Raw genomic sequence first — 115,343 nt, forward strand, 5'->3', positions numbered from 1 at the left:
ATTAATTTCCAATAGAAGCTGTCGATTTTGCTCAATCAACTTCAAATCTTCTTTTAATAATGTTGCAAATGCTCGGAACTCTTGCCCCAAAGTCATCGGAACAGCATCTTGTAACTGTGTACGCCCCATTTTGATGACATGTTTAAACTCATCGGCTTTAATATGTAAGCTTCCAATTAGCTGATTTAAAACCACAAATAAAGCATCAAAAGCGCTAAATGTTGCTAGACGCAGCGCTGTTGGATAGACATCATTGGTGGATTGTGACTTATTGACATGGTCGTTGGGATGAATCCGTTGATAACTGCCTTTAGCATCTCCGAGCAACTCAAGGGCAATATTGGCAATGACTTCATTGGCATTCATGTTAATAGAAGTGCCTGCTCCACCTTGATAAATATCAATTGGAAATGAATCTGCCCATTGTTCAGGATGATCAATCAATGCATCGCACGCCTGCTGAATCGCTTGGCGAATATCATCTTGTATTAAGCTAAATTGATAATTGGTTTCTGCTGACGCTTTTTTTACCCGAGCAATAGCGCGTACAAAGTTTAAATTTTGTCCGACATGCTGCTTTGATATTTGAAAGTTTTCGATGGCACGCAATGTATGTATACCGTAATAACATGACTGCGGGACTGCTTTATCCCCCAATAAATCATGCTCTATTCTCGTTTTTTCCATTTGAACCGTTGTCACTGCGCATTCCCTCTAATTACGCACCAAGACTGTGCATACCTCATATTCGACCTGTTCAAATCATCTCACTACAGATGATGTGATGCACATTTGCAACCAAATATTTCAAATGCACATTTCTTGTTCACCATGTAACATTGTGTAATTTTTACCTAATTTCATTAGTTCTCTTTTTGTGATGAAAAGTCTTAAGTAGATTTACATTTCAAAATTTAAATTCCCTTCTGTACAACATTTCAGCAGCACAATAAAAAATTCGATTTGTAATAAGAAAAAATATCATTTACGCAAAACATACATAAAATATGCTTAAAGGTTACAGAGTGTAATTTTTAAATCGTGCTTGAATCTGCGACTTACGACAGAAGTACAAATTTTCATCTAGGACAGAGATGATTTGCTTTCATTAAGGATGAACCGCCTATGAGCCATTTAAACCCGACATTAGTCACCTTTATTTTTTATATTCTTGCAATGCTTGCCATTGGTTTGTATGCCTACAAAGCTACGCATAACTTTGACGAATACATTTTAGGTGGACGAAGTTTAGGAAGTGTTGTGACTGCACTTTCAGCAGGTGCATCCGACATGAGTGGTTGGCTACTCATGGGTCTCCCTGGTGCAATTTATCTATCTGGTCTTTCCGAAGCTTGGATTGCAATCGGCTTAATTATCGGTGCTTGGTTGAACTGGCTGATCGTTGCAGGTCGCTTGCGTGTTCATACCGAATATCAAAATAATGCCCTGACCCTGCCCGATTATTTCACAAGCCGTTTTGCAGACCGTAAAAAGATTTTACGTATCATTTCAGCTGTAGTGATTTTAGTGTTCTTTGCGATTTACTGTGCTTCTGGCATGGTGGCTGGCGCACGACTTTTCGAAAGTTTATTCGGTTGGAACTACACAACAGCACTGTGGATTGGTGCCATTGCAACCATCAGCTATGTCTGTATTGGTGGATTCTTAGCGATTAGTTGGACCGATACTTTCCAAGCGGGTCTGATGATCTTTGCACTACTGATCACACCGATCATCGCTTACCTTGCTTTAGGTGATAACAGTCAAAATCTTGCTGCTATTTTGGAAACAGCTCGCCCGCAAGCTTCCAATTTATTTGAAGGCTTAAGTACAGTTGCGATTTTATCCAGCATGGCGTGGGGCTTAGGCTATTTTGGTCAGCCGCATATTTTGGTTCGCTTTATGGCAGCCGACTCTGTTAAATCCATTCCGAATGCACGTCGCATTGGTATGACATGGATGATCCTATGTCTAGGTGGTGCTGTAGCAGCCGGTTATATCGGCATTGCTTACTTCCAAGTCCACCCAGAACTAGCAAGCGTCGTTAATGCTAACCCTGAAACGGTATTTATGGAATTGACTAAAATTCTATTCAATCCGTGGATTGCAGGGATTATTTTAGCCGCAATTTTAGCTGCGGTGATGAGCACACTTAGCTGTCAGTTATTGGTGTGTTCAACAACCTTGACGGAAGATTTGTACAAAGGATTTATTCGTAAAAACGCATCGCAAAAAGAATTGGTTTGGATTGGACGTGCGATGGTTTTGGCAATTGCCGTATTTGCAATCACCTTTGCTATGAACCCTGCAAGTAAAGTTTTAGGCTTAGTGGCTTATGCATGGGCAGGTTTCGGTGCTGCATTTGGCCCGCTGATTATTCTTTCATTGCTGTGGAAACGCATGACACTTAACGGAGCAATCATTGGCATGATCGTGGGTGCTGTGACTGTCATCGTGTGGAAAAACTACTTAGGCCACCTCGGTTTATACGAAATCATTCCAGGCTTTATTTTCTCTGCGATCAGTATCGTTGTCGTGAGCTTATTGGGCAAAGCACCAGAAGCGGATGTGGTTGAACGCTTTGAAAAAGCCGAAGCGCAATATCAAAAAGAAATGTCTAAAATCTAAAATTTCTGACACTAAAAAAGGGGCTAAATGCCCCTTTTTTATACTCGATTATTGATGATTAGCTACTTCGGCCGAGCCGCAGGTTTCAGCTTAATTTGCATACTTTCTTTGATCACCTCCATCACAGGATAACTACGCGTTTCCTTGATACCAGGTAATTGCCAAAGCACCTGCCCTGAAATTTTTCTAAATTCTTCCATATTTGCACAGCGTATTTTCACCACAAAATCAAAACCACCGCTGATCATATGACATTCTACGATTTCTGGAATTTGACACACTGCATCCGAAAAATCTTCCAATACATTGGGTGTGGTTTTATCTAGTAAAATCTCCACAAAAACCACAAATCCATTGTTGAGTAAGACCGGATTTAAACGTGCTTCATAGCCTAAAATAAAGCCTTCTTTAGATAATTTTTGCACACGTGCCAACGCCGCAGTGGGTGATAAATTCACCATTTCCGCAAGCTTAATATTGGACAATTTTCCGTCTTCTTGCAGCAGCTCTAAAATTCGAATATCTATACGGTCTAAGCTCAAATATGGGCTAGTCATCTGAATTTTTCTCTAAATATTATTAAAACTATAGTGAGTTATTCGCTAAATATTCTGTGATGATAAATTAAATAAAGGATCAAGCTCAAGATTTATTTGCTCGTCATAGAACTTTGACACGGAAAATTGAAACATGAATGGAAAAGTATTTGAAGTCACGGGAAGCGATGACTACATCACTGAATTTAAAGACAAGAATAGCTTTGAACAATCGATTAATACAGCATGGCGTCGTGCTGAAACTGAGTGTATTGAAAACTTATTAGCACACAGTGAAATCCCTTCCCCGATCAGCGATCAAATTCAACAATTGGCTTTTGACTTAGCCCATTCATTACGTGAACGTAAAAGCGGTACAGGTAAAGCAGGCATTGTGCAAGGCTTGCTACAAGAGTTTTCATTGTCTTCTCAGGAAGGCATCGCGCTCATGTGTTTAGCCGAAGCGCTACTCCGTATTCCAGACAAAGCAACGCGTGATTTACTGATCAAAGATAAAATCAACCAAGGTAACTGGAAAGATCATGTTGGCCAAAGTAGCCTCATGTTCGTAAATGCTGCTGCTTGGGGTTTAATGCTGACGGGTAAACTAATGGAAACCCCTCAACAAAAAAGTCTTTCTAGTCTATTGACGGGTATTTTAGCACGCAGTGGTCGTGGCATTATCCGTAAAGCTGTCGACGTGGCTATGCGTATGATGGGCGAACAGTTTGTCACAGGCGAGACCATCAATGAAGCGATTAAACATGCAGAAGTATTAGAAGACAAAGGCTTCCGTTATTCATATGACATGTTAGGTGAAGCAGCATTAACTGAACCTGATGCAGAACGTTATTATCAAGACTATACCGATGCGATCCACGCGATTGGTCAAGCCTCTGAAGGTAAAGATGTTTGTAACGGAGCAGGCATTTCGATCAAATTATCTGCCCTACACCCGCGCTACCAACGTTCACAGATCGACCGTGTGCATAACGAACTTTATGGCAAAGTGCTTGAACTTGCAGTATTAGCCAAGCATTACAATATTGGTCTAAACATTGATGCTGAAGAAACTGACCGCCTAGAAATTTCTTTGGAACTACTTGAGCGCCTGTGTTTTGAGCCTAAATTAGCGGATTGGAAAGGTATTGGATTTGTGATTCAAGCTTACCAAAAACGCTGTTTCTATGTGGTCGACCATATTATTGACCTCGCTAAGCGTAGCCAAAAACGTTTAATGATTCGCTTGGTGAAAGGTGCATACTGGGACAGCGAAATTAAGAAAGCGCAAATTGAAGGTATGAGTGACTATCCTGTATTTACGCGCAAAGTTCATACCGACCTGTCTTATATTGCATGTGCTAAAAAACTCTTGGCAGCACCTGAGCAAATTTATCCTCAGTTTGCAACACACAATGCGCAAACCGTTGCTACGATCTACCAATTAGCACAGCCAGAGCTTTACTATCCAGGCCAGTATGAATTTCAGTGCCTTCACGGCATGGGTGAACCCCTCTATGAACAAGTGGTGGGTTCGAAGTCTGATAACAAACTGGGTGTGCCTTGTCGTATTTATGCACCAGTGGGTAACCATGAAACCTTATTAGCCTATTTGGTTCGACGTTTACTGGAAAATGGTGCGAATACCTCTTTCGTCAACCGTATTGCAGATAAAAATTTAAAAATTGAAGATTTAATTGAAAATCCAAGACAGACGATATTAGCGACGGCTGAAAAAGAAGGTATCACTGGAGCTAAGCATCCTTCTATCCCATTTCCGCAAGATTTGTATGGCACAGAACGTCGCAACTCAAAAGGACTCGATTTAGCCAATGATCGCGACTTATCTCAGCTCAATACCACGGCAGTACAGCATGCACACACCCAATGGCATGCTAGTGCAATGGGTGCTAATTTAGAAGAAATTCATACTGCAAGTATCAACATTACAACCCCTGCAAACCGTAGTGATGTGGTTGGCAGTGTCAGTGAAGCTAGTCTAGAGCAAGCGGAAATCGCCCTAAATAATGCGTTAAATGCCCAAGCTTCATGGAAAACTTTAGACAAAGATCAGCGTGCAGCATGCTTAAACCGTGCGGCGGATTTGATGGAAGTACAATTGCAATCTCTCATGGTGTTGTTGTCACGTGAAAGTGGTAAAACCTATGCCAATGCTATTGCTGAAGTTCGAGAAGCTGTAGATTTTCTACGTTATTATGCTGCTCAAATGATTGATCTAGCTGAAAATACCCAAATTGAACCCCTTGGCACTGTGCTGTGCATTAGCCCGTGGAACTTCCCGCTTGCTATTTTCACAGGTCAAATTGCTGCAGCATTGGTTGCAGGTAATACAGTGATTGCTAAGCCTGCTGAACAAACGCCACTGATTGCTGCTCAAGCTGTACATATTTTATGGGAAGCAGGTGTTCCGTTTGATGTATTGCAACTCCTTCCTGGGCGTGGCGAAACCATTGGGGCCAAACTCAGCGCGGACTCACGTATCCAAGGCATCATGTTTACAGGCTCCACTGAAGTCGCACGTATCTTGCAAAAAACCGTGGCACAGCGCTTAAACCAATTTGGCGAAAGTGTGGTTTTGATTGCTGAAACTGGCGGTCAGAATGCCATGATTGTTGACTCATCTGCATTGACAGAACAAGTGGTATTGGATGTCGTTAACTCTGCCTATGACAGTGCAGGCCAACGCTGTTCTGCCCTACGTATTCTCTGTGTACAAGAAGATAATGTGGACGTTGTCCGTACCATGTTACAAGGTGCGATGAAGCAACTTCGTGTCGGAAATCCTGCACTTTTAGCAACTGACATTGGCCCAGTGATCGACCTTGAAGCACAGCAAAATATTGAAAAACATATTGAGAAGATGCGTAGCAAAGGCTATCCAGTACATCAAATCATGTTTAATGCTGATGGCAATGCCTTAAGTACGGGAACTTTCGTTGCACCAACTTTGATTGAACTGCCAAATTTAAATGATTTAGAACGCGAAGTTTTTGGGCCAGTATTGCATTTAATCACCTACAAATATGGTGAGATTGAAAACCTATTAACACAAATTAATGCCAAAGGTTATGGTTTAACCATGGGCTTGCATACACGTATTGATGACACGATTCAAAAAGTCATCGGTCATGCAGAAGTCGGCAACCTGTACATTAACCGTAATATTGTAGGTGCTGTGGTTGGTGTACAACCCTTTGGCGGCGAAGGCTTATCAGGTACAGGTCCAAAAGCTGGCGGTCCTTTATATCTTTACCGTTTAATGCATCAAATTTCTGAGAAAAAATTGGCTACACCTTATGCTGCTCAGGCAGAAACACAAGCTGCACACTTCCCTGCATATGAAGCTTTTAACGCTTGGGCGAAGCAGCATTTTTCAGGCATTGCGATTCAAACACCACAGGCCATAGCCGCAGGACAAAGTTTTGAACTGCAAGGACCAACCGGTGAAAACAACCAATATGCCATTTTGGCACGTAAGGGTGTGCTTTCATTTGCTAATAATGATGCAGATCAACTGAATCAAATTGCTGCGATTTTATCGGTGGGTAGTCAGCCCGTCGTACTTGCAGACAATACTTTTGTGTTGAAACACTTAAATAGCATGCCAAAAATCCTCGTGGACCAATTTAAAGTGATCACGGATCTTTATCATGGCAATTTTGATGCAGTTTTACATCATGGTGAAAAAGCTGAGTTATTAAAAATTCAACAAGTCATTGCATCTCGTGAAGGTGCAATTATTGGCATTACGCATTTAGCTTCAGGCCAATATGACATCCCTGTAGAACGTTTCGTGATTGAGCGGGCAATCAGTGTCAATACTGCGGCAGCCGGTGGTAATGCCAGCTTAATGACGATGAATTAAACACTGAATTGAACTCCAACTAATCAGTTCCTCACTTAGCTCAATCTTTATGAATGTTCCATAAAGATTGAGCGTTTTTTTAACTACCCCTAGATAAATATTCTGTTTAGCGCATTCAGACTCATTTTCTCGACAGATAAATACAGCCAAAAGTGGAATTAATTTAGTCTTATAAGGTGAATTTTGCTAACATGACTTTTTTTAATATGTTTGCGATTTTTTACTGCATATGACTTCAACTTATCAGCAACAACTTGATGCCAAAGTTGCCCGCATTACGGCTCAATTTTCAGAATACAACCCTCCCTCTTTAGAAGTTTTTCCTTCTGCTGAACAAAACTTTCGTATGCGAGCGGAATTCCGAATTTGGCATACTGAAAATGATATGTTCTATGCAATGTTTGAACGCAATTCAGACAATGAAAAACAAGTTGTCGAAATTAAAGATTTCCCGATTGCAGATAAAAGCATTAATGATTTAATGCCCTTATTATTAAATGAACTCAAGGCGCAAAAGATCTTATCTAGCCGTTTATTTGAGGTTCATTTCTTAGCAACGCTGAAAGGTGAAATGCTGGTTTCATTGGTTTACCGTTGCCCACTCAATGCTGAATGGGAAGTTGCTGCCAAAGCGCTGTCTGAAAAGCTCAATATCAAGATTTATGGTCGTAGTCGTGGTCAGCGCGTGATTTTAACTGATGACTATGTGGTTGAAGAACTCCAAGTATTTGACCGTAAATATCAGTATAAACAAATTGAAAGTAGCTTCACACAGCCAAATGCCGGCGTATGTCAAAAAATGCTGGAATGGGCGTGTCAGGTTGCGGATCACTCAGACAAAGACTTACTTGAGCTCTACTGTGGTAATGGTAATTTCACGCTGCCACTTTCTACACGCTTTAATCGCGTTTTGGCAACAGAATTAGCCAAGTCTTCAGTTTATGCAGCACAGTGGAATATTGAGCAAAATGGCATTGATAATATCCAAGTGGCTCGTCTATCAGCTGAAGAGTTTACCCAAGCCTACAATGCTGAACGTACATTCCGCCGCCTTGAAGAAGCTGAGATTGAAATTTCAAGCTATAACTTCGATACGGTATTTGTCGATCCACCGCGTGCAGGTATCGATGATGAAACACTAAAACTGTTGCAACGTTTTGAACGCATTATCTATATTTCATGCAACCCAGATACTTTACATGACAATCTTAAACTGCTTTCACAAACGCATAAAATCAGTAAATTTGCCTTGTTTGATCAATTCCCTTATACACACCATGTAGAGTCTGGTGTGTTTCTTGAGAAGATTTAAACAAATTATTTCAAGTCATGTTGTTGTCATAAAAGGAGCTTTCTAAAAGCTCCTTTTTTATATACTAAAAAAGCTTTATTTTCTCGCCACATGCGGTGTAATGGATGCCTTTTTATATCAATTAGGCAAAGATTCTAAAAGTCCAATCGAAAAAATGATGATTCAAGTGGCTAAAATTTCACTTTAGTAGTCTTGCTTTATTTATTGGATTGGTTATATTTCGTCCTATGTTAGGTCGCAAATGAAGGCTCTATGAGTTTTTGGCATAAGTTGTTCGCTAATGAACAGCAAAACGGGCATAAGAATCAAATTGCCTGTGTTGAAAATGATTGCTCTTGTAAAACCAATGAACAGCTTATTGCTGCTCTTACAAAGGCAACAGATGAAGATGTTATCCTCGGTATTAAAAAAGTGCTCGCTTCGCGCGGTTATAGCCGTAAGGAATTAAATGAAATCCAGCATCTACCTCTACAGTAGAGTCTGAACATTGAATGTTCAAACAAGGCATTCTGTTTTACAGAGTGCCTTTTTCATTTTTTAGTCTAATCAAAAGTATGCCGCTTATTTACAGATTAGGTTTTGTGGATTGGCCACATCGCTATTTACAGCTTTTATGCTATGCTCCAAGGCAACTCAGTGATGTCTAATTTTTAAACACACGACAATAAAACCTAATATTGCATCAAATATGATGCCGAAGACCTCTAAACAGCATTGATATAAAAACTAAAGGAATGAACATGAATAAATTAACAATTTGCCTAATCGCCTGCTGCATACTTAGTCTAAGTGCTTGTAGCCAAATTCCCAAAGAATGCGAAGAATCTTGGGATAAACTCGAAGCCTTATCGAAACAAATGGGCTTAAACGAAGAGCAAATCAAAGAACAGAAAAAACAGTTTGAAGAAAGTATCAAGCAACAATCTAAAGAACAAGCCATTCAAATGTGCCAAACCCAAAGTACCTTTTTAGGTTTAGTCGGCAAATAAACAGTAGTTGCTATCAATCTAAAGACTGTATACATGAAGCCCGACCATTCGGGCTTTTATTGTTTGCATTGAAATGCTGTTGTATACGCTACAATTGGCCCTAAAGCTTTCAAACTTGAATCATGTCTATTCAATGCTTGAATATCTGCACTAGACACAGATCCATCTAAATACAAGGCATTGTTAATCGATAATTGCTGCTTAAAATATTGTGCAAATGCATAAAACGACACGCCTTCACGACTGATCACAAAATACAACTTGCCGTTTTTGATCCCCACACCATTGCGGATTTTCAATGAATCTGACTGTGGGATAAAGTTTGAATTGATTTTTCCATCTACCACTAGCATCGGGCCTGACTGCGTCGCATAACGTGCATTAAAATTTGTGGAAGCATATTTTTGTGTAGTTAATATCACCGCTTGCTTGTCATTCCATGCTAGAACACCATTCGGCTGAATTAAGAAATTGCCAAAGCCTCGTGTTGCACGATTCAAGGCTTTTTTCTGCAGCCCATTTTCAACGTAAAGACCAACAGGCGCTAAATCTGCATGATACATCCCTGCATTCATTGCGAAGTTCATCGTATTACATTTACGCGCTAATGCCTGCTTTAAACGCTGTAAGTCTCGATATGGCTGCTGCTCTGCATTATATAAATAGAGCTTCAGTTGACTCAGATCCGAAATTTCAACCACATCCACGGCAATGGGCTGACTGACACGTTTCGCTTGAATATTGGCATAGGAAATAGTCGGTGAGAAAATCAGACCGAGCAGCATCATAAAGCGCATTTTTTTAAACATTGAGGTTGATTGAACACCAAGCATGACCCTATCCATAGCGTGCGTTAAAAATCGAACAAATTTTAGCTAAATCATCGCTAAAATAGTCGATTAATTCACAGATTAAAAGTAGACTAATCTTTAAAAATAATTCGGATTTAAAGTAGGACTGGTAAATTCATGCACGTGCAGAAAGATGGTTTTCCTCTTGGAACACATCTTATTGTTAAACACTTCGGTTATAGCCATCATGGCATATATGCCGGCCGCGGTAGAGTCATTCACTACTCTGGTTTTGCACACCTTTTCAAAAAACATCCAATTGAAATGACTTCGATCGAAAAATTCAGCCACGGCAAAAAAATTATCGTTCAGTCATATAGCAATCCAAAATTTAAAGGTCGTAAAGTGGTGCGTCGTATGCGCTCTCGCATGCATGAAAACAACTATCATCTGATTATTAATAACTGTGAACACTTATGCACATGGGCTATTACCGGCGTTGAAAGTAGTCCTCAAGTGTTCCGTATGATGAACCGACTCACCACGATTGGCTATGTCAGTTCTCTGATGAGTTTTATGAGCAGTATGATGCTGACCGTGACCACTACTTGCTTTGCACTGGTGTTCTATATCAAAAAGAAACTGCGCGAAAAAGCCAAAATGCAGATGCCGGTTTATACCTATTTAAAGCGTGAAGAACATAAAAATCGTTAATTCACTGCAGCAGCATTGAACCGTGGCTTTATCAAATTTCAATACATCAGCACATTGCTTAGAAATACTGCGCTAATACACAAGCTTTTCCTTACGGCGTATCAGATGTCATGCTTAATTTTGGTCACTCTTCACATTGCTAAAAGTTCGCATTGCTAAAAGGTGGAAATTTATCTTCAACCAAATTGCTTTGCAGGCCATGTTCTAAATAAATTTTGGCTGCATCCAAAACCGTTGTAAAACCACCTGTACTATCGATAATAAAATCAATTAATGCCTGACCTTGCAGAGGAATCTTTGAATTTTTGATACGAACGTAGGTTTCCATCGGGCTAATCTGCTCAAAAATAAAATCGACTTGAGTTTTTGGTTCTCCCCACTGTATTTGAATTAATTTGTTTTCCTTAATACTCAGCACGTCTACATCGGCGACTGCATTATATTTCTGCCAAGTCCATTGCACGGTTTTACCTTCTTCTAGATAGCCACTCGATGCACTAAACCAAAAATGCTGTGTTATTAAAGGATCAACAAAAGCATTAAATACGATATTGATGGACTTACGAATTAACATCTGGGTTTCAATCACGACACTCATCAGCATTCCTACAGTATTTTAATTTTATTCAGTGATAGCACAGAGAACTGATCATTGCCTACCACTGAATTGTTATTGCCCTATTATGCTGTATGTTCTGTAATAAATGCTGATGTCACTAGCGTGGGATTCTTCTCTGTAAATTGCCCATTCCAATAGGGATAGTATGGATAAGGTGGATACACTGTACTGACTGCGTCTAATCGGGCTAACTGCTCTACGCTTAACGACCAATCTTTCGCCGCAAGGTTATCCAACAGTTGCTGTTCATTACGTGCGCCTATCAAAATGCTAGAAACTGTCGGTCTGGTTTTCAGCCAATTCAATGCAATCTGCGGGATAGAGTGCCCTGTTTCCATGGCTATTTCTTGCATTACATCTAACACCGCATATAACTTCTCGTGTTGAACTGGCGGTGCGAATTGTGCTGTTTCATGCAGCCGGCTTTGCTTTGGAATCGCGTGCTCACGATCAAATTTCCCTGTTAATCTCCCCCAGCCCAGCGGACTCCAAACCACTGCACCAATCTGTTGATCATGCTGCGCAGGCATCAACTCCCATTCATAGTCACGTCCAATCAAAGAATAATAGACTTGATGCACACTTAGCTTTTCATAGCCCTGCTGTTGGGCAATCGATTGTGCTTTCATAAGCTGCCAGCCTGAAAAATTCGATGCACCGATATAGCGAATTTTTCCACTACGTACCAAGTCATCTAAACTGCGCATCAGCTGCTCAAGTGGCGTCGTGCTATCAAACTGATGCAGCTGCAGCACATCAATATAATCTGTGCCTAACCGTTTTAAACTCGCCTCCACGGCTTGTATTAAATAGCTTCTAGAATATCCACCTTGATTGATTCCATCATTCAATCGGATACCCACTTTGCTGGAAATAATCACCTCTTGGCGTTTTGATTGAAGTAATGCACCGAGCATCTGCTCTGAGGCACCATTTGAGTAAGCATCTGCGGTATCGAAATAATTCACGCCTTGATCAATACACAGATCAATCATGCGCTGAGCATCATTTAAACTCGATTGCCCCCATGCAGAGAAAATAGGGCCTTGCCCGCCAAATGTACCTGCACCAAAGCCGAACTCTGAAACTTGTAGGCCAGATTGCCCTAGATTGTGATAGTTCATGGTGATTTCCTGTGTTTTATTTATACACAGAATAGGTACAGATATTTATCAGAAAAACCCTGAATATCGAGAAAGACTTTCTTGATTATATTGATAATGCTAACTGAAGATTTCGACTTATTCACACGAATGGCGGCACTGGGTTCAATCAGTCAAGCTGCCAAAGAAGCCAATCTCTCTGTTTCTGTCGCTAGTAGCCGTCTACACAGACTTGAACATAGTTTAGGGCTGCGCCTTTTTCATCGCACCACACGGCAGCTACATTTAACACAGGAAGGTGCTGTTTTATTGCAGCAAGGTTTTCCCTTACTCGAACAATTTAATTCGCTACTGAGCCAATTTCAGCCTGAACCACAACAACTCAGTGGCACATTAAAAATCACCTGTTCAGAAGTTTTTGGAAATCGTATCATGGGGCCAGTATTTGCAGCCTTTGCCAATCTACACCCAACATTGACTTTAGATATTGAACAGACCGATCAAAATTTGGATTTGGTCTCCGCAGGTTTAGATGTTGCGATACGTATTGGACAGTTAGAAGACTCATCACTGATTGCTAAACCGCTCAGCTTAAACCGTCGTATTTTGTGTGCCTCGCCTAGCTATATCGAACAACATGGCGAACCTCACTCCCTAGAAGAGCTCTCTATACACCAATGCATTTTACAGAAATACCCTAAGGGTGTTTCGCAGCTTTGGACATTCGTCCAAGATCAACACAACATAAATATACCTGTTTCAGGACAAGTTCATATCAACTCAGGTGAAGGCGTACGCCAAGCAGCACTTGCAGGTTTAGGCATCTCAAACCACTCCATCTGGCATGTGGAGGACGATCTACTCTCTGGCCAGCTCGTCCAAGTTCTACCTGCAATCCCTGTTCAAAGCACAGCAATCTATGTGGTAATTCCGCATCGACATTTTGTGCCGCCTAAAGTACAGGCCTTTATGCAACACTTGGACGATTTTTTTCAGCATCAGTATGCTTGGTACGTATCGCCCAATTTATCTGAAAGTTAGGCCAAGAACTTATCTTAGGTTACTGTTAAATGTCTTAATCAGCGGCGGAAGTTCAATTTCTAGGCTGCTAAACATTTCACGCTCAATATTGCGTACAATCGAGTCCAGCGGTAAATCATTTTCCTGCAAGCCAAAAGGCTCTTCCAGTTCTGCACTTAACGCATCCAAACCTAAAAATAAATATGCAATCAAAGCCACAATGACAGGTGTCCATATCCCTAAACTGGCCTCTAGGCTAAATGGCAAAATCAGACAAAATGAATACACTGCGCGATGTAAAAGCACCGAATAGGAAAATGGTAATGGCGTGGTCATGATACGGTCACAGCCTGCATGGATATCACCCATCGCTACGGTATGACGTGTAAGCGTGCTGTAAATAATGTCTGTAATCTGACCTTGCTTATAGGCTTTGACTAAATCTTTTTGAATAATTTCAAGTAAATACTGTGGTGCATTGATATTGTCTCGGCATTGCTGCCATTGCTGATCCGTCAAAGCTACGCCGTCTTTAAAATGTGCAATATCTTGTGATTCATAGCGTAAGCGATCACGTAACAAATTGCAAAACAGCATGATGCGGTACATCAACACGGTTCTTTGCTCATCTTCAAGTACATGACTATCCCGAATCATGTGGCGTGTATTGGCAATCAATGTGCCCCAAAGCTTGCGACCTTCCCACCAACGGTCATAACAGGCAGTATTTCGAAAGCTCAAAAAAATCGACAGAATTACCCCAAAGATAGTAAACCCGATGGCTGGAACTTCGGGCGTATTCAGGTAATGTGCAGCGCTAAGATACACCAAAATCGCCGACAAACTCACGACGACAGCCAACGCAGGCATGACTTTTGGGAGTATCGTGCCATGCCATGCAAATAAAAGTTTAAAGCTATTATTTTTATTTCGAATGATCACTTATTTCCCCTCTGTACTGCCTTAATGAACCATCTCAACAATGAAAAAAGCCCAACCGAAGTTGAGCTTAATCTTAACCTACTTGATCTTAACCTATTGGGGATTCAAAGATGAATCCCTTTAAAAACTAAGATTTTATTTACCCGGTTTAAAACTGTCTTTCAAATCTAAGATGCGGTTAAACACTGGTTTTTCAGCTGTATGATCAAACTGATCTGCAACAAAGTAACCTTCACGTTCAAATTGGAAACGATCTTCAGGTTTTGCTTCTGCCAATGCAGGCTCAATGACCGCTTGAACCACTTTAAGTGATTCTGGATTTAAGTTTGCAAGGAAGTCATCACCCACTTCAGGGTCTGATTCAGTGAATAAACGGTCGTAGATACGAACTTCCGCAGCAATACCCTTCCTTGCAGAAACCCAATGTACAACACCTTTCACTTTACGGCCTTCAGGGTTTTTACCTAAAGTTTCAGGGTCGATTGAACATTTCAATTCAACCACTTCACCGTTCTCGTCTTTAATCACTTCATCACACTTAATGACATACGCATGACGTAAACGCACTTCACCGCCCGGAATCAGACGTTTAAAGCCTTTAGGCGCAACTTCTTCAAAGTCTTTACGATCAATGTAAATGTCTTGAGTCAACGGAATGATACGGTCACCCATGTCTACATTTGGATGACGTGCATGCACCAAATCCATTGCTTCAGGCAAGTTAGTTAAAGTCACTTTGAGTGGATTCAACACTGCCATACCACGCGAAGCAGTATTTTCTAAAGACTGACGGATGCAATATTCGAGCATTGCAACATCAACAATACTACCATCGACTTTAGTTACGCCAACACGTTTACAGAAGTCACGTAGACCTTCAGGTGTAAAACCACGACGGCGCATACCCACAACGGTCGGCATACGTGGATCATCCCAACCATTCACAAATCCACCTTCAACCAATTTACGTAATTTACGTTTAGAGGTAATGGTGTAATCTACATTTAGGCGGCTTGATTCGTACTGACGCGGTACAGATGGTGATTTAACTTTCTCGACAACCCAGTCATAGAATGGACGGTGATCAACAAACTCTAGTGTACACAGTGAATGCGTAACCCCTTCAATGGCATCTGATAATGGATGCGCATAGTCGTACATTGGGTACATTTTCCATTTATCACCAGTTTGGTGATGTTCAGAATGCAAAATACGATACAAAATAGGATCACGCATATGAATGTTAGGTGAAGTCATGTCAATTTTGGCACGTAGTACTGCCTGACCTTCTCCCAACTCACCATTACGCATTTGTTCAAAACGCGCTAAGTTTTCTTCTACGCTAGCATCACGTTGCGGCGAGTTTTTACCCGACTCAACAAAATTACCACGGTTCAGTTTGATTTCTTCAGGGCTTTGCAAATCCACATAAGCATCACCTTGTTCAATCAATTGAACTGCCCAAGCGTAAAGCTGATCAAAATAGCTCGATGCATAACGTGGCTCGCCATTCCACTCAAAACCTAGCCATTTCACGTCATTGGCAATACCGTCTACATACTCTTGCTCTTCGGCATCTGGGTTTGTATCGTCAAAACGGAGGTTACATAGACCTGCGAATTCTTGAGCAATACCAAAGTTCAGACAAATAGCTTTTACATGACCAATATGTAGGTAGCCATTTGGCTCTGGTGGAAAACGTGTTACAACTTGTTCGGTACGACCTGCAGATAAATCATCTGTAATGACTTGACGTACAAAATCTAAGCCTGGCTGTTGTTCCTGCTGCGCAGCTTCGACAGGGGCATTGTTCTTGGTTGTCGGATTGTTAGGCAGGGATGAAACAACATCGTTTGGCTTCATGGTAATAAAATCACTTCTATAAAGATAAAATTAGGATAATTAAAACGCTTTTCTTTATTTTTAACAAAGAAAGTAACGTTTTTACTTGCCTTGTAGTTTACAGTTTGCTTATGCTTCTCACAACCAAAAAACCCATGGCTTTCATGTCCATGTACAGGAGATTACACAATGAGTTTTCCTCAAGTCGAATTAAACACCAATAAAGGTCGTATTGTTCTTGAGCTTAACACTGAAAAAGCACCTAAAACTGCTGAAAACTTCTTACAGTATGTTCGCGATGGTTTCTATGACGGCGTGATTTTCCACCGTGTTATTGATGGTTTCATGATCCAAGGCGGCGGCATGGATGAAAACTTCAAAGAAAAAACAACTCGTGATTCTATTGAAAACGAAGCTGACAACGGTTTAAGCAATGATGTTGGTACGATCGCTATGGCACGTACTCAAGCACCTCACTCTGCTTCAGCTCAATTCTTCATTAACGTGAAAAACAACTCCTTCCTTAACCACACTGGTAAAACAGCGCAAGGTTGGGGCTATGCAGTATTTGGTAAAGTAGTTGAAGGTCTTGACGTTGTTGACGCAATCAAAAGCGTTCGCACTGGTAACCGTGGCTACCACGCAGACGTTCCTCTAGAGAACGTTGTAATCGAATCAGCTAAAATCATTTCTGAATAAGAATCCCTCCTAACCTCCCTTTATAAAAGGGAGGAAAAGTCCCTCTTTTTTAAAGAGGGATTTAGGGAGATTCAAAGGAAAAGATTCGTGACCTATCTGTTTATCGCTGATTTACATTTGTCACCTGAACACCCTCGACTCGTTCGGGGGTTTTTAGCTTTGTTAGAACAATACAAAACTCAACATACCCAGCTGTATCTTTTAGGTGATTGGTTTAATGCGTGGATTGGTGATGACTTTACTGCCCCATGGTTAGACGAAATCATTGCAGCGCTTAAAGATTTTACTTCTTTGGGAAATCAAATTTATTTCCAAGTGGGTAATCGTGACTTTGCATTGGGTCAAAAGTTTTTAGATAAATTTCACGGTCAATTATTACAAGACGTGGATTATCTCCACATTGGCAACTATAAAATTCGCCTCGAACATGGCGATTTACTTTGCACCGATGATGTGTCTTACCAAAAGTTTCGTAAAGTGATTCGTAATCCTTTCCTTTTAGGTTTCTTAAAGAGCTTACCGCTTAGCATTCGACAAAAAATCGCCAATGGCTTCCGCAAAAAAAGTACAGAAACCAAGCAAGTTAAATCTTATGAAATCATGGATGTAAATGCCGAAGCTGTAGAAAAAGCTTTAGAGCATGCCGATCTACTGATTCATGGACATACCCACCGGCCCCAAATACATGATGTGCATGGCAAACTACGTATCGTTTTAGGGGACTGGCGCGCAGAACAAGCTCAAATATTAGAGGTTGGTGAAAACCCATCTGTGAGTGATTTAAAATTAAAAAAATGGTCTTACTAGTCCATAGCTTTCTAATCGTTAGCCTTTAGAAAAACTTACCATCATATTTGATTAATATACGCATCCAGACCATGCAAACGTAGACTTTAAATTAAGCAAAAAAAAAACAGCAGATGATCTGCTGTTTTTTGCTTTCAGGCTAAGCGATATAGCTGGTTTGGGCCAGTATAGAAGCTTTTACCATCTAGATTCAGGTTAAATGTCTCGCCTGTTTCTAATTCAACCATTTGCCCAACATCAACCCAAATTAAACCAGCATTGGTATTTTGTTGACGTTTTAAAGGCACCATTTTTACATTAATTTCGTCGCCATTTACGGCTTTGGCAGTTTGCCAAGTATTTAAAATATTCAAAAGATTTACTCAACATGTGAGCTTTTTGTGACAGAACAAAGAGATTAATCAATCGGGTTTGGAATAATAATTCTGTAGTTACAAAGATATGATTCAAGTCAGAAGCTTGAATACAGATAAATCACAATCAGCTAAATAAAAAAAGATAAGCAGGAACATTACCCGCTTCGAGTTAAGCAGAAGTATACAATATTGCGCTTTGATTAGCAAAAGTAGGACTTATACATACTCTATGTCACTACTTTTGCTAAAATTTTTGAATTAATTTTTTTAACCAACGAGTAAATTAACTACCTAGATATTCAATAATATAACGAGGGTTGTACCGCTTAGTAACCACCTTCTGATTTCGTCACTGGGGTATCAGTTTTGTACTTCGATAAAAGCTCACGTAACGAATTAATGAGCACACTGGTATCGACACCTACAGCAACAAATTCTGTACCTAACTCGATATACTTCTGAGTCACTTCATGTTGTGTTGACAAAATACCCGCGGCTTTACCCGCCTTACGTATACGCTGAATCGCATCAATCACGGTTTTTTGTACTTCAGGATGATTCGGATTCCCTTGATAACCCATGGTCGCCGACAAATCCACGGCACCAATAAATACCCCATCGATGCCTTCAATTTTCAGTATTTCATCTAAGTTTTTAATCCCCTCTACCGACTCAATCTGAATCAGTAAACAGATATTTTCATGTGCCGTTGCATAGTAGTCAGGGATACTGTTCCAACGTGTTGCACGTGCTAATGCTGCACCAACGCCTCGAATACCCTCGGGTGGATAACGTACTGCCCTAACCATAAGTTGAGCTTGTTCAACAGTTTCAACCATAGGTATCAGCAAGGTTTGCGCACCGATATCCAACAGTTGTTTAATCAGTTGCACACTACCAATTGGCGGTCGAACCACAGCCTGCGAAGGATATGCTGCAATACTTTGCAGTTGCGACAATGTCGTCCGCAAGTCACTTGGCGCATGCTCACCATCAATTAGCAACCAGTCATAACCTGCATTTGCAGCTATTTCAGTACCATAAGCATCGGCTAAACCGACCCACAAACCAATCTGCTGTTCGGTTTTTAATTTTTTCTTGAAATGATTGGTGTAATCCATCGCTGCTGTCTCATGCTTAAACTATGATTAACTACAATTGATTAAACGCCTTTTGGCAAAAACTACCAATAGCATTTATCTATCTTATGATTTTATATAACTCTAATTCGCACTTCATACAGCTTAAATCTGTTAATTTTTAGCCATTGAGTCCAGCATATACGACTAAGATCTATCTTTGGAAAATTTTCTCCTTAGACCATTTGGCCATTTATCCGCTAAACTACAGCAAACTATATCTGGAGATATTCGATGGATCTGTTAAACGTATCAAAACAACGCTATACCACGAAAGCATATAATCCTGCTAAAAAAATTCCACAGGAACAATTTGAGCGTTTATTACAAATACTCCGTTTAACACCATCTTCCATTAATATTCAGCCTTGGCATTTTTTTATTGCAGATCATGATGCAGCCAAACAACGCATTGCCAAAGCCTTAGTAGGAAAATATGCCTACAATGCCCCAAAAGTTTTAGATTCATCACATACGATTTTATTCTGTACTAAAGCAGACATCACTGCAGAGCATTTAGATAATCTTTTAAATCAGGATGATCGTAGTGGTCGCTTTAAAGATGACAAAGCCAAACAAGGTCAAAAAGACAGCCGTACAGGTTATGTCGATTATTATCGTAATGTAAAAGGTGATATTCAACGTTGGGCTGAAAACCAAACATTTATTGCTTTAGGTCAAATGCTTTTGGCAGCAGGCATTGAAGGTGTGGATGCAACTCCAATTGGTGGATTTGACGAAGCGATCATCTCTGAAGAATTGGGCTTAGTTGAACAAAACTTGATTCCTTCTGTACTGATGACTTTAGGCTATCGTAGCGAAAATGATTTTAATGCGAAATTACCTAAATCACGTCTGAATGCTGAAGAAATTTTTACACATCTTTAAGCTTTCCATAAAACCGACGAAAGGGGTGATTTTGCCTCTTTTTTGTCATTTCGGGACTTATTATTTAAACAATTATCGAGTATATTCTGCTCAAAATATACTCAGGTCTCTCCCTATGCCTACAGCTATAAAATTACCTATGAAATTTCATTGCGAAGCGTGCAATACGGTTTATTTACAAAAATATGCGGGCGATATGCTCCATAGCTATCCAAACTGCCCTAACTGTAAACAACCGGGTCAGTTACAAGGCACGATTGAAACTCAAGATTTCCTAAAACACCCCGTTGCAGTGGGTAAATGTTATTTTGAAAATACCTTACAACGTTTTCAACAACTCACGCGTTAACTAAGCTTCTAAAACTAAAAGCCCTCAATACGAGGGCTTTTTTAATAACAACATATTTAGCAACAATGTGAAAATAGAAAATTTATAAATTGGTCTGAACTTTGCTGAATAATTTGAATCAAAACAACAATTCAAGCAGAGGTGGGACATGTCATATTTACTACAAATGCCGATGAAGTTTGAATGCGGTCATTGCCATCAAATGTATCTGCATACTTATCAATATACCGACCATCACTGCCCTGAGTGTCCGAGCTGTCGAGATCAAGGACTGCTCATGGGCGTGGCTGAATGGGATGATTTGCTAAAACACCCGATCGTTTTTGCTAAAAGTTATCTTAGACAGACATGGCATATGCTAAACAAACCACACTCATGATCCCTGCAATCAAACCAAAGACGGTTGCGACTCTCAATTTTTCTTTAAAGATGATAAGGCCCGCAACCACGCCTAAAACCACGACCAAAATATTCATTCCAGCAAACACGATTGCAGGTGTGTCTTTAAGCAACATGTGGGCTTTCACATACAGTGCAATATTGGCAAAATTTAAGAGACCTAAGCCCAATCCAGCGAGGATATTTTTGGTCTGCCCCAAACTACCGTGTTGTACGATGTTATAAATACTCGAAAGTAAAAATGCACAAATAAACACCAGATTTAAAGTCACTGCAAACTGCATGCCCAAACCTGAGGCAAATTTTAATAACACATCAATCAGTGCATAGCCTACCCAAACGCTTAATAAAAATAAAATCCCCTGCTTTCCATCAATGCTTCCCTTACGCTGTGAAAATAAAATTAACAACACCGCAAGTACACCAAGTGCAATACCAATGAGCTTAATGGCATTAAAATATTCACTGAAAATAAAATAGGCTGCGCTAAGAGAAAGCACAACAGATAAGCGCTGAGCCAATTCGGTTTTTAAAATACCCGCAGTTTGCAGTGAGCGTGCTAAGCAATAAAAAATCGTCGGCAGTAATACACCCAAAGCCGCAATTAAAACCCACGGTGTTTTATTGATCGATATATGAGCTAGATCCGGCTTAAACCATAGAAAACATAAAATACTCGCAGATGCATAATTCCATGTGATCATTTGTGCAGGGTTAAAACCCCGATCACGACAGAGTTTTAGAATTACTGAAACGAGAACACTGCAAATCGCGGCAGCAAAGATCAATTCCATGACACGCTCTTATTCTTGAGTTGTATTTAAAGCAATTTTTCTAAGTTCAAATCAAAGAAAAGCCCACTTAATTGTGGGCTTTTCTTCAAAAATAATCTATCTCAAGACAAATTATTTATAGTGACTCACCATTTTCTCTAAAGAAATTGGACGAATCTTGTCAGCATTACCCGCTGTACCAAATGCTTCATAACGATCGATACAAATTTGTTTCATTGCATCAACAGTTGCAGAGAAGAATTTACGTGGGTCAAATTCAGCTGGTTTTTCAGCCATCATACGGCGCATAGCACCTGTAGATGCAAGACGTAAGTCAGTATCGATGTTAATTTTACGAACACCATGTTTGATTGCGTCTACAAGTTGGTCTACTGGAACACCATAAGTTTCGCCGATGTTACCACCGAATTCATTAATTACAGCTAACCATTCTTGTGGCACAGAGCTTGAACCGTGCATTACAAGATGCGTATTTGGTAACGCAGCGTGAATTCCTTTAATACGGTCAATCGCTAAGATGTCACCTGTAGGTGGGCGAGTAAATTTGTACGCACCGTGTGAAGTACCCACCGCAATTGCAAGTGCGTCAACATTGGTATCAGCTACAAATGAACGCGCTTCTTCAACTGAAGTTAAAAGCTGAGAATGATCAAGTACGCCTTCAGCGCCTACACCATCTTCTTCACCAGCCATACCAGTTTCAAGGCTACCTAAACAACCGATTTCGCCTTCTACTGAAACGCCACACGCATGTGCCATTTGAACAGTACGACGAGTCACGTCTACGTTGTATTCGTATGAAGTTGGCGTTTTACCGTCTTCACCTAAAGAACCGTCCATCATCACTGATGAGAAGCCAAGTTGAATAGAACGTTGACATACATCAGGGCTAGTACCATGGTCTTGGTGCATAACCACAGGAATATGTGGCCATTCTTCGATTGCTGCCAAAATCAAATGACGCAAGAACGGAGCGCCTGCATACTTACGTGCACCCGCAGATGCTTGTACAATTACAGGTGAATTTGTTGCATCTGCTGCAAGCATAATTGCACGCATTTGTTCTAAGTTGTTTACGTTGAATGCTGGTACGCCGTAAGCATGTTCGCCGGCGTGATCCAAGAGCTGGCGCAATGAAATAAGAGCCATAATATCCTCCCAGGTAATGCCGCATATTCTACATGCTCAATCATTTCAATTCAGCAACAAATAACACTATTTAAAAAAAAATCCCTGCATTTGCAGGGACTTTTTAAATAAAGACAACAATCTTAGTGAGCTGCTGCTGCTGAAGCGGCTGTTTCAGCGTCAGCTGTTGCTTCGTCTGCAGGTGCATTTGCAATTTCAGCAGGAACATCTTGGTTCTTTTCATCCAATACTGGCTTATCAAGTTCATCAATGGCTTTTTGTTGTTCTGGCGTTGTTTGAGCATTGTCTACGGCAACAGCAGATGCTTCTGATTCCGTTGGTGCAGACTCTTTTTTAGCACAAGCTGTCAAAGTTAATGGTGCGATTAAAAGTACGGCAAGTGCAAGTTTTAAGTTCATCGTTGTTTCCTACTACTGCGAATTAGGTGTTGCGATGAATTTTATTGCAGAAATATTGCACTTTGATGACGGCAAAATGAATGGGCGATAAAGAAAGGCTGACCGAAGCCAACCTTTTTTAATACTGTATTATCTTATTGATAATACTAAATTAAGCACGGTCAAGAAGCGCTGCTACAGCAGGAAGAGTTTTACCTTCAACGAATTCAAGGAAAGCACCACCACCAGTCGAGATGTAACCAATTTTGTCTGCAACTTCATATTTATCAATTGCAGCAAGCGTGTCACCACCACCCGCGATCGAGAAGCCTTCAGATTCAGCAATCGCTAAAGACAATGCTTTAGTGCCTTCGCCGAATTGATCAACTTCAAACACACCTACTGGACCATTCCATAGAATAGTTTTTGAAGTTTTCAAAATCTCAGCAAATGCTTTTGCAGTTTCAGGACCTACATCCAAAATCATGTCGTTGTCTGTTACATCTTCAACTTTTTTCACAACAGCTTTTGCAGCAGCTAATGAACCAAGGAAGTCAGCAAAATCAATTTCAGCAGCATCAGCAACAACAACATCTGTTGGAAGTGGTACTGATACTTTTGCAGCAATGGCTTTTGCTGTGTCGATCAAGTCATTTTCACAAAGTGATTTACCAACATTGAAGCCCGCAGCAGCTAAGAATGTATTGGCAATACCACCACCCACGATCAATTGATCACAGATGTCAGATAGTGAAGTTAATACATCTAATTTAGTAGAAACTTTTGAGCCTGCAACAATCGCAACCATTGGTTTTGCAGGAGTTTTAAGTGCACGGCCTAGCGCATCAAGCTCAGCAGCAAGTAAAGGACCTGCGGCAGCCACTTTTGCACAACGTGCTACGCCTTCAGTCGATGCTTCTGCACGGTGAGCCGTACCAAATGCATCCATAACGTAGACATCACAAAGTGCTGCATATTTAGCAGATAATTCAGGATTGTTTTTCTTTTCACCTACGTTGAAACGGCAGTTTTCAAGTAAAACTACTTGACCTGGCGCAACGTCAACACCGTCCAAATAGTCAGTGATCAGTTGAACGTCTTGACCCAAAGCTTCTGTTAAATAAGCGGCTACAGGTGCTAGAGACTGTTCTGCTTTAGGCTCACCTTCAACAGGACGACCTAAGTGTGAATACACCATTACAGCAGCACCTTTTTCTACAGCTGCTTTAATTGTTGGCAACGCCGCACGTAAACGTGCATCGCTTGTAATCACGCCATTTTTAACTGGTACGTTAAGATCTTCACGGATCAGAACACGTTTACCCGCCAAATCTAGGTCAGTCATACGCTGAAAGTTCATGCATTACTCTCTTTTATTGATATCAAAACGCGACGATTTTAAATGATTATGCAGAAAAACGTTAGCTTCTTTTGCAGAAAAGCTATGTAGAGCCAAAGTTTTGTTATGATAGCGAAAAGCCTTATAAAGATTCAGCGCTTATGTCGATTCATCCAGACCCAAATATTAATCGTTTAAATGTTTTAGGCGAACCCTTGGCAAGCTGTTGTTTTGATCCGATTACCGGATATTTTAGAAATGGCTTTTGCCATACAGCAACAACAGACCTTGGTCAGCATACGATGTGTGCACAAATGACATCTGAATTTTTAAACTTTTCCCAAAAAGTTGGCAATGACCTAATCACACCCTTACCCGAAGTTGGTTTTCCAGGACTACAACCTGGTGACTTCTGGTGTATCTGTGTGACTCGCTGGGTGGAAGCGTATCAAGAAGGATTTGCCCCACCTATTAAAATACAAGCGTGTCACCAAGCGGTGCTGTCTTATGTACCGCTTGATGTACTTATGGAATATGCAGTGTAATGAGTACTCCCAAAATCATTTTGGCTTCGATCAGCCAAACCCGTAAAGACCTGATGGACCGTTTACGGATTGATTACCACTCAATCGTACCAGATATAGACGAAACACCTCGCGGTGAAAACCATGCCGATGAGTTAGCGAAGCGACTGGCATTTGAAAAAGCTTCTGCGATTGCAAACCAGCACCCAGACGCAATTGTGATTGGTTCTGACCAAGTCGCATGGCGCGAAGGCGCACCAGATATTTTTATTGGTAAACCGCTTTGCGATGAAAAAGCCATCAAGCAGCTTCAAGCCAATTCAGACAAAATCGTTTATTTCAGTACAGCACTCAGTGTCCAACAAAAATCAACAGGTTTTGAACAAACCCTTGTCGAGCACTATAAAGTGAAATTTCGCAAACTTAGTTTGCCTGAAATTGAACGTTATGTTCAGGTTGAACAGCCGCTACACTGCGCTGGCAGTTTTAAATGTGAAAGTTTAGGGATTAGCTTATTTGAAGAAATGATCGGGCAAGACCAAACCACACTCATGGGTATGCCGATGATTAAACTCTGCAATATTTTGCGTGAGCTTAAGATTTTAGTCCCATAATTTTAAAATCTTTATCTGTTACAGCATAATAAACACATCATTAGCTCTTTATGGGCTAATGATTAAAAAGTCACTTACTTATTTATTACAACCAAGAACTGAAAACATGAAAACGTTTAATTTAATTTCATCTAGCCTCATTAGCATTAGCCTTCTATTTTGTTCGACAAACGGTCATACCAATACAGTGAATCAAACTGTGACCAACTCTCAGCAATACAATAAAAACTTAGTCAATGAATGGGTTCAATATAAATTTATCTATGCTGAATTAGAACAACAAGGCGCTGCAATGCAGGAGCAAATCATTCAACAACTAGGCACTAAAACCAAAACCGGTGGGAGTAACTCACCAGAACAACAAATCAATAAACTGGTTGCTCTAGGCAAACAAAAATTTGAAAGCATTCAACCACAAACAGTTGAAGTGAAAAAACTTCTAAAACTACAAACCGAAAACGTTGAAATGATGGCAAAAGTCATGCCGAATCATTTCAAATTAATGTCTGATAAAGAAAATACTAAAATTGATACCAATGCACATTTTGAGCAATTCATGAAATTTTCAGCGACTACGGCTGCTGCCAATAGCTATGATTTGGAAGTTGAAAAATTAGTCATGCAATATCTCAAAGACAATCCTTTAAAATAGTCTCAAGTTAATCGCAATAATTTAATGAAATAGAGCCTTGCTAAAAACAGGAATCTCAAGGGACAATATATCCATTAAAATTGTATGTATTTAGCTATGGCTCATTCTCTTGACATCCTCGGCGGTATCAGCGCTGAACAATTCCTTGCCGAATATTGGCAGAAAAAACCATTATTGGTTCGTAATGCACTCCCTGAAATTGCCCAAATACTTGAACCGAAAGACGTTCTTGAATTGGCTTTAGAAGACAATGTCACTGCACGTCTCATCAAACAAAAAGATCGTGATCCTAACCAATGGACAGTAAAATCTTCTCCACTACTTAAAGCCGATTTTCAAAAAATGCCGAAACTGTGGACTTTATTGGTTCAAGCTGTCGATCATTATTCTTTTGACCTAGCCGAGCTATGGAAGCAGTTTTCATTTATTCCGCAATGGCGTCGTGATGACATCATGGTGTCGTATGCACAAAAAGGCGGCTCTGTCGGACAACATTTTGATTTTTACGATGTATTCCTCGTACAAGGCTATGGTCACCGTCGTTGGCAATTGGGTCAGATGTGTGATGCAGATACTTCATTTGTCGAAGGTCAACCACTTCGCTTACTGCCAGAAATGGACGTTCATTTTGATGAAGTGCTTGCTCCCGGCGACTTACTTTATGTGCCACCAGGCCTATCACACTATGGCGTAGCTGAAGATGAATGTCTGACGTATTCATTTGGCTTCCGCATGCCAAATGTCACTGAAATGATGGATCGAGTGACAGACAAATTCACAGACAATCCTCTACTTAAAAATCCATTAACTGACATTTTACGTGACCAAATCAGTGCGATTGGCCAAGTGACTGAAAATGAACTTGAGTATTTAAAAGAAAAGTTATTTGAACAATTGCAAAATTCAACCGTACTTGAAGATGCAATCATGAGCTTAATGTCAGAACCTAAATATCCTGACAATATTCCTGAAGCAGAAGAAATCGGCACTGGTGATTTAGAGGAGGCTCTAGATCAAGGCTATCAACTCATGTTAGAACCTGCTTCACGCTTACTTTACACAGAGCAAGATGGTGATATTTTGTTTTGGGCAAATGGTGAAGGAATCTGTATCTCAGACGAATTTGCATTGCATTTAAAAACCATTGCCGATGGTCAAAGTCTAGCGCTAGACGAATCTTTATATGATGCTGATATTTTAGAAGATATTGCCATGCTATTAAATGAATCTGTACTCATGCTCGTCCCAACAGAAGCTGAATAAAATCAATAAAAAAGGGAGCGTCACGCTCCCTTTTTATGCTACTGAATAGCATTATTTTCGCTTTCTACGATTTAAAAAATCTTCGACTTGATCGGCTTTTTTTTCCACGATGACGTGATAAACCCATACTATCAACAACACAAATCCAATAAACCACAGATAGCGCATTACACCGTATTGACTACCTTTGCCTTGCCAAATTTGTAATTAAATACTTTGAAACTCCACATTCCTCGACTCTAACAAACTTAGTTGACTGGTCATACTATTTGGATCAATGGCAGCATTGACTGAAAAAGGCGCACCGTCCATAACAAAAATAAATTCTTGTCCTGCATCCAATGTTTCTAATCGTTCAACCTGATCAATACCTGCATCCATTTGCATAAGATTGCTTGAGGTTTGTTGAATAGCGGCATTGTAGTTATCAATTTGAAATTTTACAGATACCTCACCACTGGTCATTGCCCTACCTTTGACCAACAAGACTGAACCGTACCGGGTTTGTCGGAGACTTTTTTATTTAAGTTAGGCCACCTGACCTAACGGATTAATCTTATCATAGTACATTGCTTCAAACTCAAAAGGTGATACATAACCCAGTGCACTGTGTACACGCTCTTTATTGAACCAATCTACCCAGTTTAGTGTCGCAAGTTGTACATCCGCTAAACCTTGCCAATCCGCTTTTAAATATTCAATCACCTCTGTTTTGTATAAGCCATTCACCGTTTCAGCCAAAGCATTATCGTATGAATCACCGGTCGTACCGACTGATGCTCGTAAATTTGCTGCTTCTAAACGATTGGTATAACGAATGGAAAGATATTGCACGCCTCTGTCACTATGATGAATCACGTTCTTTGGCATGCCTCGATCATGCAATGCTTGCTCCAGTGCATCGAGCACCATATCTGTATTCATACGTGTTGATACTTTCCATCCAACAATTGCTCGCGAGAACACATCAATAATAAAGGCGGTATAGACCCAGCCTGAATGAGTTTGAATATACGTGAAGTCAGCGACCTGAGAAGCACTGCTTCGCAAGGGTCAGGATGATCTGCATTAAAATTGCGTTTTACTAAGTCATCTGCTCGTTTTTGATCATCTCGGCTGCGGGTGGTTTGTTTATTCTTACCACGCCAAACACCTTGTATACCTAGCTTCTGCATCAATCGAGCAACTGTACAACGTGCGATAACATAACCTTCACGTTTCAATTGTTGCCAGACCTTACGCACACCATATCGACCTAAACTTTCTTTCCAAATACGTTTGATTTGCTCTGCATGATGTAAATCATGCAGAGCACGTTTCGCTCGATGTTCTGGGTTATCAACGAGATCTAAAGCCCGATAATAGGTCGAAGCTGCAATCGGTAAAATTCTACAAATCGCTTCAACACCATATCGATCTTTATTGTTCTGGATAAAATCCACCATTATTTGTGTGGGCGGTCGAGCTCCGCCTGGGCGAAAAAAGCGGCTGCTTTACGTAGAATTTCATTGGCACGTTTTAATTCTTTAATTTCACGTTCCATTTGCTTCATTTTTTCTTGATCAGATATCTGTTGTACTTTGGCAGGATTTAGTTGATCCATATGCTTTAAATACCAAACACGCAATGTTTCAGGAGTACAACCCTTGCGCAGCATGCTGCTCAGGTGCAATAGCTGTGATTGCAGCCCAAGTAGAAGGATAATCTTTTTCAGATTCAATCAATAATTGAACCGCTCTTTCTCTGATTTCAGGGGTATATTTTAATTTTGTCATCGGGATAGTCTCTCAGAATATTGACTCTCCGACAAAACCGGTACGGTTCAGACTGCACGATATGGGTTTTGGCTCGATGTCGCCGTGTAATCCACTGCAAAATTTTTAGTGTTTATTGCACTTGTATCGCTTTGACTTTCTGTGAGTAATTGCTGAATTTCTTCTGTGCTTAATACTGCTTGTTGGAACAAAATCTGCCCATACTCACCCGGTTTAGGCGCTTGATCCTGCGAACCACAAGCGGCGATAAAAGTGACACAGCAGAAGAATGCAATGCGCTTTAGATGACTTAATATCGAATTGATCATCATTTTTATTATTTCAACATATTATTATGCAGCTGATTTTAAATTAATTTCTGTATGAATAATCGTACAGCCTTGCTGAGAATGAATTTTGAAATTTCCGCCTATACGCTCTACACGCATTTTCATACTTCGCATCCCAATACTCATGCCATGATTAGAAACACTCTCAACATCAAAACCGACGCCATCGTCTTCAATGGATAATAACAATGCACCATTCTCGAATTGTGACAGCGTCACATTGACATGATTTGCTTGGCTATGTTTCACAATATTGGTCAGGCTTTCTTCAATCACTCGTATTAAAGTCAGGCACTGAATTGCCGTTGGTTTGATCGCCCACTGCGAAGGAATGCACCATTTGGCATTCATTTCCACTTCATCCATCAACTGGCTAAAGCGATGTCGAACTGGTGCGATCCAGAGCAAAGGTGAATCTGGCACTTTGCTGTCCAAAGATGATCCACTATCAATAATTTGTCTTAAATCATCCCGAAGTAATTTCAACATCGACAAGAACTGTCTATTTGGAATATTACTTTCACATTGGTCAACCAAGATCATCGAGCGCACAATAGATGCGCCCAGACCATCATGCAGATCATGTGATAATTTAATCCGTTCCTGTAAGCGTACATTACTCAGTTCAAGCTGATGTTTATCATTCAAGCTACTGCATAATTCATCACTGACTTTCTGAACTTCAAATGCCAAATCATCATTATATTTTTCAATTTTCTGTATATTCCGATTGAGTCTCGCCCCCAAGATCACCACGATAAATAAGGTAATAATCGGTGAGGTAAATGGAGATAACGGTGTAAAACCATGTTTTGGAAAGAGGGCCAGTACTGTGATGTCTGCAATGACCATCACAATAATCGCAGTCAAACAAAGTGCTAATAAAGTATAATCCCTTCTTCTTTCTTTAAAACTAATCCAGCAAAGATAAATGTAAGTGATAAAAAAGAGGCTGCAATATAATAAGAAAATAAGGCTCGAAATTTCCGCATTTCGCTCAAACGGCCAGATACATACCACACCAATCAGTGCAGCTGTCAGCATGGTAAACGACAGTTCAATGCGTGGAAATTTACGCCCAAGAAAGCGCAAGATATAGATACTAAAACACTGAAAGTACAGCATTGCAAAAATCAGATTGGCTTTGGTGGAAAATATTGAATCTGGGTACGGAAAGGTTTCAGTGGTCAGTGCATTACTGAGAAATAAAATCCACAACACCGTTGAAAGCGCAAACCAGCCAAAACTAGTATCCCGACGTCGCATCAACCAAATAATGAAGCAAATTAGACCCAAGACCCCGGAAAGAAAAATATTTAATTGTAATATGGTTCGACGAGTCCAAGTGGCTTCTTCGGCCTGCTCTATTGTTGCCATGACATTGTTAAATTTCACCGGACCCAAGCCAGCATTTAGACTCGAGTAACCATACACATAGATCAAGGTTTCATTATGATCATGCTTGATTCCACTTATCGGTAAAATCCAATAGCGTGCAACATTCCAACTTTTAGAGACCGGTTCTTGAAGATTTTTATTGGTCCACAGCAAGTCGCCATTCAGAAAGACTGAACCCGTATTAATGATATAATCAATATATAGTGCGATGGGTTCTGCCAAACGCGCATTATTTTTACAGTACCAAGACCAGTCTAATTTATACCAAGCACCACCTTGATAACCCTCCCAGTCTTTATCTTCTTTCCAACGGTCAGGTAATTGCGTGGTTTTCCATCCAGTTCTGGGTAATTCTTGATTGGATGGTGTCTTCACCCGTGAAATGCTATTCACAGTTACATTACATTGATCATTTACAGGGAAAACTTGCTCTGCATGACTCAAGCTCCCCCATACTAAACAGAGGATAAATAAGAAAAAATATCCTCCTTTACGCATTATAGAATACCCATAGATCTTGCTGTACTCACGGCTTTGGTTCGTTTCGTTACGGCTAATTTGCGATAAATATGTTTAATATGGCTTTCTACCGTATAGCGAGAAACAAAAAGCTGTTCAGCAATTTCACGGTTACTCAAACCTTGAGCAACCAAACATAAAATTTCTTTTTCACGACTGGTCAAGAGGTTCAGGTCTGCTTCATCGGCGACTGTTTGTTCTGGACTTGGCGCTTCGGCTTCGGATATTTGTTTAAGGATTTCTCGTGCAATAAATGGGTCAATCGGCGCCCCACCACGTAAAATACTCCGAATAGATAAAAGTACTTCAGCATCATCACGTTCTTTTAATACATAGCCCGTTGCACCTGCTTTAATTGCGGCAAATAAGCTTTCTTGTGTACTCCATGCAGAGACAACCAAGATCATGGTATTACTTTCGAGGGAACGTATTTTTTCAATAATTTCGATACCACTACCATCAGGCAAACCTAAGTCAACTAAGGCTAAGGATATCGGTTGGGTCTCTACGGCTTGAATAGATTCTTTAACATTTTTGGTGAAGATAAGCTCTTCACGCTTATAACCCAGCTCTGTCAAAATTTGACGTAAACGTAATTGAATAATTTCCTCATCTTCAACGACGAGCACCGGTACGGGTAGTATGACTTCTTGTGGTGACATGATTTTACTTCCCCCGAAAAAATGAAATGTCTTTTACATTAATGAGTTTAATCCTTTTAGGATATCCCTATAATTAAGTAAATTTCTTATTTTTTAACAATTTATTCTAATTCAATTGATGCAGCTATGATGCATTTTTCTTCTAATTTTAAATCCATTTAACATTACAATATGTGTATAGCCATCAGTCTGACTATACACTGCACTTAGCTTAAACTTGAGTGAGATTAGCTCAAATATTGCTTCTTCAGATATTTTACAATTTTTTCAGATTCAAAAAGTTCTACACCAGTATTAGGATCTTTCAAATATGGCACTTGAATATTGTTCCCCATGATTTTTAACACTTGTTCACGCTTGCCACCTTTCAGGGGTACATATTTACCAGGTCTTAAGCGCATTACCGCTAATCCCTGATCTTGCCAACGTTCCTTAGCCACATTATGAAAGATATATGCCAATTCCATTTCAGACAATGCGCTACGTACGATACGTGTATATGGACTCGCTTCAAAACCCCATAGTTCTAAGAGTTGACTTGGAGCATCACGATGAATGACTTTACGCTGCACCCACACGCCTTGAGCCCCATTAATTAAGGTTCCAACATAGGCAACATACGGAATTTTAGGATAATTGGCATATTTCTTAGGAGTCTGACCTGTTTTGCCATAATGTTTAAATAGATGATGAATTATTTGCTGAGATTCGTACAAACGATCCCCAGTATTGTCATCCACCAAGAAAGGGAATTGCTGTTTTCCACCTAATTTCTGTACCTCTAAACGGTACTTTTTAGCCCCTTTGGGACATGGGTAAACCTCATAATCCAAATTAAGTGTGGTCAAAACTTCACGCACACGACGGCAATACGGAGAACCTTCAAATTCGTACAGTTTAAGGGCTTTATCAGGTTGTTTGGGATAAGGCGTCCCATTTGTACCTCGTCCGCCCTCTGCTACGCCTGAGAGCAACGCTTGCGCCACTTTTAATTGATGCAACAACATATATTCTTCCTTTCTTCTTTTATTTCGTATTTTTATACAACAGCCGAGAGTCCTCAGCTGAAGTTTGTATTTTTTCCAGATTTATATCGTCGTATATAAGTAAGCAATGCCAACTGATTCCATGACTAAAAACTCAAACCCACTTAAAGAACAACCAATTGCTCTTTTGAAACAACAATGCCGTTATTGTCAGCATAAATAAAATCACCAGACTGAATGTTTACACCACCAAAACTTAATGGAATATCTGTTTCACCCACGCCTTTGCGGTTACTTTTTTGTGGAATCGCAGCCAAAGCATGCACACCTAAATCAAGTTCGGCAATCGCATCAACATCACGCACGCAGCCGTAAATAATGACGCCATTCCAATGATTGTTAACTGCAGATTCAGCAATCATATCACCCATCAAGGCACAGCGCATCGACGCACCACCATCCACAACCAATACTTTACCCGTACCATCGGTTGCCAATAATTCTTTAACACGAGAGTTATCTTCAAAACATTTGACCGTCATCACCTGACCGCCAAAACTTTTTCGTGCACCATAACTTTGAAAGAACTTACCATCCAACGACGGGATCACCACTTGTAATTCTTTATCTGGATGATCATCAAGTAAATCACAGGTGACGAATGGAACTGTAGACACGGTATTTCCCTCATTTAATTGTTAGTATGCGTAAATTATCATAAATCTCGAACTTTTCAGTCTGAGTTTGTGCCGCCTCGACCATAGTATGAGCCACTTGCTGTGCTGTCACTGGCTTAAATTTAAAACGGTCAGGTACAAAATGCGAAAAGCGCATATAAAGTTTCTGTGTCGCATCTTCTAAACGTCGCGATTCATGACGCTCGCCAAGTAACAGCGAAGGTTTTAAAATCGAAAGTTGATTTAACTTTAAGGTTTTTAAATAATATTCCAATTCACCTTTGACTCGATTATAAAAAAACGCGGAATTGGCTTTTGCACCCATTGCACTGACAATGATCAGATGTGTGTCTGTATATTCTAATAATTCAGCGAAATGTGCATTGATGCTAAAATCGATATGATAAAAATGATCTTTAGACCCTGCTTTTTTAATCGTCGAGCCTAAACAACTAAAGGCATGACTATAATCTCGCACATCATCCTGAGTCAGGGAAAGAAAGTCACTGATCACCATTTGTTGAACTTTTGCCAATCCATTCAGTTCATGGTCACGTTGACGTACCACAGCCGTAATATTCTTACATCCTGTATTTTGACTGAGCTGACGAACCAATTCCCGCCCGACCAATCCTGTTGCTCCGATGACAATCGCATTCTCTATACTTTTAGTCATTTTTCATACAATCTCAATCACTTTAGACTAATCTAACGTTTTCTTTAAAATTTTTCTGCATCTAAAATGTTGTCAAAGCATGTCAAGACTTGACTTAAGCGCTTAGTTTAATCACAATATGGCACTTGTTTACGGGCTGGTGATAGTTCTTCTGATGTTGGTTTTCAGATGTAATTTCAGCCCGCCCAGACCAATCTATTTCAAGGAGTGCACGAGTGGCAAACTCTGCTCAAGCAAAAAAACGTGCTCGTCAAAACGTTAAAGCACGTCAACACAACGCAAGCTTACGTTCTATGGTTCGTACTTATCTTAAACGCACAGTAGCTGCTATTGCTGCTGGTGATTATGCTGTCGCTACAGAAGCTTACAAAAAAGCTGTTCCTGTTATCGATCGTATGGCTGATAAAGGCATCATCCATAAAAACAAAGCTGCTCGTCATAAGAGCCGTTTAAATGCACAAGTTAAAGCTTTAGCTAACTAATTTGTTGCGATAAAAAAAGCCCTTTTTAGGGCTTTTTTTGTACCTATAGGTTTTTAAAAGCAAAAAAATAAGGTCCTCGATGGACCTTATTTTCTATTTACAGATTATTTATTAATCAGTTTCATATTCGTCGCTGATAAATATGTCCATAATAAGTTTTGGCTTGCTGTCAAATTTGTCCAACGCTGATTGGCACCATTGGTACAGCTATATCGAATTAAATCCGCACGGTTATTTTGCAAACGTCCCGTATTTAAATCCATACATTGACCACTTTGACGAATCGTTGTAGTCGCAGGGTCCATGGTCCAAATTTGGTTGGTTTGGTTTAACATGCAGCGTTCTAGCGTCACTTTAGCTGAACCACCGTTGCCTGTTATGCATTGATCTGGATTTGACTTGCTGTGTATCCGACCAATCGCATCATATACCCACTGTTCCGATTCGTCCGCAGTACATCCGCTTGGACCACTAATATATAAGTTTAATTTTCCATCGGTTAATGTTTCTGCTTTCAAACAGTTATTACCATTTTTGATCAATGTTGCCTGATCAAACAAACCTTCCTGAGATACTGAAAGCTTTGTCATAAATGCGTCGAGTGCGCTTTGTGCCTCAGGAACTTGATTGGTTAGATCTTGTGCATACACATTCATCCAACGATTTAGTCGGTATGCTGTGTTTTGTTGTGACTCATAACGGGTTAATTGCTGACGCGCCACACTATTCATCAATGACTTGTCATTTTTATATGACTTATACAGCATTTTTTCAGTTGGATTTAGTGCAACAACAGCATTTACAGCTTGCGCTTCCAAAGCACTTTCTAATTGAGGAAGTTCGATAGCACGCAATGCACTATAACCATGCTGACGTCCAATTTTGACGGCTGGCTTGATCGCTGTGCTGTAGACTGGAATATCAATATTTGCTAATAACTTGGCTTCTTCACCTGCTTTTTTACAATACAAATCAACTTTCTGTGGTTGATCTGCCAAAGCTAAATTGACATGCAATTTATTGGCATTACTGCCTAGTCGTACAGGTGCTAAAGCAATATTGTTGACTTTATTCGTGTATTGCACATTCAACCAACATGCAGCTTGGTCTAAGGCCGTATTGGCCGCCGTTAAATCATAAACATTACCCCAGTTTGAACGTGCCGCAGGATATAACAAACCGACTTGATTGACAGGATCATAGCCTCCTAAAATTGTAATGACAGGCTGCCCAAATACACGGGGTCGTGGATAATTTTGATCTGCGTTATACCAAACCGGAGCCGTAGAATTTGGCATCTTCGGTTGAGCGACTTCCATTTCACGAGTGGTTTTGTTCCACTTTTTGTAGCCGGTAGGCGAAGTTTCATCCCAGACATAACGGTCAAAGTGTGGTTGAATTTTCAGGAATGTACTGTAGCCCGTGTAATGCGTATATCGTGATACATTACTATCGGTATATCCGCCAGACATCGCATCTTTACCGTATGGGAACATATTTTTAAAATTAGGGATCCCATTGCTACCATCCCACTTCCATGTCGCCGTCCACGATAAATTACCGCGCATCATATGACGGTTAGCAATATAACCCCATCCACTATCCGCATGGTGTGCAGCCCAAAATAGGTTGTCACCCACCTGACCAGGGTAATGCCCTAAACCATAGTGATGGCCAATTTCATGGCTAAATTCATTCCCTACAGAATCATAAAGTGTCAGCATACCATTACCACCACTCAGGCCATGGGTATGCACACCATTGGCATAGTTCCCCTTTGTATGATGGACAACCACTGTTTGGGTTAATTGTGGCTGGCTCTGGTTGGCCATAGATGCACTGGTAATGCCCCAGTTGGCAAGGTTTATACCGACACTAAAGGTTGATTTACCGACATCTTCACGCATGTCTCCTGCATAAACACCACCATCTCCGGCACTTTTACTGTCATAAATAACACCTGAGGAAACCATTGCACGTGTTAACTGCATATCATCATATTGTGCAACGGTCATTTCTGCTGCAGGAATGGTTTGGAAATAATCGGTACCCGCTTTTTCAGGCTCAAGCAGCATATAGTGACCGGTAGAATTTGGCTTATCTGCCAACATACCAACACGGATATTATTTAAAACCAATTCACCTGGTGCAGCAAAATCGATTTTATCTTCAGCCAATTCACCGCTGACTTTATTTGCATCGATAAATTTTAATCTTAGACCGGGTTTAACTTCATCCCAATTGAGTTTCGTGGTCCACGCGCGTTTACTGTACCAAACATCTGGACGACCTCTTTGCCCACTCTGGTCTGAAACAGGCATTTGCGTCGGATCATCCAATGTCGCGGTACGAATTAAGCGGTTGTTTTGATAGATTTCTACTTTGAGTTGCTTGATGTTTTGCATATCAAGTGTTGGCGTCACGATAAGCAGCGCTTCTTTTTCACTGGTTAACCGTGGCATTTTCTTGGCTTCGTTCGCATTCGGATCGACAACATGACTTTGACCAAATTGAACTTGAGCTGAAAAGCTGCCGACTAAATCATTTCGTATTTCACGAACAGCATCATTGGCATCGTAGTCATAAAAACCAATGCTTGTTTCATCCACAATATCTTGGGTTGGTTCTGGATAACTGGCAGTTGATGCAGAGCCACCTGAACTATCACCACCGCCTCCACCACCACAAGCAACTAACATTAATGACACAATACAAATTGATAATTTGTTATATGAAAAATCTATCACACTTTTCACTACTATTCCCCAATTAGCCACAATAAAATTAAATAAAGAGACTTACATAAAATATATAAATCAATAATTTACAACAAAGTTAATGCTATTTTCTTTTTTTTAATCATTCAATTGCCGTGTTTTGTCACTTATTAACAATTCAAATAAAATCTAAATATTTTCTATTGGTAGAATCATTATTAATGTGACAGGTATTTCACTTTTCAACAAAAATTAAGATGTAGACCTGTTAATACAATCGTATATTCTCGACAGAAATTGTCTGGATATTTTTAGAAAGTTTGTAAATAAAAATTTTAAGAAATGGTTTAATCCCATATATTTTTTATGGTATTTTAATTTTCATCCTAGACAGCCATTGCTGTACAAATGAAAAGAGGGATAAAAATGTCGATTAACCAATTTTTGCCATCATTAGAAAAATTTGCAGAAGCAGAACATCAATATATTGAATATTTTACATCGAAAGGTGAAAAAGACATTTTAGGTAAAGTCATTTCAAATATGAAATCGACCGCTGAGATTCAAGCCTCTCAAGGCGTAGACTCATGGTTAGCATATGGCGTGTATTTACCTGCTGTAGAACGCATCTTTGCGCTACATCAAGGTGAAACAGAAGCTGAATTTTTTGAACGCACACAATATCCCGTTGAACTCGTGCAAGCATATAGCATTAAAGATCATGACATTGCGACATTGATTGCTGCAGACAAATACAGTCGAATCCACCAACAGCATCTCCCTGTCAATACTAGCCGCTGGCCTTATAGTGACGACGGTTCAAGTATTGATTTAAATCAGTACCCTGCGCGAATTAAAGCCAATATTTAATCTTTTATTTAGTGAAATATTGAAGCAGATAAAAAAGGCATCCATTTATAGGATGCCTTTTTTAAATTTTTTATTATTAGCAAAATTTCTTAAAGTTGTTGTTCAGCTTGCTGAAATTCACGAATATTTAATTCATTTAGTTCACCACGCCAAATCCATTTCAGTTTAGATTCAAGGAATACATCTCCTTCAAACCAAACAAATAAACCTTCCATCATTTTCGGCCAGTCTTCACGTGTCACGATATTTTTACCTGAAATAATGGCAAGAATTGCAGCCAAAATCGTGTCATGACTCACCGCTAGACTCAGCCCATAATCATTGGTTGGATGAGTGTTGTAAATCAACTCCAATACATCTACTACCCCATGAATGGGTTGTTTCATACCCGGCAAAGCATTATTTACAAAACTATTGATAAAGCCTAAAGCACCTTGCTTTTGAAAGTATGGTCCTGCTTTTTTAATATCAAGCACAAAACTCCCCGGCTCGACCAATAATCCTTGTTCAATGATCTCGATATGGTGGGTATTCGGTTCAATCGTGACGTTATCTGCACCTTGAATCATCAATGCTGCCGTATCCACACAGCGCTGAATTGGACTCGAAATACAGTGTTGAATGACACGATCGGTATTTTCAACCAAATAGCTGCCCCACGCTTCGGCTAAATCACGTCCTTGATGCGTCAGTTGCAAGTCATAACCGGCCAAGCCTTGTCCTTGTACAACTTCACGAATGGAATGACGTGTAAACAATGTTACAGGCGTCTTTTCAACCGGCAATAAGTCTATTGCTTTCAGCATACTAGGAGGGAGCAAATCTAGGGCCATAATTGACAGTTCTTAAATGCAGGAGATTTAACGGAGTGTGCTGACACTATAGCATGAACCCAATTTAGCTCAAGTTTTGTCAAGCATGTTTGCCAAAGCATTTAAGGCCAATTCTTTCATTTCGGCATTTTTAAATGCAATAAATCCACCATTTAACAAAGTCGTGCGCTGGTTATATAGAAATGCGCGACCTTTAAAATCAACCAAACCACCACCAATACGCTCGATTAAACATTGTCCAGCGCTCGTATCCCATTCACAAGTCGGATGAAAACGCGGATAAATATCCACTCGATCTTCTAACATCATACAAAACTTATATGCACTACCAGCATGGTAGGCCTGATAAGGAGTGAGTTTTTCTAAAGCGTCTAGATAGTCCGTATAAATCGGCTTATTTTTGGCACTTTGACTCAAGCCAACGTGTACGACATTCTCTGCAGAGGTTTCAACATATTCATACCATGTAGTTGACTGGCTATCATATTTCAGCGGCAGTCCCTCAAAGGGGCAAATATATACACTATATTCCCCCGGGATCGCCAATATGGCAAAGGTGGTATTGGCGCCATCAACCAAACTCAAATTAATGGTAAATTCAGGTCTTTTATGTAAAAACTCTTTGGTACCATCCAAAGGATCAAGCAGCCAAAATTTTTGCCATTGCATACGCTCTGACTTATCACCTTCTTCTGACAATACAGGCAAGTTAGAAACTACGGATAATGCTTGGGTAATATAGCTATTTGCACGATAGTCAGCTTGCGTTACAGGTGAATCATCACTTTTACGTTCCACATCAAAATCTGCACCTGAGCAATAACGCTGATATTCTTCTCGCAAAATTTCGCAAGCTTGTGTCACAATGGGAACCAACTGCAAAATCAGTGGGTCTTGCGGTGCTGTTGTTGTTTTAAACATAGAATACCTTTATATGCCAAATTACTCAGAAAAGCCGACGATCATCTTTGATATGGACGGTACTTTACTCGATCTTGCTTATGATGATTTTATCTGGAATGAGCTGCTGCCAATTCGCTATGCTGAACAGCATCAGTGCTCACTCGAACAAAGCAAGCAAACGCTATTTAGTTTTTATCAACAGCATAATCATACCCTAAAATGGTACTCCTCTCGCTTTTGGACGTCACAAGTTGGCGTTGATGTTCTGGAAATGCAAATAGAACAAAAAGCCAAAGTAGCTAAACGCAAAGGCTGCATCGAGCTGCTTACCTATCTTAAGGAAAATGGCTATCCTATTTGGCTTGCGACCAATGCCGACTTTGCAGGCTTACAATTCAAACTCGAAGAAACCGGTCTTCGTGATTATTTTGATGTTATCGTCAGTTCAGAAACTCTCGGTCATGCCAAAGAGTTTATTGAGTTTTGGCAAATATTAGCAAGCAAACATTCCTTCTATGCAAAAAACTGTTACTTCATTGATGACACAGAAAAAGTGCTCAATGGTGCAAAACTTTTTGGGATTGAACAGCTCTATTCGATTCAGCAGCCGTCATCTGCCAAAGCGCCTCGCGAGACTTGCAATTATCCAATGCTGTCCGCATTAACAGATTTAATCCCTATTTTAGAAGCTCAAACGACTGAGCAAGCCGAGGAACAGAAAAAATATGCGTAAATCAAATCTAGCCGAAGATGCGGTTGGTATGCGTATAGACAAATGGTTGTGGGCTGCACGTTTTTTTAAGACACGCTCTATTGCCAAAAATGCGATTGAAGGCGGTAAAGTTCATCATAATGGCGAACGCGTTAAAGTTTCTCGTGAAGTTCGTGTAGGCATGGAATTAACCATTGCTCAAGGCCTTGAGAAAAAAACTGTGGTAGTGAAAGCGCTGTCGGATGTTCGTGGGCCAGCCCCAACCGCTCAGCTGCTTTATGATGAAACTGAGGTCAGTATTGCAAAACGGGAATTGCTCGCATCGCAAAGAAAGTTGCATAATCTAGCTCGGCCAGATCATCGACCAAGTAAAAAAGATCGTCGAGATATTGGTAAATTTAAAAGAGAAAATGATCAACAGTTTGACCAGCAATGGTCTTATAATGATGATTAAGTTAAAGCGTCACAACATGTCGCACCTGTTGTGATTTTCATAGAACAAAAGGATGATTTCTGTCACTATACCCTCGTGGAACAGATTTAAACTGAATACATCCACTTGAGTATATTGTTTCGTGACATCGTATTGAGGTTGTAAGATGGATGATAATAAAAGCAAGGCGTTAAATGCGGCCTTAAGCCAAATTGAAAAGCAGTTTGGTAAAAACACCGTTATGCGTCTTGGTGATAACACCGTACAGGCAGTTGAAGCTGTCTCTACAGGTTCTTTAACATTAGATATCGCACTAGGTATTGGTGGTTTGCCTAAAGGTCGTATCGTAGAAATCTACGGTCCTGAATCTTCTGGTAAAACGACTATGACATTACAAGCTATTGCACAATGTCAGAAAGCTGGCGGTACTTGTGCATTCATCGATGCTGAACATGCATTAGACCCTCAATACGCACGTAAACTTGGCGTAGATATTGATAACTTACTTGTTTCACAGCCAGACAATGGTGAACAAGCACTTGAAATTGCAGACATGCTGGTACGTTCAGGTGCCATTGACCTGATCGTTGTCGACTCGGTCGCTGCACTGACCCCTCGCGCCGAAATTGAAGGCGAAATGGGTGACTCACACATGGGCTTACAAGCTCGCCTGATGAGCCAAGCACTGCGTAAAATTACCGGTAATGCGAAACGTTCGAACTGTATGGTGATCTTCATTAACCAAATCCGTATGAAGATTGGTGTAATGTTTGGTAGCCCAGAAACCACAACTGGTGGTAATGCACTTAAATTCTATGCATCTGTACGTTTAGATATCCGCCGTATTGGTCAAGTGAAAGAAGGCGACGAGATCATTGGTTCAGAAACCAAAGTGAAAGTTGTGAAAAACAAAATGGCTCCTCCATTCCGTGAAGCGATTTTCCAAATTCTTTACGGTAAAGGTGTAAACCATTTAGGTGAGCTTGTTGACCTCGCTGTACAACAAGAAATTGTTCAAAAAGCAGGTGCATGGTATTCATACCAAGGTGACAAGATTGGTCAAGGTAAAAACAATACCATTCGCCACTTAGAAGAACACCCTGAACTTGCACAAACCATTGAAAAACTGATTCGTGAACAACTTCTGACTACAGGTACAGCACCTGTAGAAGACAAAGATGAAGAAGAACCAGACTTTTTAGATGCTTAATCACAGCATGTTTTAAAAGCAGACGAAACGCCCTACGGGGCGTTTTGTTTTGCATTCAAAATTTGTATTAAAATGACCCCATGACTAAAGACCATTTTCCACTCTTGCTCGACTACGAAGCACTAAAACAACAGTTTGCAGAAGCTGAAGAACCCACCTGCGTAAATCATACTGCACAAACTGACATTCAGCATGACAATGCTTCGGTGATCGATCACACTGCGTTGCATTTTGATGCCAATGGTAAAGATGTTCATGCTGAAAAAAAACCAGGACTGCGCGGCTCTCGTCTACGCTCGTACGCCTTTGCAGTACTCACACGTAAAGAATACTCAAAAGCGGATTTAATCGAGAAATTAGCACTATATGCGGATAGTCGTGAAGAAGTCATACACTTGGTGGAAGAACTCGCACGTGAGAACTATCAAAGCGATCAGCGTGTAGCAGAAATGCTGTTGTCGAGTCAAAAGCGTAAAGGTAAAGGCCCCAACCGTATAAAGCTCGCGTTAAAAAATAAAAAAGTAGACAGTGAATTAATTCAGGATGAATTAAAAGAAACAGATTGGGTCGCCGAAGCCTACCAGCTCAAGATCAAAAAATTTGGCAAAGCTGTTGAACATGATCCAAAACAAAAAGCCAAACAAATACGTTTTTTACAATATCGAGGCTTTGATCTCGATACGATTTTTAAAGTGATTGCACGTAGAGAATTTGATGACGAATAACAAAGATATAGATCTAAATAAAGAATTAATAAAACTAAAATAAAGAAGAATTTAGGATTGAAAAAATAAGAGGAAGTTAAATTTATTATTATTGAAACTGGTGGCAACCCTACCAGCAAGACTTCGGCACATCATATTTCTACTACCGTTGCTACCTTCCGGTCCTGGCGGGGTTTGTAGAGTACAATTGCGAAGTAACCGGCAGGGCTACCATTGCAAGAACAGAGTATAGAGATTTTTAATAAACATGCAAGACTAAAACAGAGAATTCCTGAGTAGAAAATACTGTTTGATTATTTATAAATCAATATGATGGTCGATGATGTAGAAAACGTGAAACATCATCACTATATTTTTACTTTAATACACAACAAGATTGTAAAAGCTTATTGCAATTCAGAACTTTGGCGTTTTTAATGTGCTTATCGTTTTATCTAAAGCAGTCTGTAATAAAACTATTCAATACGGACATGCTTGCAACTACATGGAATTTTTATGATGTTTAAACAGCATGTATTGTGTGCCCTTACATTGACTTGCTCAGGTACGCTATTTGCCAATATTCCAATTGAATCTCGTGGTTTGAGTGGCGCAGATAATGGTACTGTGTATACAGCAAATAATACAGCCATTCAAACAGGTGCTGGCTCTACACCTACGCCAACCAATTTGAATTGGCAGCTCATGCAGAAAAACCAACAGCTCGAAAATGAATTACGTAGCTTACGCGGTAAAATGGAAGAGCAAGACAATATTATCGAACAATTAAAAAGTGAACTTACTAACCGCTATGCAGATTTAGATCAACGTTTGGAGCTACTCCAACAAAAAGTAGATCCGAGTGAAGACACAGAGGCTGCGGAGGATAACCAACAAGGTACTGCACCCAGTAGCAGCTAATATAGCCCCTACACCAGCTAAACAACCTACGACCCAAGCAACATTAAGCTCATCTGCAAAACAACCTGTAAATGCAGGTGGTGACTCACTTGAGCTTGAGAAAGCAGCTTATACCGTTGCTTTAGATGCATATAAACAAGGTGGTGCGAAAAAAGCCATTGCACCAATGAAAAACTTTATTAAGAATAATCCTAATAGCGTCTACATTAGCAATGCATATTTTTGGTTAGCTGAGTTCAACCTTGCTGTTGAACCGACCAACTACGCAGAAGCGAAAAAGAACTATAGTATCGTGGTAGATCAATACCCTGAGTCGACCCGCGCGCCTAGAGCGTTATATCAACTGTATAGCATTGCAAAAGACGTCGATCGAAATAGCAGTTTAGCAACGCAGCTCAAAACCAAGCTTACCCAAAAATATCCAAAATCTGAAGAAGCAGGCTTTGTTAAAAAATAGTCCTATTTTTAACGCAAAAAAAAAGACACCTTATAAGGTGTCTTTTTTTATTCGCAGCATTTAGCGTACGATACCGCGCTTAGACTGCTCAAGTGAGTCAATCAACAATTGCGCTTCTGCCACTTCAGGCAAAATTTCAGTACGAATACGCTCAATCGCTTCATTCGTCGTTAAACCATCTTTATAGATCAATTTAAAGGATTCACGTAAACCTTGAATCACATTTTTAGACCAACCTTTACGACGCATGCCTTCAATGTTCATGGCAAAAGCATGGGCTGGATTACCAGATACCATGACATAAGCAGGTACATCTTTCAAAATAAGCGATGCACCACCGATCATACTGTATGAATCGATTTTACAGAATTGATGAATACCAGAGTTACCACCTACGATGACATAATCACCAATGTGGACATGACCTGCAACGCCGACGTTATTAGCAAAGATATTATGATCACCTACCACACAGTCATGTGCAATATGTGTATTCACCATCAATAAATTATGACTACCAACTTTAGTTAGACCCTGATCTTGAACAGTACCACGGTGTAAACTACAGTGTTCACGAATCGAGTTATGATCCCCGATTTCTAACCACGTTTCTTCACCAGCATATTTCAAGTCTTGGCAAACTTCACCAACACTGGCAAATTGAAAAATTTCGTTATGTTGACCAATACGGGTATAACCACCCACCACAACATGTGAATGCAGTTTAGTGCCCGCTCCAATTGTGACTTTAGGACCAATAATACAATATGGTCCAATTTGCACATCCGGAGCAATTACTGCTGATGAGTCAATAATGGCGGTAGGATGAATTAATTCGTTATTGCTCATGCTGTCTCTGTTTTCTGATGCGAAACCATAATTTCCGCGGTTGCTGCGACTACGCCATCTACAGTGGCAACACAATTATATTTGTAAATGCCACGCTTTTGCATCACTAATTCTGATTTTAATACAAGTTGATCGCCTGCAACGACTTGTTTTTTAAATCGGACCTTTTCAGCACCAGCAAATAAGAATAACGAACCCGCTGAAGGTTTCTCATTATTCATGATGAAACCTAAAATACCCGATACTTGCGCCAATGCTTCAACAATCAGCACGCCCGGCATAATTGGGTATCCTGGGAAATGACCTTGTAAGAATTCTTCGTTAATCGTTACATTTTTATAGCCTACAATCCCGTTGTCAGTCACTTCAACAACACGATCAACCAATAAAAACGGATAACGATGTGGCAAATATTCACGAATAGTCTGAATAGTCATTGGTAATTCAGGTTTTGTGAAAGCTGGGGTATTCGACTCTGTCATCATAATTATTTACGCAATTTAAATGTTGATTCAAGGGACTCAATTTGAGACTGCATATGATCAAGTCGTTTGACCAATTGGGTCAATGGCACATCTGCTAATTGTTTAAAGCGGATTGCTGCCTTTTTCCAAGAACCACTTTCAAGCATTGGCGTACCTGAAGAATAACTTCCAGCAACGGAAATACTTTTTGTGACCATTGACATACCGGTAATTGTCACATTATCTGCAATATTAATGTGACCTACGATACCAACAGCCCCTGCAAGCACACAATTTTTGCCAATAGTTGTACTACCCGCAATGCCACATTTCGCAGCCATTGCCGTATTTGCACCTACTTTGACGTTATGCGCGATTTGCACAAGGTTATCAATAATGACACCATCTTCCAAAATTGTGTCATCTAAAGCACCACGGTCGATACTACAATTTGAGCCAATACGCACATCATTCCCGATGCGTACAGAACCTAATTGAGCAATACGATGCCATTTCCCTTGATAAGGTGCAAAACCAAACCCTTCACCACCGATCACCGTATTTGCATGGATACGTACACGATCACCTAACTTGGCTTCACCAGTAATCGTCACATGCGAATCGATAAAACAATCTTTACCAATTTCTACACCATGATCAATTTTCACTTGGGATTCAATGCGCGTTCCTTCACCCACCACGCTATTCGCACCAATCACCACATAATGCCCAATATAAGCAGTATCAGAAATGATTGCGGAAGGATGAATTTGAGCAGTACTTTCAATTCCTATTTCTACAGATTTTTTTTCAAAAACATGCGTCAGAATAGCAAAAGCCAGATACGGATTGGGTACAACAATGAAGTTTTGCTGTGAAGGGATTTGTGACTGCATGTCTGCAGTCACAATCAGCGCACCAGCCTGAGACTTTTGAGCTTCATTCAGATATTTATCTGCGTTTAAAAATGCAAGCTGATGCGGTTGAGCACTCTCTAAACTTGCCATTCCACTGAATTGCAAGTCTAGCTGGCCAATACATTGACCTTGAACAAGTTGAGCAAGCTTTTCTAAACTGAATTTTTGAGAATTCATTGATTATTTAATTGCATTAACCTTTTGAATCATTTTATCAGTTAAATCAAACTTAGGGTCATACGCAAGTGCTGAATTTTTATTCAAAACAACATCTAACTTATTTTCTGTGCGCAATTGTTCTGCAACTTGTTTGATTCGAGTATCCATTGTGCGATTTAAGGACTGAATATTCCCTTGAACCGAAGCTTGAACTTTTTGCTGTAAATCAGTCAGCTCTTTAAGTTTAGCTTGATACTGTTGACCCATTTGCTGCTTTTGCGCAGCAGTCAACTTATCACCACCCTGCTGAGCTTTTTGCTGCATTGCTTCCAGCTCTTTAGCCAGTGATTCAATTTTAGTGGTTTGTGGTTTCAACTGCTGTTGAATTTGAGCATTTTGTAGTTTTAGATAATTGCTTTGATCCACCACCTTTTCTAAATCAACCACACCGTAACCTGCTGCATGTACTGCAGCAGAACATGACATACCCAATACCGCCAAACCAGCAAATAATTTATTCATCTTATCAACCTGTAATTTTGTTATTCCCAGAAGGGTCGTACTTAGAACGTACGACCAATCTCGAATTGGATTTCTTTTGTTTCATCACCAGCTTTGTCATTAAGCGGGAATGCATAACTGAGTGAAATTGGACCAATCATCGTGATCCAAGTAAAGCCTGCACCAACGCTATAACGCATATTTTTCATATCAAAACCGAAGTTATCTTTACAGTATTTGCGATCTTCACTTGACTGAGATACATCACATTGGGTATCAAATACTTGCGCGCCTTCAGCAAACAATACTGGGCGTACTTGACGCGCCCAATCGCCTTTAAATGGCACAGGTAAAGCTAATTCAGTACCAAATTGAATTAAAGCATTACCACCAACTTCTTCCATATCATAATCAGTTTGATTGGTATCTTGGTAATAAACACCCGGATATTTTGGACCCAACGTACTGTTATCATAACCACGTACCGAACCAAAACCACCTGCATAGAAGTTTTTATAGAACGGTAAATCATTACCATAACCCAACTTACCATAGCCACGGAACACAAAGTCTTTACCTAATGGGAAGTAAGCCTGGGCATCATACGTAACTTTTTGATATTCAACATCACTACCAGGTAGCGCCACTTCGGCATTCACACGATGAGACATACCTGACGTTGGGAATACTGGACGGTTTAAGGTGTTATATGACCAACCTAAATTTAAATTATAAGTTAAAAAATCACCTTGATACTCAGCACCATATGGCAACGTATTAATCACATTACCTTTAGAGTCTACGCAACCTTTATCCACATCTGTTGTACCAGGACAATATTGACCTGTTTTTGTTTCCTTACCACCATGGCTCGTTAAATAATCAGCAACATATGTAGAAACATAAGGACCCGTAGTCACATCAGTTTTATCTACATTTAACCCCATACTGATACTTTGGTTTTCATCGATCGGATAACCAAAGTTAATACCACCACCAAAACTGTCAGTGACGTAGTTGTTAACGTTATAGTCGTCATCTAACTTGGTTTTACGGTAGTACAAGTTATAACCACGGCGTACACCATCAATAGTGAAGTATGGGTCAGTTACACTGAGGTTGTAATAATCTTGAGTCTCTGAACGAGACAAATCGATAGAAACTGCATTACCTGTACCCAAGAAGTTGGTTTGACTCAAACCTGCTTGGAAAGTCACACCGCCACTTTGTGAGAAACCAACAGCTAAAGTACTTGTCCCCGAATGCTGCTCTTCAACATTTACATTTAAATCAATTTGATCTGGCGTGCCCGGAATACGTGCAGGCTTAACATCAACGGTTTTAAAGAAACCAGTACGTTCTAAACGCACTTTAGACAAATCAATTTTTTCGTTACTTGCTAAGGCGCCTTCCATTTGACGCATTTCACGACGTAGAACTTCATCAGCTGTTTTCGAGTTACCTGTGAAATTAATACGGCGAACAGTGACTTGCTGGCCCGGATTCACATAGTAATTTAAATCAACCAATTTGGTGTCTTTATTGATTTCAGGAACAATGTTCACTTCTGCAAAGTAGTAACCTGCGTTACCGTATTTACGAAGTAAAAGTTGTTTCACACCATTCACTTTTTCTTGTGAATATAAATCGCCATCTTTATAAAGTTTTAAAGCGTTTAAATCTGTTTGCGTATAAAGCGTATCACCTAAGAAATGGGTTTCACCAAACTTAAATTGTTCACCTTCATCCACCGAAACTTCGATAAAGACGTGTTTTTTATCTTCACTCAAATTCAGACTTGAATTGGTAATGTTGAAGTTGATGTAACCTTTGTTGAGATACATCGCACGTAACGCTTCTAAACTCGCAGCCATCTTTTCACGTGCATAGCGGTCATTACGAGAAATGATCGAGTTCCAACCACTTTCTTTTAATGCAAAAATTTGTTTAATTTCGCTTTCTTTAAAGACCGTATTACCAATGATATTAATATCAAATACTTTGGCAGATTGACCTTCTTCAAACTCGATTAAGACATTTACACGGTTATTCGGTTGAGCGGTTGTAATAACTTTTACATCAGCATCGTAGCGACCTTGCTGCATGTACTGTTGTTCTAATTCAGTTTCAACCGTTTGCAAAGATGATTTCTTTAAAACTTCACCTTCGGACAGACCCATTTTCTTTAAGCCTTCTTCCAAGGCTTCTTTAGGAATAAGTTTATTGCCTTTTAGCTCAACTTTAGAAATTACTGGGCGTTCAACCACTGTATATACAAGGGTATTACCGACTTGTGAAGACTTCACATCATCAAACAAACCCGACGCAAACATGCTACGAATTGAGTTTGAAATGATTTGATCATTGACACGATCACCAGCGGAGAATGGGATCATTCCGGCTACATTGTCAGGAGTTAAACGCACTAAGCCATCAACACGAATATCTTGTACTACAAAATCATCTGCTGCATATACTTGTTGTGCTACGGCCATAGCACTAACCAGTGCCAATGGCATAAATAAATGTTTGTGCTGCATGCCAGTCTTTTCCGCTGTTAATTTATTTCGTATAACGTTCTTATAAACGCATAATGTCATTGAATAGAGCCAGTAGCATCATGCTACCCAGCAATACCATACCAATTTTCAATCCAACCAATTGTATTTGTTCAGAAACAGGTTTACCACGAATTAATTCAATAAAATAGTAAATTAAATGACCGCCATCGAGCATAGGAATCGGTAGTAAATTTAAAATACCCAAACTTACACTCATCAGTGCCATAAATGAAATGAAGGTTTGCCACCCCATCTCAGCACTTTGTCCAGCCACTTTCGCAATGGTAATCGGACCAGATAAATTATCTAAACCAACCAAACCACGCACCATTTTTACAATAGAATTCAGGATCATACTAGAGATCTGACCTGTTTTTTCTACTGCTTTGCCCATCGCTTCTACAGGCGTGTATTGAATGGTTTGTTTGTATTCGGCTGGAATATTGACTTTACCCGGATCGCTTTGTACACCTAAAAGCCCTGTGACTTTACCCATTTGATCACGCTTACCTTGCGGCATCACGCTTAAATGCACAATTTTATTTTGTCGTAAAACATCAATTTTAAGTAACTTTTCTGGAGAAGCTTGTACAACTTGTACAACATCAAACCAGTCTTTCATTTTTACGCCATCAATCGAAATAATTCGATCACCCACTTGCATCCCTTGGCGAATTGCTGCGCCATCTTCACTGAGTTTTGAAACCACTGCAGGAATTTCAGGACGATACGGTGTAAAACCAAGAACATCGAGTGGTGACTGAGTTTGATCGCGTAAGAAACTCTGAATCGGTAAACTGAAGTTTTGAATTTGCCCTGCACGTTCAGCTTGAATTTGAATATTGCCAGTTTCACCTACACGATCAACCAAGGCATAATTCAAGCGCTCCCAAGTAGATACTTGAGTGCCATCTACGGCAGTAATTTTATCACCAGTCTGCATTTGCGCAGCCGCTGCTGGTGTATTTGGTAAAATTTTACCTACACGCGTATTCAGCTGTTCCTGTGCGGGTAAAAATAAAATCCAAAACAACACTACTGCAAAAGCCAAGTTGATGAGTGGCCCTGCCGCAACAATTGCAATACGCTTCCAAGGGTGTTGTCGGTTAAATGCTTTCGGTAAGTCTTCTGCTGCGACATCACCTTCGCGTTCATCCAACATTTTGACATAACCACCCAGCGGTAATGCAGACAGTTGATATTGAATACCTGATTTCTTCGACGTCCACTTAAGTAGTGTTGGGCCAAAACCAATCGAATACACCAAAACCTTTACGCCCAGTTTACGTGCAACGAAATAATGCCCAAATTCATGAATCGCTATCAGCGGTCCAAGTAGCAATATTGCTGCAATAATCATAAACAAGGCATTCATGTCTTAACTTCCTGAATTCAATACTGCTTTTTCAGCAACCATACGTGCCGATTTATCTGCATGCAAAATAACATCAATATTATTTGCAGCTGAGTTTTCAACTTGCCCCAACACATGTTCCACAATTTGCGGGATTTGAGTAAAGCCAATTTTCTCATGCAAAAATGCTGCCACGGCGATTTCATTGGCTGCATTTAAAATGGTAGGAGCTAAGCCCCCAGCCTTCATGGCTTGACGTGCTAATTTTAGTGCTGGGAATCGCTGTATATCAGGCTGTTCAAAGTTTAAATGTGAATGAACAAATAAATCTAATGGAGGCACATGTGTTTGAATACGCTTTGGCCACGCTAATGCATGAGCGATAGGCGTACACATATCAGGATTTCCCATTTGTGCCAAAGTCGAACCATCTACATATTGAACCATTGAATGAATGATACTCTGTGGATGGACAACAACTGTTACAAATTGTTCTTCAACTGCAAAAAGATGACAGGCTTCGATTAATTCCAAGCCTTTATTCATTAGCGTTGCAGAATCAACTGAAATTTTTTGCCCCATCGACCAATTTGGATGCTTACAGGCTTGGGCCGGCGTTACACTTTGCAATTGTTCTAAACTATGATGTAAAAATGGACCACCAGAAGCGGTAAGTAAAATTTGTTTGACACCTAGCTTTGGCTGACCATGACGCTCACCTTGTAGATAAGTTTCAGGTAAGCATTGGAAGATTGCATTGTGTTCAGAATCGACTGGCAGCAACAAAGCATTATTTTCACGTGCGGTCTGAATCATGATGTCACCCGACATCACCAGCGCTTCTTTATTTGCAAGCAACACGCGTTTACCTGCTTTCGCAGCAGCCAATGTAGGTAGCAACCCTGCCGCACCAACAATAGCTGCCATGACCACATCAACCTGTGGATGTTCTGCTACTGCAATCAATCCTGCTTCATCATGCAGGATTTCAATATCAGTTAATTTTTCAGCTACCAGTAATTGGCGCAGTTCATCCACTTTATTGAATGGAACAACCGCGATTTTCGGTCGATATTGTTTGCATATTTCGACAAGTTCTACAATTCGGCTATGTGCAGTGACTGCAAAAACTGAATACTCTTCGGGGTGCTGTTGCAGAATCTTTAAAGTACTTTGACCAATGGATCCTGTTACACCCAATATACAAACAGATTGTGACATCTATAAATCTACGCCAATTAATTTTAAAACATACATACCTGCTGCAAAGATAGGTGCTGCAGCAAGCAACGAGTCGATACGATCCAGCACACCGCCATGTCCTGGAAGAATACGACCAGAATCTTTGATCCCTGCACGACGCTTGATCATCGATTCAAATAAATCACCAAGTACTGAACTAAATACCGTTATTACTGAAAGTATTAAAAATAAAATATGTTCAGCGATGCTTAAATCTAGATAAATAATTTCAACAACAATGACAATTAGCATTGCAGTAAATAGACCGCCGTATAAACCTTCGATCGATTTATTCGGGCTCACATCTGGTGCAAGTTTTTTCTTACCAAATTTACGTCCCACGAAGTATGCACCACTGTCTGCACCCCATACCAACAGGAACAGATACATGAGCCACCACGGTGAGTTCATCCACACAGAAAAAATAGCGGTTACAGCAGCAGGAACTAAGACTAAACCAATACCACTCAGACTCGGGTTATACCAGTTATCGTAATCAGGATAAGACTTCACCCAATAAACACTTAAGATCCAAGTAAAGATCGAAGCCGCCCAAAGCAGTAATGCAACATCTGTAAAATGCAATGCTAGTGCTGAAAGAATAGCAGTGACTAGACCATAGCCCCAAGCGAAAGGTTTAATCACATTTTGTGTATTACGCGGCATGAGTTTAAACCACTCATAACCCGCGACAGCTGATGCAATGATCATCAGCACAAGCATTGGGTATTTAGACTCGGTTGCAAACATGCAACTCAGTACAACTGAAACCAGTACCAATGCGGTTATTATCCGCTCTAACATTTATTTATTCTCAAACTGCTCTTGTTGAATCTGCTCTGAGGTCTTACCAAAACGTCGTTCACGACCACCAAATACCGCTAGTGCGTCGTCAAATTCTTCAATGGTAAATTCGGGCCATAATGTCTGGGTAAAATAAAGTTCTGCATAAGCAGCTTGCCACAGCAAGAAGTTCGAAAGACGGAAATCTCCACCTGTACGAATTAACAAATCTACCGGAGGTAGATCACTTAAACTGACATATTGACCAAAGACTTCAGCATCCACTGCTTCAAGATCGATTTTGTTAGTTAAAACATCTGCTGCGATTTGTTTTGCAGCCTGTGCCATATCCCACATACCACCATAACTAATTGCAATAGTTAAAGTCATGCTGTCGAAATTAGCAGTCCTTTGTTCGGCTTGCAACATTAAGTCACGTAAGTTAGGAGATAAACGAGAACGATCACCAATAAAACGGAGGGAAATGTTAAATTTTTCCATACGTGGCAACTGCTCATGAATGGTTTCTTCGAGAAGAGCCATCAACAAATCAACCTCAAACTGAGGACGATTCCAATTTTCACTCGAGAAAGCAAAAACGGTCAGTGCTTGGATATTTCTTTTACGACAATGTTCAACGATGGGATCTAGGATGTCCTTTCCAGAACGATGCCCTTCACCTTTTTGCATTTGATTCTTTTTGGCAAAACGATTGTTGCCATCCATAATGATGGCAACATGTTTTGGAAGACGGGAAGTTTCTTCAGATGAGGTCATTAAAACTTAGACCTTCATCAATTCAGCTTCTTTTGCAGCCAGACGTTTTTCAACTTCAGCAACGAATTTGTCTGTGATTTTTTGAATGTCATCACCCGCACGACGCTCATCATCTTCAGAAATTTCTTTTTCTTTCAACAATGCTTTGATATCACCCAAAACATCACGGCGGATGTTACGGATCGCAACTTTTGCATTTTCAGCTTCGTTACGTGCAACTTTCTGCATGTCTTTACGTGTTTCTTCTGTTAATGCAGCCATAGGAACACGAATGGCATCAGCAGTAATCGGGTTTAAGCCCAAGTCAGATTCACGGATTGCTTTATCAATTGCAGCAACCATTGAACGTTCAAAAGGCTGAACAAGTAAAGTACGTGAATCTTCTACGCCTACGTTCGCCACTTGGTTTAATGGCACATCAGAGCCATAGTAAGGAACCATAACACCATTTAAAATTGATGGGTGCGCGCGCCCTGTACGAACTTTAGCAAAACCATGCTCTAAAGAATCTAGAGATTTGTTCATACGGTCTTCTGCGTCTTTTTTAAGATCGTTAATCATGTGATCTTCCTTACTTAATTCGAAAAGATGTAAATTCTAAAATAGCTTGTAGTATAAAGAGCTTTAGGGCCCACGTACATTAGTTAGTAACGTGAGTACCCTCTTTTTCACCCATTACCACTGAAAGCAATGAACCTGATTTGTTCATATCAAATACTTGAAGTGGAACGTTGTGGTCACGGCATAAGCAGATCGCAGTTAAATCCATCACACCCAGTTTTTCATCTAAAACTTGGTCAAATGTTAATGCATCGTATTTCACTGCATCTTCATATTTGCTTGGATCTTTGTTGTATACGCCATCAACCTTAGTCGCTTTAAGGATAAGATTGGCTTCAATCTCAATACCGCGTAAGCATGCTGCTGTATCTGTCGTAAAGAATGGGTTACCCGTACCTGCAACAAATACACAAACTTCGCCACGAGTTAAATGACGAATTGCATCACGGCTAGAATATGATTCAACTACAGCACCAATGGGTAAAGCTGACATTAGACGAGTTTTGATATTACGACGTACCAAAGCATCACGCAGTGCCAAACCGTTCATCACAGTGGCCAACATACCCATTTGGTCACCTGTTACACGGCCAACCAAACCATCTTTTTGTAATTGGCTGCCACGGTAAAGGTTACCACCGCCGACAACGATACCCACTTGAACACCCAAACCAACAAGGTGCGCAATTGCGAGTGACATTTGATCGAGCACTTGTGCATCGATACCCATCTCTTTATTGCCCGCTAAAGCTTCACCTGAAAGCTTAAGCAGGATGCGACCAAAACGTGGTTTTTTAGAATCAAGCATCATCAACTCCGAATTATTTAATTTCAATTATTTTTAATGAATCGTTTAAGCAGACTTAACCGAGATCAGTTTTGCAAATAAGTCATATTCATCTGCATCTGTGATTTCCACTTCAAGTAAATCACCTGCTTTAATCACTGACTTATCGATATCTTCCACAAAAACATTACCGTCAATTTCAGGTGCATCTGCATAAGAACGCGCAACAGCAACAGGGAACTCTTCTTCAAGATCATCCACAAGTACTGTCATTTTCTGACCGATACGACTTTGCAATTTCGCAGCAGAGATTTCTTGCTGAACTTGCATGAAACGTTCATAACGCTCTTGTTTGATTTCTTCAGGCACATGATCTGGCAAATCATTTGCAGTCGCGCCTTCAACTGGTGAGTAAGTAAAACAACCCACACGATCAAGCTGCGCTTCTTTTAACCAATCAAGCAACATTTGGAAGTCTTTTTCAGTTTCACCCGGGAAGCCCACAACAAATGTAGAACGAATCACAAGATCAGGGCATTTCTCACGCCAAACTTTTAAACGCTCCAGTGTATTTTCACTGTGCGCAGGGCGTTTCATGAGTTTTAAAATCTTAGGACTTGCATGCTGGAATGGAATATCCAAATACGGCAGGATTTTGCCTTGTGCCATTAAGTCAATCACAGCATCCACATGTGGATATGGATATACATAGTGCAGACGCACCCAGATACCCAATTGACCCAATGCTTCACACATGTCATAGAATTTGGTTTTAACGGGCTGACCATTCCAGAAGTCCAATTTGTATTTGGTGTCTACGCCATAAGCCGATGTATCTTGAGAAATCACAAGGACTTCTTTTACGCCTGCTTTTTTCAGCGCTTGAGCTTCAGTCAATACTGAACCTACTGGACGAGAAACCAAATCACCACGCATGCTTGGGATGATACAGAATGTGCAACGATGGTTACAACCTTCTGAAATCTTCAAATAAGCATAATGTTTTGGTGTTAATCGAATACCTTGTTCCGGTACTAGATCAATAAACGGATTGTGTTTCGGTGGCTCAGGCACGTATTCGTGCACAGCTTCCATCACTTCTTGATATGCCGCAGCACCTGTCACTTTTAAGACATTTGGGTGCATTTGGCGAATTTTGTCTTCGTCTTTACCTAAACAACCAGTCACAATTACGCGACCGTTTGAACTCATCGCTTCGCCAATGGCATCTAGCGACTCTTGTACTGCAGATTCAATAAAACCACAGGTATTTACAACTACTAAATCGGCACCATCATAATCTGATGCTACATCATAACCTTCAGTCTTTAACTGAGTTAAAATTCGTTCGGAATCTACCAATGCCTTAGGACAACCTAAAGAAACAAAACCGACTTTGGGGGATTTCATGAATCTGCGCTCCACTATAATCCGCGTATTGTATGTCTTTTCAAAACATAAAAACAGGTGAAAAGGCCACTCTTTATATCACGCACTAAAATAATGCTATAAATTCATCCATATAATTTCATTTGCACCATTTTAATGCATTTTTGATTTACAGCCTGTTTTTAATCGGCTATACACTTTATTTAAAGTCTTAAATAAGCGCATTTATTCAAATAAGCATCAAAACTTAGCGTATTTCTCAAATAGTTGGCTTATATCTTGCATAACTTGCATCAATTCGAACCTTATTAGATTGAACGATTTGCTTTATGAAGATGCCATTGCGCCATTTTAAGACAGGAACCTCTCGCTAATGGATCAGACTATGACGATTGATTACCGGCTTTTAGTGGATAATTTAACCACTGCCATTTTATTGGTCGATAGCAACCTGAATATTTTTTATTTAAATTCATCTTGTGAAGCGCTTTTTGACATCAGCTTACTTCGTGCATCAGGTCAGCCTGTATTAAATTTACTCCATATGCCCGATGATGAGTTCAATACGCATGATGCATTAATGAATACACTAACTTCCGGTCAGCACTATACGCGCCGAGAAGCAACGATTAATGTCAACTTTAAAGACATTCATGTTGATTACACCGTGTCACAGCTCAACTCTGGCAAACCCTACCACCCGTTGCTATTGATTGAACTCAATCAAATCGACCGAATGTTAAAAATCTCTAAAGAAGAAAACCTAATTCAACAGCATCAAGTCGCACGACAACTGATTCGTGGTGTTGCCCATGAAATTAAAAATCCACTCGGTGGTATCCGTGGGGCGACACAACTTTTAGCGCGTAGCTTAAATGATCCGAAGTACAGCGAATTCACCGACATTATTATTAGTGAAGTGGATCGATTAAGAAATCTAGCGGACACCATGCTTGGTTCAAGACAATTACCGAGTTACGAACCAGTCAATGTACATGAACCACTTGAACGTGTTCGTTCACTGATCGTCAACCAAACTAAAAAGAAAATTAAAATCACCCGTGATTATGACCTTTCTTTACCGGATGTACTAGCAGATCGTGATCAATTGATTCAAGTCATGCTGAATATCAGTGTTAATGCCGTTCAGGCAATGACGGAAAACAAAGAGTTCTTTGTTGAGCACCAACCAGAACTCACTTTGCGCACACGTATTCAACGTTTAGTCACCATCAACGGTGTATTAAAACGTTCTGCGGTGCGCATTGACATTGAGGACAATGGACCGGGTGTCCCACAAGAAATATTAGAATCCGTATTTTACCCTTTAGTGACAGGACGAGCGAAAGGCACAGGGCTCGGCCTGAGCATTGCACAAAATATTATGCATCAACATAACGGAATGATTGAATGCCAATCAGTTCCTGGAAAAACAGTATTTAGCCTATATTTACCTTGGGAGTCAGATCATGTCGCGTAATAAGATTTGGGTCATCGATGATGATCGCGCCATGCGTTGGGTGCTGGAAAAAACATTCAAAGAAGAAGGTTTTGATGTTACCAGTTTTGAAGAAGCACAATCCGCTTTAGATCAGTTAAGTGTCGATGCGCCAGATGTTATTTTGACGGACATTCGTATGCCGGGTATTGATGGACTGACCTTTTTAGGCAAAGTCAAAGGCAACTACCCTGACTTACCTGTGATCATCATGACCGCACATTCAGATTTAGAATCTGCTGTGTCAAGCTATCAAACAGGTGCTTTTGAATATCTACCAAAACCTTTTGATATTGATGAAGCTTTAGCACTTGTAAACCGTGCAATTTTGCATATTGCCAAATTACAACAACAAGAATCTGCAAAAACCGTTCAACCGATTCAATCTACAGAGATTATTGGTGAATCACCTGCTATGCAGGAAGTCTTCCGTGCCATTGGTCGTCTTTCTCAATCACACATTACTGTATTAATTAATGGTGAATCAGGCACGGGTAAAGAATTGGTTGCGCATGCGTTGCACAAACACTCACCACGTGGCAACAAACCTTTTATTGCGCTCAATATGGCAGCAATTCCAAAAGATTTGATCGAAACTGAATTATTTGGCCATGAAAAAGGCGCGTTCACAGGTGCCAACACACAGCGCCAAGGCCGTTTCGAACAAGCTAATGGCGGGACTCTTTTCCTTGATGAAATTGGCGACATGCCATTTGAAACTCAAACACGTTTACTGCGTGTTTTAGCGGATGGCGAATTCTACCGCGTTGGTGGTCACATCCCAGTCAAGGTGGATGTCCGTATCGTTGCGGCAACACACCAAGACTTAGAAAAGTTAGTACATGAAGGTCGCTTCCGTGAAGACTTGTACCACCGTCTAAACGTCATTCGTATTCATATTCCAAAACTTGCACATCGTAGTGAAGATATTCCGATGCTTGCACAGCACTTCCTAGCAAGTGCAGGCAAAGAACTTGGGGTAAGCCCGAAGATTCTGCGTCCTGAAACGCAAGAATACATGCAAAAACTGCCGTGGCAAGGTAATGTGCGTCAGCTCGAAAATACCTGTCGCTGGCTAACAGTCATGATCACAGGCCGTGAAGTTTATCCAGAAGATTTACCTTCTGAATTAAAACAGATTCCAATTCAAGGCACAGATGGCAATCCTGCTACTCAAGGGATTGATCGTATCGGGGTGCATCATTGGGATGAATTACTTGGTCAATGGGCTGTGCAAAAACTTAAAAATGGTGAGATGAAAATTCTCGACATTGCCACACCAATGTTTGAACGCACCCTCATCAATGCAGCACTACAGCAAACACGTGGGCGTAAGCGCCATGCAGCAGAACTTTTAGGTTGGGGTCGCAATACCTTAACCCGTAAACTCAAAGAACTCGGTATGGACAGTGCCGAAGATGATGTCGAAGAAGAATTAGAAAGTTAATTTTCTGATTAACATTAAAAAAGCCAGTCACTTGACTGGCTTTTTTAATGTTAAGATTTTTTAGCAAAACTTTATGCCGTAAAGCCGACATAGCGTGAATAACCTTCCACCCCTAAATCAGACTTATAAATGAGAAACTCAGGGAAACTTGAGGCGGTAATTTCAGTAAACATATGATACTGATCATCATTGGCATGCAAGTCATCGACTGTATGCTGCATGGTTTGCTCAAATTCATCGGTAATAAACTCAAAACCAATATCCATTGCAATAAACAGCACATGCTCACATGGCTGCACATACTGCTCTTCTGACCAATCAATCACTTGCTGCTGGCAATGTGGACACTGAATGTTATCTGAGGGAGAAATATCAAGTTCGATCAATTGATAAGACATAGAAGTAAATTTATTCATAAATATTAGATTTATTCTAACAAAACTAAGTTTCAGCTAAAGATATTTATTCAATAAAAAAGGAGCCGTAGCTCCTTTAAATATGACTGATTTCGATTATTTCTTAAGGGATGACTTATAGGCAGATAATGCAGCCACCGCGATAGCCGACAAAGCAATACCCGGCGCACTTGCAATTAAAATACCTGTCGTTCCTAGTCCTAGCGCCAAAATCTTGCCTGTAAGTAATGGACCTGTCATTGCACCCAAACGTCCCCATGAAATTGCACTTCCCACACCTGTCACTTTCCCAGCTGGTGTGTAGAAAATTGGAGAGATCCCATACAAAATCGATTGACCACCTGTAGAGAAAATTCCGCCCATGATGCCTGCTGCAATGAGTACAGGAATGGAATTTGTTGTAAACAGCACAAACAATGCTACAAACAAACCTGAATAGATAATCACTGCCATTTGCCATAATTTTAGGCGATCAAGCAAGTAGCCTAAACCCAGCGTACCAATCACTGCGCCCACTTGGAACATCAACATGATCATGAAAGCTTGTTGCTTTTCCAGCCCTTGCCCCATAAGCAAGTTAGGCAACCAACTGATCAGAATATAGTTCACCATTAAGGTAAAGAAGAAACTCAACCAAAGCGGCAATGTATATTTATAACGCTGCTCAGCAAACAGGATTTGCCCCATCGCTGGAACGGCTTCTTTAGTTTCTGCCTGAACTTTTTCAGTACGCTTATCTTTTAAGATAATCGCCATGAATGGAATCAAGATTAAAGGCGTTAAACCACCAATTAAAAATAGTGTATGCCATGAGATATCTTTAAAGACAATACCCAAGCCAGCAACAAAGATTGCACCTACGGGTAAGCCACAGTACATCAAACTATTTAAGCGCCCACGGTTAGCATCCGTCGCTTCATCACCCACCACCGAGATCATCGTTGGCATCGCAGCGCCCAAACCTAAACCTGTAAAGAATCGTGCGATATATAAAATTTCAATGCTTGGTGCAACTGCCGTGATAGACATAAATACACCGAAGATAAAAATCGACAACATCAGGACTTTCTTCTGTCCCAAATAGTCAGCGACACGCCCCCCAAAGAACGCGCCAAATAACATACCAAACACACCTAAGCTAAACACATAGCCCATTTGCACCTGATCTAAGGAAAATGTCGCTGCGATTCCTTTTGCTGCGATACCGGGCGCTTGCAGGTCAAAACCTTCAAAAAATGCTACCCAGAAACACAAAAATACCGTTAGAAATTTTTGCATTTTTCCCGATTGTTGATTTGCCATAATCGAACTCCATTCATGTAGCGTAAACCCACTTGTACGCCATGCCCTGAAGTTTCGGCTTTATTGGGTAGAATAAATACCACTACAAAGGTCGGAATTCACACGAGCAAAAGCCCACAATTAAGACCTAAAACTTTGTATATCAATAGTTTTTAGATCTTATTTTTTGTATTTATAATTCATTATCAATCACTTAGGTTTATGAAAGATTTTAATAATCAAACCATAGCTAAAACTAATGATGATCAAAATATTCATTTAATCCGATCAAATACCAACAGCCAATAATTTATTGGCAATAAAAAACCCGCAACTGAGCGGGTTTTTTATTTAACTCAAAATCTTATGCAGATTTTTTCGCTTGGTTATTCTTACGAATCGTAATCATCACCAATTGAACAGCCGCAGGTGTTACACCTGGAATACGACTTGCTTGTGCCAATGTTTCAGGCAATACATTTTTCAGCTTCATGGTGATTTCACGTGAAAGACCAGAAACTACATCGTAATCAAAATCAGCAGGAATACGTGTATCTTCCAAACGTTTCATTTGCGCAACGTCTTCTTGCTGACGGTTAATATAACCCGCATATTTCACAGCAATTTCAATTTGCTCTCCAACAAATGCTGAAACTTCTGAACCCGTCAATTCAGCAATTTGCGCAAAGTTGATATTTGGACGTTTTAACAAATCAATTGCATTGGTTTCTTTAGACAGGTCATCACCAGTCATTTCAACGAATTTTTTGCCTAGTGGATTGTTTGGCGCTGCCCAAAGGTGTTGTAAACGTCCTTTTTCAGTTTCAACTGCTTCCATTTTTTGGCAGTACGAATCCCAACGCGCATCATCCACCAGACCCATTTCACGGCCAATCGCAGTTAAACGCTGATCCGCATTGTCTTCACGCAACATCAAACGGTATTCCGCACGCGAAGTAAACATACGGTACGGTTCTTTAGTACCCAAAGTAATCAAGTCATCAACCAATACACCCATGTACGCTTCATCACGTTTTGGTGTCCATTGCTCTTGATCCCATGCACGACGTGCTGCGTTTAAGCCTGCAAGCAAACCTTGCGCTCCCGCTTCTTCATAACCTGTTGTACCGTTAATTTGACCTGCAAAATATAGGTTATTAATCGATTTGGTTTCTAAAGAGAATTTCAATGATTGTGGGTTGAAATAGTCGTACTCAATCGCATAACCCGGACGCAAAATGTGCGCATTTTCCATACCACGAATCGAGCGAACCAATTCAAACTGAACATCGAATGGTAAAGAAGTTGAAATACCATTTGGATAAAGCTCATGTGTATCCAAACCTTCAGGTTCCAAGAACACTTGATGCGAATCTTTATCGGCAAATTTATGAATCTTATCTTCAATCGATGGGCAGTAACGTGGACCCACACCTTCAATCACACCGGTATACATTGGTGAACGGTCTAAGCCACCACGAATGATATCGTGAGTTTTTTCATTGGTATGTGTGATATAGCAATTGATTTGCTCAGGATGCATCGACGCATCACCCATGAACGACATAGTCGGAGATGGGAAATCACCCGGCTGTGGCGTCATCACAGAGAAATCAACTGATCGTGCATCAATACGTGGCGGTGTACCTGTTTTTAAACGACCTACAGGTAAGTTCAATTCACGAAGGCGCGCAGCCAATGAAATTGAAGGAGGATCGCCCGCACGACCGCCTGAAGCATTATTTAGACCTACGTGGATCACACCACCTAGGAATGTACCTGTAGTTAATACAACAGTTTTCGCATCAAAGCGAATACCCATCTGAGTAACCACACCTTTTACAGTATCGCCCTCAACGATTAAGTCGTCAGCTGCTTGTTGGAAAATATCCAAGTTCGCTTGATTTTCTAAGGTTTCACGAATCGCAGCTTTATAACGAATACGGTCAGCCTGTGCGCGAGTCGCACGAACAGCCGCACCTTTACGTGAGTTTAAAATACGGAATTGAATACCACCTTTGTCGGCAGCCAATGCCATTGCACCGCCAAGCGCATCAATTTCACGTACTAAATGTGATTTACCAATACCACCAATGGCTGGATTACAGCTCATCTGCCCTAAAGTCTCAATATTATGAGTTAAGAGTAAAGTCTGTCGACCCATACGTGCCGCAGCAAGAGCTGCCTCAGTACCCGCGTGACCGCCGCCGATAACAATGACATCGTAAACTTTAGGATAATGCATAGTGGTAAAGGAGATTAAAAAAGGATGACGGAAGATTATAGCAAAAATTCACCGATAAGTTGACTGATTAACTCGATTTTATTGTTATTGGCTACTGTTTTATGCCTATATATTTCTTTATGAACATACATACTTTGCATATTCCACATAAAAATATACATTTCTCAAGCAAATGTTACTCGAAGATTGTTGTTTTATTCTGATGATTTTTTATTCTGTTATAGATCCCATGAGAATCATAAGGACCATAAGCATGAATAAGAATATTTTGCTATCCACGGTTTTATGCGGTTTATGTTTATCACCACTTGCTGCCTCAGCCAATGATAAAGTTGAGAAAGTGTATGATGCACAGCGATATCAACAAGTCTGTAAAGGTAAAAGCCAAGGCGCTCAAGTTTCATTTGCCTATCGCGGTATTATCTGGAATGGTACTTGCGAACCACAATTTTTTAGCTCGTCCAAAAATGCAAATCTTCATGGCGAAGAAGCCGAATTATTAAGCACATGTAGTGCAGATGCAAAAGCCACTACTGCAAAGATTAATGGACAAGAAATTAAAGGAAAATGTGCTTTAGGGTTCACTCCTCCTCGTCCTAAATAAACAGTTGTCGATAAAAATATCGACCAACTAACAGATCAAAAATAAAGCGGGTAAAACATCAGTTTTTACTCGCTTTTATTTATTGCTTATTTATTAAACTGAGATAAACTCAAAAATACTATAAGGATAAAAATATCAGGAAATTCCATGGATTCGGGATTATTTGCATTTTTTCTACCCATTGCTTTAGCCATTATGATGATGGGTTTGGGGCTTGAACTTTCAGTCAAAGACTTTTTACGCGTTGGACGCTATCCAAAAGTTATTTTCATCGCTTTATTTACTCAGCTTATTCTACTGACCAGTATTGCTTTTTTCCTGTGTAAGTTGCTTGAGTTACCCCCTTTACTCGCGGTCGGGCTCATGTTGCTTGCGGCTTCACCCGGCGGCCCCACTGCTAACCTTTTTAGCTACCTATATAAAGGTGACGTTGCATTAAACATTAGCTTAACAGCCATCAACTCAGTTGTTTCGTGCTTTACATTGCCTTTTATCGTCAACCTATCCATTTTGCATTTTGTTGGTGAAAGCACTAGCATTGGTATGCCTATCGACAAGATCACCCATGTATTTCTGATTATTTTGATACCGGTATGTTTCGGTATGTTTATTCGCAACTCCTTTCCGACCATTGCGTATCACATCAACAAACCGATGCGAATGTTGTCTATTTTCTTATTAATTCTTATCTTTACACTCGCAGTTTTGCGTGAACAATCCAACATCATTACGTATTTTGCCAGCGTCGGCATTGCGACCTGTTTACTCTGTTTCAGTGGCTTATTTTTGGGTTACTTAATTCCATTCCTCGCGGGTGTGCCGGAAAAGCAGGCACGTGCGTGTACCTTTGAGATTGGCATTCATAACACCAGTATCGCCCTAACCATCGCACTAAGTGTGCTTGAAAACACCACAGTGGCGATACCTGCCGGTGTTTATTCTATTTTTATGTATTTATTGGCGACCTTATTTGGTTTTATTTTGACGCGCCGTGGCAGTCACTTGATTCAACAAGTGAAAACCTAAACTATTTTTTCTAACGCAATCACCATAAGGACTTTGGTGAAAAACCATTAAATATGCTCAAGGAGAATAAATACGATGGATTCTGGAATTATTACGGTTCTTTTGCCATTAGCACTGGCCTTTATTATGATCGGGCTTGGGCTAGAACTTACCCCCAAAGATTTCGCACGTGTCACCAAACATCCTAAAGCCGTGTTGATCGCATTATTTTGCCAACTCGTGTTGCTTGTCGGTATCGCCTTTCTACTATGTAAACTGTTAGCATTACCACCACTGCTTGCTGTCGGCTTGATGCTACTCGCAGCCTCACCTGGTGGTAGCACAGCTAACTTATTTAGCTATCTATTTAAAGGTGACTTGGCTTTAAATATTACCCTGACCGCCATCAACTCTGTCATTGCAGCATTAACCCTTCCATTGATCGTGAATTTTTCGATCATGTACTTCATGCAAGAAGGGCAACAAATCAGTCTACAGTTTGGAAAAATCCTCCAAGTTTTCGGCATCATTATCATCCCAGTCTGTATAGGTATGCTGCTTCGTCACTATGCACCTAAACTGACTGAGAAACTGCATAAACCACTCCGCATCTTTGCTGTGGTCTTTCTCATCTTAATTATTATCGGTGCTATTTACTCTGAACGACATAATATTGCGGCTTATCTAACCCAAGTTGGCTTAGCTACGGTTCTATTCTGCATCTTCAGCTTATGTATCGGTTATTTTGTTCCGAGACTTTTCGGCATCAATAGTGCTCAGGCACGTGCATGTGCATTTGAAATCGGGATTCATAACAGCACGTTGGCCATGACCATCGCCTTAACAGTGATGGCAAGCTCTGCAGTTGCAATGCCTGCGGCAGTATATTCAATCTTTATGTACATCTTTGCCGCTGTATTTGGTTTCGTAATTACACGTTTTGCACCGATCTCGACAACTACAACTGAAACAATTAAAAGTTAAGTCACTGAAAAATTAAAAGGATGCCACGTGCATCCTTTTATTTTTTGTCAATTTTGATAATCGCTAGCTGCAAGTTGCCGAGTTCCGTTACAATAGCTTTTTATAAAACTCATTTAGGTTATGTCCGTGAAGTGGTTACAAATTCATATTACTGTTGAAAAAGCTCAAGTTGATTACACTGAAACGCTGCTCAGTTCTTTAGGTGCAGTCAGTGTCACGCTAGATGATGCAGAAAATCAGGATTTACTTGAACCACTTCCAGGTGAAACACCACTTTGGAATAAAGTGATCGTAACTGGTATATATGCACAAGAAGATAATGAAGAAATTGATGTTGCAGCATTAGAAACATTTATTAAAGCTCTACTTCCTGAAGCACCAATGCGTAGCGAATTCATTGAAGACCAAGAATGGGAACGCACATGGATGGATGCTTATGAGCCTATTCAAATTGGTGAGAAATATTGGATTGTCCCAGAATGGATGGAAGCGCCAGAAGCAGATGCCGTTAACATCAAACTAGACCCAGGTCTTGCTTTTGGTACTGGTAACCATGCATCTACATTCCTATGCCTACAATGGTTAGGTAAAGTTGATCTTAAGGATAAAATCGTCATCGACTACGGTTGTGGTTCTGGTATTTTAGGTGTTGCCGCTTTACTTTTGGGTGCAAAAAAAGTTTATGCCACTGATATTGACCCACAAGCCGTTTTAGCAACACAACAAAATGCCGAATTAAATGGTGTACTGGAAAATCTGTATGTAGGCCTACCTGAAGAGTTCAACCAAGAGCTCGCTGGACAAAAAGCCGATGTGTTTGTTGCTAATATTCTTGCAGGCCCTCTAATGGCCTTGGCTGCAGAATTCTCAACTTTAATTAAATCTGAGGGCGAGTTCGCACTTGCAGGTGTAATTGAAGAGCAAGTTTCTGATGTTTCTAGTGTTTATTCTGAATTTTTTGATATATTAGACGTAGAAAAACGTGACGAAAACTGGTGCCGAATTTCAGGTAAGCGCCAAAAGTATTAAAACCTAAAATGTGTACCTATGAGCGACAAACTGACTAACTGCCCTACTTGTTCTACTACATATAAAGTATCTGTTCCACAGCTTACTGTTGCTCAAGGTATGGTGTGTTGCCCTAAGTGCTCCACATCATTTAATGCATTGTCACATTTGGTTGTAGATAAAGTCTTGTCTTTATCTACACCATCACCAAAAGATGAAAATAGTTCCAAGACCAAAACTATTGATGTCAATCAATACAATATTGACCACAGTGCTATTAAAGAACCTGAAGCCCCAACACATGCACTATTAAAGTTATTCGATCAAAAAGTAGAGAACTCGAATATTGATTTAAAAACCTATTTAAACAACCTTAACTATTTTAGTACTGAGCCTATTGGTAACTTACCTGCGGTCAATTGGGCAGAACAAGCGGAAAGAGAGAAAAAACGCTCTCCACTCAATTATCTTGGTTGGGTCACTGTTAACTTATTATTGTTTGGTGCATTGATATTCCAATTTTTTTGGTTTAATCCGCAATACCTGAAAAATAGTCCAATTATGGGCGCTGCGTTCACAGCAGTTTGCGATGTATTTAATTGTTCACGTCTTGAAGAACATTACAGCCTTATTAGCACTAAAAAAGTTAAAGTACGTAGTACTGGAAATAAAGAAACAAAATTTAGTGGTGAGATGATTAATTATCACGATCGAAGTCTGGCTTTACCCGTTATGAAGATAACTTTAAAGGAAAATGGCGGTGATATTGCGAATTACCAACTTCTTCCAGAAGAATATTTGGCGAAAAGCTTACATGGCATTCAGCGCATTCCAAAAAGTAGTCCATTTAAATTCGAATTTGTGCTGCCAGTTGCACGTAAAAGCTTCGATAATTATTCAATAGAATTGATTCGCCCCTAATATTGGAAAAAACTATTAAAAAAATAAAAAAAACCTAAAAAAAATGCAGTTTTCTTGCTCACTTTTGCTTAGACAATGGTATGATACGCGCCACGAAAGCTTTGTGCTGCAAACTCCTCGCTAAATTTTCACAACAAATACAATCCCAACCGTGCGCTTTATAACTTATCGCGTATTGAGTAGATTTTTTGTTTGATTTTTAGGCTATAACAATTATTAATCTATTGTTACGCTTATTTTTCGATCAATTTTGCGAGTTGTGTCAAGCTACAAGTAATGTACAAGTTTTAGAACTCCGACTTAGGAACTAAAACGGAGTTCATTAATGTTTATAGACCATTTTTAACAAATCACTTTACCCAAGTGATATTTGATTTTTCGGATTAATTCGCATGAATAGCAAATCTCCTATTTTTACTGCACAATCTGATGTCGCTCTTCGTATTCACGTAGATCGCGCAGTTCGCCATTACTTTGCACAATTGCAAGGCGAGCAACCATCTCAGGTATACGACATGGTGCTGGCGGAAATGGAGAAGCCTCTTCTATCTGTAGTTCTTGAATATACGCGTGGTAATCAAACCCGCGCTGCTGAGATTCTCGGCTTAAACCGTGGTACTTTACGTAAAAAGTTAAAAGCTCACGGTTTAATGAGTGAATAAATGATAAAATGCTTGCGGCTTCCGCAGGCATTTTTTTTAACCTGTATTTTGCTAATTTTGTTTTAATCTGTTCCTTGAAAACTGTGACGAAGATCATGACTATTAAACGCGCTTTAATCTCTGTGTCTGACAAGACTGGAATTGTTGAATTTGCACAAGAACTTGCTGCTCTAGGGGTAGAAATTTTATCTACTGGCGGAACATACAAATTGTTGAAAGACAATAATGTTGCCGTAGTTGAAGTTTCAGAGCACACAGGTTTCCCAGAGATGATGGACGGCCGTGTAAAAACGCTACATCCGAAAATTCATGGTGGTATCTTAGCTCGTCGCGGTCTAGACGAAGCTGTGATGGCTGAACACAACATCGATGCAATCGATTTAGTTGTTGTTAACCTTTATCCTTTCGCTGCGACTGTGGCTAAACCGAACTGCTCACTTGCTGATGCGATTGAAAACATCGACATCGGTGGTCCGACTATGGTTCGTGCTGCTGCGAAAAACCATGCATCGGTTGGTATCGTGGTAAATGCTGCTGACTATGCAACTGTCGTTGCTGAGCTTAAAGCTGAAGGTTCACTTTCACATGCAACTCGTTTTGACCTTGCGGTTAAAGCATTTGAACATACTGCTCAATACGACGGTATGATCGCTTCTTACTTAGGCGCTCGCGTAGGTAAAGATGAAGGTCAAGCTGACAAATTTGCACGTACATTCAACACGCAATTAAATAAAGTTCAAGATCTTCGTTATGGTGAAAACCCGCATCAATCTGCTGCTTTCTATGTAGAAGACACAGCAACTGAAGCATCTGTTTCTACTGCGAAACAGCTTCAAGGTAAAGAATTATCTTATAACAACATCGCAGACACTGACGCAGCACTTGAATGTGTAAAATCATTTGCTAAGCCTGCATGTGTCATCGTAAAACACGCAAACCCATGTGGCGTTGCAGTTTCACTTGACGGCATTCAAGCTGCTTATGACCTTGCATACGCAACTGACCCTGAATCTGCATTCGGTGGCATCATTGCATTCAACCGTGAATTAGACGTTGCAACTGCTCAAGCCATTGTTGACCGTCAATTCGTTGAAGTGATCATTGCTCCTAGCGTTGCTGAAGGCGTGCTTGAAGTGACTGGCGCGAAGAAAAACGTACGCGTACTGGTATGTGGCGAACTTCCTGCGATCACTGAGCGTAAAGCACAGCTTGACTACAAACGTGTAAATGGCGGTCTATTGGTTCAAGACCAAGACTTAGGCATGATCACTAAAGATGACCTTAAAGTTGTGACTAAACGTGCACCAACTGAACAAGAAATCGATGACATGATCTTTGCTTGGAAAGTTGCGAAATACGTTAAATCAAACGCAATTGTTTATGCTAAAAACCGTCAAACGATTGGTGTGGGCGCAGGTCAAATGAGCCGTGTGAACTCTGCTCGTATTGCTGCAATCAAAGCTGAACATGCTGGTTTAGTTGTTGAAGGTGCTGTAATGGCATCTGATGCATTCTTCCCATTCCGTGATGGTATTGATAACGCTGCGAAAGCAGGTATCAAATGCATTATCCAACCGGGTGGTTCTATGCGTGATGAAGAAACAATTGCTGCTGCTGATGAAGCTGGTATTGCAATGGTCTTCACTGGCATGCGTCACTTCCGTCACTAAGCACAGCGCTTAGAATGTAATGACAAAGTCATACATGTGGTTTAAAACAGATTTCTAATCTTGCATAAAGTCCTCTCCTATTTTTAGGCTGAGGACTTTATGCCATTTTCGATTCATGGAGTATGAACCGATGAATATTTTAGTTTTGGGTAATGGCGGTCGTGAACATGCATTGGCATGGAAAATCGCACAAGATGACAAAGTCGCAAAAGTATTTGTAGCACCAGGTAATGCGGGTTCTGCAACTGAAAATAAATGCGAAAATGTTGCCTTAAATATTTTAGACAATGCTGCGATTATCGACTTTGCAAAAAGCAATGCAGTTGATTTAATCGTGGTTGGTCCAGAAGCACCACTAGTCAATGGTGTAGTCGATGCTTGCCGCGAAGCTGGTGTTAAAATTTGGGGTCCGACTCAATTTGCAGCGCAGCTTGAAGGCTCTAAAGCATTTGCGAAGCACTTCTTAAAACGCCATAACATCCCAACTGCTTTCTATGATGTATTTACAGAAGTAGATGCAGCAAAAGCATTTGTTGAAAAAAATGGTGCACCAATCGTAATCAAGGCAGATGGTCTTGCTGCGGGTAAAGGCGTAATTGTTGCCATGACCAATCAAGAAGCATTTGATGCGATTGATGACATGCTTGCCGGCAACAAATTTGGCGATGCTGGCTCACGCGTAGTAATCGAAGAATTCCTTGCTGGTGAAGAAGCGTCTTTCATTTGTATGATTGATGGCGACAACATTTTGCCAATGGCAACGTCTCAAGATCATAAGCGTATCTTTGAAGGCGACCAAGGCCCGAACACTGGTGGTATGGGTGCTTACTCTCCTGCGCCTGTTGTGACTGCTGACGTATTTGAAAAAACCATGAATGAAGTGATGCGTCCTACCGTTGAAGGTATGAAAAAAGACGGTCACGTGTATACAGGTTTCTTATACGCAGGTTTAATGATTGATGAACAAGGTAAGCCTAAAGTGATCGAGTTCAACTGTCGTTTTGGCGACCCTGAAACTCAGCCAATTATGATGCGTTTAAAATCTTCTTTAGTTGATTTGGTTGAAGCCGGTATTGCGGGTAACTTACCTGCGGAAGCTGAATGGGATGAGCGCAAGACTGTAGGTATCGTACTTGCGTCTAAGGGCTACCCTGAAACTTCTAGCAATGGTGACGTGATTTCTGGCTTAGACACAGAAATGGCTGATGCTAAAGTGTTCCACGCAGGTACAAAAGCACTTGAAAATGGTGACATTATAACGGCTGGCGGTCGTGTCCTTTGCGTAACTGCGCTTGGTAATACGATTGGTGAAGCTCAAGCGAAAGCTTTAGAACTTTGCCAAAAAGTGACTTTTGATGGTGTTCAATACCGTAAAGATATTGGCTACCGCGCAATTGCACGTGAAAATGCTTAATCATTCATTTGATTAAATAAAAACCCCGCTAAGTGCGGGTTTTTTTATAAATAAATAGCTCAAATAACGGCTTTTATCATCTATATCCATGATTAAAAATACACGTTTATAGAGGTTCTTTAAGATAGTTTTTAAGTCTATTTTGTACTAATTTTTCAGTTAAATTATCTTTGTAGCTAAAATAGATAATATCCACTCCATTTGCTTTACTGAGTTGAAGCTTTTCCTTATCCCTTTGCTTTGTTCTTTTTAAACCTTCTTCTCCACCAAATAAGTTGACAGCAAGATAGTGTTGTTGCCCTTGGTACTCAATCGCTAAATTTAGCTCAGGGATATAGACATCAAACCTTTGTCTATTCAACCAACTTGGTGATGCTTCTCTTTGAACCGTGTATTGAGGAAATAGCAGATTGATATAGTTAAATAATAAGGTTTCATTAACCCACCTTTCACCTATACGTGCAACACCTTTTAACTCTCTAATATGGTTTTCCGCATCCCTTTCACTGATACCTTCCTGAAATGCGTATTTAGCAATGTAAGCGCCATATTTAGCTTTAAAAGCCGAGCCATACATTTTGTGGCAATAGATTAAATCTGAATTGGTATTGGTGCAGATATGGCAAATCGAAACTTTAACAGATTTATGTTCTAACGCATTTTTAAGGTGAGTGTGGCGTACAGCCAACCCAATCTGATTTTGGGCAAGAGCATCCTTAAAACATGAGCAAAAGAAACTTTCTCCTGTCATTTTGTTATAGAAAGTCTGCCGCCACTCATAAAAGCCTAATTTTGATGGTAATAAACTTTTTGGTGGTGTCATTCGTGAATAAAGCTTAGTTAATAATGCTTGTGGAAATTCAACGGAAAGAAGCTGTATTGATGTTTTGTTTTTGGTTTTCATTTTTGTATTTTTAATATTGTACTTCCTAGTTATTCCTCCTCCATAAAGGAAATCACACAATATAATAAATGAAGGTAGTTTAACTTCCGTAACATCCAGATCTATGTCCTTATCACTGATTAGCTCAAATTGAAGATAAGGGATTATCATTTTCCCTTTGTCTATATACTCTTTCAGTGATAAGTGATCATCATAGTACCCAAATGTGTAATTCTGCTTTATTTCAGTTATTGAGATTGAATCCGGAGTACTAAAAAAGTGAATAAGAGCTTCATATAAATCTTCAAAAACTGTTGTTTTTTCCCGCCCAAGATTTTCTTGGCATAATACGAGAAATTCATCCTCTGAAAATTTGTATTGCAACTCCATATTTACTCCTTATCAACTAAATATATGTAAAAGCCTATTAAGATTAGTTCATCAAATCAAATTACATCTCCCCCAAATACTATTCACTTATATCAATTCCATCATCATGTACACTATAAATTATTTACATTAGTCTCAGTAAGAAAACACCCATACAAATTAATATTTAATATGCATATTTTTATCCAAACCCCTCGCCTTATCCTCCGCCAATGGCAAGACTCCGACACTGCCCCATTTATCCAAATGTACGCAGACGAAGACGTCATGCGCTATTTCCCCAAAAAGCTGAGTGCTTCTGAAGCCACTGCATTTATGCAGCGCCTACGTGATGCAATAGAAACACGTGGTTGGGGTTTATATGCCGTCGAGCTTAAAGCCACAGGCGAATTTATTGGCTTTATCGGCTTACACGTACACCCACCTGAGTTTGAAATAGCCGATGCACCTGAAATCGGCTGGCGACTACTACCGCAATACTGGCATCAAGGTTATGCCACTGAAGGCGCAAAAGCTGTACTTAAACATGCTTTTAGAAACTTAAGATTAGATAAAGTTATTTCCTTTACAGCAAGTTTGAACACACCATCAGAACATGTCATGCAACGCATTGGTATGCAAAAAGTACGTGAGTTTAATCATCCACGTGTACCAGCTGAACACCCACTAAACCGTCACGTGCTCTATGAAATACAGCGTAGTGATTACTTGCACATTCCATTTTGCTAATTCAATAATTATTCATGGCAAAACTAAAGTACATTAACTCTGCCAAACAGTGGTTATAGGTGATGTTAAATTCTTTAATTTTAGTAACTACAGGATTTCGTATAAGACAGCAAAATCATTCATGTAATCATATAAAAAACCCCGCTAAGTGCGGGGTTTAAGCAATAAAAATATCAATTGCTATAAACTGAGAAATAAAAAAATCATAAGGTGTAAAGCTGAAGCAACTGCAAACCTGTCTAAGCATACTTAATCAAAATGGCATACATAATCGACAACATCGGTACATTGCACTTTAAAAATAGAATCTTGTGGAACAATAAAGCTTTCGCCAGACGTATATTGAACAAACTCGCCTTGCTCTCCAATTTGCACAACACACTACCCCGATGTGATTTCAACACGTTCTTTCACATGCACCTCAAACGTCATAGGTTGTTCTGATATCAAAAATACAGCGATAGTTTTTTGGCTATCATCTTCCATTTTTTAAACATAGCTCACCGATCTACCACCATAATGAACCGTAGGCTTTTTTACAAATGAGACGAAATCAAACTGATTTAACATAGCGTGCCGCACATAGCAATTTATTATGATCAATTATTAAGCAGCTTATCTTAAACGCTGTAGCGGATTCAATCTTCCTCAGATTTAGATCTAAGATTTTGAAAAACCATAAATCAGAGTTGAACTTCAAATATATCAATAAAGATTTCAATGCAAATTAGATTGAAGCACTTCGTTATTTTCACATATGAATGTTACAAATTTTGTGTATGACAGGACTTATTTCATTTTTATCATTTTTTCAGCAATACATTTTAAAATTTGTTATATAGACCTAAACTTATACAAATGACGCACTTAAATAGTTTAATTATAAATAATATATTGTTTTTACTTATTAAATTATTTAATTAAACATATTCCATATACATTTTTGGTGCTAAGCATAACTTTTTAAATCACTATATTGAATAATAAAAAATTGATATGATGCCTAGCGAAATATAGAGATTTGCTTTATTAAATCTTTTGTTTACAGCAGCTTGCAATGGCTATCTTTTCCCATTTGGAAATAGACTCAGATCTAATTGTATAAGTCTGTGTAGCATTTTAAATTATTAAGCATCTATCAGCCTGTCTGATAAAAGACTTAAGTAAATCTCTCCATAATATGATTTGTGAATTTATTAATTTTATAAATTTACTCGGGTGAATATATGAAAAAGCTCCTAGGATTAGTTCTCGGTTTATCTGTGGGCCTTTCAGGCTGTGGTAAACAAGAAGCTCCTGCAACTGACGCCGCACAACAAAAAGACACTGCAGAAGTGCAAACTGTTACCATGGCTTCGACTGGTTCAGATGCTGATATTTGGCGCTATATTGCTACGCTTCCTGAAACCAAAGAAGCTGGCATTAAACTTGAAGTGAAAAACTTTACTGACTATGTGTCTATGAACACTGCTGTAGCGAACAAAGAAATTGATGTTAATGCATTCCAGTCATATGCCTATATGGTTGCGTTTAATGACAATAATAAAGATAAAATCGCACCGCTTTCGACTACTTATTTAGAGCCGATGGGTATCTATTCAAGCAAAGTTAAAAAACTTGAGGAGTTTAAAACAGGTGCAACCATTGCGATTCCAAATGATGGCGCAAACGAATCACGTGCATTATTACTGCTTCAATCTGCTGGCTTAATCAAACTTAAAGCAGATTTTGACGATGTAAAAGGCACACCTGCTGACGTAACTGAAAATGCGAAGAAAATCGTAATCAAGCCAATCCAAATGGCGACTGCGGTTCGTGTTAAAGACGAAGTTGATGCGATTGTTTTGGGTAATACCCTTGCAATGGAAGGTGGTTTAAACGTACTAAAAGATGCGGTTTACTATGAGCCAATCGATCAAAGTACAAAAATGAACGTGAACATTCTTGCTGTTGCTGCTGACCGTCAAAATGACCCAGTACTACAAAAAGTGGGCGCGCTTTATCACACTCCAGCTGTTAAAGCTTACATCGATGAACATTTTGGTGGTACTAAAATTGATGTAAACAAACCAACTAGCTACCTCACTGAAGCAAAATAGTAATATAATTTCTTCAAATAAACAGGCAAAGTTTACTTTGCCTGTTTTTTCATTTTTGAACCCTTTTTTGACGCTATGATCCAATTTAAAAATATCTCCAAGCATTTTGAGCTAAAAGGCCAAACCGTTACAGCACTGGATCAGATTAATCTGGACATTCCAGATGGCTGTATTTTCGGTTTAATTGGCTACAGTGGTGCAGGCAAAAGTACCTTAATCCGTTTAATTAATTTGCTAGAACGTCCTAGTGAAGGGCAAATTATTATTCATGATAAAGACTTTACTGCTTTAAATTCGGCAGAGCTACGTCAAGAAAGAACCAATATTGGCATGATCTTCCAGCACTTCAATTTACTGCAAACCAAAACAGTTGCAGAAAATATTGAAATGCCGCTTAAACTTTTAGGTGTGTCTAAAGCTGAACGCCAAAAACGTTTAGAAGAGTTGCTCGAATTTATTGACCTAAAACATAAGAAAAATGCCTATCCAGATGAGCTCTCTGGTGGTCAAAAACAACGTGTCGGGATTGCCCGTGCGCTTGCCAATCATCCTAAAATTTTACTGTGTGATGAAGCAACATCTGCTCTCGATCCGCAAACCACCAAATCGGTATTGGCGTTATTAAAGAAAATCAATCAAGAACAAGGCATTACTATTGTCATGGTCACCCATGAAATGGATGTGATTGAATCTGTTTGTGATTATGTTGCGGTGATGGAACAAGGGAAAATCATCGAACACGGCTCAACCTTAGAGATTTTTAGTCAGCCAAAACACAATACAACCAAAAACTTTATTCAAACTGTATTGCAGCAACAGCTTCCTGTTAATATTTTAAATAACTTAGAAAATCAAAACCATAACAGTATTTATTGTTTAAAATTTCTGGGCAGTTCGGCACAGGAAACCGTCATTCAAGCGGTAATTAAACAGTTTGATATTAGCCTGAATATTTTGTTTGCCAATATGACTGAAATTAATGGTGCGGTAATTGGTCAAATGTTCGTTCAGCTATTAGGTGATGCAGCATTGATTCAACAATCAGTGGCGTTCTTAGAACACCATGGGGTTGAAGTCACTCAAGCAGGAGTTCAGCAATGAGAGATTTAATTGTTCAATGGCTGACTCAAATTACAGCACCCTTTTGGAAAAGTTCTTTGTCTATGGATCAGTTCGTCACTGCCCTACAAGAAACTTTTCACATGGTGTTCTTCGCCATGCTCTTCGGCTGTATTTGGGGTTTTATCCAGGCCGTGATTTTATATGTCTCACGTCCACAAGGCATTTTGCCTAATCGTGTCATCTACCATGGTTTGAACCCGATTGTGAATGCGCTGCGTTCATTGCCATTTATTATCCTCTTGATTGCGGTCATCCCTTTGACCAAAGTCATTGTGGGTACTTCAATTGGTACTTGGGCTGCAATTGTTCCCCTCACAATCTATGTTGGTCCTTACATTGGTCGTCTGATTGAAACTTCGTTGCTTGAAGTGAATGACGGCATCATTGAGTCTGCTCAAGCGATGGGTGCATCTCCGCTGCAAATCATTACTAAATTTGTCCTACCAGAGTCTCGTAGCTCTTTGATTTTAAACTTAACGACTGCAACCATTAGCTTAATTGGCGCAACAGCCATGGCGGGTGCAGTAGGTGCAGGCGGTATCGGTGACCTTGCTATTTCTTATGGTTATCAACGTTTTGATAGTAGCGTGGTGATCATGACTGTGATCGTCTTATTGATCTTGGTACAAATCGTACAAAGTCTGGGTGACTGGCTATCGAAATTACGCTAGGCCTGCGCAATTCATATCTTTAAGCTCTCTTCGGAGGGCTTTTTAGTGTTTAAGATTTGATTTTTTTAATGCTGAAATTAAACAAAAGTTTCTTTAACCCTAAATTACTTTGACGGTAAATTAGCAACACCATAAAATTTAAAATATGTCCTTCAACATTACATTTCCAAAAACTTGAATTACGACAAAACATCAAAAGAACAGGATTATATATTCCCCATGCAAACAACACTGCCAGCACAAATTTTCCGCTTAACTTTTTTCACAAAAGCGATATTAATCACTTCAGCAGCATCTGCAACCATTGCTGATTATAACTATGTGACTAGTATTAAGGTAAATGATGTTGACTTAGCCTGACCCTTGCCTGCATCAAAAGCAAATGCATTAATCAGCAAAAATCCAGTAAAGCTTAAATATGAATATTCAGAATGTGCCGGCAATACTAAATTTCATGTCACATCAAAAGGTAAATTTCTAAAATTTGAAATTTATGCTGAGGACAATTCTCAAGTTAAAAATGATTCATTCTATAAAAATAAAAGCAGCTTCGCCCAACTTGGACAAACCAAAGGGAATGTTTGGATGGAATGGGATAACTCCACGCAAATACACGATAAAATTCAAATTGGGTCAAAACATCTGACAAGCCAATATAACTTTCAACAATTTGTAAAAGACTTCCCCCAAAAGTGCAAAATTAGCCAATCCAAATGAAGTTGCTTATGTGATTTTACTCTCACCGACTTATGCCAAATCCGTGCTGAAAGAGCCGCATAACTATGATTTACCCTATATTGGCAATCTAGCCTTCAACTTTAAAAATAGCAAATTAATAGCTTTTTCAGTTAATCAAGGTATTGCTTGCTAAATGGTGTTTGTCATACAGCGTTTATTGATTAAACAGTGAGTTTATAAATCTGCATAAAGCCATGCAATAAACGCAAGTTTGATCTCAGAGCATGCTAAAATCAGCAGCTGTTTTCGCAGGGACTCATCTATGCACTTTGTACATCTTGGTATTTTTACAGAATTTTCCGTTACTGAATCTATTGTACGTATACCTGATCTTGTAAAAGCTGCAGCTGCAGATGAAATGCCCGCTCTGGCCATTACTGACCTTTCAAATCTACATGCTGCTGTAAAATTCTATAAAAAGTGCTTAGATAAAGGCATTAAACCCATATTTGGTTCAACCATTCGTTTGAATGATGCTGAACACAAAGCTACTCTTCTAGCGATGACCAATAAAGGTTGGCGCAGTCTAACAGAGTTGGTTTCTGAAGGTTATATTTCAGGTCAACAGCTTGATATTCCTTGCGTAAAAAAAGATTGGATTTTAAATCAACACCAAGACTTGATTGTTTTACTGGGTATGCAAAGTGATGTCGGCAAAATGCTTTGCTCTTCCAACCCGCAAAAAGCTGAACCATTGTTAGCCGACTGGGTCGAAAAATTTGGCAATCGTGTTTATCTAGCGATTACACGAACTGAGCGCTCGGGTGAAGAAGACTTTATTCACGAAGCAGTAAAACTTGCGAAGAAATTTAACATTGGTGTGGTTGCTCATAACGATGTGCATTTTATACGTAAAGAAGATTTCGAGGCACATGAAGCACGCGTTTGTATTGCCGATGGCTATGTCCTCGGTGACAATCGTCGCCCTAAAAATTACAGTCCTGAACAGTATTTCAAAACTGCCGAGGAAATGACGGAGCTGTTTGCAGACATTCCAACAGCTATTGAAAACACCTATCACATTGCACGACGTTGTAATGTGTCATTACGCTTAGGCTTCCATGATCTTCCTGATTATCCAATCCCTGAAGGTCATACCATTGACACCTATTTTGAACATTTATCAAAAGAAGGTTTAGAAGAACGCTTAGCGCATTTATATCCTGTCGAACAGCGTGGTGACGACTGGCCAGAAATTCGTAAGCCTTATGATGAACGTTTGGCTTATGAAGTCGGGATCATCCTGACCATGCAATTCCCAGGTTATTTCCTAATTGTCATGGACTTCATTCAATGGTCTAAAGGTAATGGCGTCCCTGTTGGTCCAGGCCGTGGTTCGGGTGCAGGTTCATTGGTTGCTTATAGTTTAAAAATTACCGACCTTGATCCACTACGTTATGACCTACTGTTCGAGCGTTTCTTAAACCCTGAACGTGTATCAATGCCCGACTTTGACGTCGATTTCTGTATTGCAGGTCGTGACCGTGTTATTGACTATGTTGCACGCACTTATGGTCGAGATGCGGTCTCTCAGATTGCAACTTTCGGTACCATGGCGGCAAAAGGCGCAATTCGTGACGTAGCCCGTGTCTTGGGTAAATCTTATGGTTTGGCTGACCGTATTTCTAAAATGATTCCGACCAAGCCTTTAGGTTTAAGTTTGGAAGAATCCATTGAGGCCGAACCACAGCTAAAAGATATTGTCACCAATCCATCTAACCCAGATAACGACGATGCAGCCGAAATTTGGGAAATGGCTCTCAAACTTGAAGGCATTACCCGTAATACAGGTAAACACGCCGGTGGTGTGGTCATTGCACCAACCAAGTTAACAGACTATTCGGCAGTACTCTGTGATGCAGATGGAACTAACCGTGTCGCCCAATTCGATAAAGACGATGTGGAAGCAGCAGGCCTAGTCAAATTCGACTTCTTGGGCTTACGTAACTTAACGGTAATTGAAGATGCCATTAAGCACATCAATGCCCGTCCAGATATCACCACACCTGTCGATATTTCCTTGATACCTTTGGATGATAAACCTGCCTATGCCGTGTTCGCAGATGCAAACACCACAGCGGTCTTCCAGTTTGAATCCGTTGGCATGAAAAAAATGCTGAAAGAGGCACGTCCAAGTAAGTTCGAAGAAATTATTGCTTTCGTGTCTTTATACCGTCCAGGCCCCATGGATCTGATTCCTGACTTTATTTTCCGTATGCATGGTGGCGAGTTTGAATACTTACATCCATTACTAGAAAGTGTCCTTGAACCGACATACGGCATTATGGTTTATCAGGAACAGGTAATGCAGGCAGCGCAGTTCTGTGCTGGCTATAGCTTGGGTGGTGCGGATTTACTTCGTCGTGCCATGGGTAAAAAGAAAGTCGAAGAAATGATTAAGCACCGTCAGATCTTTACTGAAGGTGCTGCAACCAAAGGTATTGATGCAGATACGGCCAACCATATCTTCGATTATATGGAAAAATTCGCAGGCTATGGTTTTAACAAATCCCATGCCGCAGCCTATGCCCTTGTTGCATATCAAACCGCTTGGTTAAAAGCACATTTCCCTGCTGAATTTATGTCAGCAGTGATGACCTCGGAAATGCAGAATACCGATAACGTGGTGTTCTTGATCGATGACTGTCGTATTAATGGTCTTGAAGTCTTGCCACCTTCGGTCAATATGTCTTTATATAATTTCCATGCCAGCGATCCAAAAACCATCGTCTATGGTTTAGGTGCGATCAAGGGTGTCGGTGAAGCTGCCATGCAGTCTGTGATTGACTCACGTATCCAAGATGGCCCATATAAAGATCTGTTTGACTTCTGCCATCGTATTGACCTAAAAAAAATCAATAAGCGCACGCTTGAAGCATTGATTCGTGGTGGCGCATTGGATTGTTTAGGATTAGAGCGCGCTGACTTGATGGCGCAATTGCCAGAAGCTGTACAAGCGGCTGACCAAGCCCGTACAAACCGCGAAACAGGAATGATGGATTTATTTGGTGAAGTTGAAGAAGTTCAGCGTAAACCTGCTAAACCTGTTAAACCGTGGTCAGATGAAGTTCGTCTTAAAGGTGAAAAAGATACTCTTGGGCTTTATCTAACAGGTCACCCGATTGATGTGTATCGCCCAGAGCTAAAAGCCTTTATTTCACAGCGCATTAATGAGCTTACGCCTACACGTCGCGGTGTCACTACAGTATTTGCAGGCTTAGTCGTCGATGTAGCCAACTTCCCGAACCGTATGATGGTGACACTCGATGATGGTACAGCACGTATTGAAGTGTCTGCGAATCACGAACGTTTTAACCGCTTCAAAGACGTGATTCAAAACGAAAAAGTGGTGGTGATTGAAGGTGAAATTTATGAACGTGAAGGTTTTGACCGCCCTATGGGTCGCTTAACTAAAGCCTTCAGTCTGAACGAAATCCGTCAAAAACGTGCCAATGCGATTCAAATCAAATTAACGCCGGAACATTTTAGTAAAACGCTCTCACGCGATATCCAAAATATTCTACTGCCTTTCTGCAATGTCGATATGTGTACGCATATTCCTGTGCAGTTATATATTGACTACCCATATGCGACGGCTGACATTCATTTGGGCTTAAACTGGAAAGTTGCCCCACTGGATGAATTACTGTCTAAGCTGCGTGACTACTTTGGTAAAGAATCTTTGCATGTCGAATATCATGTCAAATCCAAAGCAGCCAAAGCGGTAAGTTATGAACAAGCCTCTATTCCTGCGCAGGTTCCGCCACCGCCAGATGGGATGAGCATGGATGATGCCATGGATTTATACCAAGCAGAAGCCAATCAATTTTCTTAAAGTTTAAACGCTGTTTGAACTGCTTTTTTAAATAAACATATTGGAAATATCATGAATCAAACTGACAATGCTGCGGTTTCAGCACATCTCTCCCATGTGCGTATTGTCATGGTGAATACAACATTACCCGCAAATATTGGTAGTGCATTACGTGCCATGAAAACCATGGGACTTTCAAAGTTGGTCTTAGTTGCACCGAAGACTTACCCGCATCCTGACATTAATGCTTTGGCTGCCGGTGCTGTCGATTTAATTGATCAAATTGAAATCGTTGAATCATTAGAAGAAGCCATTAAAGATTGTCATATTGTCTTTGGGACCAGTGCGCGTAGTCGTACCATCCCATGGCCACTGCTTGATGCTCGCCCTGCTGCTGAAATGTCTCTCAAAGCGGTCTGTGAACAACAACAAGAAATTGCCGTGGTGTTTGGCCGTGAAGACCGTGGTTTGACCAATGAAGAATTGGCAATGGCCAACTACCATGTCACTATTCCAGTGAATACTGAATATGGCGTCTTGAATGTTGCCCAAGCGATTCAAGTCATTTGCTATGAAATGCGTATGGCTGCCCTTGCACATACTGAGTTAACGGCAAATCCTGATGCCAATATGCATGTGACAGATGACATCGATATGGAATGGGATGAACCTTTGGTGACCCATGAAATGATGGAACAGTTCTACCCGCATATTGAAAAAATGATGGCAGAGATTGAATTTATGGATCCAAAAAATCCAAGATTATTACCTTTACGCTTGCGTCGCCTATTTGGACGTATACAATTAGATCGTATGGAATACCACTTATTACGTGGCATCTTTAGCCGAGTACAGGCTTTAAATAACGGAACATGGAAAAAATCTACAGACAATGAGGATCAATCTAATGCTTAAGCAGCTCAAAGAAGATATACAGGCTGTATTCGCGCGCGATCCTGCTGCACGAAATACGCTCGAAGTCTTAACGACTTATCCAGGAATTCATGCCTTAATCATGCATCGTATGGCACATGAACTTTGGAAAAAAGAGTGTAAAGGCTCAGCTCGTCTATTGTCTTCTTTTAGCCGCTTTGCCACAGGCATTGAGATTCATCCGGGTGCGAAAATCGGTCGTCGTTTCTTTATTGACCACGGTATGGGTGTGGTGATTGGTGAAACAGCTGAAATTGGTGATGATGTCACCCTCTACCATGGTGTGACCTTAGGTGGCACGACTTGGAACAAAGGCAAACGTCACCCAACTCTGGAAGATGGTGTAGTGGTTGGCGCTGGTGCAAAGATCTTGGGCCCATTTACGGTGGGTAAAAATGCCAAAGTCGGTTCAAATGCCGTCGTGACTAAAGAAGTTCCTGCAAATACTACTGCTGTGGGCAATCCAGCACGCTTTATCACCAAAGATAGACCAAAAGATGAAGCGGAAACCCGTCGTCGCGATTATGCAGAAAGTATTGGTTTTCAGCCTTATGCTGCAACACAAGACCAAACTGACCCAATGTTAGAAGGTATGCGTGTATTGTTAGATCGTATTCAGCACAATGAAAAACGTATGAATAATTTGTGTCAGCGTTTGTCTCTCCTTGACCCAACGTTCAAAAAGCAACAGCTTAATGAACAACCTTTTAGTCAGGAAGAACTTAAAATCATTGAAGATGTGCGCCGCGAATGCGAAGCTCAAAGTAATCAATCTAAAGCTTAACCAAAAGCAATCATAATAAGTTGCCTTTAACTTGCATGTTGTTCAGAGTTTTTTTAGACTGACCAACGTGCTTTTTTGTATAAAATAAATTAATGGATGAATCATATGACGCTTAAGCCCTTGGCAGTTGCTTGTATTGCTTTAACCCTTGCCGCTTGTGGAAGCGCCCCAACTAAAAATAATGCTCCTAAAGATGCCATGATTTTTGTAGAGCCTGAACTGACTCCACCGTTCTACGCACTCAACCCATTTAACTACGATGCACCACCTCCTTTTGAATTAAATTTACAAAAAGCTGCAGCACAGCCTGTGACTAAGATGGTGGTAACTAGCCCGACCGACCCATCTAAACAACTAACACTTGAAGAAAACCGTCTGATTATTCCAATTGTAGACAGCAAAGTACGTTCAATGAAATTTGCTGCTTTAGCGGGTGATAATGAAATCGACATTACTGAAATTGATGATTTCTTACAGCTTGTTGAAGGTAAAGCACGTCACTATCCACCTCGTTTTGTTCAACGCCAAGAACGTAAAGGGTTTGAACTTAAACTTAAAGAAGTGACGCAAAAATTAGATACCCTTGCATCTAAAGACAACGCTTCTTTTGATGTTTTAGTTCGTGCATTTAAAGCCAGTGTGATGGCACGTAACCTTGATTTGGGTTCTGTATACACCACTAAATCATTAACTTATGCACAGCGTATTTTAAAAATCAACCAAGATGATGCTGAAGCAAATTTCTGGTTCGGTTTCGGTTTATCTGAAGGTGGTGGTCAACGTGAAGCGATTCCATACTTAGACAAAGCAATGAAAGCCGGTGTTCAAGAAGCGTATCTTTCTGCAGCAAATAACTATATTGCCATGGAACAAAAAAAGAACGCCATTCAGGTTTTAAAGAACTATAAAGTTAAATATCCACAAGAAGCAGAAGTTGCTGATCGTTTAATTCAAGAAATTGAAAAGCAAGGTCGCTGGAATGTTTGGCAAGTTTTAAATCCACCTAAAGCTGCGTCTTAAATCTGACGATTTAAAAAATTCTTTTGAAAAAAGACCGTTCTAACGGTCTTTTTTCATTTAAGGTGAATTGAAAATCCTGACAATTATCGTATGATTTGAAAATACTTAACCTTATGCGCGGCCTCTTTATGCAGCAAAATATTAAAAAAATACTGCTCCTTGGAATCATAAGTACAAGCGTACTGAGTGGATGTCAGGTCGTCAGTGTCAAAAATCAAAAACTCAATGTTTCGATTGCCAATGAACGTGAAAGTATTATTTCTCGAAACAAACTTAGCGAAGCCAGTTTAAATGTCTTGTCGATGACAGGTCGGGAAGCCAAAGCCTGCACAGAAGACCCGAAAGCCTGTGTTGATGAGTTACAACAAATTCCTCAGATTCAAGATGAACAATTACTTTCTACAGCAAGTGAATTATATTTAGCTAAAGCTATAGAATATGAATCTTCTTCAGCCTGCAAGTTAGGTGTGCTCAGTAGTCACAAATCTGAAGAAAAACAAAAAATTGAACAAGACACTTATAATAAGTGCTTAGATCAACAATTGATACTTCTCGATAAAAGTATTCGCTATAGCTATGCGTACATGTTTAAAACCAAACGTGCGCCTGCTGATCGTATTTTTGATAACCGTCAAGTTCAAATCCGTGATTTCTATAATCAAGGGATTGCCAAATTGGTTAGCAGCTATGCACTACGTTATAAGCCGCAAGAAGTCACCCAACAGATTAAAGTCGGACAAACCACCTATCACATAGACTTCAGCCACTACCCAGAACTCAAAAATCGTAAAATTGAACAATTGATGTCAACCTATAATCTTAACTTCTCAGGTTTACGTTCAATTACCCGTCGAGATGGTTTTGGCTCCGAATTTCTTGTGGTTTTACCCGAAGAACATACGATTGAAACAGGCAAAGCCAAATATATTATCAATCCGATTGATTTTAAATATCCGTCTGGTTCAAATCCTAATATCCATCAAGCGCGCTATTTAGCTGCAACCTTAACGGCTGAACCACTAAGCGCTGCAACTACAGTTGATCAAATTTTGAATCAACATGAGTTTCAAATTAAAGCTTACGACCCGTATAAGTATGAACAGGTCAATATTGCCAATAAAAACTATGCGCTTGCTGCCAATTTTTCTGCTCCATATGGTCTTTGGTTAGCACAAAATAACTTGGGTAAGGCAGCTTATTTATCACTGATTGACCGAGATGAAAAACTGACGATGCCGCATCTCTACATGCTTGAACCATATAATCCTGACAAGAAAGTTATCGTCTTGGTACATGGTCTTGCTAGCAGCCCTGAAGCATGGATTCGTCTGACTAACGATATTATGGGCGATTCAGTGCTACGTGAACATTATCAAGTGTGGCAAGTCTTCTATTCAACGAATATGCCGATTATTGAAAGCCGCTTCCAAATTTATTCCATTTTGACTCAGACCTTTAGCAAAGTAGACGCCAATGCCGCAGCTAAAAAAGATGCTGTTCTAGTCGGTCATAGTATGGGCGGCATTATTGCACGACTACTGGTCAGCCAAGCCGATACCACGCAAGCAGCTTTGAAAATGATGAATTCACGTCAATTAAATCAGTACCGAAATATTCCAGTCGTGAAGCAACGTATGGTGATTGATGATATTCCTAATTTCAGCCGTGCAATTTTTTTGGCTGCACCTCATCGTGGTACAGAATATGCAGATCGCTGGTTTACCAAAGCCGCTCGAAAAATTATTAAACTCCCAGGAGCTTTTTTATCGGCTATGGGTGATGTGTTAACTCAAGAAGAAGACCTGAAAGATTTATTTCGTGAAATTGACCATGGCTTGATCCAAAATGGACCAAGTGACTTAAGTCATCAATCAAAATTTATCGCGCTCACTGAAGATATTCAGCCGCGTAAGGGTTTGAAGTTTCATTCAATTATGGGAAATAACACCAACAGTCAAGATAAAAATATTATGACGGATGATATTGTACCATACACTAGTGCTCATCTAGAGGGTGCTGTTTCAGAAAAAATCATTAAAGGGGGTCATTCGATTCAAGAAACCCCTGAAGCTGTACTCGAACTACGCCGTATATTACGTTTGCATTTGATTGAACTTGGCCTCTATAAACCATAAGGCAATACAGCATTTAAATCGATCTACATATTTTAAAACCGATCTCAGGATTGGTTTTTTTTATTTCTGCATTTACTTGAACATGCCATTATTCACGTAATTACTATATAAGCTTTTTTTTTAATCATTTTAAAACTCATAGGCACTCGTTAAACTTTATATAAACCTTATATTGGAGATAAATTATTGTAAAATAAAGACAAAATATTGTGCGCTTTTCCTAATTATTTTATGAGCATATCGAATTATGAAATTATAAGGCTTAAAGTCACTTCATCTGGATGAAATTGGGGGTTAAATCATAACTATATAAAATTAAGTATATTTTACGTCAAGTTTATAATCCATTTATCAACCGCTCTACCGTGAGGTTTTGTCTCAAATCACCAATCGAAATGGTGAGTTAGCTGCACACTATGGCAGCGAAGGTTTTTTACTCCTCTTTAGGGTGTTAACTGAAGCTGAAAATTGAACCTTTGGCAGCCGATTTATTACGCAGAATTTAATCACTCGAACTTCCACATCCAGCCAGCCATATGTCTAAATTTGTGAAGATTAGCATCGGTACGGAAACGATCATTCCATCCAAATCTGATCAAATTCAGAAATTTATATAGGCTGCCGATCGTGCACTTTACCTTGCAAAAGGTAGCGGTCGCAACCAATATCGATTAGCTCAGGCTGAAGCGCAGCTTGATGTTTGAGTCAGTTTATCGCATTGTTAATTTATCCATTGTTGAATTTACACACAGACTTTTTTAGCGTTTATAAATAATATTTTGACTGCTTTTTTTACATGCAGACAAACCTTTTCTGGCATTTTCCTGTCACTTTTTTTGCTAGAATCAGCAACACGATTTGTTAACGTACACCTGTGGTTTTGAACGAAGAGACAATATAAATATAAGGACTTTTTCTAAATCCAATTTTCATCAAAACAGTGTTTTTCGTTTAGCAGCGCACAAATTTTTATTTTAAGGTATTTCGTTTCATGCAAGCTGATAATTCCAAAGTTGACCTTTCAACGCTGACCCCAATGATGCAACAGTACATGTCAGTCAAAATGCAAAATCCGCATTCACTGATGTTTTATCGGATGGGTGATTTTTATGAGCTCTTTTTTGAAGATGCGCATAAAGCAGCAAAACTTTTAGGAATTACACTAACACATCGTGGTAAAGCCAATGGTGAGCCTATTCCTATGGCTGGTGTCCCGTACCATGCAGCTGAAGGCTATTTAGCCCGCCTTGTAAAAAAAGGTGAAACGGTGGTGATCTGCGAACAAATTGGTGAAGTAACTGGCAAAGGGCCGGTTGAGCGAGGAATTGTCCGTATCATTACCCCGGGAACATTAACAGACGATGCACTGATTGCCTCTCATCAAAGTTCAAATTTAGTCGCGATCTGCTTACAACAAAATCAGATCGGGATTGCTTTACTAGACCTCAGTGCAGGTATTTTCAAAGTTCAGCAAATGGACTATCAGCTGGAACAATTGGCAATCGAACTTTCACGTTTAATGCCGAGCGAAATTTTGATTGATGAAGATCTTATTGATCCGAATATTGTCGAACAAATTAAACGTCAATTAGACTGCCCTGTTACCAAGCGTCCAAACGTCGACTTCAATTTAAATAACGCACAAAAAACGCTGTGTGACCAATTTGCAGTTGCCACACTTTCAGGTTTTGGTATTGACCATTTACCTTTGGCGAAAGCTGCCGCAGCGGCTTTGATTCACTATGCAAAAGTGACTCAAAAAACTGCTTTACCACATATCCGCAGCATTCAACTCGAACAAAGTAGTGATTTTGTGGCGCTCGACCCCGTCACTCGTCGTAACTTAGAACTGATTGATCCCCTATTTGAACATGGCACTTCCCTGTTCCAACTAATCAATGATTGCCAAACTGCGATGGGCGGCCGCCTATTGAGTCGTACCTTGATGCAGCCTTTACGAGATACCGCTTTATTGGATGCGCGTTTAGATGCCTCACAAGCGATGCTGCAAGGCTATCATGAGTCTCCGATACGTTTAGTTCTCAAAGAAATTGGTGATATTGAACGTGTGCTATCTCGTGTAGCGCTCGGCAGCGCTCGACCACGAGACCTAGTTCAGTTACGTCAAACTTGTGCACAAATTCCCTATCTTCGACATGCACTTGAACCGATCATTCAGTCACACCAATCTAAGCTGATCGCTCAGTTAAATGATGAAATGGGTGATTTTCACGGCTTACATGAGCGTCTTATGTCTGCCATCGTAGAAAACCCGCCAGTGCTTTTACGTGATGGAAATGTGATTGCTGAGGGTTTCGACACTGAACTTGATGAACTACGCAAAATTCGTGACCATGCAGGACAATTCCTCATTGATCTTGAAATTAAAGAGCGTGAACAAACCGGAATTTCAACCTTAAAAATTGGCTATAACCGTGTCAGTGGCTACTATATTGAACTCACTCGAGCGCAGGCTGAGCAAGCGCCTGATCATTATATACGCCGCCAAACCCTTAAAAATGCTGAACGCTACATTACCCCTGAGCTGAAATCCTTTGAAGATAAGGTGCTTTCAAGTGAGTCACGTGCATTAGCGCGCGAAAAAATGCTTTTTGAACTATTACTCGATGAATTACGTGCAGATATTGGCAACTTACAAATGATGAGCGCCGCTATAGCGCAAATTGATTTACTGGCTAATTTTGCCCATCAAGCTCGATTACGAAATTGGTCACGTCCTGAATATAGCCCTGAAGTTGGGATCAAAATCAAAGCCGGACGTCACCCAGTTGTGGAATCTCTGAGCAAATCAGCATTTACTCCAAATGATACCAGTTTGGACTTTAATCACCGCATGGCGATTATCACAGGGCCAAATATGGGCGGTAAATCGACCTTTATGCGCCAAACTGCCTTAATCAGCTTATTAGCCTACTGTGGTAGCTTTGTCCCTGCCCAATCTGCCGTATTAGGGCCGATCGATCGGATATTTACCCGTATAGGATCTGCCGACGACTTGTCTACAGGCAAATCAACCTTCATGGTGGAAATGACTGAAACCTCACAGATTCTACATCATGCGACCAATCAATCATTGGTACTGATGGATGAAGTCGGACGTGGTACGAGTACCTATGATGGCTTATCTTTGGCGTGGGCATGTGTGCTCGATCTCACGCGTCGCATTAAATGTTTATGCCTATTTGCAACGCATTATTTTGAGCTCACCGAGTTAGGCAAAGACGCTAATATCGATAACTATCATGTAACTGCTCGTGAGCTAAATGGCAACTTGATCCTATTACATAAAGTCCAACAAGGCCCGGCGAGTCAAAGTCATGGTCTACAGGTGGCAAAGCTTGCGGGTATTCCCGCAGCAGTGATCAAAGAAGCGCAAAATCGCCTTCGTATATTAGAAACTCAGCAAAAACAGCAACTCAATACTGCTGTACAAACCGATCTATTCTCGGCACTCACAGAGCCCGAAGTCATTGAGCGCGTGGTGGAAGTTGAAAAAACATCGCCCGTACTTGATGCCTTAGCAGATTTAGATGTAGATAACTTAAGTCCACGCGAAGCACTACAACAGCTTTACGCCTTAAAGGATTTACTTAAGATCTAAATTGAGCAGAAGCGATAGATGAGATATGCAAAGAACACCTATGAAGGTGTTCTTTGCATTGACGCCATGTAAATGTGTAAATTAGTAAATATTTGCTATCTACTACTGCGGCTATTCAACAATAAATTGATAAAAAATTAATGTTGTTAAATGTTTCATGCTTAAAATACACATTAAAAATATTGTTTGATAAACAGATGTAATTTAATCAGTTTTTGAGTATGATTCTCATTCATTGTGAAATTTACATAAATTGTTCAGTTTTTAGTGATTTTAACAGCACTGCATATAATAATTATCAATAAAAGGAATTGTTAGTTACCCTATTTTTTGCCTAAAATACACCATTAGTTTATTAGAACCATATTTTTTAGGTAGCTGTCGCCATGACCTTTGTTGTCACTGAAAACTGTATTAAATGTAAATATCAAGACTGCGTAGAAGTTTGCCCTGTTGACTGTTTCTATGAAGGTCCAAACTTCCTTGTTATTAATCCAGATGAATGTATCGACTGTGCGCTATGTGAACCTGAGTGTCCAGCTAACGCGATTTTCTCTGAAGATGAGTTACCTGAAGGTCAAGAAGTATTTATCGAACTTAATACTGAACTTTCTCAAAAATGGCCGAACATCACTCAAATTGGTGATCAACCTGCCGACCGTGAAGAATGGAACGGTAAAGCTGATAAATTACAATATCTTGAAAAGTAATTTTACGCTTTCATGAAAAGATCAGCACATGCTGATCTTTTTTTATACTTAAAGCACACATTTCATTGCAAATTATTCAAATTTTCTCAATAAAATTGGATTAAAATAGAACGAGTTTATAAATAATTGATTTCTATAATGAAGCATTTACTCAAGGGATTATTGTCTGTTGCAATATTCCCTCTTGTTTTCATTGGTTGTACAACTACACCACAAAAACAAGGTCACACTATTACAACTCCCGACGGTAAACGTATTTACATACCTCAAGAAAAAGTGACGACCATCAGACAAGCCCCGCCTAAAGTGGTGCCTTATGCATACAACTCATGGGTCGCGTCTGTTGATAATTTACGTCGCGTTCGAGACTATGAAGTCTTTTTAGAGAAAAATGGTGTAGGCAATATCATTCCTTCATTTGAGCTGATGCGTACTGCACGTGATTGGCAAAAATGTGGTCGCTCAGAATATATGGTGCCTAACCGTGAATTATGGCAAAACCAAATTGCAACCTTACGTGTCTTTAAATATTTAGTTGCGGCCAATATCTTAACGGACTTTGAAGTGACTTCGGTTTATCGTGATTTGCCTTTGAACCAATGTGCCGGTGGTGCAAGTTCATCTCGTCACTTATACAACTCGGCGATTGATTTCCGTATTGGACCTGCGTACCCGCAGCCCGAAGACTACAGTTATATTGAAAATACCAAGTTCCGTTTATGCCAATTTTGGTCACAACACGGGCAGAGTCTCAATATGGGATTAGGTTTATATGCCAGCGGACAAATTCATATTGATACTCAAGGCTACCGTACTTGGGGACCTGATCACTCAAGTCGCTCTTCAATGTGTAATTACTAAAACATTACATCGTCATATCAAGACCTCTTCGGAGGGCTTTTTTGTACATAAAATATTCAAATATAGAACAATAAATTGCGATGTTGGTGGAAAGGTTTAAAATGCTTGCATCAATCACGAGGTGCGACAACATGCAACAAATGTGGACAGACATTGATGCTTACATCGATTCACATTTAATTCCTGAAGATCCAATATTGACCCAAACACTTCAACATACGGATGAACGTGGCTTTCCTGATCATCTTGCTGTAGCGGCTAATCAAGGCATGCTGCTTCAAATGTTAATCCAAATGAACAAGTGTAAACGCGTTTTAGAACTTGGAACTTTTGCAGCCTATAGCACCATATGGTTAGCACGTGCCTTACCTAATGATGGTTACATTCTAACCATTGAAGGTCGTGATACACATGCTGCCCTGGGTCAAGAAAATATTGATAATGCAAAGCTTGCACAAACGATTGAACTAAAATGTGGTCGCGCGGCAGATATTTTACGTGCCCTTCCTGAAGATACTGAAGCTTTTGACTTTATTTTTGTCGATGCAGACAAACAGAGCTACCCTGAATATTTAGAATTAAGCCTAAATTTATCTCATTCAGGTACAGTGATTGTTTTAGACAATGTGATTCGTGCAGGTGAGATTCTGAATGCCGAAAACCACAAGCCAAGTATTGAAGGTATCCGAGATATGTTCAAAGCCATGCAAAATCATCCGAAAATTTTATCCTGCACGGCACTTCAAACTGTAGGTTGTAAAGGTCATGATGGTTTTGCGATTGCAATCGTTAAATAATCTAAATCGAGGTGTTTTTTAGCCACCTCGAATAAAGGTATAAAAAACAATCAATACAATATTTTATTTTTAAAACAACTACTTACAAACACTACACACAGAGTTATCCACAATTTATGAGGATAACTCTGATTATTTTTAACACAACAACTTATTATTTATTTACTCGCATTTGTCCGTCTATTAAATCACCTATTTGTTGTTTCATCTTATTTTACAACCAACAGTGGAACACTCGAATTTCTGAAAATACTGGTGGTAATACTGCCCAAGAAGAACTGATGGATTTTACTGTGACTAAATGCCCCCAGTACGATTAACTGGATACCATGCTCTTGTTGATAGTCCAGAATATTTTCCGAAACATCGCCATAGCGGTATTCCGTCACCACATCGAGCCCCGCATTGGTTAAATAATTTTTTGGATCATCCAAGATTTGTGGGTGATCTCCAACATAGACCAAATGACATTGTAAAAGTTTGAGTAGGTCACTTTGTGCCACACGCTTCATTAACTCAACGCATTTAGGCGAATATTCATAGGCAAAAATAAAACGAGCCGGTGGTTTAAACGTTGGCCCTACAGTCATAACTGTACAACTTGCACCACGTATAAAGTTTTCAACATTACTACCAAGCGGCTTATTGCGCTCTGCTGAACGTTCACCCACGCGACCAATTAAAACAATATCGTCATCTTGCAACACATTAAAACTTTGCTCTAAGAAGTCGCCCTTTTCCTGAATATGGGTGGTTTGAATACCATGCTTATCTTGGATCATTTCAGAAATGTGTTTGAGCAAGTTATTACTATAATCTAACGCTAAATCACTTTGTTTTTGTTCTAACTCCGCGAGTTCTTTCAAGAGCATAGCATTACTTTCAAACCCAATCACGCCACTGATTTCACCTAAGTGATAACTTGCCGGATAGTAATCAAGTATTTGTAGTAAAACCAACTCGCGGTGAGTTTGTTTAGCAACCCAAGCAGCAGCATCAGCTAGTGCATTAATGCATGGAGAAGAGTCGATACAGGCGATAACTCGTTTCATGATTAGCCCTCGTTTTATTATTGCTTGGCTATAAAATGTTGTTTGTTATTTTTAACTTATCACAACTCTGTTTCACTGTGCATGCATTTGTGTAAGCATAAAAATGATTTATGACCTATTTGGTGATTATTTATTCACGATATCGAATGAATTTTGCAGGATTACCCGCAATAATGGCACGTGCTTCAACATTTTTCGTCACCATACTGTTCATACCGACCACAGCCTGCTCAGCAATGTGAATGCCATCCTTGATTCCAACATGCGCCCCTAACCAAACATCACGCTCTATCTCAATCCCTTGTGATCGTACAGCCTGCTGATAAATGGGTTGATTAACATCCATTCCATGATCAAAAGCGTATAAATGGCAATATGCCGCCATACGAACCTGATCGTGAATTTTGATGCCCACTCGCCCACCATCTAAAATACAGTGATGATTGATCGCCACTTCATTGCCTATTTCTATTGGGCCATGCAAAGTGCAATCCGCCGCAATAAAGCTGTTATCTCCAATAACAATCTTACGTCCCGGTTCGGCAAAAATATGAGCCAATGGCGATATAAAACAGTTTTCACCAATTTCAACGGTTTCCATCGATTTGAGATAGTCTTGATATTCCTGTTGCCAAGCTTCAGCCCAACCACGATTTTTTGGTTTGAGTGACCAATATAACCAAGGCATATAATTCAAACGATGCTTATGTTGCTCTCGATATTTCAATAATGGATCTTGTTCATTCATCTTCAGCAGCCTCAACGATATGCAATTGTTCACGTCCGCGAGTTACATCTTGAATCTTTAACTGTAGCGGTTGGATTTGATGAATTTGCAATGATGCAAGTACATTTACGCCCTGAGCTGTATAGTCTTCCTGAAATTCAATTTGCTGCTGATTGAGTTCATATTGGAAAATTGCCCATTCATTAAACTGACAACTAAATTGCACTTTTTTCTTCTCAATAAGTTCAATTTTTTCAGCTTGTAAAAGGCATTGACCTGCACAGCCACCATAGGCACGTACCAATCCCCCTGTCCCGAGCTTAATTCCGCCATACCATCGATTAACCAAGACCAACACGTTGGTTAGGTCATTCCCTTCTATGGTTGCTAGAATGGGCCGACCTGCTGTGCCTGAAGGCTCACCATCATCATTAAAACGTACGGTATGTCCAATTTTCCATGCCCAACACTGATGTGTTGTTGAGATATCCTTATTGGCTTCGAGAAATTCTTTAACGGCTTGTTCATTTTCCACAGGAACTGCGATGGCTTGAAAACGACTTTTTTTAATGTCTTCTTCATATTCAAACTGTGCGGCGAGTGTAAATGGCATAACGTCTTTAGATCCTGTATCAAAGGACATTATAGCGTTTTTTGAAAGACTTACATCCACAAAAAAGCCCCCAAAACTGGAGGCTTGATTGGCACTGCGTTATTAACGTTCGCGAAGTGCTTCTTTGGCTTTATTGAATGGCTTGATTAAATATTCAAGTACAGTTTTCGAGCCGGTACGGATATCAACTGTCGCCACCATACCCGGAGTGATACTAAAACTTTTACCTTCTTTATTGCTTAATTTATCACTATCTGTACGGATATAAACACGATAATAGAACTGATCTTGTTTCACTTCATCACGTAACGTATCTGGTGAAATGACGGTCACTTTACCTTTTAGACCACCATAGATCGAATAGTCATATGCCGTAATTTTCACTAAGGCTTCTTGACCCGGACGAATAAAAGCAATATCTCGTGGTGAAATACGTGCTTCTACCAAAAGCTGTTCATCCAAAGGTACAATGGTCATCAATTTACCATTTTGCGGAATCACACCGCCCAATGTCATCACATCAATCTCTTTGACCACACCACGAACTGGAGATTTAAAAACGGTACGGCTCAGCGTATCCGATTTGCCTTTCACCACTTGTTGCTGCGATTCAATATCTGTATTGGCTTTCGACAATTCTTCCCGTGATTTCACCAAATATTGGTTACGGACATCATTTAACTGATTTTGTAAGTCATTCGCTGAACGCTTTAAACGAAGTACTTCAACTTCACTTGCTGCACCCTTAGCAACTAAAGGTTCAGTCATGGCCAATTCTTGTTGAACCAATACCAAAGCTTGTTTTAAGCCGGCAACAGATTCTTCCAAGTTTGCACGACGTGAATGATATAAAGCGGTTTCTTCCTTCACTAAAGCTGGAATCTTTTGAACATCTTCAGGAAAGGTTAATGGTGTACCATTCACTTCTGCACGTAAACGTGCTGCTGTCGCACGTGATGCCACAAGTAAAGACTCGGTTTCACCAACATTTGATGCGAAGCGTGTTGGATCAAGTTGCGCAAGGACTTGACCTTGTTCAACAATTTGACCTTCCTTCACATTCAACTTGGTTAAAATCCCTCCCTCAAGCGACTGAACAATTTGTTCTTTCGAAGATGGAATCACTTTACCTGTCCCTGTAGAGACTTCTTCTAATTTAAACAACCAAGCCCAAACTAAAAGGATTGCCAGACCAATCGTAATAATCCAAATGATTAAACTCGATTTCGGTAATGGTGGCTCTTTAAAGCTGACTTTGGTCGAGCGTTGTATTTCTTGTTTATTTTCACTCATGATTTAAGCCCCAGCTACTTTTTTCTGAGCATTCTGATTCAGAATTTGATCACGAGGCCCATCCATGACAATTTTACCTTCATTCACCACAATAATGCGGTCAACCAACTCAAGTACCGCACGGCGATGTGTTGCCACCACCATAGTTCGGTTTTGTAAATAACCTTTTAAATGATCGATCAACTGCTTCTCAGATACGTCATCAATGGCTGCTGTAGGTTCATCAAGCAATAGAATATTGGGTTGACGAATCAATAAGCGTGCAAGCAACAAAGCTTGGCGTTGACCGCCAGAGAAGCCTACACCACCTTCTAAAATGATATGGTCTAGCCCTTCTTTTTTCTCTTGAACAAAGTGAATTGCACCCGTAATTTTCAGTACTTCAATCAATTGTTCATCCGTAGCCAACGGAGCACCCAAGGTCAAGTTTTCACGAATCGTACCATAAAATAACTGTGCATTTTGGTTCAATAGCCCCATATCACGGCGTACATCTGCGGGGTCAATTAAAGACAGCTCAATCCCATCTAATTTAACTTTGCCTTGTACTGGCGTTTGCATACCCGATAACAATTGGAGTAGCGTCGACTTACCAGCACCGTTACGGCCCAAAATTGCGATTTTTTCTCCAGCCTTAATTTCCAGTTTTGGAATTAAAAGACTTGGACGTGGGTCATCTTCACCATACTTAAATGACACACCATTGAGTTCATAATGACCATTAATTGATGGTCGATGAATAAGATGAGAATAATCCGGTTGATCGACAGGTTTCTTCATGAGCTCATCCAGACCGGCTTTTGCCACTTTAGCCTGTTGTAAACGACCTAATACCCCTGCCAGTGCAGAAATCGGTGCTAACATTCGTGAAGACAAAATCGAACAAGCCACCAAAGCACCTGTGGTCATTTCACCTTTCATCACAGCAAAACAGCCGACAAGTACAACAATTGCAAACGTTAGACCCTGAATTTTTTGCGTCCATGCCGACATTAAGCCTACAATTTTACGTTGACGCATGCTGACATCAGCAGACACTTCATTCATGTGGTTCCATTGGTTTTGGAAACGTGATTCAGCACGAAGTAATTTGATATCCTCCATACCTTGCACAGATTCAACCAATAAGGCATTACGAATCGAAGACTCGCGCATACCCATTTGTGCAAGTTTAGCCAATGGTTTTTGCGCCAAAATCCCTGGAATAATCATCAAAGGAACCACCAACAGCATAACCCAAAATAGATTGCCGCCAATTAACCAGAAGATGAACAGGAACAAGAAGAAAAACGGTAAATCGGCAATCGCAGTAACAGTCGTCGAGGTGACCATTTCGCGTACCCCTTCTAATTCACGAATCTGTGAAATAAAAGTACCTGTAGATTTTGAGCGTTCGCTATTTTTAATTCTTAATGCATGACCAAATACACGATCTGAAATTTTCAAATCGGCACGTTTACCAATAATATCCGACAAATAAATTCGTGAAACACGTAATGCAAACTCAAATATCGCTGCAATTAACACCCCACCGGCAAGTACCCATAAAGTCGGTACAGATTGAGATGGAATAACGCGGTCGTACACGTTCATTGAGAACAAAATAGTGGCTAGGGCCAAAATATTCGCCATTAATGAAGCAAACATAATGTCGATGTAGCGTTTCCAGTCTTTTAAAACAATCGACCAGAACCAATTTTTTTCAAACGGCTTGATGTATTCATCAACACGTGCATCGGGTACAGATGACTCTGGACGCAGAATATAAATATTGCGAACGCCATGACTCAATCGTTCAATAGAGAAGACTTGAGATAGGCCTTCATCTCCGCTCAATTGGACACTGGCATTACCGTCTACGTCGATGCGTTCTACCACACCCACTTCACCACTAATAAACTCAACCAATACCGGTAAGCGCCATGGATTGAGCAGATTTATGTCATATTTATTTTTTCGAACACTTAATCCAATTCGGCGTGCCATGACTGCAACCAGTTCATCGGCATTTTTGTGTTGATCCCAATCCAACTGCAACCGTATACGTTCTTCAGAGGGTTCAATTCGATAATGCTTTGCAATATTCAGAACCGCTTGTAGCCACGGTTGATAATTTATTGTATTACTCATGGCTGAACTTCAAACCCCTGAATAGATATATTATTAAGTTCATAGATATTTCGTGAACGCCCTGTCACTTGGATGTACTGTGCAAGTGCTGAGTAGATATCATATTGCGATGTCACAATTTCTTGTGCGGCACTATGTATGGCTTGCTCGGCATTCAGTAGATCGACAACCGTTCGAGTTCCTAATTTATATTGTTCTTGATACAGCTCTTTGGTTCTTACCGTTGTTTCACGGCGCTGCACCAATATCGACATTTGACGCTTTTTATTTTCAATTTGTTCACGAATCATTCGGACTTGATCAATCACATCCAAATACACTGTATTTACTTGTGCTTTTGCTGCTTCTTCTGCATAGCTTGCGGCACGTGTTTGCGCTGCGATTGCACCACCTTGGTAAAAATTACTGGTGGCTTCCAACATGATTGAATTATATAAACCATCATCTTCATCATTATTTGGATTACGGCCATTCACCGCCTGACTCAGACTGCCTTTGACATTGAGTGTTGGATAAGCACTTAATTTTGACTGTTGCTTTTGCAGTTTGGCAACTTGAACTCCAGCCTGAGCTTGCATCATGCTCGGAATCATCTTGAAGTCAGGATCATCATACAATGCCGCTGCAGTTAAGATCCGATCGGGTATCACCCAATTGATCTGACTCACATCAAAACCTAACAAGGTACGCAGACGCTGTTGGTACTGTCGAAGCTGTGTTTCTTGCACGATTAAATTTGATTCTGCAGCTTCTAAATTTGACTTGGCTTGAATAGGGTCTGCTTGACTACTGATCCCTGCGGTTGCACGTAGGTTGGCAATTTCAGCAATCCGACTCACACCGGCAATTTGTTGCTGCGCAATTTTAGCAACTTCTTGATATCGTTTAATGTTGATAATGGCATTTGCAACATCAAAAGAAACTTCATCCAAATTCACAAGCACATTGGCCTGCTCTTGTAACATTTTTGCTTCTTCGATACCGACAGCACTTTTGGTTTTACCAAAGTCATATAGCATCTGCGTCGCATTTAAAGACACCAACTGACGTCCACGCTCGCCTTTGGTCAGATCTGCGGTACTTAATCCACCTGAAATTTGGGGATAATATGCAGCATTCGCAAGGTCAATATTGGCGTTTTGCGATGCAACTGTAGCAATACTTTGCGTGATTTCTGGACGTCTTTGCACGGCGATATGTATCGCATCAATAAAACTTAGATTCTTCGCTACCGTGTTTGGATTATAGTTGCCTTGTTGCGTTCGACCATAAGCAACGGCGGGCATTTCTTGGACACGTGAGGTATCTAAATTATATTTACTGAGTTCGGTGATGTTAATTTTTTCGGCAGAAGGTTTAGGCTTATTAGGTAAAAAAATCTTATCTAATGTCTTTTGAATGGTACTTTGCGCAGTGCCAGTTTCTGCTGCATACACTGAACCAATGGAAAAGGGTAATAATAATATACAAAAGAAATTGCACTTATTTTTACGCGGACGCCCAACTTCTGGACCATTCATCTTTCGTAATCGCATGATTTTTGCAGGTCGTATTTTTAGTTTAAAGTATACTGAATTCTTGTTAATTTTTTAGATTAATCGCTCAGTTTTTGTCATTTCAGACAATAACATAAACCCGCTGAATGAAACTAGCGCCATTCAACAGGAAATTTCTTATTTTATTCAATTAAACGGTAAAATCATCACCAAGATAAACTTTACGTACCGTTTCATCTGCAAGGACTTCTTCTGGAGTACCTTCTGCAATCACTGAACCTTCGCTCACGATATAGGCATGCTCACAAATCGCAAGGGTTTCACGCACATTATGGTCGGTAATTAATACACCAATACCACGATCTTTCAATGTTCGGATAATGTCTTTGATATCACCCACTGAAATTGGATCGACCCCTGCAAAAGGTTCATCGAGCAACATAAATTTAGGGTCTGCCGCTAACGCACGCGCGATTTCCGCACGACGACGCTCACCACCCGACACACTCATACCAAGAGAATCTTTGATGTGTGTGATTTTAAAGTCAGCAAGCAATTCCGTTAAACGTTGCTGACGTTGTTGCTTATTTAGATCTTTACGGGTTTCTAAAATCGACATGATATTTTCAGAAATGGTTAATTTTCTAAAAATAGATGCTTCTTGAGGTAGATAACCAATACCTTTACGTGCGCGCTCATGCATTGCCAAGTCAGACAAATCAAGATCATCTAAATGAATCTCACCTTTATCCATACGCACTAGACCAACAACCATATAGAAACTTGTGGTTTTACCTGCACCATTTGGACCAAGTAAACCCACAATTTGACCACTTTGCATGCTAAAGGACACATCCTTTACCACCCAACGCTTACTGTAGTTTTTGGCTAAATGTTTAATACATAAAGTTTGAACTTGCGAAGTTTGCTCCATTAATCACGTGCTCCTGGGAAGGACTTAGTGCTTGACGGTGGAATCACGATTTGAACACGCCCCGAAGAAGATCCAGATTTATTTGGCGTACCTTCAGCTACGATATCGCCTTTATTCATACTGTATTTCAAGCTATTACCACGAATACTGGCACCATCTTGTTGCAACAAAGCCCCACCCGTCATGGTGATAATACCTGTTTCAGCATTGTAGACGATTTTCTGTGCTTGGCCTTTTGCATAGCCTTTGGCAGGGTCAGTTTTTTGTTGGAAATGTGCTGGCCCACCCGTTGCTGTAATCGTACTGATCTCTTTTTTGCTGTTTAAGTTCGCAACGATTGAGTTTGCCTGAAGCTTCATCGAACCCTGTTCAATGATGACATTACCGGTATACGTCGTAATCCCGGTTTTTTCATTAAACGTTGCACGATCGGCAACCAATGAAATCGGTTGATTACGATCTGAAGGCAAAGCAAAAGCTGCAACTGAACATAACGCCAGTGAACCGAGTAGCGCTGTACGTTTTAGGAAAGTTTTTGCAGTTTTTCGATTAAAATTATGGTTCATACTTTCCTCGAATATTAAAAAATTCGTATTGACCGTCGTTTAAATTTGCTTTTAAACCTTGGCTGACAAATTCGGCTTGTGGTGAAATCACCGTTACAGTTTTGTCCGTTTCTATTACACGCTGTTTTGGAAAAGCAGTTAGTTCCTCTGTACGAAACTCCATTTTCCCTTCACGCATCAATCTCGTTGCAACCACATTGTCACTCAGAACGACTTTTTGGTTATCGTCCATACCATTGGCTTGTTTGGCAAAGAATGTGGCATCGACAGTACCATCTTGATAGGTTGATGCTTTCAGATTGACCAAATGAGACGTTTGCTTTTGCAAATCCTGCTCAAGTCGATCGACTTGCGCACGAATATACAATTTTCCCTGCTCATCAGTCTGCGTCAGGTTAATGTTTTCAGCTGAGTAAGTCATACTTTTCGAAGAGTCCGCCTGAAGCTTATTACCCTTTCCACCGAAATAGTAAAAACCACCGCTTACAGCAGCAATGACCACAGCTGTCACGTATAAAACTTTAGTATCCATAAGCGGAGATTCAATCCAATGACTGCATCAATTTATTAATAAGGTGCACTTGCATATTTTTCAAGTAGTTCCTGGTATACACCTTTAGACACTAAAAGCATATCGCAAATTTCACGAACAGCACCACGTCCACCCATCGCCTGAGTGACAAGATCTGCACGGCGACGTACTTCTAAATGTCCATTCGGTACGGTCACTTTCATCCCTGCAATAGCAAAGGCTGAAAGATCCGGCCAGTCATCACCCATGTATAGGCAATCTGAAGGATCAATACCAAACTGTGCGCAGGCTTCAGTCAGTGCAACACCTTTGTCTTCACGACCTTGAAAGACCAAATCGACACCTAAGTCAGACATGCGTTTTTCAACAATATTACTTTTACGGCCGGTAATAATGATGACTTTGATACCCGCTTTTTGCACCAACTTCATGCCTAAGCCATCTCGAATATCAAAGGATTTTATTTCATCGCCGCTATTGGTCAACGTTACAAATCCATCAGTTAAAATTCCATCTACATCCAGTACTAGTGCTTCTATGTGACGCGCTTGTTCTAGCAATACATACGATGCCATTTTCTTAATTTACCCCAGCCTGAATCAGATCATGCATGCTGATAATCCCAATCACTTTATTGGCATCATCAACAACTACAAATTGTGTAATTTTCTTTTCATTCATACGTTCTAAAGCATGTACCGCGCGTTCTTCTTGTGAAATGGTCAACGGATTTTTAATCATCACTTCTGAGACTTTCATATTCACATCAAAGCCTTGCTGTTTATCAATCAAACGACGTAAGTCACCATCGGTAAAGATACCCAATAAGATATCGTTTTCATCGACAATTGTGGTGAGACCCAAACGCTTATTTGAAATTTCGTACAAGACTTTATTCATAGGTGTCTCTGGCGACACTTTGGGTAAGTCTTCACCTGTATGCATGAGATGTTTTACATGCAATAACAAACGCTTACCCAACGCTCCTGCAGGATGAGAACGTGCAAAGTCATCTGATGTAAAACCACGTGCATCCAATAATGCAACTGCAAGGGCATCACCTAAGGCTAATGTTGCAGTGGTACTGGAGGTCGGCGCTAAACCCAAAGGACATGCTTCTTGAATATTACCCAAGGTCAATGCGACATCGGCATTTTGTGGCATTGGGCCTTTATTGTCGCCACTCATGGTAATAAGAGGAATGCCCAAATGTTTGATCAATGGCATCAGCATCATAATTTCATCACTCTTACCTGAGTTTGAAATTGCAATGAGCACATCACCTTTAACTAACATGCCCAAATCACCATGTCCAGCTTCACCTGGATGCATGAAGAAAGATGGCGTACCTGTCGAGGCAAACGTAGCGGCCATTTTACGACCGATATGCCCCGATTTGCCCATACCAGTAATCACTAAACGCCCTTTGCACTGTAAAATGATTTCGCAGGCTTGGCTAAAACGATCATCTATTTGCGTCGCTAATACTTGTAAAGCATGCTCTTCAATACGCAAAGTTTCTAATGCGACTTTCTGAAAATCGACTTGATTCGGCATATTTGGTGGATTCAAAGTTGTTATACCTTAAGCCGTGAGAGGTGCGCTCTCACTTTCAAAATAAAAAATTTTCACAATTTTATCATATCTATGCAAATAGCACGTTTCCAAATGTATAAGATTTCATGAATTATGCAGAAAAGATGCATTTCTTCATTTTTATCTTATGGACAAATAAATTGAATTCAGCACTCGCATGAGATTCAGCCCGAATCAAATGATCCTTCAACTCTATATTTTTAACAGAGCAAAGACATCACGCATTAAAAAATATCTGCTTTTTTGGGTTTTAACTTTATGAAAAAAAATGCTTAGGTTAAGATGAGCCATCTTTTGGTAGAAACAATTTGAAGACCTATGCAACCTTTTGTTCTATATAACTCAGAGCAACGTAAAAAAGTAGAATTCGTACCTCGCAAAGAAGGACATATCGACATGTATGTCTGTGGAATGACTGTGTATGACTACTGTCATATTGGTCATGCTCGAGTTATGGTTGCATTTGACTATATTATCCGTTTCCTGCGCAGTCAGGGCTGGAGCGTTAAATACGTTCGAAACATTACCGATATTGACGATAAGATCATTGCCCGTGCCAATGAAAATGGCGAAAGCATTACTGCTTTAACCGACCGTTTTATTAAGGCCATGAACGAAGATGCTGCCAATTTAGGTTGTGCAGCACCTGATGAAGCACCACGTGCAACAGACTATATCGATCAAATGCAGAATATGATTGGTAGCTTGGTTAACAAAGGTACAGCCTACCCCTCTGCAAATGGCGATGTTTATTTTGAAGTTGAAAAGTTTGCCAAATATGGTCGTCTTTCGGGTCGTAAACTTGACGATATGCAGGCTGGTGCTTCTGAACGCGTTGATGTAGAAGTAGAAAAGAAACATCCTTTTGACTTCGTGCTTTGGAAACATGCCAAAGAAAATGAACCTTCTTGGGCTTCGCCTTGGGGCAATGGCCGTCCGGGCTGGCATATTGAATGTTCAGCGATGTCGACCTGCTGCTTAGGTAACCATTTTGATATTCATGGTGGCGGTTCAGACTTAACTTTCCCGCATCATGAAAATGAAATTGCGCAATCTGAGGCATCTACTGGCGAACAGTATGTTAATTACTGGATGCATGTCGGCTTTATTAATGTCGATGGCGAAAAAATGTCGAAGTCTTTAGGTAACTTCTTCACTATTCGTGATGTGATGGATAAATTCCACCCTGAAGTGATTCGCTTCTTTATTGCGTCATCACATTACCGTAGCCCAGTAAACTTCTCTGACACTGCTTTAAAAGAAGCGAAAAATACCCTTTCCCGTTTCTATCATTCATTTAAAGCTTATCAGCAAGTCTATGGTGAAAAAACCGTAGAAACTTTGGATGATGCTTTAGTTGAGCGCTTTAATGCCGCTATGCGTGATGATTTCAACACCGCAGAAGCAATTGCGGTATTGTTTGAAGTCAACAAAGAATTGAACCGTGCCGTAAAAGATGAAAATGCTGAACAAGCGGCTGTGTATTATTCGACATTGCGTCACTTGACCAATATTTTAGGTTTGGTGCAACACAATGTGGATGATTTCCTGAAATCTGATATCGGTCAGGAAGCATTAGGCTTATCAGAAGAACAGATTGAAAATTTAATTCAACAACGTAAAGATGCGAAAAAAGCCAAAGAATTTGCCAAAGCAGATGACATTCGTCAATCTTTGTTAGATCAAGGGATTGTTCTTGAAGATACTCGTCAAGGCACTATTTGGCGCCGTGCTGATTAATTAAGCAAACAGAAGCATAGAGAGTTGACAGTTGTGTGAAATTCTCTATAATTCACCTCATTGCGGGAATAGCTCAGTTGGTAGAGCATAACCTTGCCAAGGTTGGGGTCGGGAGTTCGAGTCTCCTTTCCCGCTCCAGAATACGAAAAACCCTCATCGAAAGATGAGGGTTTTTTTATGTCTAAATTTTTCTTCAACGGCTTATTTTTAGATTTATTTACTCATGTTATGCACATGAAAGTCATTTCGCATTTTTAAAATAAATTAAAATCTATTCGACGAAGTCTTACATTTAGGGATTGAATAAAGAGATTAGCCTTCGGCTGGAGGTACTCTTACGAAACGTTGTTTTTCATTCGGCAAAATGAGATGCGAAGCTTCGCAAGGAAACCATCTTGCGGTGCAATGCACCTCACCAACAAAACTCGTTCACTACCGTCAAATTATTCAACGTATCGCAAAAACATTTTTGATTAGAAGTCGTCCTGTCTCAAACAATTGCGCATGACATTACCGCGTATCTTTATTATTTGAAGCAAAGTACGCTTCTGATGTTACTGTGTAACATCAGTGATTTATTATATTGTAGCGACGTTAATAAGCCTTAATTTCCTCTCAAAGATTAAGGCTTTCCTTATTGCAATATGACCTTTCGCCTACCTGTTAAAAAATAATCTGATGAAATGCTCATCTTGGTTATTTTCCTCAATTTTTCTCCATAATTTTCCGTTATTCTTTGCCAAAATTACATTTGGACAACCAAATAATGCACGGCGCGCACACCACACTCAAACTGAGCAGCTTAAGTTACGCATTACTTACGATCTCAACATCAATTTGGGCCGCAGATACTGTTCAAAATCCCCAAGAATCTGCAGCAGTTCAGCAAATGGAAGCTTTAACATTTGAAGTTCCAACAGCAATCACTAAGCCCAAAGACCCAGATATCAGTGCTGTCGCAAAAACCATCATAAGCCGTGATGAAATGTTGAAATTTGGCGATCAGTCCATCAATGATGCACTGCGTCGTGCTGCAGGGTTTCAACTCCCCGGTGCTGGCGGTGGTCCACGTGGTGGTGCAGGTGCTGGCGGTATGCGTTTTCGTGGTGGTGGCGCACCCGTGTTCTTAATCAATGGTGAACCTGTACAAGGTGGTCCTCGTGGTGGCATGTCAGTTGTTGATAGCATTACACCCGAAATGATCGAACGCCTTGAAATCACCAAACAACCAAGTGTAGCTCAAGGCTCGGTTGCTTCATCTGCTATCATTAATATTATTTTAAAAGAACCATTGAATGGCACGCGTTTGAGTGGATCTGTACGTGCTGGTTATGGTCTAACAAAGTCAAATACACGTGAAGAAGAACGCACCAATTTAAACTTTCAAATGGATGGTCGATCAGACCCTTGGATCTATAGTTTATCTGGGAGCCAAATGTGGAATGATTCAGATACACTCACCCGTACACAAGATGCAACAGGAACGAAAACTCAAAAACGCATCACCAATCGTACGTCGCAAATGCTCACCCCACGTGTTGAATATCAACTTGATGATCAACAAAAATTGGTCGCTGAAATGTTTTATCGCAACAATGAAAGCGAAGGCACAAGTGGCTCCCAAGTCCAAAAAGATAAAAATGACAGCATTCGACTCAACACGCGATATGAGCGTAAAGACCAAGGAAATTCAGACAAAATTCGCTTATCAATCGAGCAGCAAAATGAAACCGAATTAACAGAGTATAGAGATTCTCAATCGTATATTGATGAACAAATTAATGAATATGGCTTGGGCTACGACGGTGTCCGAAAGTTCGACTCAAAACGCCAAATAAAATTTGGTACCGATCTACGTAGTAATGAACTTAAAAGCAATATTGCAGACACCTTAGATGAACAATTGTATGCTGCTTATGTTGAAGGAAGTTGGAAATATATGCCGCGCCAAACCTTAACTCTAGGTGTACGCCAAGAGTGGATTGATCGTTCAGGTTTAGTGGATTATCAAGATCAGCATTTGAGTCCTGTATTAGCACACCGTTTTGACTTTAATGACCAATGGTCACTCCAAACCAACTTGAGTCAGGCTTTTAAAAATCCACGTAGCAATCAATTGATGCCGACTGTTTCAGTTTCTACAGATAGCGATGCAGGGACACTAAACAACCCTGATCGTGGTGGTAATCCTGACTTACGGCCTGAAACCATCAATGCTTACGAAACAACCCTAGGTTATAACACCCCTGCTGGCGGCGTAAATATCACTGCTTATTATCGAGAAATTAATGACTATATCGAAAAATCGATCCTGTTAGAAAATGCTACAGGCGGTCGTTGCGAAACAGGAAATACCGATTGCCGTTTTGTCGAACGCCCATATAACCAAGACAGTGCAACTACTTATGGTGTGGAAATTGCTGGACGTTATGCACTGAAGCAAACGGAGAATGGTCATTCATTTATGTTGAATGCTCAGCTATCAACTGTACGTGCAAAAATTGAAGAAGCTGACGGCTCTGACCGTTTGGCAAGCGATGTTGCACCTTATACCGCAAGTGCTGGTTTATCTTATAACTATCAACCGTGGCGTATTGCAACAAGTGTGAACCTCAATTATACCCCTGAATATACACGTGCGCTGAGTAACGAACCGTACAATCGCACCAGCAATGAACGCGTCAATATGGATGTGAGTTTTACTAAACGCTTTGATCAAAATTGGTCTGCATCGGTGAATGCACGTAATATTCTCAGCTCAGATTATAAAGAAGTGTTAAAAGAACAAAGTTCTGGCGCGCTATACCAATCTCGTATCAATGAAGCAATTCCAAGCTTTATGTTTACCTTAGAAAAGAAATTCTAAACCGTTTCTAAGAGACTTCTAAGAGATTTAAAATAAAAAACCGATACAGACAACGAATCGGTTTTTTATGCGTACACGACCGCAAACTAGCGCTCAATTGCCTTCAACATTTTCGCAATTTTTAGGGTATGTTCCTTCTGCCCTTTTTTCTCTAAGACCTTTTGCTCAACCCACCATAAATATTCAAAAATTTCTGATTCACTTGAATCCTCTTGAATTAATTTAAAAATATTGGGCAAATAATCATCATATTCATCACGTAAAGCAGGAATACGGCGAATCCCTAACGGGTCCCATTCCTTCAATAAAATTTTATGTATCGCATGCAAGAGACTGGCATCTCGATTATGTTTTGACTGCATACAAGTTCCCTGGCTTATATTTTTTTACTTTTAAAATCAGTTATCTAACTATGTGATGATATTAAAAGAAAAATGAACTGTTGTTTGTCGAAGATTTCATCATACGCATCTCTAAACGCTTTTCCATTGGTTTTTCATCTTTTTTTTATACTAAACCAAAGCTTTATCAAAATATCATGCACTTTTTCTCATAAATTTTGCCAATAAAGCCTTTCGGAAATCCTTTACTTCACAGCACCAAGGTTTTAAATACTAAGTTCAATCATCGAACCTAATCACTCAAAGAAAAAAATAAGCTTCAAGCCAACTTCTATATTTATCTCTTTTCGTAATTGTGAAAAATTTACAGTTTTCCTTTTTAATCTCCGACAATTCAAGCTACATTCTATTTTGAAATTTTAATCCTGAAAAATCCCTATGAGTACTGCATTAAACGAAACCATTTACGTCATTCAACACCTTGCATTTGAAGATTTGGGTTCATTGGAAGATGTATTTTATCAACTGGGTTATCGGGTGAGATACTTCGAAGCTGGTGTCGATGACCTCAGTAAAGCTATGCAACATACAGGGCTTACCATCATTTTGGGCGGCCCGATCGGAGTTTATGAAACTAATGACTACCCTTTCCTACAAAAAGAACTAGACTTACTTAAAGTACGTTTAGAGAGTAATTTACCGACTTTAGGCATTTGCTTAGGTGCTCAGCTAATTGCGCATGCATTGGGAGCGAAAGTTTATGCAGGTCATAGCAAAGAAATCGGTTGGAGTGCCTTAGAGCTTGATGCCATTACTCACAATATTTTAGCGCCATTAGATCAAGTGCCTGTACTGCATTGGCATGGTGATACCTTTGATTTACCTGTAAATGCACAGTTACTCGCCAGCTCAGCAATTTATCCAAATCAAGCGTTTAGCTATGGGCCCAATATTCTAGCTCTACAGTTTCATATTGAAGCAGAAACACAGGCCATGGAAAAATGGCTAATTGGGCATACATGTGAACTGCATAAAGCACAAATTAACATCCCAAATTTGCGCATGCAAAGCCAACAACAAGCACCTCATTTAGAACGTGTTGCTCCCCTTATTTTGCAACAATTTTTACAACAGCTTGAGCTTTAAAACAGCTATTAATTTAATGCTAAATGGCTTATAACGGTTGCACTTCAAAACGTATAAGCCATTATAATGACTCCCTTACTCAGCATTGCGCTCATCCACTTTTTTGCTCTCATCAGCCCAGGCCCTGACTTCTTTTTTGTCACCCAAAGTGCTATTCGACAATCCAGATCACATGCATTATTTGCCGCATTAGGTATATCACTTAGTATTTTAGTTTGGTCAATTTGTGCAATAAGTGGCTTACATTTTCTATTTCAAAAAATGGCTTGGTTACAACAAAGCCTCATGATTTTGGGTGGCTTATATCTTTTATATTTAGGCTCTCAGTTATTAAAATCTGCATGGAGTAAAGACCTCGGCACAATAACAAGACCAACCGAGCAAGCCGTACAGAAAAAAACGCCTTTGGCGCTATTATTCCAAGGTTTCTTGACCAATATGGCCAATCCAAAAGCATTGGTTTATTTCAGTAGTGTATTTTCTATTGGAATCAGTGCAAAGGTCAGTATTTTTGATCAAAGCTCTTTACTGGCTTTAGTCTTTATTGAAAGTTTGATTTGGTTTGCATTGGTTGCGGTCTTATTCTCAGCACCTAAAATGACCCATTACTATCAAAAATTTAGTAAAAAAATTGACGCCATTACCGGTGGAATCTTCATCAGTTTTGGCTACCTATTGCTGCTCAATCGCGATTGATCACACACCAGTTAAATAAGACATAAAAAAGCACCCAAATGGGTGCTTTCCTAACTTAGCTGAGGGAGCTAAATCTTATTTCGCTGCTGCCTTTGCTGTAGATACAGCGGCTTCAGTCGTAATATTTACCGTAATTTTGTCGCCTACATTCGGTACATATGCACCAACACCAAATGCTGAACGATCAAAAGAAGTCGTTGCATTGAAACCAATCGTTTCCGCCTTAGTCATTGGGTGAACGGCTTGCTTGTTCAATACAGCATCCAATACCACTGGTTTAGTCACATTTTTAACTGTTAAATCACCCGTGATTTTGTATTTAGTTTTGCTGATGGCTTGAACTTTTGTGCTTTTAAACGTGATATTTGGATATTTTTCAGCATCAAAGAAATCTGCTGTTTTTAAATGATCATCTAATGCTTTGACATTGGTATTTAAGCTTGATAATGGAATCGTCACATTCACAGAGGAATTTGCAGGTTTTGCATTATCGACATTGATTGTCCCTTGAATGTCACTAAAATTTGCAGAAGGCGTTGAGAAACCAAAATGATTCCAAGTAAATACTGTTGCTGTATGAGTAGGATCAATTTGATAGGCAACAGGTTTTGCCATAGAAATTGTTGTAACTGATGCTACCGCCAAACCGATTGTTAATGCTTTAAAGTTCATGTTTTTATCTCACTTTCGAATACCATTAAGTCTATAGATTTTTAGCCGTATTACAGCTTTAAAGATAAAACGTTTTGTTGCATGTTTAGAACGATAGTTTTGTAAAATCTGTAGCAGCATCTACAACCACTCTCAATTATTAAATTTCCCATATATTTCAAATAATTAATAATTTAATTGATCCATGAGTTATTTATCCTAAATTTAGGAAACATCAACCTATCAGAGTCGTAGGCTTTCTAAACAAATCCACTTAAGATTTTTAGACATCATAAAAATCTGAGTACCCAAAAATGACAGAACAATCGCTGGCTATTGAAAAAGCCTTAAATACTAAAATGCCCAAAGATGTCGTTTTGGCATTTCTTATGAATACTTCAAAAGAACTCGTCGAAAATGCAACTCAGCTGCTGGTTGCAGAAGACGCGGCATATGTTTCCTTAAACTTCAGCAACCCAGAACTTAAACAAATTGAGCCGTGGGCTGGGTCTGGCACAGGCAGAGACATTTATATTTATACCTTTGCCAACGTTGGGACCTACTGGAATATCGACGACTTTCAAATCACGGATATGATCGCTGAAGATGAAACTGTAGCTGTATTTGGTCAATTCACCTACACCTCAGTCTATGCAAAAAATACTTTCACCTCGCCTTTTTCAATTAAAGCCAAAGTTCAAAACGGTTTAATCAGCTTTTTCCAATTTATGGAAGATACCTACGCCTCAGCATCATCATTCCGCGTAGGTGGAGAATGGATCATTCAGCAAGATGCTGACTCAGCTAAAAACTTTAAAGTTTCAGCTTAAATGCTCAGATCCAACAGCTCTTCACGCAAGAGCTGCTGTTCATTTAGAATAGCTTTTTACATTGAGTTAATGACAGCGGTATTGGATAAATCCGGTTTTTCTCGCGATTTGATCATACAGCTTTTGCGCAGTTTCATTGTCCTGATGCGTAAGCCAATACACACGGTCACACTGCTGCTGATCACAATATTCTTTCACTTTCGCGATCAGCGCCTTGCCAATACCCTGCCCGCGATATTCTTCAAGCGTATATAAATCTTGCAAATAGGCATAAGGCTGCAATGTCCAGCAGCTCTCATGTTCAATGACATGCACGATCCCAACCACTTGATGATCAATCACAGCTGCAAAGCCATACATATGTTCGCAGTCAGCAGCATGTAACCTGTGCCATGTACGCTCAGTCACCTCATCTGCCACCTGACTTTTATAAAATTCTAAATACAGCTCCCAGAGCGGCTGCCATTGGTTTTTTGAAATTTCAGTTAAATTTTTAATTTGTATTTGCACGTTCAATGTCTTTTTTAAATGATCACTGGATTTTTATAACTGAAATAAAGCTTTTTGTGTTGAAAACACTGTATTTTATGCGCTCTTTTTAAACATGATGAGTCTTGAAAGAACGTTTTCTTATCTGTTTTATAAATACAATAGACAAATAAAAAGCCCGAAGATTCGGACTTTTTAACCATTCAGCTTATAGCTTTTCAACCAAGATCCGATCTACCTGCTTTAAACCTGTATGCTTTTCATGGTTCTTACGGCGAATCTTAATCACTTTGTCTTCTTGCAAATCTTGCAGCATCAATTCTACTGCAACCATGGCTTCAAGCTCTAAGTCTGTGCCAATCCATTTCTGTTCACCAGCATCCATCAGTACAATTTCATCATTTATCTGATCATAAAGGCTCATCGTTTCCTCACTTGGGGCAACATTGCACCCGTGGCTGAATACTGCATGAATGAATTAATTTTAAACCAATGCTTTAATTCATTCGTTACAAATCGTTATTTCACAATTAAAAAATAAATTTAATCTCTGCAATAAAAAACGCCCCTTCTCTGGGGCGTCTTTATTACGGTTAGTCTTTACAGATTAAGCGGTAATTTCTTTCACAGCAGCAACAACAGCATCAGCAGTAATACCAAAGTGTTGGTACAAGTCTTTTGCTGGAGCAGATTCACCGTAAGTCGTCATACCGATTACACGACCATCAAGACCTACAAATTTCCACCAGTAGTCCACATGCGCAGCTTCAACAGCAACACGCGCACGGATCGCAGCTGGAAGAACCGCTTCACGGTAAGCAGCATCTTGTTTTACAAATTCTTCAGCACATGGCATAGAAACAACACGTACGCCTTCAAGCTGTGCGTAAGCATCCATTGCCAATGAAACTTCTGAACCAGTCGCAATGATGATTGCTTTCAATTCGCCTTTTTCTTTTGCAAGAACATAACCGCCTTTCGCTACGTCAGCAATTTGATCTGCTGTACGAGTTTGGAATGGCAAGTTTTGACGAGAGAAGATTAACGCTGTAGGGCCTTCTGAACGAAGCAGCGCAGATTTCCAAGAAATAGACGCTTCTACAGTGTCACATGGACGCCAAGTGTGCAGATTTGGTGTACCACGTAAAGATGCAATTTGCTCTACAGGTTGGTGTGTAGGACCATCTTCACCTAGACCAATTGAGTCATGGGTATACACATGAATCACACGCTGTTTCATCAATGCAGACATACGTACTGCATTACGCGCATATTCCATAAACATCAGGAATGTTGCTACATAAGGAACGAAACCGCCATGAAGTGCAACACCGTTAGCAATCGCAGTCATACCGAATTCGCGTACGCCGTAATGAACGTAGTTACCCGCTGGGTTAGATTCAACACCTTCTGCGCCTTTCCATAAAGTCAGGTTAGAGCCTGCAAGGTCAGCAGAACCGCCTAGAATTTCTGGAAGCTGCGGCGCAAATGCTTGAATGGCATTTTGGCTAGCTTTACGAGTAGCGATTGTTTCAGCTTTAGCATTTACTTCAGCAATATAAGCATCCGCTTTTGCTGCGAAGTCAGCAGGAAGATCACCAGAAAGACGACGTTTTAGTTCAGCTGCTTCTACTGGATATTTAGCAGCATAAGCAGCAAATGTGTCGTTCCAAGCAGATTCAGAAGCAGTACCTTTGGCTTTTGCATCCCAAGCTGCATAAACATCAGCAGGAATTTCAAATGGACCTTCTGCCCAGCCCAAAGCTTCACGAGTTAAAGCGATTTCATCATTACCAAGCGGCGCACCGTGGCAATCTTCTTTACCTTGTTTGTTTGGTGAACC

At 40.1% G+C, this 115,343-nt stretch carries 107 protein-coding genes, 1 tRNA gene, 1 other RNA gene, 2 pseudogenes and 1 other annotated feature (2 of these 112 only partly in view); of the genes and pseudogenes, 53 read left to right on the forward strand and 58 right to left on the reverse strand.

Annotation, left to right across the window (positions count from 1 at the left end):
* Positions 1 to 702: the 5' portion of an aspartate ammonia-lyase gene (gene aspA, locus AC4CU0_RS08300; protein ID WP_490742909.1), read on the reverse strand. It extends 747 nt beyond the left edge of the window; the window shows 702 of its 1,449 coding nt (coding positions 1-702); the start codon lies at positions 700 to 702; its stop codon lies off the left edge, out of view.
* A gap of 423 nt (positions 703 to 1,125) precedes the next feature.
* Here aspA and putP point away from each other — a divergent pair, with 423 nt between their 5' ends.
* Entirely contained in the window at positions 1,126 to 2,628 is a 1,503-nt protein-coding gene (putP, locus tag AC4CU0_RS08305; RefSeq protein ID WP_490742910.1) for a sodium/proline symporter PutP, read from the forward strand.
* Between the two features lie 62 nt (positions 2,629 to 2,690).
* Here the strand turns inward: putP and AC4CU0_RS08310 are convergent, their stop codons facing one another.
* Entirely contained in the window at positions 2,691 to 3,185 is a 495-nt protein-coding gene (locus AC4CU0_RS08310; protein ID WP_490742911.1) for an Lrp/AsnC ligand binding domain-containing protein, read from the reverse strand.
* A 133-nt stretch (positions 3,186 to 3,318) separates the two neighbouring features.
* Between AC4CU0_RS08310 and putA the strand changes: the two genes are divergently transcribed.
* The 4 genes from putA to AC4CU0_RS08330 all read left to right on the forward strand — a co-directional run bounded on the left by putA (position 3,319) and on the right by AC4CU0_RS08330 (position 9,351).
* Positions 3,319 to 7,050, forward strand: coding sequence for a trifunctional transcriptional regulator/proline dehydrogenase/L-glutamate gamma-semialdehyde dehydrogenase (putA, locus tag AC4CU0_RS08315; RefSeq protein ID WP_490742912.1), 3,732 nt, complete (start codon positions 3,319 to 3,321; stop codon positions 7,048 to 7,050).
* A gap of 229 nt (positions 7,051 to 7,279) precedes the next feature.
* Positions 7,280 to 8,362 carry a tRNA (uridine(54)-C5)-methyltransferase TrmA gene (gene trmA / locus AC4CU0_RS08320; protein WP_313042970.1) on the forward strand — a complete coding sequence of 361 codons (1,083 nt, stop codon included), beginning with the start codon at positions 7,280 to 7,282 and terminating at the stop codon, positions 8,360 to 8,362.
* Positions 8,363 to 8,614: 252 nt separating this feature from the next.
* Positions 8,615 to 8,839: a hypothetical protein gene (locus tag AC4CU0_RS08325; RefSeq protein ID WP_168378613.1), complete on the forward strand. Its 225-nt coding sequence runs from the start codon at positions 8,615 to 8,617 to the stop codon at positions 8,837 to 8,839.
* A 263-nt stretch (positions 8,840 to 9,102) separates the two neighbouring features.
* Entirely contained in the window at positions 9,103 to 9,351 is a 249-nt protein-coding gene (locus tag AC4CU0_RS08330) for a hypothetical protein (protein ID WP_180041590.1), read from the forward strand.
* A 56-nt stretch (positions 9,352 to 9,407) separates the two neighbouring features.
* Here AC4CU0_RS08330 and AC4CU0_RS08335 read toward each other — a convergent pair whose 3' ends face one another.
* Positions 9,408 to 10,184: a phosphodiester glycosidase family protein gene (locus AC4CU0_RS08335; RefSeq protein WP_257220784.1), complete on the reverse strand. Its 777-nt coding sequence runs from the start codon at positions 10,182 to 10,184 to the stop codon at positions 9,408 to 9,410.
* Positions 10,185 to 10,319: 135 nt separating this feature from the next.
* On the opposite strand from AC4CU0_RS08335, the gene AC4CU0_RS08340 reads away from it, so the two are divergent.
* Positions 10,320 to 10,856 carry a lecithin retinol acyltransferase family protein gene (locus tag AC4CU0_RS08340; RefSeq protein WP_078193494.1) on the forward strand — a complete coding sequence of 179 codons (537 nt, stop codon included), beginning with the start codon at positions 10,320 to 10,322 and terminating at the stop codon, positions 10,854 to 10,856.
* 139 nt (positions 10,857 to 10,995) lie between these two features.
* On the opposite strand, the gene AC4CU0_RS08345 is transcribed toward AC4CU0_RS08340, so the two are convergent.
* Complete coding sequence (locus tag AC4CU0_RS08345) at positions 10,996 to 11,454, reverse strand: SRPBCC domain-containing protein (RefSeq protein WP_372491103.1); 459 nt, start codon at positions 11,452 to 11,454, stop codon at positions 10,996 to 10,998.
* Between the two features lie 83 nt (positions 11,455 to 11,537).
* The gene (locus tag AC4CU0_RS08350) at positions 11,538 to 12,599 is read right to left on the reverse strand and encodes an aldo/keto reductase (RefSeq protein ID WP_490742913.1); all 1,062 of its coding nucleotides are present in this window, start codon (positions 12,597 to 12,599) and stop codon (positions 11,538 to 11,540) included.
* 96 nt (positions 12,600 to 12,695) lie between these two features.
* Between AC4CU0_RS08350 and AC4CU0_RS08355 the strand changes: the two genes are divergently transcribed.
* On the forward strand, positions 12,696 to 13,619 hold the full coding sequence (locus AC4CU0_RS08355) for a LysR family transcriptional regulator (protein ID WP_490742914.1): 924 nt from the start codon (positions 12,696 to 12,698) through the stop codon (positions 13,617 to 13,619).
* A 9-nt stretch (positions 13,620 to 13,628) separates the two neighbouring features.
* Here AC4CU0_RS08355 and AC4CU0_RS08360 read toward each other — a convergent pair whose 3' ends face one another.
* Positions 13,629 to 14,540: a bestrophin family protein gene (locus AC4CU0_RS08360; RefSeq protein WP_490742915.1), complete on the reverse strand. Its 912-nt coding sequence runs from the start codon at positions 14,538 to 14,540 to the stop codon at positions 13,629 to 13,631.
* A 135-nt stretch (positions 14,541 to 14,675) separates the two neighbouring features.
* On the reverse strand, positions 14,676 to 16,403 hold the full coding sequence (locus AC4CU0_RS08365) for a glutamine--tRNA ligase/YqeY domain fusion protein (protein ID WP_490742916.1): 1,728 nt from the start codon (positions 16,401 to 16,403) through the stop codon (positions 14,676 to 14,678).
* A gap of 168 nt (positions 16,404 to 16,571) precedes the next feature.
* Here AC4CU0_RS08365 and AC4CU0_RS08370 point away from each other — a divergent pair, with 168 nt between their 5' ends.
* Together AC4CU0_RS08370 and AC4CU0_RS08375 are read left to right on the forward strand one after the other, a co-directional pair.
* Positions 16,572 to 17,081, forward strand: a complete 510-nt coding sequence (locus tag AC4CU0_RS08370; RefSeq protein WP_078193500.1) for a peptidylprolyl isomerase — start codon at positions 16,572 to 16,574, stop codon at positions 17,079 to 17,081.
* A gap of 87 nt (positions 17,082 to 17,168) precedes the next feature.
* On the forward strand, positions 17,169 to 17,888 hold the full coding sequence (locus AC4CU0_RS08375; protein ID WP_490742917.1) for a UDP-2,3-diacylglucosamine diphosphatase: 720 nt from the start codon (positions 17,169 to 17,171) through the stop codon (positions 17,886 to 17,888).
* A 134-nt stretch (positions 17,889 to 18,022) separates the two neighbouring features.
* Here AC4CU0_RS08375 and AC4CU0_RS08380 read toward each other — a convergent pair whose 3' ends face one another.
* A complete protein-coding gene (locus AC4CU0_RS08380) occupies positions 18,023 to 18,241 on the reverse strand; it encodes a transposase (RefSeq protein WP_168378619.1) in 219 nt (72 codons plus the stop codon).
* Between the two features lie 329 nt (positions 18,242 to 18,570).
* Positions 18,571 to 19,365 (reverse strand): 4-hydroxy-2-oxoheptanedioate aldolase, encoded by a 795-nt coding sequence (gene hpaI, locus AC4CU0_RS08385; protein ID WP_490742918.1) that lies wholly within the window; start codon positions 19,363 to 19,365, stop codon positions 18,571 to 18,573.
* A gap of 252 nt (positions 19,366 to 19,617) precedes the next feature.
* On the opposite strand from hpaI, the gene nfsB reads away from it, so the two are divergent.
* Together nfsB and AC4CU0_RS08395 are read left to right on the forward strand one after the other, a co-directional pair.
* Positions 19,618 to 20,271 (forward strand): oxygen-insensitive NAD(P)H nitroreductase, encoded by a 654-nt coding sequence (gene nfsB / locus AC4CU0_RS08390; protein WP_490742919.1) that lies wholly within the window; start codon positions 19,618 to 19,620, stop codon positions 20,269 to 20,271.
* Positions 20,272 to 20,386: 115 nt separating this feature from the next.
* Positions 20,387 to 20,620, forward strand: coding sequence for a hypothetical protein (locus tag AC4CU0_RS08395; RefSeq protein ID WP_078188692.1), 234 nt, complete (start codon positions 20,387 to 20,389; stop codon positions 20,618 to 20,620).
* 338 nt (positions 20,621 to 20,958) lie between these two features.
* Here the strand turns inward: AC4CU0_RS08395 and AC4CU0_RS08400 are convergent, their stop codons facing one another.
* From AC4CU0_RS08400 to AC4CU0_RS08415, 4 genes are all read right to left on the reverse strand, one after another.
* Entirely contained in the window at positions 20,959 to 21,813 is an 855-nt protein-coding gene (locus AC4CU0_RS08400) for an EamA family transporter (protein ID WP_490742920.1), read from the reverse strand.
* A gap of 111 nt (positions 21,814 to 21,924) precedes the next feature.
* Positions 21,925 to 22,962 carry a class II fructose-bisphosphate aldolase gene (gene fba, locus AC4CU0_RS08405; RefSeq protein WP_490742921.1) on the reverse strand — a complete coding sequence of 346 codons (1,038 nt, stop codon included), beginning with the start codon at positions 22,960 to 22,962 and terminating at the stop codon, positions 21,925 to 21,927.
* Between the two features lie 122 nt (positions 22,963 to 23,084).
* On the reverse strand, positions 23,085 to 23,360 hold the full coding sequence (locus AC4CU0_RS08410; protein ID WP_078193510.1) for a hypothetical protein: 276 nt from the start codon (positions 23,358 to 23,360) through the stop codon (positions 23,085 to 23,087).
* Positions 23,361 to 23,511: 151 nt separating this feature from the next.
* Positions 23,512 to 24,699, reverse strand: coding sequence for a phosphoglycerate kinase (locus AC4CU0_RS08415; RefSeq protein WP_180007284.1), 1,188 nt, complete (start codon positions 24,697 to 24,699; stop codon positions 23,512 to 23,514).
* Between the two features lie 140 nt (positions 24,700 to 24,839).
* On the opposite strand from AC4CU0_RS08415, the gene AC4CU0_RS08420 reads away from it, so the two are divergent.
* From AC4CU0_RS08420 to AC4CU0_RS08435, 4 genes are all read left to right on the forward strand, one after another.
* Positions 24,840 to 25,223, forward strand: coding sequence for a DUF2237 family protein (locus AC4CU0_RS08420; RefSeq protein ID WP_078193708.1), 384 nt, complete (start codon positions 24,840 to 24,842; stop codon positions 25,221 to 25,223).
* Positions 25,223 to 25,816 (forward strand): Maf family protein, encoded by a 594-nt coding sequence (locus AC4CU0_RS08425; protein WP_490742922.1) that lies wholly within the window; start codon positions 25,223 to 25,225, stop codon positions 25,814 to 25,816. Before AC4CU0_RS08420 ends, AC4CU0_RS08425 begins: the two co-directional genes overlap by 1 nt.
* 106 nt (positions 25,817 to 25,922) lie before the next feature.
* Positions 25,923 to 26,468 carry a hypothetical protein gene (locus tag AC4CU0_RS08430; RefSeq protein ID WP_180155508.1) on the forward strand — a complete coding sequence of 182 codons (546 nt, stop codon included), beginning with the start codon at positions 25,923 to 25,925 and terminating at the stop codon, positions 26,466 to 26,468.
* Between the two features lie 96 nt (positions 26,469 to 26,564).
* Positions 26,565 to 27,731: a ribosomal protein uL16 3-hydroxylase gene (locus tag AC4CU0_RS08435; protein WP_490742923.1), complete on the forward strand. Its 1,167-nt coding sequence runs from the start codon at positions 26,565 to 26,567 to the stop codon at positions 27,729 to 27,731.
* Positions 27,732 to 27,938: 207 nt separating this feature from the next.
* On the opposite strand, the gene AC4CU0_RS08440 is transcribed toward AC4CU0_RS08435, so the two are convergent.
* The 8 genes and pseudogenes from AC4CU0_RS08440 to AC4CU0_RS08475 form a co-directional block, all read right to left on the reverse strand.
* Positions 27,939 to 28,196, reverse strand: coding sequence for a hypothetical protein (locus AC4CU0_RS08440; protein ID WP_490742925.1), 258 nt, complete (start codon positions 28,194 to 28,196; stop codon positions 27,939 to 27,941).
* A 63-nt stretch (positions 28,197 to 28,259) separates the two neighbouring features.
* Positions 28,260 to 29,506, reverse strand: a pseudogene (locus tag AC4CU0_RS08445) (IS3 family transposase).
* Positions 29,102 to 29,218: a sequence feature (AL1L pseudoknot), on the reverse strand. Its footprint overlaps the pseudogene before it by 117 nt.
* Before the next feature lie 47 nt (positions 29,507 to 29,553).
* Entirely contained in the window at positions 29,554 to 29,817 is a 264-nt protein-coding gene (locus tag AC4CU0_RS08450; protein ID WP_490742926.1) for a hypothetical protein, read from the reverse strand.
* Positions 29,818 to 29,838: 21 nt separating this feature from the next.
* On the reverse strand, positions 29,839 to 31,677 hold the full coding sequence (locus AC4CU0_RS08455) for a sensor histidine kinase (RefSeq protein WP_490742927.1): 1,839 nt from the start codon (positions 31,675 to 31,677) through the stop codon (positions 29,839 to 29,841).
* A gap of 53 nt (positions 31,678 to 31,730) precedes the next feature.
* Positions 31,731 to 32,414: a response regulator transcription factor gene (locus AC4CU0_RS08460; protein WP_078188703.1), complete on the reverse strand. Its 684-nt coding sequence runs from the start codon at positions 32,412 to 32,414 to the stop codon at positions 31,731 to 31,733.
* A gap of 227 nt (positions 32,415 to 32,641) precedes the next feature.
* On the reverse strand, positions 32,642 to 33,421 hold the full coding sequence (locus AC4CU0_RS08465) for a glutathione S-transferase N-terminal domain-containing protein (RefSeq protein WP_490742928.1): 780 nt from the start codon (positions 33,419 to 33,421) through the stop codon (positions 32,642 to 32,644).
* Positions 33,422 to 33,564: 143 nt separating this feature from the next.
* A complete protein-coding gene (gene rraA, locus AC4CU0_RS08470; protein WP_168377554.1) occupies positions 33,565 to 34,077 on the reverse strand; it encodes a ribonuclease E activity regulator RraA in 513 nt (170 codons plus the stop codon).
* Between the two features lie 10 nt (positions 34,078 to 34,087).
* A complete protein-coding gene (locus tag AC4CU0_RS08475; RefSeq protein WP_490742929.1) occupies positions 34,088 to 34,753 on the reverse strand; it encodes an NAD(P)H-binding protein in 666 nt (221 codons plus the stop codon).
* Positions 34,754 to 34,968: 215 nt separating this feature from the next.
* Here AC4CU0_RS08475 and rpsT point away from each other — a divergent pair, with 215 nt between their 5' ends.
* On the forward strand, positions 34,969 to 35,235 hold the full coding sequence (gene rpsT, locus AC4CU0_RS08480) for a 30S ribosomal protein S20 (RefSeq protein WP_078188707.1): 267 nt from the start codon (positions 34,969 to 34,971) through the stop codon (positions 35,233 to 35,235).
* Positions 35,236 to 35,339: 104 nt separating this feature from the next.
* Here rpsT and AC4CU0_RS08485 read toward each other — a convergent pair whose 3' ends face one another.
* Entirely contained in the window at positions 35,340 to 37,934 is a 2,595-nt protein-coding gene (locus AC4CU0_RS08485; protein WP_490742930.1) for a M66 family metalloprotease, read from the reverse strand.
* 444 nt (positions 37,935 to 38,378) lie between these two features.
* On the opposite strand from AC4CU0_RS08485, the gene AC4CU0_RS08490 reads away from it, so the two are divergent.
* The gene (locus AC4CU0_RS08490; protein WP_078189203.1) at positions 38,379 to 38,822 is read left to right on the forward strand and encodes a hypothetical protein; all 444 of its coding nucleotides are present in this window, start codon (positions 38,379 to 38,381) and stop codon (positions 38,820 to 38,822) included.
* 89 nt (positions 38,823 to 38,911) lie between these two features.
* On the opposite strand, the gene AC4CU0_RS08495 is transcribed toward AC4CU0_RS08490, so the two are convergent.
* Both AC4CU0_RS08495 and AC4CU0_RS08500 read right to left on the reverse strand, forming a co-directional pair.
* Positions 38,912 to 39,655, reverse strand: coding sequence for a histidine phosphatase family protein (locus AC4CU0_RS08495; RefSeq protein ID WP_472584768.1), 744 nt, complete (start codon positions 39,653 to 39,655; stop codon positions 38,912 to 38,914).
* A gap of 69 nt (positions 39,656 to 39,724) precedes the next feature.
* On the reverse strand, positions 39,725 to 40,576 hold the full coding sequence (locus AC4CU0_RS08500) for a 3'(2'),5'-bisphosphate nucleotidase CysQ family protein (protein ID WP_472584767.1): 852 nt from the start codon (positions 40,574 to 40,576) through the stop codon (positions 39,725 to 39,727).
* Between the two features lie 13 nt (positions 40,577 to 40,589).
* Here AC4CU0_RS08500 and AC4CU0_RS08505 point away from each other — a divergent pair, with 13 nt between their 5' ends.
* From AC4CU0_RS08505 to AC4CU0_RS08520, 4 genes are all read left to right on the forward strand, one after another.
* Positions 40,590 to 41,291, forward strand: a complete 702-nt coding sequence (locus AC4CU0_RS08505; RefSeq protein WP_472584766.1) for an HAD-IA family hydrolase — start codon at positions 40,590 to 40,592, stop codon at positions 41,289 to 41,291.
* Positions 41,284 to 41,724, forward strand: a complete 441-nt coding sequence (locus AC4CU0_RS08510) for an RNA-binding S4 domain-containing protein (RefSeq protein ID WP_168377604.1) — start codon at positions 41,284 to 41,286, stop codon at positions 41,722 to 41,724. Before AC4CU0_RS08505 ends, AC4CU0_RS08510 begins: the two co-directional genes overlap by 8 nt.
* Before the next feature lie 145 nt (positions 41,725 to 41,869).
* Positions 41,870 to 42,913 (forward strand): recombinase RecA, encoded by a 1,044-nt coding sequence (gene recA, locus AC4CU0_RS08515; protein WP_490742931.1) that lies wholly within the window; start codon positions 41,870 to 41,872, stop codon positions 42,911 to 42,913.
* An 80-nt stretch (positions 42,914 to 42,993) separates the two neighbouring features.
* Positions 42,994 to 43,638 (forward strand): regulatory protein RecX, encoded by a 645-nt coding sequence (locus tag AC4CU0_RS08520; RefSeq protein WP_490742932.1) that lies wholly within the window; start codon positions 42,994 to 42,996, stop codon positions 43,636 to 43,638.
* Positions 43,639 to 43,745: 107 nt separating this feature from the next.
* Here AC4CU0_RS08520 and ffs read toward each other — a convergent pair.
* Positions 43,746 to 43,842: signal recognition particle sRNA small type (gene ffs, locus AC4CU0_RS08525), an RNA gene on the reverse strand.
* A 291-nt stretch (positions 43,843 to 44,133) separates the two neighbouring features.
* On the opposite strand from ffs, the pseudogene AC4CU0_RS08530 reads away from it, so the two are divergent.
* Positions 44,134 to 44,995: pseudogene (locus AC4CU0_RS08530) on the forward strand (YbgF trimerization domain-containing protein).
* Between the two features lie 60 nt (positions 44,996 to 45,055).
* On the opposite strand, the gene lpxA reads toward AC4CU0_RS08530, so the two are convergent.
* The 12 genes from lpxA to rimO form a co-directional block, all read right to left on the reverse strand.
* On the reverse strand, positions 45,056 to 45,844 hold the full coding sequence (gene lpxA / locus AC4CU0_RS08535; protein ID WP_180078389.1) for an acyl-ACP--UDP-N-acetylglucosamine O-acyltransferase: 789 nt from the start codon (positions 45,842 to 45,844) through the stop codon (positions 45,056 to 45,058).
* Positions 45,841 to 46,326 (reverse strand): 3-hydroxyacyl-ACP dehydratase FabZ, encoded by a 486-nt coding sequence (gene fabZ, locus AC4CU0_RS08540; protein WP_180063675.1) that lies wholly within the window; start codon positions 46,324 to 46,326, stop codon positions 45,841 to 45,843. Before fabZ ends, lpxA begins: the two co-directional genes overlap by 4 nt.
* A gap of 5 nt (positions 46,327 to 46,331) precedes the next feature.
* On the reverse strand, positions 46,332 to 47,402 hold the full coding sequence (gene lpxD, locus AC4CU0_RS08545; protein WP_490742933.1) for a UDP-3-O-(3-hydroxymyristoyl)glucosamine N-acyltransferase: 1,071 nt from the start codon (positions 47,400 to 47,402) through the stop codon (positions 46,332 to 46,334).
* A 3-nt stretch (positions 47,403 to 47,405) separates the two neighbouring features.
* Positions 47,406 to 47,906 carry an OmpH/Skp family outer membrane protein gene (locus AC4CU0_RS08550; protein WP_490742934.1) on the reverse strand — a complete coding sequence of 167 codons (501 nt, stop codon included), beginning with the start codon at positions 47,904 to 47,906 and terminating at the stop codon, positions 47,406 to 47,408.
* A 41-nt stretch (positions 47,907 to 47,947) separates the two neighbouring features.
* The gene (gene bamA / locus AC4CU0_RS08555) at positions 47,948 to 50,425 is read right to left on the reverse strand and encodes an outer membrane protein assembly factor BamA (protein ID WP_490742935.1); all 2,478 of its coding nucleotides are present in this window, start codon (positions 50,423 to 50,425) and stop codon (positions 47,948 to 47,950) included.
* A gap of 40 nt (positions 50,426 to 50,465) precedes the next feature.
* Positions 50,466 to 51,821 carry an RIP metalloprotease RseP gene (gene rseP / locus AC4CU0_RS08560; RefSeq protein ID WP_490742936.1) on the reverse strand — a complete coding sequence of 452 codons (1,356 nt, stop codon included), beginning with the start codon at positions 51,819 to 51,821 and terminating at the stop codon, positions 50,466 to 50,468.
* Positions 51,822 to 51,824: 3 nt separating this feature from the next.
* Positions 51,825 to 53,021, reverse strand: a complete 1,197-nt coding sequence (ispC, locus tag AC4CU0_RS08565; RefSeq protein WP_490742937.1) for a 1-deoxy-D-xylulose-5-phosphate reductoisomerase — start codon at positions 53,019 to 53,021, stop codon at positions 51,825 to 51,827.
* On the reverse strand, positions 53,022 to 53,846 hold the full coding sequence (locus AC4CU0_RS08570) for a phosphatidate cytidylyltransferase (RefSeq protein ID WP_078193533.1): 825 nt from the start codon (positions 53,844 to 53,846) through the stop codon (positions 53,022 to 53,024).
* The gene (uppS, locus tag AC4CU0_RS08575; RefSeq protein ID WP_078188723.1) at positions 53,847 to 54,602 is read right to left on the reverse strand and encodes a polyprenyl diphosphate synthase; all 756 of its coding nucleotides are present in this window, start codon (positions 54,600 to 54,602) and stop codon (positions 53,847 to 53,849) included.
* 6 nt (positions 54,603 to 54,608) lie between these two features.
* Positions 54,609 to 55,163 carry a ribosome recycling factor gene (gene frr, locus AC4CU0_RS08580; RefSeq protein WP_078188724.1) on the reverse strand — a complete coding sequence of 185 codons (555 nt, stop codon included), beginning with the start codon at positions 55,161 to 55,163 and terminating at the stop codon, positions 54,609 to 54,611.
* A 79-nt stretch (positions 55,164 to 55,242) separates the two neighbouring features.
* Entirely contained in the window at positions 55,243 to 55,971 is a 729-nt protein-coding gene (gene pyrH, locus AC4CU0_RS08585; RefSeq protein ID WP_078193535.1) for a UMP kinase, read from the reverse strand.
* Between the two features lie 45 nt (positions 55,972 to 56,016).
* The gene (gene rimO, locus AC4CU0_RS08590; protein ID WP_490742938.1) at positions 56,017 to 57,360 is read right to left on the reverse strand and encodes a 30S ribosomal protein S12 methylthiotransferase RimO; all 1,344 of its coding nucleotides are present in this window, start codon (positions 57,358 to 57,360) and stop codon (positions 56,017 to 56,019) included.
* 352 nt (positions 57,361 to 57,712) lie between these two features.
* Between rimO and glnL the strand changes: the two genes are divergently transcribed.
* A complete protein-coding gene (gene glnL, locus AC4CU0_RS08595; RefSeq protein WP_078188727.1) occupies positions 57,713 to 58,819 on the forward strand; it encodes a nitrogen regulation protein NR(II) in 1,107 nt (368 codons plus the stop codon).
* Positions 58,809 to 60,284: a nitrogen regulation protein NR(I) gene (gene glnG / locus AC4CU0_RS08600; protein WP_078188728.1), complete on the forward strand. Its 1,476-nt coding sequence runs from the start codon at positions 58,809 to 58,811 to the stop codon at positions 60,282 to 60,284. The genes glnL and glnG overlap by 11 nt, the downstream gene beginning before the upstream one ends.
* Positions 60,285 to 60,355: 71 nt before the next feature.
* Here the strand turns inward: glnG and AC4CU0_RS08605 are convergent, their stop codons facing one another.
* From AC4CU0_RS08605 to mnmG, 3 genes are all read right to left on the reverse strand, one after another.
* Entirely contained in the window at positions 60,356 to 60,682 is a 327-nt protein-coding gene (locus AC4CU0_RS08605) for a hypothetical protein (protein ID WP_078193710.1), read from the reverse strand.
* 114 nt (positions 60,683 to 60,796) lie between these two features.
* Positions 60,797 to 62,002, reverse strand: coding sequence for a 3-(3-hydroxy-phenyl)propionate transporter MhpT (gene mhpT, locus AC4CU0_RS08610; RefSeq protein ID WP_249734540.1), 1,206 nt, complete (start codon positions 62,000 to 62,002; stop codon positions 60,797 to 60,799).
* A gap of 343 nt (positions 62,003 to 62,345) precedes the next feature.
* A complete protein-coding gene (gene mnmG / locus AC4CU0_RS08615; RefSeq protein WP_180133062.1) occupies positions 62,346 to 64,226 on the reverse strand; it encodes a tRNA uridine-5-carboxymethylaminomethyl(34) synthesis enzyme MnmG in 1,881 nt (626 codons plus the stop codon).
* A 253-nt stretch (positions 64,227 to 64,479) separates the two neighbouring features.
* On the opposite strand from mnmG, the gene AC4CU0_RS08620 reads away from it, so the two are divergent.
* The 8 genes from AC4CU0_RS08620 to purD all read left to right on the forward strand — a co-directional run bounded on the left by AC4CU0_RS08620 (position 64,480) and on the right by purD (position 72,494).
* A complete protein-coding gene (locus tag AC4CU0_RS08620; protein ID WP_490742939.1) occupies positions 64,480 to 64,830 on the forward strand; it encodes a hypothetical protein in 351 nt (116 codons plus the stop codon).
* 147 nt (positions 64,831 to 64,977) lie between these two features.
* Entirely contained in the window at positions 64,978 to 65,856 is an 879-nt protein-coding gene (locus AC4CU0_RS08625; protein WP_078188732.1) for a bile acid:sodium symporter family protein, read from the forward strand.
* 75 nt (positions 65,857 to 65,931) lie between these two features.
* On the forward strand, positions 65,932 to 66,819 hold the full coding sequence (locus AC4CU0_RS08630; RefSeq protein WP_490742940.1) for a bile acid:sodium symporter family protein: 888 nt from the start codon (positions 65,932 to 65,934) through the stop codon (positions 66,817 to 66,819).
* A gap of 126 nt (positions 66,820 to 66,945) precedes the next feature.
* Positions 66,946 to 67,848: a 50S ribosomal protein L11 methyltransferase gene (gene prmA, locus AC4CU0_RS08635; RefSeq protein WP_490742941.1), complete on the forward strand. Its 903-nt coding sequence runs from the start codon at positions 66,946 to 66,948 to the stop codon at positions 67,846 to 67,848.
* A gap of 18 nt (positions 67,849 to 67,866) precedes the next feature.
* The gene (locus AC4CU0_RS08640; RefSeq protein ID WP_180057602.1) at positions 67,867 to 68,748 is read left to right on the forward strand and encodes an MJ0042-type zinc finger domain-containing protein; all 882 of its coding nucleotides are present in this window, start codon (positions 67,867 to 67,869) and stop codon (positions 68,746 to 68,748) included.
* A gap of 392 nt (positions 68,749 to 69,140) precedes the next feature.
* On the forward strand, positions 69,141 to 69,410 hold the full coding sequence (fis, locus tag AC4CU0_RS08645; RefSeq protein WP_001086304.1) for a DNA-binding transcriptional regulator Fis: 270 nt from the start codon (positions 69,141 to 69,143) through the stop codon (positions 69,408 to 69,410).
* A 95-nt stretch (positions 69,411 to 69,505) separates the two neighbouring features.
* Positions 69,506 to 71,080 carry a bifunctional phosphoribosylaminoimidazolecarboxamide formyltransferase/IMP cyclohydrolase gene (gene purH, locus AC4CU0_RS08650; RefSeq protein WP_490742942.1) on the forward strand — a complete coding sequence of 525 codons (1,575 nt, stop codon included), beginning with the start codon at positions 69,506 to 69,508 and terminating at the stop codon, positions 71,078 to 71,080.
* Between the two features lie 130 nt (positions 71,081 to 71,210).
* Positions 71,211 to 72,494: a phosphoribosylamine--glycine ligase gene (gene purD / locus AC4CU0_RS08655; protein WP_490742943.1), complete on the forward strand. Its 1,284-nt coding sequence runs from the start codon at positions 71,211 to 71,213 to the stop codon at positions 72,492 to 72,494.
* 106 nt (positions 72,495 to 72,600) lie between these two features.
* Here purD and AC4CU0_RS08660 read toward each other — a convergent pair whose 3' ends face one another.
* On the reverse strand, positions 72,601 to 73,767 hold the full coding sequence (locus AC4CU0_RS08660) for a PDDEXK family nuclease (RefSeq protein WP_180010138.1): 1,167 nt from the start codon (positions 73,765 to 73,767) through the stop codon (positions 72,601 to 72,603).
* A 171-nt stretch (positions 73,768 to 73,938) separates the two neighbouring features.
* Here AC4CU0_RS08660 and AC4CU0_RS08665 point away from each other — a divergent pair, with 171 nt between their 5' ends.
* A complete protein-coding gene (locus AC4CU0_RS08665; protein WP_490742944.1) occupies positions 73,939 to 74,496 on the forward strand; it encodes a GNAT family N-acetyltransferase in 558 nt (185 codons plus the stop codon).
* A 249-nt stretch (positions 74,497 to 74,745) separates the two neighbouring features.
* On the opposite strand, the gene AC4CU0_RS08670 is transcribed toward AC4CU0_RS08665, so the two are convergent.
* Positions 74,746 to 74,871: a pyrimidine/purine nucleoside phosphorylase gene (locus AC4CU0_RS08670; RefSeq protein WP_490742945.1), complete on the reverse strand. Its 126-nt coding sequence runs from the start codon at positions 74,869 to 74,871 to the stop codon at positions 74,746 to 74,748.
* Positions 74,872 to 75,722: 851 nt separating this feature from the next.
* On the opposite strand from AC4CU0_RS08670, the gene AC4CU0_RS08675 reads away from it, so the two are divergent.
* The 14 genes from AC4CU0_RS08675 to AC4CU0_RS08740 all read left to right on the forward strand — a co-directional run bounded on the left by AC4CU0_RS08675 (position 75,723) and on the right by AC4CU0_RS08740 (position 93,802).
* Positions 75,723 to 76,595, forward strand: coding sequence for a MetQ/NlpA family ABC transporter substrate-binding protein (locus AC4CU0_RS08675; protein WP_180007758.1), 873 nt, complete (start codon positions 75,723 to 75,725; stop codon positions 76,593 to 76,595).
* Positions 76,596 to 76,670: 75 nt separating this feature from the next.
* Complete coding sequence (locus AC4CU0_RS08680; protein WP_490742946.1) at positions 76,671 to 77,696, forward strand: methionine ABC transporter ATP-binding protein; 1,026 nt, start codon at positions 76,671 to 76,673, stop codon at positions 77,694 to 77,696.
* Positions 77,693 to 78,388, forward strand: coding sequence for a methionine ABC transporter permease (locus tag AC4CU0_RS08685; protein WP_078188742.1), 696 nt, complete (start codon positions 77,693 to 77,695; stop codon positions 78,386 to 78,388). The genes AC4CU0_RS08680 and AC4CU0_RS08685 overlap by 4 nt, the downstream gene beginning before the upstream one ends.
* A gap of 219 nt (positions 78,389 to 78,607) precedes the next feature.
* Positions 78,608 to 78,748, forward strand: coding sequence for a hypothetical protein (locus AC4CU0_RS08690; protein ID WP_490747074.1), 141 nt, complete (start codon positions 78,608 to 78,610; stop codon positions 78,746 to 78,748).
* A gap of 3 nt (positions 78,749 to 78,751) precedes the next feature.
* A complete protein-coding gene (locus AC4CU0_RS08695) occupies positions 78,752 to 79,105 on the forward strand; it encodes a hypothetical protein (protein ID WP_490742947.1) in 354 nt (117 codons plus the stop codon).
* Between the two features lie 283 nt (positions 79,106 to 79,388).
* The gene (gene dnaE / locus AC4CU0_RS08700; RefSeq protein WP_490742948.1) at positions 79,389 to 82,961 is read left to right on the forward strand and encodes a DNA polymerase III subunit alpha; all 3,573 of its coding nucleotides are present in this window, start codon (positions 79,389 to 79,391) and stop codon (positions 82,959 to 82,961) included.
* A 51-nt stretch (positions 82,962 to 83,012) separates the two neighbouring features.
* Positions 83,013 to 83,855, forward strand: coding sequence for an RNA methyltransferase (locus tag AC4CU0_RS08705; protein ID WP_490742949.1), 843 nt, complete (start codon positions 83,013 to 83,015; stop codon positions 83,853 to 83,855).
* Positions 83,848 to 84,657 carry a serine O-acetyltransferase gene (cysE, locus tag AC4CU0_RS08710; RefSeq protein WP_180163510.1) on the forward strand — a complete coding sequence of 270 codons (810 nt, stop codon included), beginning with the start codon at positions 83,848 to 83,850 and terminating at the stop codon, positions 84,655 to 84,657. The genes AC4CU0_RS08705 and cysE overlap by 8 nt, the downstream gene beginning before the upstream one ends.
* Before the next feature lie 105 nt (positions 84,658 to 84,762).
* Complete coding sequence (locus AC4CU0_RS08715) at positions 84,763 to 85,677, forward strand: ABUW_2363 family tetratricopeptide repeat lipoprotein (protein WP_490742950.1); 915 nt, start codon at positions 84,763 to 84,765, stop codon at positions 85,675 to 85,677.
* 128 nt (positions 85,678 to 85,805) lie between these two features.
* The gene (locus AC4CU0_RS08720) at positions 85,806 to 87,812 is read left to right on the forward strand and encodes an esterase/lipase family protein (protein WP_078193556.1); all 2,007 of its coding nucleotides are present in this window, start codon (positions 85,806 to 85,808) and stop codon (positions 87,810 to 87,812) included.
* A 991-nt stretch (positions 87,813 to 88,803) separates the two neighbouring features.
* Entirely contained in the window at positions 88,804 to 91,434 is a 2,631-nt protein-coding gene (mutS, locus tag AC4CU0_RS08725) for a DNA mismatch repair protein MutS (RefSeq protein ID WP_180007752.1), read from the forward strand.
* A 386-nt stretch (positions 91,435 to 91,820) separates the two neighbouring features.
* Complete coding sequence (gene fdxA / locus AC4CU0_RS08730; RefSeq protein WP_004651686.1) at positions 91,821 to 92,144, forward strand: ferredoxin FdxA; 324 nt, start codon at positions 91,821 to 91,823, stop codon at positions 92,142 to 92,144.
* 138 nt (positions 92,145 to 92,282) lie between these two features.
* Positions 92,283 to 93,005 (forward strand): D-Ala-D-Ala carboxypeptidase family metallohydrolase, encoded by a 723-nt coding sequence (locus tag AC4CU0_RS08735; RefSeq protein WP_078188751.1) that lies wholly within the window; start codon positions 92,283 to 92,285, stop codon positions 93,003 to 93,005.
* A gap of 131 nt (positions 93,006 to 93,136) precedes the next feature.
* Complete coding sequence (locus tag AC4CU0_RS08740) at positions 93,137 to 93,802, forward strand: O-methyltransferase (protein WP_490742951.1); 666 nt, start codon at positions 93,137 to 93,139, stop codon at positions 93,800 to 93,802.
* 209 nt (positions 93,803 to 94,011) lie between these two features.
* On the opposite strand, the gene AC4CU0_RS08745 is transcribed toward AC4CU0_RS08740, so the two are convergent.
* The 11 genes from AC4CU0_RS08745 to AC4CU0_RS08795 form a co-directional block, all read right to left on the reverse strand.
* Positions 94,012 to 94,854, reverse strand: a complete 843-nt coding sequence (locus AC4CU0_RS08745) for a universal stress protein (protein WP_490742952.1) — start codon at positions 94,852 to 94,854, stop codon at positions 94,012 to 94,014.
* 130 nt (positions 94,855 to 94,984) lie between these two features.
* The gene (locus AC4CU0_RS08750) at positions 94,985 to 95,602 is read right to left on the reverse strand and encodes an acyltransferase (protein ID WP_249679937.1); all 618 of its coding nucleotides are present in this window, start codon (positions 95,600 to 95,602) and stop codon (positions 94,985 to 94,987) included.
* Positions 95,595 to 96,194 (reverse strand): IMPACT family protein, encoded by a 600-nt coding sequence (locus AC4CU0_RS08755; protein WP_490742953.1) that lies wholly within the window; start codon positions 96,192 to 96,194, stop codon positions 95,595 to 95,597. The genes AC4CU0_RS08750 and AC4CU0_RS08755 overlap by 8 nt, the downstream gene beginning before the upstream one ends.
* Before the next feature lie 102 nt (positions 96,195 to 96,296).
* A complete protein-coding gene (locus AC4CU0_RS08760; RefSeq protein ID WP_078193562.1) occupies positions 96,297 to 97,487 on the reverse strand; it encodes an HlyD family type I secretion periplasmic adaptor subunit in 1,191 nt (396 codons plus the stop codon).
* A 3-nt stretch (positions 97,488 to 97,490) separates the two neighbouring features.
* A complete protein-coding gene (locus AC4CU0_RS08765; RefSeq protein WP_490742954.1) occupies positions 97,491 to 99,617 on the reverse strand; it encodes a type I secretion system permease/ATPase in 2,127 nt (708 codons plus the stop codon).
* A complete protein-coding gene (locus AC4CU0_RS08770) occupies positions 99,614 to 101,137 on the reverse strand; it encodes a TolC family protein (protein ID WP_490743486.1) in 1,524 nt (507 codons plus the stop codon). The genes AC4CU0_RS08765 and AC4CU0_RS08770 overlap by 4 nt, the downstream gene beginning before the upstream one ends.
* A gap of 166 nt (positions 101,138 to 101,303) precedes the next feature.
* The gene (gene lptB / locus AC4CU0_RS08775; protein ID WP_078188759.1) at positions 101,304 to 102,047 is read right to left on the reverse strand and encodes an LPS export ABC transporter ATP-binding protein; all 744 of its coding nucleotides are present in this window, start codon (positions 102,045 to 102,047) and stop codon (positions 101,304 to 101,306) included.
* The gene (lptA, locus tag AC4CU0_RS08780; RefSeq protein WP_111883783.1) at positions 102,047 to 102,613 is read right to left on the reverse strand and encodes a lipopolysaccharide transport periplasmic protein LptA; all 567 of its coding nucleotides are present in this window, start codon (positions 102,611 to 102,613) and stop codon (positions 102,047 to 102,049) included. Before lptA ends, lptB begins: the two co-directional genes overlap by 1 nt.
* Entirely contained in the window at positions 102,603 to 103,145 is a 543-nt protein-coding gene (lptC, locus tag AC4CU0_RS08785; protein WP_490742955.1) for an LPS export ABC transporter periplasmic protein LptC, read from the reverse strand. The genes lptA and lptC overlap by 11 nt, the downstream gene beginning before the upstream one ends.
* A 35-nt stretch (positions 103,146 to 103,180) precedes the next feature.
* Positions 103,181 to 103,720 (reverse strand): KdsC family phosphatase, encoded by a 540-nt coding sequence (locus tag AC4CU0_RS08790; protein ID WP_490742956.1) that lies wholly within the window; start codon positions 103,718 to 103,720, stop codon positions 103,181 to 103,183.
* Positions 103,721 to 103,724: 4 nt separating this feature from the next.
* On the reverse strand, positions 103,725 to 104,702 hold the full coding sequence (locus AC4CU0_RS08795) for a KpsF/GutQ family sugar-phosphate isomerase (RefSeq protein ID WP_490743487.1): 978 nt from the start codon (positions 104,700 to 104,702) through the stop codon (positions 103,725 to 103,727).
* A 357-nt stretch (positions 104,703 to 105,059) separates the two neighbouring features.
* Between AC4CU0_RS08795 and cysS the strand changes: the two genes are divergently transcribed.
* The 3 genes from cysS to AC4CU0_RS08810 all read left to right on the forward strand — a co-directional run bounded on the left by cysS (position 105,060) and on the right by AC4CU0_RS08810 (position 109,347).
* Entirely contained in the window at positions 105,060 to 106,481 is a 1,422-nt protein-coding gene (gene cysS, locus AC4CU0_RS08800) for a cysteine--tRNA ligase (RefSeq protein WP_490742957.1), read from the forward strand.
* Between the two features lie 62 nt (positions 106,482 to 106,543).
* Positions 106,544 to 106,619, forward strand: a tRNA-Gly gene (locus AC4CU0_RS08805).
* 628 nt (positions 106,620 to 107,247) lie between these two features.
* Positions 107,248 to 109,347, forward strand: coding sequence for a TonB-dependent receptor plug domain-containing protein (locus AC4CU0_RS08810; RefSeq protein ID WP_490742958.1), 2,100 nt, complete (start codon positions 107,248 to 107,250; stop codon positions 109,345 to 109,347).
* A gap of 86 nt (positions 109,348 to 109,433) precedes the next feature.
* Here the strand turns inward: AC4CU0_RS08810 and AC4CU0_RS08815 are convergent, their stop codons facing one another.
* Entirely contained in the window at positions 109,434 to 109,709 is a 276-nt protein-coding gene (locus AC4CU0_RS08815; RefSeq protein ID WP_078193570.1) for a hypothetical protein, read from the reverse strand.
* 417 nt (positions 109,710 to 110,126) lie between these two features.
* On the opposite strand from AC4CU0_RS08815, the gene AC4CU0_RS08820 reads away from it, so the two are divergent.
* Together AC4CU0_RS08820 and AC4CU0_RS08825 are read left to right on the forward strand one after the other, a co-directional pair.
* Positions 110,127 to 110,834, forward strand: coding sequence for a glutamine amidotransferase (locus AC4CU0_RS08820; RefSeq protein WP_490742959.1), 708 nt, complete (start codon positions 110,127 to 110,129; stop codon positions 110,832 to 110,834).
* A gap of 66 nt (positions 110,835 to 110,900) precedes the next feature.
* Positions 110,901 to 111,530, forward strand: a complete 630-nt coding sequence (locus AC4CU0_RS08825; RefSeq protein WP_490742960.1) for a LysE family transporter — start codon at positions 110,901 to 110,903, stop codon at positions 111,528 to 111,530.
* A 75-nt stretch (positions 111,531 to 111,605) separates the two neighbouring features.
* Here AC4CU0_RS08825 and AC4CU0_RS08830 read toward each other — a convergent pair whose 3' ends face one another.
* Entirely contained in the window at positions 111,606 to 112,202 is a 597-nt protein-coding gene (locus tag AC4CU0_RS08830; RefSeq protein WP_078188771.1) for a YceI family protein, read from the reverse strand.
* A 293-nt stretch (positions 112,203 to 112,495) separates the two neighbouring features.
* Between AC4CU0_RS08830 and AC4CU0_RS08835 the strand changes: the two genes are divergently transcribed.
* On the forward strand, positions 112,496 to 113,011 hold the full coding sequence (locus tag AC4CU0_RS08835) for a nuclear transport factor 2 family protein (protein ID WP_490742961.1): 516 nt from the start codon (positions 112,496 to 112,498) through the stop codon (positions 113,009 to 113,011).
* Between the two features lie 66 nt (positions 113,012 to 113,077).
* On the opposite strand, the gene AC4CU0_RS08840 is transcribed toward AC4CU0_RS08835, so the two are convergent.
* The 3 genes from AC4CU0_RS08840 to tkt form a co-directional block, all read right to left on the reverse strand.
* Complete coding sequence (locus AC4CU0_RS08840) at positions 113,078 to 113,521, reverse strand: GNAT family N-acetyltransferase (RefSeq protein WP_490742962.1); 444 nt, start codon at positions 113,519 to 113,521, stop codon at positions 113,078 to 113,080.
* A gap of 187 nt (positions 113,522 to 113,708) precedes the next feature.
* Positions 113,709 to 113,924 carry a hypothetical protein gene (locus tag AC4CU0_RS08845; RefSeq protein WP_078188774.1) on the reverse strand — a complete coding sequence of 72 codons (216 nt, stop codon included), beginning with the start codon at positions 113,922 to 113,924 and terminating at the stop codon, positions 113,709 to 113,711.
* A 183-nt stretch (positions 113,925 to 114,107) separates the two neighbouring features.
* Positions 114,108 to 115,343, reverse strand: the 3' portion of a protein-coding gene (gene tkt / locus AC4CU0_RS08850) for a transketolase (RefSeq protein WP_490742963.1). It continues 753 nt past the right edge of the window; only the last 1,236 of its 1,989 coding nucleotides appear in the window; the start codon falls outside the window, past its right edge; it ends in the stop codon at positions 114,108 to 114,110.

The organism is Acinetobacter sp. LipI_15 (assembly GCF_058242865.1).

Bases quoted from the DNA above. Each gene is read 5' to 3' on its own strand.
- AC4CU0_RS08835 (WP_490742961.1), top strand. From the start codon at position 112,496: ATGACAGAACAATCGCTGGCTATTGAAAAAGCCTTAAATACTAAAATG.
- fba (WP_490742921.1), bottom strand. From the start codon at position 22,962: ATGGCTCTTATTTCATTGCGCCAGCTCTTGGATCACGCCGGCGAACAT.
- ispC (WP_490742937.1), bottom strand. From the start codon at position 53,021: ATGTCACAATCTGTTTGTATATTGGGTGTAACAGGATCCATTGGTCAA.
- AC4CU0_RS08410 (WP_078193510.1), bottom strand. From the start codon at position 23,360: ATGAACTTAAAACTTGCACTTGCCGTACTTTTAATCGCACCATTAACT.
- fdxA (WP_004651686.1), top strand. From the start codon at position 91,821: ATGACCTTTGTTGTCACTGAAAACTGTATTAAATGTAAATATCAAGAC.
- fabZ (WP_180063675.1), bottom strand. From the start codon at position 46,326: ATGACAGAGTCGAATACCCCAGCTTTCACAAAACCTGAATTACCAATG.
- AC4CU0_RS08815 (WP_078193570.1), bottom strand. From the start codon at position 109,709: ATGCAGTCAAAACATAATCGAGATGCCAGTCTCTTGCATGCGATACAT.
- AC4CU0_RS08505 (WP_472584766.1), top strand. From the start codon at position 40,590: ATGCCAAATTACTCAGAAAAGCCGACGATCATCTTTGATATGGACGGT.
- AC4CU0_RS08790 (WP_490742956.1), bottom strand. From the start codon at position 103,720: ATGGCATCGTATGTATTGCTAGAACAAGCGCGTCACATAGAAGCACTA.
- AC4CU0_RS08715 (WP_490742950.1), top strand. From the start codon at position 84,763: ATGACGCTTAAGCCCTTGGCAGTTGCTTGTATTGCTTTAACCCTTGCC.
- AC4CU0_RS08720 (WP_078193556.1), top strand. From the start codon at position 85,806: ATGCAGCAAAATATTAAAAAAATACTGCTCCTTGGAATCATAAGTACA.
- AC4CU0_RS08685 (WP_078188742.1), top strand. From the start codon at position 77,693: ATGAGAGATTTAATTGTTCAATGGCTGACTCAAATTACAGCACCCTTT.
- AC4CU0_RS08420 (WP_078193708.1), top strand. From the start codon at position 24,840: ATGTCGATTCATCCAGACCCAAATATTAATCGTTTAAATGTTTTAGGC.
- AC4CU0_RS08690 (WP_490747074.1), top strand. From the start codon at position 78,608: ATGCAAACAACACTGCCAGCACAAATTTTCCGCTTAACTTTTTTCACA.
- mhpT (WP_249734540.1), bottom strand. From the start codon at position 62,002: ATGGCAAATCAACAATCGGGAAAAATGCAAAAATTTCTAACGGTATTT.
- lptC (WP_490742955.1), bottom strand. From the start codon at position 103,145: ATGGATACTAAAGTTTTATACGTGACAGCTGTGGTCATTGCTGCTGTA.
- uppS (WP_078188723.1), bottom strand. From the start codon at position 54,602: ATGACCTCATCTGAAGAAACTTCCCGTCTTCCAAAACATGTTGCCATC.
- trmA (WP_313042970.1), top strand. From the start codon at position 7,280: ATGACTTCAACTTATCAGCAACAACTTGATGCCAAAGTTGCCCGCATT.
- frr (WP_078188724.1), bottom strand. From the start codon at position 55,163: ATGATTAACGATCTTAAAAAAGACGCAGAAGACCGTATGAACAAATCT.
- AC4CU0_RS08810 (WP_490742958.1), top strand. From the start codon at position 107,248: ATGCACGGCGCGCACACCACACTCAAACTGAGCAGCTTAAGTTACGCA.
- AC4CU0_RS08745 (WP_490742952.1), bottom strand. From the start codon at position 94,854: ATGAAACGAGTTATCGCCTGTATCGACTCTTCTCCATGCATTAATGCA.
- AC4CU0_RS08680 (WP_490742946.1), top strand. From the start codon at position 76,671: ATGATCCAATTTAAAAATATCTCCAAGCATTTTGAGCTAAAAGGCCAA.
- mutS (WP_180007752.1), top strand. From the start codon at position 88,804: ATGCAAGCTGATAATTCCAAAGTTGACCTTTCAACGCTGACCCCAATG.
- AC4CU0_RS08750 (WP_249679937.1), bottom strand. From the start codon at position 95,602: ATGAATGAACAAGATCCATTATTGAAATATCGAGAGCAACATAAGCAT.
- AC4CU0_RS08820 (WP_490742959.1), top strand. From the start codon at position 110,127: ATGAGTACTGCATTAAACGAAACCATTTACGTCATTCAACACCTTGCA.
- AC4CU0_RS08550 (WP_490742934.1), bottom strand. From the start codon at position 47,906: ATGAATAAATTATTTGCTGGTTTGGCGGTATTGGGTATGTCATGTTCT.
- purH (WP_490742942.1), top strand. From the start codon at position 69,506: ATGACTATTAAACGCGCTTTAATCTCTGTGTCTGACAAGACTGGAATT.
- putP (WP_490742910.1), top strand. From the start codon at position 1,126: ATGAGCCATTTAAACCCGACATTAGTCACCTTTATTTTTTATATTCTT.
- glnL (WP_078188727.1), top strand. From the start codon at position 57,713: ATGGATCAGACTATGACGATTGATTACCGGCTTTTAGTGGATAATTTA.
- AC4CU0_RS08620 (WP_490742939.1), top strand. From the start codon at position 64,480: ATGAATAAGAATATTTTGCTATCCACGGTTTTATGCGGTTTATGTTTA.
- rseP (WP_490742936.1), bottom strand. From the start codon at position 51,821: ATGAATGCCTTGTTTATGATTATTGCAGCAATATTGCTACTTGGACCG.
- AC4CU0_RS08460 (WP_078188703.1), bottom strand. From the start codon at position 32,414: ATGTCACCACAAGAAGTCATACTACCCGTACCGGTGCTCGTCGTTGAA.
- putA (WP_490742912.1), top strand. From the start codon at position 3,319: ATGAATGGAAAAGTATTTGAAGTCACGGGAAGCGATGACTACATCACT.
- recA (WP_490742931.1), top strand. From the start codon at position 41,870: ATGGATGATAATAAAAGCAAGGCGTTAAATGCGGCCTTAAGCCAAATT.
- AC4CU0_RS08400 (WP_490742920.1), bottom strand. From the start codon at position 21,813: ATGGAATTGATCTTTGCTGCCGCGATTTGCAGTGTTCTCGTTTCAGTA.
- AC4CU0_RS08340 (WP_078193494.1), top strand. From the start codon at position 10,320: ATGCACGTGCAGAAAGATGGTTTTCCTCTTGGAACACATCTTATTGTT.
- AC4CU0_RS08740 (WP_490742951.1), top strand. From the start codon at position 93,137: ATGCAACAAATGTGGACAGACATTGATGCTTACATCGATTCACATTTA.
- AC4CU0_RS08465 (WP_490742928.1), bottom strand. From the start codon at position 33,421: ATGTTGTTGCATCAATTAAAAGTGGCGCAAGCGTTGCTCTCAGGCGTA.
- AC4CU0_RS08350 (WP_490742913.1), bottom strand. From the start codon at position 12,599: ATGAACTATCACAATCTAGGGCAATCTGGCCTACAAGTTTCAGAGTTC.
- AC4CU0_RS08395 (WP_078188692.1), top strand. From the start codon at position 20,387: ATGCCTACAGCTATAAAATTACCTATGAAATTTCATTGCGAAGCGTGC.
- AC4CU0_RS08510 (WP_168377604.1), top strand. From the start codon at position 41,284: ATGCGTAAATCAAATCTAGCCGAAGATGCGGTTGGTATGCGTATAGAC.
- lptA (WP_111883783.1), bottom strand. From the start codon at position 102,613: ATGAACCATAATTTTAATCGAAAAACTGCAAAAACTTTCCTAAAACGT.
- lpxA (WP_180078389.1), bottom strand. From the start codon at position 45,844: ATGAGCAATAACGAATTAATTCATCCTACCGCCATTATTGACTCATCA.
- rimO (WP_490742938.1), bottom strand. From the start codon at position 57,360: ATGAAATCCCCCAAAGTCGGTTTTGTTTCTTTAGGTTGTCCTAAGGCA.
- AC4CU0_RS08660 (WP_180010138.1), bottom strand. From the start codon at position 73,767: ATGGAGTTGCAATACAAATTTTCAGAGGATGAATTTCTCGTATTATGC.
- AC4CU0_RS08845 (WP_078188774.1), bottom strand. From the start codon at position 113,924: ATGAGCCTTTATGATCAGATAAATGATGAAATTGTACTGATGGATGCT.
- AC4CU0_RS08770 (WP_490743486.1), bottom strand. From the start codon at position 101,137: ATGAATGGTCCAGAAGTTGGGCGTCCGCGTAAAAATAAGTGCAATTTC.
- AC4CU0_RS08450 (WP_490742926.1), bottom strand. From the start codon at position 29,817: ATGATGATCAATTCGATATTAAGTCATCTAAAGCGCATTGCATTCTTC.
- AC4CU0_RS08370 (WP_078193500.1), top strand. From the start codon at position 16,572: ATGAGTTTTCCTCAAGTCGAATTAAACACCAATAAAGGTCGTATTGTT.
- AC4CU0_RS08570 (WP_078193533.1), bottom strand. From the start codon at position 53,846: ATGTTAGAGCGGATAATAACCGCATTGGTACTGGTTTCAGTTGTACTG.
- AC4CU0_RS08345 (WP_372491103.1), bottom strand. From the start codon at position 11,454: ATGAGTGTCGTGATTGAAACCCAGATGTTAATTCGTAAGTCCATCAAT.
- AC4CU0_RS08640 (WP_180057602.1), top strand. From the start codon at position 67,867: ATGAGCGACAAACTGACTAACTGCCCTACTTGTTCTACTACATATAAA.
- purD (WP_490742943.1), top strand. From the start codon at position 71,211: ATGAATATTTTAGTTTTGGGTAATGGCGGTCGTGAACATGCATTGGCA.
- bamA (WP_490742935.1), bottom strand. From the start codon at position 50,425: ATGCAGCACAAACATTTATTTATGCCATTGGCACTGGTTAGTGCTATG.
- AC4CU0_RS08755 (WP_490742953.1), bottom strand. From the start codon at position 96,194: ATGCCATTTACACTCGCCGCACAGTTTGAATATGAAGAAGACATTAAA.
- hpaI (WP_490742918.1), bottom strand. From the start codon at position 19,365: ATGGATTACACCAATCATTTCAAGAAAAAATTAAAAACCGAACAGCAG.
- AC4CU0_RS08825 (WP_490742960.1), top strand. From the start codon at position 110,901: ATGACTCCCTTACTCAGCATTGCGCTCATCCACTTTTTTGCTCTCATC.
- AC4CU0_RS08355 (WP_490742914.1), top strand. From the start codon at position 12,696: ATGCTAACTGAAGATTTCGACTTATTCACACGAATGGCGGCACTGGGT.
- AC4CU0_RS08440 (WP_490742925.1), bottom strand. From the start codon at position 28,196: ATGACCAGTGGTGAGGTATCTGTAAAATTTCAAATTGATAACTACAAT.
- mnmG (WP_180133062.1), bottom strand. From the start codon at position 64,226: ATGCATTATCCTAAAGTTTACGATGTCATTGTTATCGGCGGCGGTCAC.
- AC4CU0_RS08330 (WP_180041590.1), top strand. From the start codon at position 9,103: ATGAATAAATTAACAATTTGCCTAATCGCCTGCTGCATACTTAGTCTA.
- AC4CU0_RS08765 (WP_490742954.1), bottom strand. From the start codon at position 99,617: ATGAGTAATACAATAAATTATCAACCGTGGCTACAAGCGGTTCTGAAT.
- AC4CU0_RS08675 (WP_180007758.1), top strand. From the start codon at position 75,723: ATGAAAAAGCTCCTAGGATTAGTTCTCGGTTTATCTGTGGGCCTTTCA.
- AC4CU0_RS08335 (WP_257220784.1), bottom strand. From the start codon at position 10,184: ATGCTTGGTGTTCAATCAACCTCAATGTTTAAAAAAATGCGCTTTATG.
- AC4CU0_RS08760 (WP_078193562.1), bottom strand. From the start codon at position 97,487: ATGAGTGAAAATAAACAAGAAATACAACGCTCGACCAAAGTCAGCTTT.
- AC4CU0_RS08830 (WP_078188771.1), bottom strand. From the start codon at position 112,202: ATGAACTTTAAAGCATTAACAATCGGTTTGGCGGTAGCATCAGTTACA.
- AC4CU0_RS08495 (WP_472584768.1), bottom strand. From the start codon at position 39,655: ATGGCCCTAGATTTGCTCCCTCCTAGTATGCTGAAAGCAATAGACTTA.
- cysS (WP_490742957.1), top strand. From the start codon at position 105,060: ATGCAACCTTTTGTTCTATATAACTCAGAGCAACGTAAAAAAGTAGAA.
- AC4CU0_RS08605 (WP_078193710.1), bottom strand. From the start codon at position 60,682: ATGTCTTATCAATTGATCGAACTTGATATTTCTCCCTCAGATAACATT.
- AC4CU0_RS08795 (WP_490743487.1), bottom strand. From the start codon at position 104,702: ATGCCGAATCAAGTCGATTTTCAGAAAGTCGCATTAGAAACTTTGCGT.
- lpxD (WP_490742933.1), bottom strand. From the start codon at position 47,402: ATGAATTCTCAAAAATTCAGTTTAGAAAAGCTTGCTCAACTTGTTCAA.
- cysE (WP_180163510.1), top strand. From the start codon at position 83,848: ATGCTTAAGCAGCTCAAAGAAGATATACAGGCTGTATTCGCGCGCGAT.
- AC4CU0_RS08475 (WP_490742929.1), bottom strand. From the start codon at position 34,753: ATGACTAAAAGTATAGAGAATGCGATTGTCATCGGAGCAACAGGATTG.
- AC4CU0_RS08705 (WP_490742949.1), top strand. From the start codon at position 83,013: ATGAATCAAACTGACAATGCTGCGGTTTCAGCACATCTCTCCCATGTG.
- AC4CU0_RS08485 (WP_490742930.1), bottom strand. From the start codon at position 37,934: ATGTTAGTTGCTTGTGGTGGTGGAGGCGGTGGTGATAGTTCAGGTGGC.
- glnG (WP_078188728.1), top strand. From the start codon at position 58,809: ATGTCGCGTAATAAGATTTGGGTCATCGATGATGATCGCGCCATGCGT.
- AC4CU0_RS08415 (WP_180007284.1), bottom strand. From the start codon at position 24,699: ATGAACTTTCAGCGTATGACTGACCTAGATTTGGCGGGTAAACGTGTT.
- AC4CU0_RS08325 (WP_168378613.1), top strand. From the start codon at position 8,615: ATGAGTTTTTGGCATAAGTTGTTCGCTAATGAACAGCAAAACGGGCAT.
- nfsB (WP_490742919.1), top strand. From the start codon at position 19,618: ATGGATCTGTTAAACGTATCAAAACAACGCTATACCACGAAAGCATAT.
- AC4CU0_RS08310 (WP_490742911.1), bottom strand. From the start codon at position 3,185: ATGACTAGCCCATATTTGAGCTTAGACCGTATAGATATTCGAATTTTA.
- AC4CU0_RS08365 (WP_490742916.1), bottom strand. From the start codon at position 16,403: ATGAAGCCAAACGATGTTGTTTCATCCCTGCCTAACAATCCGACAACC.
- dnaE (WP_490742948.1), top strand. From the start codon at position 79,389: ATGCACTTTGTACATCTTGGTATTTTTACAGAATTTTCCGTTACTGAA.
- AC4CU0_RS08625 (WP_078188732.1), top strand. From the start codon at position 64,978: ATGGATTCGGGATTATTTGCATTTTTTCTACCCATTGCTTTAGCCATT.
- pyrH (WP_078193535.1), bottom strand. From the start codon at position 55,971: ATGCTTGATTCTAAAAAACCACGTTTTGGTCGCATCCTGCTTAAGCTT.
- AC4CU0_RS08630 (WP_490742940.1), top strand. From the start codon at position 65,932: ATGGATTCTGGAATTATTACGGTTCTTTTGCCATTAGCACTGGCCTTT.
- AC4CU0_RS08520 (WP_490742932.1), top strand. From the start codon at position 42,994: ATGACTAAAGACCATTTTCCACTCTTGCTCGACTACGAAGCACTAAAA.
- AC4CU0_RS08665 (WP_490742944.1), top strand. From the start codon at position 73,939: ATGCATATTTTTATCCAAACCCCTCGCCTTATCCTCCGCCAATGGCAA.
- lptB (WP_078188759.1), bottom strand. From the start codon at position 102,047: ATGGAGCAAACTTCGCAAGTTCAAACTTTATGTATTAAACATTTAGCC.
- AC4CU0_RS08430 (WP_180155508.1), top strand. From the start codon at position 25,923: ATGAAAACGTTTAATTTAATTTCATCTAGCCTCATTAGCATTAGCCTT.
- fis (WP_001086304.1), top strand. From the start codon at position 69,141: ATGAATAGCAAATCTCCTATTTTTACTGCACAATCTGATGTCGCTCTT.
- AC4CU0_RS08435 (WP_490742923.1), top strand. From the start codon at position 26,565: ATGGCTCATTCTCTTGACATCCTCGGCGGTATCAGCGCTGAACAATTC.
- AC4CU0_RS08425 (WP_490742922.1), top strand. From the start codon at position 25,223: ATGAGTACTCCCAAAATCATTTTGGCTTCGATCAGCCAAACCCGTAAA.
- AC4CU0_RS08735 (WP_078188751.1), top strand. From the start codon at position 92,283: ATGAAGCATTTACTCAAGGGATTATTGTCTGTTGCAATATTCCCTCTT.
- AC4CU0_RS08490 (WP_078189203.1), top strand. From the start codon at position 38,379: ATGTCGATTAACCAATTTTTGCCATCATTAGAAAAATTTGCAGAAGCA.
- AC4CU0_RS08500 (WP_472584767.1), bottom strand. From the start codon at position 40,576: ATGTTTAAAACAACAACAGCACCGCAAGACCCACTGATTTTGCAGTTG.